The sequence below is a fragment of the Streptomyces sp. NPDC090032 genome (assembly GCF_044748025.1).
Lineage (GTDB): Bacteria > Actinomycetota > Actinomycetes > Streptomycetales > Streptomycetaceae > Streptomyces.
Genome location: NZ_JBIVFF010000013.1, coordinates 1 through 113,165, shown reverse-complemented (window position 1 = coordinate 113,165; position 113,165 = coordinate 1). Strand labels below are relative to the sequence as shown.

The 113,165-nt window shown below is 70.2% G+C and carries 106 protein-coding genes (1 of these 106 running past the window's edge); 47 read left to right on the top strand and 59 right to left on the bottom strand.

From position 1 onward, the window contains the following. Window positions 1-130: the 5' portion of a transglycosylase domain-containing protein gene (locus ACIPWY_RS29915; RefSeq protein WP_362903576.1), read on the bottom strand. 2,150 nt of this gene lie to the left of the window's left edge; the window shows 130 of its 2,280 coding nt (coding positions 1-130); it begins with the start codon at window positions 128-130; its stop codon lies off the left edge, out of view. Between the two features lie 270 nt (window positions 131-400). On the opposite strand from ACIPWY_RS29915, the gene ACIPWY_RS29910 reads away from it, so the two are divergent. From ACIPWY_RS29910 to ACIPWY_RS29890, 5 genes are all read left to right on the top strand, one after another. Continuing rightward, entirely contained in the window at window positions 401-1,330 is a 930-nt protein-coding gene (locus ACIPWY_RS29910; RefSeq protein ID WP_362903574.1) for an SPFH domain-containing protein, read from the top strand. Next, window positions 1,327-1,599, top strand: coding sequence for a hypothetical protein (locus ACIPWY_RS29905; RefSeq protein ID WP_362903572.1), 273 nt, complete (start codon window positions 1,327-1,329; stop codon window positions 1,597-1,599). Before ACIPWY_RS29910 ends, ACIPWY_RS29905 begins: the two co-directional genes overlap by 4 nt. Window positions 1,600-1,730: 131 nt before the next feature. Continuing rightward, the gene (locus ACIPWY_RS29900) at window positions 1,731-2,258 is read left to right on the top strand and encodes a PadR family transcriptional regulator (protein ID WP_383886733.1); all 528 of its coding nucleotides are present in this window, start codon (window positions 1,731-1,733) and stop codon (window positions 2,256-2,258) included. Beyond that, window positions 2,255-2,941 carry an ABC transporter ATP-binding protein gene (locus ACIPWY_RS29895; protein ID WP_362903568.1) on the top strand — a complete coding sequence of 229 codons (687 nt, stop codon included), beginning with the start codon at window positions 2,255-2,257 and terminating at the stop codon, window positions 2,939-2,941. Before ACIPWY_RS29900 ends, ACIPWY_RS29895 begins: the two co-directional genes overlap by 4 nt. Next, a complete protein-coding gene (locus tag ACIPWY_RS29890; RefSeq protein ID WP_401535786.1) occupies window positions 2,938-5,325 on the top strand; it encodes an FtsX-like permease family protein in 2,388 nt (795 codons plus the stop codon). Before ACIPWY_RS29895 ends, ACIPWY_RS29890 begins: the two co-directional genes overlap by 4 nt. Before the next feature lie 3 nt (window positions 5,326-5,328). On the opposite strand, the gene ACIPWY_RS29885 is transcribed toward ACIPWY_RS29890, so the two are convergent. After that, window positions 5,329-6,276 (bottom strand): LysR substrate-binding domain-containing protein, encoded by a 948-nt coding sequence (locus ACIPWY_RS29885; protein WP_362903564.1) that lies wholly within the window; start codon window positions 6,274-6,276, stop codon window positions 5,329-5,331. 154 nt (window positions 6,277-6,430) lie between these two features. Between ACIPWY_RS29885 and ACIPWY_RS29880 the strand changes: the two genes are divergently transcribed. After that, window positions 6,431-6,985, top strand: a complete 555-nt coding sequence (locus ACIPWY_RS29880) for a peroxiredoxin (protein WP_100598182.1) — start codon at window positions 6,431-6,433, stop codon at window positions 6,983-6,985. 6 nt (window positions 6,986-6,991) lie between these two features. Continuing rightward, on the top strand, window positions 6,992-7,522 hold the full coding sequence (locus ACIPWY_RS29875) for an alkyl hydroperoxide reductase (protein ID WP_362903562.1): 531 nt from the start codon (window positions 6,992-6,994) through the stop codon (window positions 7,520-7,522). Window positions 7,523-7,611: 89 nt separating this feature from the next. Here ACIPWY_RS29875 and ACIPWY_RS29870 read toward each other — a convergent pair whose 3' ends face one another. The 4 genes from ACIPWY_RS29870 to ACIPWY_RS29855 form a co-directional block, all read right to left on the bottom strand. Then, on the bottom strand, window positions 7,612-9,039 hold the full coding sequence (locus ACIPWY_RS29870; RefSeq protein WP_362903560.1) for an AI-2E family transporter: 1,428 nt from the start codon (window positions 9,037-9,039) through the stop codon (window positions 7,612-7,614). Window positions 9,040-9,187: 148 nt separating this feature from the next. Beyond that, the gene (locus ACIPWY_RS29865; RefSeq protein WP_362903558.1) at window positions 9,188-9,919 is read right to left on the bottom strand and encodes a lytic transglycosylase domain-containing protein; all 732 of its coding nucleotides are present in this window, start codon (window positions 9,917-9,919) and stop codon (window positions 9,188-9,190) included. Between the two features lie 409 nt (window positions 9,920-10,328). Further along, on the bottom strand, window positions 10,329-11,648 hold the full coding sequence (locus ACIPWY_RS29860) for a PhoH family protein (RefSeq protein ID WP_362903556.1): 1,320 nt from the start codon (window positions 11,646-11,648) through the stop codon (window positions 10,329-10,331). Window positions 11,649-11,968: 320 nt separating this feature from the next. Beyond that, on the bottom strand, window positions 11,969-12,730 hold the full coding sequence (locus tag ACIPWY_RS29855; RefSeq protein WP_362903554.1) for an isoprenyl transferase: 762 nt from the start codon (window positions 12,728-12,730) through the stop codon (window positions 11,969-11,971). A gap of 133 nt (window positions 12,731-12,863) precedes the next feature. Between ACIPWY_RS29855 and mgrA the strand changes: the two genes are divergently transcribed. Beyond that, window positions 12,864-13,904 carry an L-glyceraldehyde 3-phosphate reductase gene (gene mgrA / locus ACIPWY_RS29850; protein ID WP_401535782.1) on the top strand — a complete coding sequence of 347 codons (1,041 nt, stop codon included), beginning with the start codon at window positions 12,864-12,866 and terminating at the stop codon, window positions 13,902-13,904. Between the two features lie 39 nt (window positions 13,905-13,943). On the opposite strand, the gene ACIPWY_RS29845 is transcribed toward mgrA, so the two are convergent. Continuing rightward, window positions 13,944-14,462 (bottom strand): hypothetical protein, encoded by a 519-nt coding sequence (locus ACIPWY_RS29845; RefSeq protein WP_362903550.1) that lies wholly within the window; start codon window positions 14,460-14,462, stop codon window positions 13,944-13,946. 335 nt (window positions 14,463-14,797) lie between these two features. Between ACIPWY_RS29845 and ACIPWY_RS29840 the strand changes: the two genes are divergently transcribed. Beyond that, entirely contained in the window at window positions 14,798-15,133 is a 336-nt protein-coding gene (locus ACIPWY_RS29840) for a DUF192 domain-containing protein (RefSeq protein ID WP_362903548.1), read from the top strand. A 310-nt stretch (window positions 15,134-15,443) separates the two neighbouring features. Here the strand turns inward: ACIPWY_RS29840 and ACIPWY_RS29835 are convergent, their stop codons facing one another. Then, window positions 15,444-16,235, bottom strand: coding sequence for a class I SAM-dependent methyltransferase (locus tag ACIPWY_RS29835; RefSeq protein WP_362903546.1), 792 nt, complete (start codon window positions 16,233-16,235; stop codon window positions 15,444-15,446). 461 nt (window positions 16,236-16,696) lie between these two features. Here ACIPWY_RS29835 and ACIPWY_RS29830 point away from each other — a divergent pair, with 461 nt between their 5' ends. Next, window positions 16,697-17,998 (top strand): cytochrome P450, encoded by a 1,302-nt coding sequence (locus ACIPWY_RS29830; protein WP_362903972.1) that lies wholly within the window; start codon window positions 16,697-16,699, stop codon window positions 17,996-17,998. Window positions 17,999-18,277: 279 nt separating this feature from the next. On the opposite strand, the gene ACIPWY_RS29825 is transcribed toward ACIPWY_RS29830, so the two are convergent. From ACIPWY_RS29825 to ACIPWY_RS29805, 5 genes are all read right to left on the bottom strand, one after another. Then, window positions 18,278-18,934, bottom strand: coding sequence for an OmpA family protein (locus ACIPWY_RS29825; RefSeq protein WP_362903544.1), 657 nt, complete (start codon window positions 18,932-18,934; stop codon window positions 18,278-18,280). A gap of 2 nt (window positions 18,935-18,936) precedes the next feature. Next, window positions 18,937-19,539 (bottom strand): hypothetical protein, encoded by a 603-nt coding sequence (locus tag ACIPWY_RS29820; RefSeq protein WP_401535779.1) that lies wholly within the window; start codon window positions 19,537-19,539, stop codon window positions 18,937-18,939. Beyond that, window positions 19,539-20,147, bottom strand: a complete 609-nt coding sequence (locus ACIPWY_RS29815) for a pilus assembly protein TadG-related protein (protein ID WP_401535892.1) — start codon at window positions 20,145-20,147, stop codon at window positions 19,539-19,541. Before ACIPWY_RS29815 ends, ACIPWY_RS29820 begins: the two co-directional genes overlap by 1 nt. Continuing rightward, window positions 20,147-20,365 carry a hypothetical protein gene (locus ACIPWY_RS29810; protein ID WP_401535777.1) on the bottom strand — a complete coding sequence of 73 codons (219 nt, stop codon included), beginning with the start codon at window positions 20,363-20,365 and terminating at the stop codon, window positions 20,147-20,149. Before ACIPWY_RS29810 ends, ACIPWY_RS29815 begins: the two co-directional genes overlap by 1 nt. Before the next feature lie 147 nt (window positions 20,366-20,512). After that, window positions 20,513-20,992, bottom strand: a complete 480-nt coding sequence (locus ACIPWY_RS29805; protein ID WP_362903539.1) for a hypothetical protein — start codon at window positions 20,990-20,992, stop codon at window positions 20,513-20,515. A 533-nt stretch (window positions 20,993-21,525) separates the two neighbouring features. Here ACIPWY_RS29805 and ACIPWY_RS29800 point away from each other — a divergent pair. From ACIPWY_RS29800 to ACIPWY_RS29790, 3 genes are all read left to right on the top strand, one after another. Next, window positions 21,526-21,993: a hypothetical protein gene (locus tag ACIPWY_RS29800; protein WP_362903537.1), complete on the top strand. Its 468-nt coding sequence runs from the start codon at window positions 21,526-21,528 to the stop codon at window positions 21,991-21,993. A 9-nt stretch (window positions 21,994-22,002) separates the two neighbouring features. Then, entirely contained in the window at window positions 22,003-23,826 is a 1,824-nt protein-coding gene (locus ACIPWY_RS29795) for an alpha/beta hydrolase (RefSeq protein ID WP_362903536.1), read from the top strand. Window positions 23,827-23,959: 133 nt separating this feature from the next. Then, complete coding sequence (locus ACIPWY_RS29790) at window positions 23,960-24,457, top strand: hypothetical protein (RefSeq protein WP_362903535.1); 498 nt, start codon at window positions 23,960-23,962, stop codon at window positions 24,455-24,457. 18 nt (window positions 24,458-24,475) lie between these two features. On the opposite strand, the gene ACIPWY_RS29785 is transcribed toward ACIPWY_RS29790, so the two are convergent. From ACIPWY_RS29785 to ACIPWY_RS29755, 7 genes are all read right to left on the bottom strand, one after another. Then, window positions 24,476-25,378: a DUF5936 domain-containing protein gene (locus ACIPWY_RS29785; RefSeq protein ID WP_362903534.1), complete on the bottom strand. Its 903-nt coding sequence runs from the start codon at window positions 25,376-25,378 to the stop codon at window positions 24,476-24,478. A gap of 60 nt (window positions 25,379-25,438) precedes the next feature. Next, on the bottom strand, window positions 25,439-26,389 hold the full coding sequence (locus tag ACIPWY_RS29780) for a type II secretion system F family protein (protein WP_362903533.1): 951 nt from the start codon (window positions 26,387-26,389) through the stop codon (window positions 25,439-25,441). 34 nt (window positions 26,390-26,423) lie between these two features. Beyond that, window positions 26,424-27,761 (bottom strand): CpaF family protein, encoded by a 1,338-nt coding sequence (locus ACIPWY_RS29775; RefSeq protein ID WP_362903531.1) that lies wholly within the window; start codon window positions 27,759-27,761, stop codon window positions 26,424-26,426. Window positions 27,762-27,769: 8 nt separating this feature from the next. Continuing rightward, window positions 27,770-28,261 (bottom strand): TadE family protein, encoded by a 492-nt coding sequence (locus tag ACIPWY_RS29770; RefSeq protein WP_393703751.1) that lies wholly within the window; start codon window positions 28,259-28,261, stop codon window positions 27,770-27,772. Window positions 28,262-28,554: 293 nt separating this feature from the next. Further along, a complete protein-coding gene (locus tag ACIPWY_RS29765; RefSeq protein WP_362903529.1) occupies window positions 28,555-30,150 on the bottom strand; it encodes an AAA family ATPase in 1,596 nt (531 codons plus the stop codon). An 85-nt stretch (window positions 30,151-30,235) separates the two neighbouring features. Next, window positions 30,236-30,946 carry a Flp pilus assembly protein CpaB gene (gene cpaB / locus ACIPWY_RS29760; protein ID WP_362903527.1) on the bottom strand — a complete coding sequence of 237 codons (711 nt, stop codon included), beginning with the start codon at window positions 30,944-30,946 and terminating at the stop codon, window positions 30,236-30,238. Between the two features lie 73 nt (window positions 30,947-31,019). Beyond that, window positions 31,020-32,093, bottom strand: coding sequence for a hypothetical protein (locus ACIPWY_RS29755; RefSeq protein WP_362903525.1), 1,074 nt, complete (start codon window positions 32,091-32,093; stop codon window positions 31,020-31,022). A gap of 178 nt (window positions 32,094-32,271) precedes the next feature. Here ACIPWY_RS29755 and ACIPWY_RS29750 point away from each other — a divergent pair, with 178 nt between their 5' ends. Further along, window positions 32,272-33,279, top strand: a complete 1,008-nt coding sequence (locus ACIPWY_RS29750) for a chitinase (RefSeq protein WP_393703754.1) — start codon at window positions 32,272-32,274, stop codon at window positions 33,277-33,279. Between the two features lie 118 nt (window positions 33,280-33,397). Here the strand turns inward: ACIPWY_RS29750 and ACIPWY_RS29745 are convergent, their stop codons facing one another. Further along, on the bottom strand, window positions 33,398-34,072 hold the full coding sequence (locus ACIPWY_RS29745; RefSeq protein WP_393703756.1) for a hypothetical protein: 675 nt from the start codon (window positions 34,070-34,072) through the stop codon (window positions 33,398-33,400). Between the two features lie 177 nt (window positions 34,073-34,249). Here ACIPWY_RS29745 and ACIPWY_RS29740 point away from each other — a divergent pair, with 177 nt between their 5' ends. The 5 genes from ACIPWY_RS29740 to ACIPWY_RS29720 all read left to right on the top strand — a co-directional run bounded on the left by ACIPWY_RS29740 (window position 34,250) and on the right by ACIPWY_RS29720 (window position 41,842). Then, on the top strand, window positions 34,250-34,714 hold the full coding sequence (locus tag ACIPWY_RS29740) for a hypothetical protein (protein WP_393703758.1): 465 nt from the start codon (window positions 34,250-34,252) through the stop codon (window positions 34,712-34,714). Beyond that, window positions 34,711-35,352 carry a hypothetical protein gene (locus ACIPWY_RS29735; protein WP_393703760.1) on the top strand — a complete coding sequence of 214 codons (642 nt, stop codon included), beginning with the start codon at window positions 34,711-34,713 and terminating at the stop codon, window positions 35,350-35,352. Before ACIPWY_RS29740 ends, ACIPWY_RS29735 begins: the two co-directional genes overlap by 4 nt. Beyond that, window positions 35,352-40,082, top strand: a complete 4,731-nt coding sequence (locus ACIPWY_RS29730; protein ID WP_401535770.1) for a putative T7SS-secreted protein — start codon at window positions 35,352-35,354, stop codon at window positions 40,080-40,082. The genes ACIPWY_RS29735 and ACIPWY_RS29730 overlap by 1 nt, the downstream gene beginning before the upstream one ends. A 4-nt stretch (window positions 40,083-40,086) precedes the next feature. Further along, window positions 40,087-40,515, top strand: coding sequence for a hypothetical protein (locus tag ACIPWY_RS29725; RefSeq protein WP_362903513.1), 429 nt, complete (start codon window positions 40,087-40,089; stop codon window positions 40,513-40,515). A gap of 664 nt (window positions 40,516-41,179) precedes the next feature. Continuing rightward, window positions 41,180-41,842, top strand: a complete 663-nt coding sequence (locus ACIPWY_RS29720) for a hypothetical protein (RefSeq protein ID WP_351986522.1) — start codon at window positions 41,180-41,182, stop codon at window positions 41,840-41,842. A gap of 139 nt (window positions 41,843-41,981) precedes the next feature. Here ACIPWY_RS29720 and ACIPWY_RS29715 read toward each other — a convergent pair whose 3' ends face one another. Then, window positions 41,982-42,386: an ATP-binding protein gene (locus tag ACIPWY_RS29715; protein ID WP_362903511.1), complete on the bottom strand. Its 405-nt coding sequence runs from the start codon at window positions 42,384-42,386 to the stop codon at window positions 41,982-41,984. A 241-nt stretch (window positions 42,387-42,627) separates the two neighbouring features. On the opposite strand from ACIPWY_RS29715, the gene ACIPWY_RS29710 reads away from it, so the two are divergent. The 3 genes from ACIPWY_RS29710 to ACIPWY_RS29700 are packed head-to-tail and all read left to right on the top strand — an operon-like array spanning window position 42,628 to window position 44,298. Further along, window positions 42,628-43,479 (top strand): helix-turn-helix transcriptional regulator, encoded by an 852-nt coding sequence (locus ACIPWY_RS29710; RefSeq protein WP_362903509.1) that lies wholly within the window; start codon window positions 42,628-42,630, stop codon window positions 43,477-43,479. Window positions 43,480-43,490: 11 nt separating this feature from the next. Continuing rightward, a complete protein-coding gene (locus ACIPWY_RS29705) occupies window positions 43,491-43,682 on the top strand; it encodes a hypothetical protein (RefSeq protein WP_362903508.1) in 192 nt (63 codons plus the stop codon). Window positions 43,683-43,719: 37 nt separating this feature from the next. Beyond that, window positions 43,720-44,298, top strand: a complete 579-nt coding sequence (locus ACIPWY_RS29700) for a hypothetical protein (RefSeq protein WP_401535767.1) — start codon at window positions 43,720-43,722, stop codon at window positions 44,296-44,298. Between the two features lie 23 nt (window positions 44,299-44,321). Here ACIPWY_RS29700 and ACIPWY_RS29695 read toward each other — a convergent pair whose 3' ends face one another. From ACIPWY_RS29695 to ACIPWY_RS29665, 7 genes are all read right to left on the bottom strand, one after another. Beyond that, window positions 44,322-45,674, bottom strand: coding sequence for an Nramp family divalent metal transporter (locus ACIPWY_RS29695; RefSeq protein ID WP_401535765.1), 1,353 nt, complete (start codon window positions 45,672-45,674; stop codon window positions 44,322-44,324). Between the two features lie 323 nt (window positions 45,675-45,997). Beyond that, window positions 45,998-46,645: a hypothetical protein gene (locus ACIPWY_RS29690; RefSeq protein WP_401535763.1), complete on the bottom strand. Its 648-nt coding sequence runs from the start codon at window positions 46,643-46,645 to the stop codon at window positions 45,998-46,000. 120 nt (window positions 46,646-46,765) lie between these two features. Next, complete coding sequence (locus tag ACIPWY_RS29685) at window positions 46,766-48,331, bottom strand: AAA family ATPase (protein ID WP_401535761.1); 1,566 nt, start codon at window positions 48,329-48,331, stop codon at window positions 46,766-46,768. Between the two features lie 69 nt (window positions 48,332-48,400). Continuing rightward, window positions 48,401-48,976 carry a hypothetical protein gene (locus ACIPWY_RS29680; RefSeq protein ID WP_401535759.1) on the bottom strand — a complete coding sequence of 192 codons (576 nt, stop codon included), beginning with the start codon at window positions 48,974-48,976 and terminating at the stop codon, window positions 48,401-48,403. After that, the gene (locus tag ACIPWY_RS29675) at window positions 48,973-49,173 is read right to left on the bottom strand and encodes a hypothetical protein (RefSeq protein WP_383886630.1); all 201 of its coding nucleotides are present in this window, start codon (window positions 49,171-49,173) and stop codon (window positions 48,973-48,975) included. Before ACIPWY_RS29675 ends, ACIPWY_RS29680 begins: the two co-directional genes overlap by 4 nt. Continuing rightward, the gene (locus ACIPWY_RS29670; protein ID WP_401535757.1) at window positions 49,170-50,942 is read right to left on the bottom strand and encodes a hypothetical protein; all 1,773 of its coding nucleotides are present in this window, start codon (window positions 50,940-50,942) and stop codon (window positions 49,170-49,172) included. The genes ACIPWY_RS29675 and ACIPWY_RS29670 overlap by 4 nt, the downstream gene beginning before the upstream one ends. Before the next feature lie 145 nt (window positions 50,943-51,087). Next, window positions 51,088-51,453 carry a hypothetical protein gene (locus tag ACIPWY_RS29665; RefSeq protein WP_362903493.1) on the bottom strand — a complete coding sequence of 122 codons (366 nt, stop codon included), beginning with the start codon at window positions 51,451-51,453 and terminating at the stop codon, window positions 51,088-51,090. A 273-nt stretch (window positions 51,454-51,726) separates the two neighbouring features. Between ACIPWY_RS29665 and ACIPWY_RS29660 the strand changes: the two genes are divergently transcribed. Continuing rightward, entirely contained in the window at window positions 51,727-53,634 is a 1,908-nt protein-coding gene (locus tag ACIPWY_RS29660) for a caspase domain-containing protein (protein ID WP_393703785.1), read from the top strand. Between the two features lie 58 nt (window positions 53,635-53,692). Here the strand turns inward: ACIPWY_RS29660 and ACIPWY_RS29655 are convergent, their stop codons facing one another. The 8 genes from ACIPWY_RS29655 to ACIPWY_RS29620 form a co-directional block, all read right to left on the bottom strand. Beyond that, window positions 53,693-57,844: a CHAT domain-containing protein gene (locus ACIPWY_RS29655; protein WP_393703787.1), complete on the bottom strand. Its 4,152-nt coding sequence runs from the start codon at window positions 57,842-57,844 to the stop codon at window positions 53,693-53,695. Window positions 57,845-57,899: 55 nt separating this feature from the next. Next, window positions 57,900-58,553, bottom strand: a complete 654-nt coding sequence (locus ACIPWY_RS29650; protein WP_362903486.1) for an RES family NAD+ phosphorylase — start codon at window positions 58,551-58,553, stop codon at window positions 57,900-57,902. 5 nt (window positions 58,554-58,558) lie between these two features. Beyond that, window positions 58,559-59,269, bottom strand: a complete 711-nt coding sequence (locus ACIPWY_RS29645; protein WP_401535754.1) for a hypothetical protein — start codon at window positions 59,267-59,269, stop codon at window positions 58,559-58,561. Then, on the bottom strand, window positions 59,266-60,399 hold the full coding sequence (locus tag ACIPWY_RS29640) for a hypothetical protein (protein ID WP_362903482.1): 1,134 nt from the start codon (window positions 60,397-60,399) through the stop codon (window positions 59,266-59,268). Before ACIPWY_RS29640 ends, ACIPWY_RS29645 begins: the two co-directional genes overlap by 4 nt. Window positions 60,400-60,525: 126 nt before the next feature. Beyond that, window positions 60,526-62,007: a gluconate:H+ symporter gene (locus ACIPWY_RS29635; protein WP_362903480.1), complete on the bottom strand. Its 1,482-nt coding sequence runs from the start codon at window positions 62,005-62,007 to the stop codon at window positions 60,526-60,528. 120 nt (window positions 62,008-62,127) lie between these two features. Then, window positions 62,128-62,538, bottom strand: coding sequence for a RidA family protein (locus ACIPWY_RS29630; RefSeq protein ID WP_100598214.1), 411 nt, complete (start codon window positions 62,536-62,538; stop codon window positions 62,128-62,130). Further along, entirely contained in the window at window positions 62,535-63,359 is an 825-nt protein-coding gene (locus ACIPWY_RS29625) for an IclR family transcriptional regulator (RefSeq protein ID WP_362903478.1), read from the bottom strand. The genes ACIPWY_RS29630 and ACIPWY_RS29625 overlap by 4 nt, the downstream gene beginning before the upstream one ends. Next, a complete protein-coding gene (locus ACIPWY_RS29620; RefSeq protein WP_401535750.1) occupies window positions 63,356-64,408 on the bottom strand; it encodes a sugar kinase in 1,053 nt (350 codons plus the stop codon). The genes ACIPWY_RS29625 and ACIPWY_RS29620 overlap by 4 nt, the downstream gene beginning before the upstream one ends. Before the next feature lie 152 nt (window positions 64,409-64,560). Here ACIPWY_RS29620 and ACIPWY_RS29615 point away from each other — a divergent pair, with 152 nt between their 5' ends. The 4 genes from ACIPWY_RS29615 (at window position 64,561) to ACIPWY_RS29600 (ending at window position 69,495) form a co-directional block, all read left to right on the top strand. Beyond that, window positions 64,561-65,859 carry an amino acid deaminase gene (locus ACIPWY_RS29615; RefSeq protein WP_401535748.1) on the top strand — a complete coding sequence of 433 codons (1,299 nt, stop codon included), beginning with the start codon at window positions 64,561-64,563 and terminating at the stop codon, window positions 65,857-65,859. Between the two features lie 213 nt (window positions 65,860-66,072). Next, window positions 66,073-67,668 carry an amidohydrolase family protein gene (locus ACIPWY_RS29610; protein ID WP_401535746.1) on the top strand — a complete coding sequence of 532 codons (1,596 nt, stop codon included), beginning with the start codon at window positions 66,073-66,075 and terminating at the stop codon, window positions 67,666-67,668. Between the two features lie 111 nt (window positions 67,669-67,779). Further along, the gene (locus ACIPWY_RS29605) at window positions 67,780-68,991 is read left to right on the top strand and encodes a pyridoxal phosphate-dependent aminotransferase (protein WP_362903470.1); all 1,212 of its coding nucleotides are present in this window, start codon (window positions 67,780-67,782) and stop codon (window positions 68,989-68,991) included. Between the two features lie 93 nt (window positions 68,992-69,084). Then, window positions 69,085-69,495, top strand: coding sequence for a hypothetical protein (locus ACIPWY_RS29600; RefSeq protein WP_362903468.1), 411 nt, complete (start codon window positions 69,085-69,087; stop codon window positions 69,493-69,495). 120 nt (window positions 69,496-69,615) lie between these two features. Here ACIPWY_RS29600 and ACIPWY_RS29595 read toward each other — a convergent pair whose 3' ends face one another. Next, window positions 69,616-71,466 (bottom strand): phosphoenolpyruvate carboxykinase (GTP), encoded by a 1,851-nt coding sequence (locus ACIPWY_RS29595; RefSeq protein WP_362903466.1) that lies wholly within the window; start codon window positions 71,464-71,466, stop codon window positions 69,616-69,618. 277 nt (window positions 71,467-71,743) lie between these two features. Between ACIPWY_RS29595 and ACIPWY_RS29590 the strand changes: the two genes are divergently transcribed. Then, window positions 71,744-72,433 (top strand): hemolysin III family protein, encoded by a 690-nt coding sequence (locus tag ACIPWY_RS29590; RefSeq protein ID WP_362903465.1) that lies wholly within the window; start codon window positions 71,744-71,746, stop codon window positions 72,431-72,433. 108 nt (window positions 72,434-72,541) lie between these two features. Then, a complete protein-coding gene (locus ACIPWY_RS29585) occupies window positions 72,542-73,159 on the top strand; it encodes a TetR/AcrR family transcriptional regulator (RefSeq protein WP_401535743.1) in 618 nt (205 codons plus the stop codon). Between the two features lie 3 nt (window positions 73,160-73,162). On the opposite strand, the gene ACIPWY_RS29580 is transcribed toward ACIPWY_RS29585, so the two are convergent. Continuing rightward, on the bottom strand, window positions 73,163-75,187 hold the full coding sequence (locus ACIPWY_RS29580; RefSeq protein WP_401535741.1) for a thioredoxin domain-containing protein: 2,025 nt from the start codon (window positions 75,185-75,187) through the stop codon (window positions 73,163-73,165). A 119-nt stretch (window positions 75,188-75,306) separates the two neighbouring features. Here ACIPWY_RS29580 and ACIPWY_RS29575 point away from each other — a divergent pair, with 119 nt between their 5' ends. Next, complete coding sequence (locus ACIPWY_RS29575) at window positions 75,307-78,510, top strand: tetratricopeptide repeat protein (protein WP_393703806.1); 3,204 nt, start codon at window positions 75,307-75,309, stop codon at window positions 78,508-78,510. Window positions 78,511-78,646: 136 nt separating this feature from the next. Here the strand turns inward: ACIPWY_RS29575 and ACIPWY_RS29570 are convergent, their stop codons facing one another. Continuing rightward, the gene (locus ACIPWY_RS29570; RefSeq protein WP_362903457.1) at window positions 78,647-78,901 is read right to left on the bottom strand and encodes a hypothetical protein; all 255 of its coding nucleotides are present in this window, start codon (window positions 78,899-78,901) and stop codon (window positions 78,647-78,649) included. After that, entirely contained in the window at window positions 78,894-79,754 is an 861-nt protein-coding gene (gene mca / locus ACIPWY_RS29565) for a mycothiol conjugate amidase Mca (protein WP_362903966.1), read from the bottom strand. Before mca ends, ACIPWY_RS29570 begins: the two co-directional genes overlap by 8 nt. A 174-nt stretch (window positions 79,755-79,928) precedes the next feature. Between mca and ACIPWY_RS29560 the strand changes: the two genes are divergently transcribed. Then, on the top strand, window positions 79,929-80,333 hold the full coding sequence (locus ACIPWY_RS29560) for a DUF4307 domain-containing protein (RefSeq protein WP_362903455.1): 405 nt from the start codon (window positions 79,929-79,931) through the stop codon (window positions 80,331-80,333). Window positions 80,334-80,543: 210 nt separating this feature from the next. Next, window positions 80,544-81,041: a transcription elongation factor GreA gene (greA, locus tag ACIPWY_RS29555; protein ID WP_362903453.1), complete on the top strand. Its 498-nt coding sequence runs from the start codon at window positions 80,544-80,546 to the stop codon at window positions 81,039-81,041. Window positions 81,042-81,178: 137 nt separating this feature from the next. Here greA and ACIPWY_RS29550 read toward each other — a convergent pair whose 3' ends face one another. From ACIPWY_RS29550 to ilvA, 3 genes are all read right to left on the bottom strand, one after another. After that, complete coding sequence (locus tag ACIPWY_RS29550; RefSeq protein ID WP_362903451.1) at window positions 81,179-82,021, bottom strand: ABC transporter permease; 843 nt, start codon at window positions 82,019-82,021, stop codon at window positions 81,179-81,181. Continuing rightward, window positions 82,018-83,031: an ATP-binding cassette domain-containing protein gene (locus ACIPWY_RS29545; protein WP_401535737.1), complete on the bottom strand. Its 1,014-nt coding sequence runs from the start codon at window positions 83,029-83,031 to the stop codon at window positions 82,018-82,020. The genes ACIPWY_RS29550 and ACIPWY_RS29545 overlap by 4 nt, the downstream gene beginning before the upstream one ends. A gap of 182 nt (window positions 83,032-83,213) precedes the next feature. Next, complete coding sequence (gene ilvA, locus ACIPWY_RS29540; RefSeq protein ID WP_401535735.1) at window positions 83,214-84,443, bottom strand: threonine ammonia-lyase; 1,230 nt, start codon at window positions 84,441-84,443, stop codon at window positions 83,214-83,216. A gap of 145 nt (window positions 84,444-84,588) precedes the next feature. Here ilvA and ACIPWY_RS29535 point away from each other — a divergent pair, with 145 nt between their 5' ends. The 3 genes from ACIPWY_RS29535 (at window position 84,589) to ACIPWY_RS29525 (ending at window position 85,956) form a co-directional block, all read left to right on the top strand. Then, entirely contained in the window at window positions 84,589-85,110 is a 522-nt protein-coding gene (locus ACIPWY_RS29535; protein WP_362903445.1) for a MarR family transcriptional regulator, read from the top strand. Between the two features lie 106 nt (window positions 85,111-85,216). Further along, window positions 85,217-85,708 carry a sigma factor-like helix-turn-helix DNA-binding protein gene (locus tag ACIPWY_RS29530; protein ID WP_393703810.1) on the top strand — a complete coding sequence of 164 codons (492 nt, stop codon included), beginning with the start codon at window positions 85,217-85,219 and terminating at the stop codon, window positions 85,706-85,708. Beyond that, window positions 85,705-85,956 carry a hypothetical protein gene (locus ACIPWY_RS29525; RefSeq protein WP_362903441.1) on the top strand — a complete coding sequence of 84 codons (252 nt, stop codon included), beginning with the start codon at window positions 85,705-85,707 and terminating at the stop codon, window positions 85,954-85,956. Before ACIPWY_RS29530 ends, ACIPWY_RS29525 begins: the two co-directional genes overlap by 4 nt. Before the next feature lie 56 nt (window positions 85,957-86,012). On the opposite strand, the gene ACIPWY_RS29520 is transcribed toward ACIPWY_RS29525, so the two are convergent. Then, on the bottom strand, window positions 86,013-87,185 hold the full coding sequence (locus ACIPWY_RS29520) for a cystathionine gamma-synthase (RefSeq protein ID WP_362903439.1): 1,173 nt from the start codon (window positions 87,183-87,185) through the stop codon (window positions 86,013-86,015). 90 nt (window positions 87,186-87,275) lie between these two features. Here ACIPWY_RS29520 and ACIPWY_RS29515 point away from each other — a divergent pair, with 90 nt between their 5' ends. Further along, window positions 87,276-88,385: a hypothetical protein gene (locus tag ACIPWY_RS29515; RefSeq protein WP_362903437.1), complete on the top strand. Its 1,110-nt coding sequence runs from the start codon at window positions 87,276-87,278 to the stop codon at window positions 88,383-88,385. A 118-nt stretch (window positions 88,386-88,503) separates the two neighbouring features. Here ACIPWY_RS29515 and msrA read toward each other — a convergent pair whose 3' ends face one another. Then, a complete protein-coding gene (msrA, locus tag ACIPWY_RS29510) occupies window positions 88,504-89,016 on the bottom strand; it encodes a peptide-methionine (S)-S-oxide reductase MsrA (RefSeq protein WP_362903435.1) in 513 nt (170 codons plus the stop codon). Between the two features lie 297 nt (window positions 89,017-89,313). Here msrA and ACIPWY_RS29505 point away from each other — a divergent pair, with 297 nt between their 5' ends. The 5 genes from ACIPWY_RS29505 to ACIPWY_RS29485 all read left to right on the top strand — a co-directional run bounded on the left by ACIPWY_RS29505 (window position 89,314) and on the right by ACIPWY_RS29485 (window position 92,541). Continuing rightward, entirely contained in the window at window positions 89,314-89,730 is a 417-nt protein-coding gene (locus ACIPWY_RS29505) for a hypothetical protein (RefSeq protein ID WP_401535731.1), read from the top strand. Window positions 89,731-89,932: 202 nt separating this feature from the next. Beyond that, on the top strand, window positions 89,933-90,439 hold the full coding sequence (locus ACIPWY_RS29500; protein ID WP_393703818.1) for an SAV_915 family protein: 507 nt from the start codon (window positions 89,933-89,935) through the stop codon (window positions 90,437-90,439). Continuing rightward, window positions 90,439-90,738 (top strand): DUF6317 family protein, encoded by a 300-nt coding sequence (locus tag ACIPWY_RS29495; RefSeq protein ID WP_362903429.1) that lies wholly within the window; start codon window positions 90,439-90,441, stop codon window positions 90,736-90,738. The genes ACIPWY_RS29500 and ACIPWY_RS29495 overlap by 1 nt, the downstream gene beginning before the upstream one ends. Beyond that, on the top strand, window positions 90,738-92,027 hold the full coding sequence (locus ACIPWY_RS29490) for a WXG100 family type VII secretion target (protein WP_383886555.1): 1,290 nt from the start codon (window positions 90,738-90,740) through the stop codon (window positions 92,025-92,027). The genes ACIPWY_RS29495 and ACIPWY_RS29490 overlap by 1 nt, the downstream gene beginning before the upstream one ends. A 25-nt stretch (window positions 92,028-92,052) precedes the next feature. After that, window positions 92,053-92,541, top strand: a complete 489-nt coding sequence (locus ACIPWY_RS29485) for a hypothetical protein (RefSeq protein WP_362903425.1) — start codon at window positions 92,053-92,055, stop codon at window positions 92,539-92,541. 24 nt (window positions 92,542-92,565) lie between these two features. On the opposite strand, the gene ACIPWY_RS29480 is transcribed toward ACIPWY_RS29485, so the two are convergent. After that, window positions 92,566-92,958 carry a helix-turn-helix transcriptional regulator gene (locus tag ACIPWY_RS29480; RefSeq protein ID WP_362903423.1) on the bottom strand — a complete coding sequence of 131 codons (393 nt, stop codon included), beginning with the start codon at window positions 92,956-92,958 and terminating at the stop codon, window positions 92,566-92,568. Between the two features lie 215 nt (window positions 92,959-93,173). Next, the gene (locus ACIPWY_RS29475) at window positions 93,174-94,214 is read right to left on the bottom strand and encodes an NAD(P)-dependent alcohol dehydrogenase (protein WP_393703850.1); all 1,041 of its coding nucleotides are present in this window, start codon (window positions 94,212-94,214) and stop codon (window positions 93,174-93,176) included. 148 nt (window positions 94,215-94,362) lie between these two features. Between ACIPWY_RS29475 and ACIPWY_RS29470 the strand changes: the two genes are divergently transcribed. Then, window positions 94,363-95,286, top strand: coding sequence for a helix-turn-helix transcriptional regulator (locus ACIPWY_RS29470; protein WP_362903421.1), 924 nt, complete (start codon window positions 94,363-94,365; stop codon window positions 95,284-95,286). Window positions 95,287-95,323: 37 nt separating this feature from the next. Here the strand turns inward: ACIPWY_RS29470 and ACIPWY_RS29465 are convergent, their stop codons facing one another. The 6 genes from ACIPWY_RS29465 to ACIPWY_RS29440 all read right to left on the bottom strand — a co-directional run bounded on the left by ACIPWY_RS29465 (window position 95,324) and on the right by ACIPWY_RS29440 (window position 103,936). Then, complete coding sequence (locus ACIPWY_RS29465; protein ID WP_401535726.1) at window positions 95,324-96,094, bottom strand: group II truncated hemoglobin; 771 nt, start codon at window positions 96,092-96,094, stop codon at window positions 95,324-95,326. Between the two features lie 145 nt (window positions 96,095-96,239). Further along, on the bottom strand, window positions 96,240-99,551 hold the full coding sequence (locus ACIPWY_RS29460) for a S8 family peptidase (RefSeq protein ID WP_401535724.1): 3,312 nt from the start codon (window positions 99,549-99,551) through the stop codon (window positions 96,240-96,242). Window positions 99,552-99,702: 151 nt separating this feature from the next. Beyond that, a complete protein-coding gene (locus ACIPWY_RS29455; protein ID WP_356289540.1) occupies window positions 99,703-100,389 on the bottom strand; it encodes an ABC transporter ATP-binding protein in 687 nt (228 codons plus the stop codon). Window positions 100,390-100,439: 50 nt separating this feature from the next. Further along, window positions 100,440-101,900 (bottom strand): ABC transporter permease, encoded by a 1,461-nt coding sequence (locus ACIPWY_RS29450; protein WP_401535722.1) that lies wholly within the window; start codon window positions 101,898-101,900, stop codon window positions 100,440-100,442. A gap of 134 nt (window positions 101,901-102,034) precedes the next feature. Next, window positions 102,035-103,306 (bottom strand): Ig-like domain-containing protein, encoded by a 1,272-nt coding sequence (locus ACIPWY_RS29445; protein ID WP_401535720.1) that lies wholly within the window; start codon window positions 103,304-103,306, stop codon window positions 102,035-102,037. Between the two features lie 276 nt (window positions 103,307-103,582). Further along, the gene (locus ACIPWY_RS29440) at window positions 103,583-103,936 is read right to left on the bottom strand and encodes a hypothetical protein (RefSeq protein WP_362903409.1); all 354 of its coding nucleotides are present in this window, start codon (window positions 103,934-103,936) and stop codon (window positions 103,583-103,585) included. A gap of 109 nt (window positions 103,937-104,045) precedes the next feature. On the opposite strand from ACIPWY_RS29440, the gene ACIPWY_RS29435 reads away from it, so the two are divergent. Then, window positions 104,046-104,330, top strand: a complete 285-nt coding sequence (locus tag ACIPWY_RS29435) for a hypothetical protein (protein ID WP_362903407.1) — start codon at window positions 104,046-104,048, stop codon at window positions 104,328-104,330. A 90-nt stretch (window positions 104,331-104,420) separates the two neighbouring features. Here the strand turns inward: ACIPWY_RS29435 and hutH are convergent, their stop codons facing one another. The 5 genes from hutH to ACIPWY_RS29410 all read right to left on the bottom strand — a co-directional run bounded on the left by hutH (window position 104,421) and on the right by ACIPWY_RS29410 (window position 110,523). Beyond that, window positions 104,421-105,989, bottom strand: a complete 1,569-nt coding sequence (gene hutH, locus ACIPWY_RS29430; RefSeq protein WP_362903964.1) for a histidine ammonia-lyase — start codon at window positions 105,987-105,989, stop codon at window positions 104,421-104,423. Window positions 105,990-106,053: 64 nt separating this feature from the next. Then, window positions 106,054-107,205: a GGDEF domain-containing protein gene (locus ACIPWY_RS29425; RefSeq protein ID WP_362903405.1), complete on the bottom strand. Its 1,152-nt coding sequence runs from the start codon at window positions 107,203-107,205 to the stop codon at window positions 106,054-106,056. Between the two features lie 65 nt (window positions 107,206-107,270). After that, a complete protein-coding gene (locus tag ACIPWY_RS29420; protein WP_383886533.1) occupies window positions 107,271-108,062 on the bottom strand; it encodes an enoyl-CoA hydratase/isomerase family protein in 792 nt (263 codons plus the stop codon). A 39-nt stretch (window positions 108,063-108,101) separates the two neighbouring features. Next, a complete protein-coding gene (locus tag ACIPWY_RS29415) occupies window positions 108,102-109,214 on the bottom strand; it encodes an adenylate/guanylate cyclase domain-containing protein (protein WP_383886531.1) in 1,113 nt (370 codons plus the stop codon). 427 nt (window positions 109,215-109,641) lie between these two features. Next, window positions 109,642-110,523: a biotin--[acetyl-CoA-carboxylase] ligase gene (locus ACIPWY_RS29410; RefSeq protein WP_362903400.1), complete on the bottom strand. Its 882-nt coding sequence runs from the start codon at window positions 110,521-110,523 to the stop codon at window positions 109,642-109,644. A gap of 172 nt (window positions 110,524-110,695) precedes the next feature. On the opposite strand from ACIPWY_RS29410, the gene ACIPWY_RS29405 reads away from it, so the two are divergent. The 4 genes from ACIPWY_RS29405 to ACIPWY_RS29390 form a co-directional block, all read left to right on the top strand. After that, window positions 110,696-112,303, top strand: a complete 1,608-nt coding sequence (locus ACIPWY_RS29405) for an acyl-CoA carboxylase subunit beta (RefSeq protein WP_401535715.1) — start codon at window positions 110,696-110,698, stop codon at window positions 112,301-112,303. Between the two features lie 29 nt (window positions 112,304-112,332). Continuing rightward, complete coding sequence (locus tag ACIPWY_RS29400) at window positions 112,333-112,536, top strand: acyl-CoA carboxylase epsilon subunit (protein WP_401535712.1); 204 nt, start codon at window positions 112,333-112,335, stop codon at window positions 112,534-112,536. Window positions 112,537-112,561: 25 nt separating this feature from the next. Next, entirely contained in the window at window positions 112,562-113,062 is a 501-nt protein-coding gene (locus ACIPWY_RS29395; RefSeq protein ID WP_401535710.1) for a cobalamin B12-binding domain-containing protein, read from the top strand. Then, window positions 113,059-113,165, top strand: a 107-nt coding sequence (locus ACIPWY_RS29390; protein ID WP_383897459.1) for a biotin carboxylase N-terminal domain-containing protein, incomplete at its 3' end; no start/stop codon positions are given. The genes ACIPWY_RS29395 and ACIPWY_RS29390, both read left to right, overlap by 4 nt.

Genomic DNA, 113,165 nt, shown 5'->3' with positions numbered 1-113,165 from the left:
GGAACGTGCCGAGGATCTTCTTCCAGGTGAAGAAGCGGCGTATACCCGTCCGCCGGGTGGACGAGCCCCCGCGCGCCGCCCGGCGCGCGCCGCCGCGCTGCCGTGCTCGTCTCGCTTCCGCTCGACCCATGGCTCCCGTTACTCCGCTTCTAGTCGCTGGCGCGTCCGCGCGCCCACTGCGCACTTCACGCTCATCAGTGCTGAATCAGCTCATGAAACTAACACCGCACCTAAGGGCAAAAGGCTGTCGATCCGGGCATTTCCGGACGTGACAATCAGCACCCAAGCCCATGAGAACCGACGATCGGGAGGTGCAGATGGTTGCCGCATCGGATAAAGTGATATCACTTTGCTAGATCTGGTTCGCGAGAACCGCCAGCTCACAGGAACGGGGACCCTTATGTCCGAGACGGACACCACATCCGACGTACCCGAGATGCCCGAGCCCCGCGTCAAGGAGGTCGTCGCCCACAGCATCGGCGGCGGACTCGCCCTGCTGCTCGGCCTGCTCGGCCTCTTCGCGGGCGTCGCGCTCATCGCGACCGGCGCGACGCTGTCGTCGGCGGGCGCGAAGGCGGGGCTGATCGTGCTCGGCGTAGTGGTCGCGATAGCCGCGTTCTTCGCGATGTGCGGGCTGAACATGGTGGCGCCGGGCGAGGCCCGCGTCGTCCAGCTCTTCGGCCGCTACCGGGGCACGATCCGCGAGGACGGCCTGCGGTGGGTGAACCCGCTGACGTCCCGCACCAAGATCTCGACCCGCGTACGCAACCACGAGACGGCCGTCCTCAAGGTCAACGACGCCTACGGCAACCCGATCGAACTGGCCGCCGTCGTCGTGTGGCGCGTCGAGGACACGGCGCAGGCCACCTTCGAGGTCGACAACTTCCTGGAGTTCGTCGCCACACAGACCGAGGCCGCTGTGCGGCACATCGCCATCGAGTACCCCTACGACGCCCACGACGAGGCCGGCCTCTCGCTGCGCGGCAACGCCGAGGAGATCACCGAGAAGCTCGCCGTCGAGCTCCACGCGCGCGTGGAGACCGCGGGCGTTCAGATCATCGAGTCCCGGTTCACGCATCTCGCGTACGCCCCCGAGATCGCCTCGGCCATGCTCCAGCGCCAGCAGGCGGGCGCCGTCGTCGCGGCGCGGCGGCTCATCGTGGACGGCGCGGTCGGCATGGTCGAGGACGCGCTCGCCCGGATCACGGAGCAGGACTTCGTGGCGCTCGACGAGGAGCGCAAGGCCGCCATGGTCAGCAATCTGCTGGTGGTCCTGTGCGGCGACCGTGCCGCCCAGCCGGTCGTGAACACGGGAACGCTCTACCAGTGACCCCCTCGAACGAGGCGCACGAGGAGCCCCCCGAGGGCCCCGCACGCCGGTCGCGGCCGCAGCGCAAGCAGGTACTGCTGCGGCTCGACCCGCTCGTGTACGACGCGCTCGCGCGCTGGGCCGGGGACGACCTGCGCTCGGCGAACGCGCAGATCGAGTTCCTGCTGCGGCGCGCTCTCGCGGAGGCCGGGCGGCTGCCCGGCTCGACGGGGCCGCTGCCGCGGCGGGGGCGGCCGCCCAAGGGATCACAGGGCGACGAGGCGGAGTGAACGGTCCGGGGCACGCACCCCGGACCGTTTCGCGTCCCCCGAGCTTTTCCCGAAGACCTCCGGGAATCCCTGGAATCCCTCCCCTGCCACGCTATACACACCATGTATACCCACTATGTATAGTGACCGCCATGTCCATCGGTCACACCCTTCTGGGACTTCTCGAGGCCGGGCCACGACACGGCTACGACCTCAAGCGCACCTTCGACGCCACCTTCGGGCACGACAAGCCGCTGCACTACGGGCAGGTCTACTCGACCATGTCCCGGCTCCTGAAGAACGGCCTGGTCGAGGTCGACGGGATCGAGACCGGCGGCGGCCCGGAACGCAAGCGCTACGCCATCACCGACGCCGGCATCACCGATGTCCAGCGCTGGCTCGCCACCCCCGAGCCGCCGGAGCCGTACCTCCAGTCCGTCCTCTACACCAAGGTCGTCCTGGCTCTGCTCACCGAGCGCGACGCCGCCACACTCCTTGACGTCCAGCGCGCCGAGCACCTGCGCATGATGCGCATCCTCACCGACCGCAAGCGCAAGGGCGACCTCGCCGACCAGCTGATCTGCGACCACGCCCTCTTCCACCTCGAAGCCGACCTGCGCTGGCTGGAGCTCGCCGCCGCACGCCTCGACAAGCTCGCCACGGAGGTACGCCCCTCATGACTCCCGCCGGATCCCTGCTCACCGCCCACGACCTGCACAAGGCGTACGGGCCGACGCCAGCCCTGGACGGCGCCTCCTTCGCCATCCACCCGGGCGAGATCGTCGCCGTCATGGGCCCCTCCGGGTCGGGCAAGTCGACCCTGCTGCACTGCCTGGCCGGGATCGTCACCCCGGACGCGGGCACCATCACGTACGACGGACGCGACCTGACCGCGATGTCCGACGCCGAGCGCAGCGCACTGCGCCGCTCCGAGTTCGGCTTCGTCTTCCAATTCGGCCAGCTGGTACCGGAATTGACCTGCGCCGAGAACGTGGCGCTGCCGCTGCGGCTCACCGGCGTCCGACGCAGGGAGGCCGAGCGCCGGGCCGCCGCGTGGCTGCAGCGCCTGGAGGTCGACGACCTCGCGGACAAACGGCCCGGCGAGATATCCGGCGGCCAGGGCCAACGGGTCGCCGTGGCACGGTCGTTGGTGACCAGCCCGCGCGTCCTTTTCGCCGACGAGCCGACCGGCGCCCTCGACTCCCTCAACGGAGAGCGCGTCATGGAACTGCTCACCGAAGCGGCCCGCGGCACGAACGCCGCCGTCGTCCTGGTCACGCACGAGACCCGGGTCGCGGCCTACTCGGACCGCGAGATCGTCGTGCGCGACGGCAAGTCACGGGACATGGAGTTCGTCCGATGACGCTGGTGGACCACCGCGCCGACCGCGACCGCGGCACACCGGCGGCCGCCCTCTCCCCCGCCGGCCCGTCGAGCTGGCTGCGCGACCTCGGCCTCGGTATCCGGTTCGCCTCGTCCGGCGGCCGTGAGGGCTGGATCCGTACGCTGCTGACCGCGGTCGGCGTCGGCCTCGGCGTGGCCCTGCTGCTGGGCGCGGCGTCCGTGCCGACGTTCCTGCACGAGCGCGATGTGCGCGGCGAGAACCGCCAGTTGGGCGTCGGCAAGACCGGCAAGCTCAAGCCCGGCGACCGGACGATGCTCACCGCCGACGCCTCCTCCGGCTACCGGGACAACACGATCGGCGGCTATCTGCTGCGGCCCGAGGGCGCGCATCCGCCGCTGCCGCCCGGCGTCGACAAGCTGCCGGGGCCCGGCGAGATGGTCCTCTCGCCCGCCCTGAAGAAGCTGCTCGACTCCCCCGAGGGCAAGCTCCTCAAGGAGCGCTACGCCTACCGGACCGTGGGCACGATCCACGACGCGGGCCTGACCGATCCGTTCGAGCTGTTCCTGTACGTCGGCAGCGACCGGCTCAGTGCCGACCGCGGCGCGAACCGTATCGACCACTTCGGCATGATGTACCCGAGCCAACCGCTCGACCCGGTCCTCATCGTGCTCATCGTGCTGGCCTGCGTCGTGCTCCTCGTCCCGGTCGCCATCTTCATCGCGACGGCCGTGCGGTTCGGCGGCGAGCGGCGCGACCGGCGCCTGGCCGCGCTGCGCCTGGTCGGCGCGGATGTGCGGATGACGCGACGGATGGCGGCGGGCGAGGCACTGTTCGGCACGCTGATCGGCCTGGCGTTCGGCGTGGTCTTCTTCCTGGCCGCGAGGCAGTTGCTCGGCGTCGTGGAGGTCTGGCGGCTCTCGGCGTTCCCGGCGGATGTCACACCGGAACCCGCCCTGGCCGTACTGATCATGCTGGCGGTGCCGCTGGCCGCTGTCGCCGTCACGGTTTTCGCGCTGCGCTCCGTCGTGATCGAACCGCTGGGCGTCGTCCGCAGCGGCCGATCCCGGGGCCGGCGCCTGTGGTGGCGGATCCCGGTGCCGGTCCTCGGCGCGCTGCTGCTGCTCACGTCGGGTTCCGCCGACGCGGTGGGCACGCGGGGCGTCGTACAGATCTCGGCCGGGATCGCGTTCACCCTGCTCGGCCTGGTCCTGGTGCTGCCGTGGCTGGTGGAGGCCACCGTCCGCCGGCTACGGGGCGGCCCGGTGCCCTGGCAACTGGCCGTACGCAGGCTCCAGTTGAACAGCAGCGGCGCCAGTCGCGCGGTCGCCGGGATCACCATCGCGGTCGCGGGCGGCATCGCCCTGCAGATGTTCACGGCCGGCATCAACGACGACTTCACCAAGGCGACGGGCGAGGACCCGTCACGTGCCCAGGTCGGCGTGAACGCCAACTTCGCCAGCGGGGACCTGGCGAAGCAGATGGTCCGGGAGTTCGGTACGACCAAGGGCGTCCGGTCGGTGTACGGCACCGTGGACACCTGGGCGAACCCGGTGGGCGCGAAGCCGGACGCCCAGGGCGTGATGCGCACCGTCACGCTCTCCGTCGGATCCTGCTCCTCGTTGCGCGAGCTGGCCAAGCTCCCCTCCTGCAGGGACGGCGACGTCTTCCGTGTCACCGGGTCCGAATATCCCGAGGCCGACGAACAGTTGGACAAGGACGCCAGGCCCGGCGCCCGGCTCGCCATCGGCGACTCCCGGACCATGCGGTGGACGCTGCCCGAGGACGCGCGCACGGTGGCGGCCCGGCGCGACCCGGCCGGCAACACCTACGGCGGGATCCTCGCCACACCGCGCGCCTTCGACGTAACCCATCTGGAGAGGGCCTCGACGAACGCCCAGATCCAGATCGACGGCTCGGTGCCGGACGCCGTCGAGTACACGCGCAACACGGCGTTCCGGATCGACCCGGCGATGCACGTGTGGAACTACAGCTCGACGAGCCGCGACAAGGAGTACGCGGCCATCCGCAAGGGCCTGTTCACGGCGGCGGCGCTCACCATGGCGCTGATCGCGGCCGCCATGCTGGTCTCGCAGATCGAGCAGCTCCGTGACCGCCGACGCCTGTTGTCGATCCTCGTCGCCTACGGCACGCGCCGTGCCACGCTCGCCTGGTCGGTGCTGTGGCAGACGGCGATCCCGGTCGCCCTCGGTCTGTCCCTCGCGATCGCGGGCGGTCTCGGCCTCGGCTGGCTGATGCTGCGCATGGTCGGCAAGCCGGTCACCGACTGGCTGCTGTTCCTGCCCCTGGCGGGCGTGGGCGCGGTGGCGATCGCGTCGGTGACCCTGCTGAGCATGCCGCCGCTGTGGCGGCTGATGCGGGCGGGCGGTCTGCGGACGGAGTAGGAATCAGCCCTGCGTGACGCGAACGGGCAGTCCCTGCAGGGCGGTTCGCAGGGCGGCGGCCAGCTCCTCGTACTCCGTGGAGCGGGCCGCCCCCGCCCGCATCGCGAGCGCCACCCGCCGCGTGGGCGCCGGCTCGGCGAAGTACCCGGTGAGCAGCTGACTGCTGCGGCTGGTCTCGACGGCGACGGCGGTCCGCGGCAGGAGCGTCACGCCGAGCCCGCCCGCGACGAGTTGCACCAGCGTGGAGAGCCCGGCGGCGGTCGTGGTCACAGGCACGTCGTCACGGCCGGCCTCCCGGCAGATGTCCAACGCCTGGTCCCGCAGGCAGTGCCCCTCGTCGAGCAGCAGCAGATTCAGCTCGCGCAGCGCCTGCCGCGGAATCCCCTCCCGCCCGCCGAGCCAGTGGTCCAGCGGCGTGACGAGTACGAAGTCCTCGTCGAACAGGGGGAGTTCGACGACCCCGGGCACCCCGAGCGGCACGGCGAGCAGCAGCAGGTCGAGCCGCCCGGCCCCGAGCCCCTCGATCAGCGACGACGTCTGCTCCTCGTGCACCTGGAGATCGAGATCCGGGTACTTCTCGTGTACGAGCCTCAGCACGGTCGGCAGCAGATAGGGCGCCACCGTCGGGATCACCCCGAGGCGGAGCGCTCCCGTGAACGGCGCCCGTGCCGCCTCGGCCTCCTCCATCAGCGCGCCCACCTCGTCGAGCACGGCCTTCGCGCGCACCGCGAGCCGCTCGCCCTCGGGCGAGAGCAGCACCTTGCGCGTCGTGCGTTCGAGGAGGGTCACGCCGAGGGACTCCTCCAGGGCGGACACGGCGCCGGAGAGCGCGGGCTGGCTCATCCCGATCGCGGCGGCCGCGTCCCGGAAGTGCAGATGCTCGGCGACGGCGGCGAAGGCCCGCAGCTGCGCGAGGCTCGGCTGCCGCCGCTTGGTGCTGGCCACGGTCACTCCCCTTACCTACGGCTACTGATAGCCGGGTCCGATCAACACAACCGAGTCTAGCTATTTCCATAATCAATGCACCCTGTGCCACGATCGGGCCCAGTCCAACCCCCTTGGAAAGCCCTCAAAAGGGGCCCCTCCATGCTGCAAGGAGTAGTGCGTGCTCACTGTCGGTGACAAGTTCCCCCAGTTCGACCTGACTGCCTGTGTCTCCCTGGAGAAGGGCAAGGAGTTCGAGCAGATCGACCACAAGACCTACGAGGGCAAGTGGAAGATCGTCTTCGCGTGGCCCAAGGACTTCACCTTCGTGTGCCCGACCGAGATCGCCGCGTTCGGCAAGCTGAACGACGAGTTCGCCGACCGTGACGCCCAGATCCTCGGCTTCTCCGGCGACTCCGAGTTCGTGCACCACGCCTGGCGCAAGGACCACCCGGACCTGACCGACCTGCCCTTCCCGATGCTCGCCGACTCGAAGCACGAGCTCATGCGCGACCTCGGCATCGAGGGCGAGGACGGCTTCGCGCAGCGCGCCGTCTTCATCGTCGACCAGAACAACGAGATCCAGTTCACGATGGTGACCGCCGGTTCCGTGGGCCGTAACCCCAAGGAGGTCCTGCGGGTCCTCGACGCCCTGCAGACCGACGAGCTGTGCCCGTGCAACTGGACCAAGGGCGAGAACACCCTCGACCCGGTCGCGCTCCTGTCGGGCGAGTGATCTGACATGGCTCTCGACGAACTGAAGTCCGCCGTCCCGGACTACGCCAAGGACCTGCGCCTGAACCTCGGCTCGGTCATCGGCAACTCGGACCTGCCGCAGCAGCAGCTGTGGGGCACCGTGCTCGCCTGCGCGATCGCGTCCCGCTCCCCGCGCGTCCTGCGCGAGCTGGAGCCCGAGGCGAAGGCGAACCTGTCGCCGGAGGCGTACACCGCCGCCAAGGCGGCCGCCGCCGTCATGGCGATGAACAACGTCTTCTACCGCACGCGCCACCTGCTCTCCGACCCGGAGTACGGGACGCTGCGCGCCGGCCTGCGGATGAACGTCATCGGCAACCCGGGCGTCGAGAAGGTCGACTTCGAGCTGTGGTCCCTCGCGGTCTCCGCGATCAACGGCTGCGGCCAGTGCCTCGACTCGCACGAGCAGGTGCTGCGCAAGGCGGGCGTCGACCGCGAGACGATCCAGGAGGCCTTCAAGATCGCCGCGGTGATCCAGGCCGTGGGCGTCACGCTGGACTCCGAGGACGTCCTGTCCTGACGGACGGATCACCTCCGTAGTCGCATACGAGAACGCCGGGCGGGCTGAAGAAGATTCAGCCCGCCCGGCGTTCTCGTGCGTCCGGAGCCTCAGGTCTTCGGAGCCGTGGGATCGACCGGCGCCACGTCGACGGCGGTCGCCCCGTGCGGCGGAGGCATCTGCCGCAGCGCCGCCTCACGCGAGTACGAGCGCAGATAGCCGACGACCGTGTTCGTCACGGCCACGAGCGGCACGGCCACCACGGCCCCGCCGATCCCGGCGACCATCCCGCCGGCGGCCACGGACAGCACCACCGCGAGCGGATGCACCCGCACGGCCCGGCCCAGGATGAACGGCTGGAGGATGTGCCCCTCGATCTGCTGCACGGCCAGTACCACCGCGAGCGTCATGACGGCCGTGAAGACGCCCTGGGTCACCAGCGCCACGACCACCGCGAGCGCGCCGGAGATGACCGCGCCCACGAGCGGGATGAACGCGAACAGGAAGATGAAAACGGCGAGCGGCACCGCCATCGGGACGCCGAGGAAGAAGATGCCGAGCCCGATGAAGATGGCGTCGATGAGCGCGACTATCACCGTGCCGCGCACATACGCGGTGAGCGTGCGCCATGCCCGCGGTCCCGCACCGGCGATGCCGGGGCGCGCCTGCGCCGGGACGAGCTTGAGGGTCCACTCCCAGATGCGCCGGCCGTCGTAGAGCAGGAACAGCGTCGAGAACATCGTGAGCAGGATGCCGGTGAGCGCCTCGACGATGACGGTGACACCTTCGAGGCCCGCGGACGTGATCTGGTCGGTGTTGGCGCCGACCGCGTCGCGCAGGGACTTGGCGATTTCGTTGATCTGACTCTCGGTCACATGGAACGGGCTGTTGAGCAGCCACCGGCGCAGCTCGTCGATGCCGTCCTGGATCTGGTCCGAGAGGTTGTCGATGTTCTCCTGTACCTGCCAGACCACGAACCAGCCGACGAGCCCCATGACGACGAAGCCGAGGATCGCGGTGAGCGCGGTCGCCAGGCCCCGGGGCACGCGGCGCTTCCTGAGCCGGGCGACGGTGGGCTGGAGCAGCGCGGTGATGAGCATGGCGGCGACGAAGGCGAACACCACGAGCTGTACGGCGCTGATGACCCTCATCAGGACCCAGAGGGTGCCCGCGAGGACGAGCAGCCGCCAGCTGGCCTCGGCCGCGACCCGCATCCCCCACGGCACGGCCGCGACGGGGTCGGGCCTGGCCGCTATGGCGGGCGCGTACGCGGGCGGCGGGGGTACGTGGTCGCCACCGCCGTTCTCCGGCTGAGTGCCGGGCACTTGGGACGCTGCGGGGGCCGCGGGTGCCTCAGCGGTGCCGGCCGTGCCAGGGGCATGAGGGGGGCGATGAGGGGCCGCACCGGCGGCGGCATCCGGAACGGAGTCGTCCGCGCGGGCGTCACGCTCGGCCTCGGCGCGGCGCTCGTCCAAGCGCTCCCCTATACGGCTGAGCTCGTTGCCGAGCCGGCCGAGCCATCCTGGAACTCGCGACATGATCTGTCCTCTTCCCCCGTGCTCGCTCACCACTCCCCCGGGAGTCGTCGGCTCCGACCGTACATGGCCTGAGCCCCTCACCGTAGGACGGCGAGGGGCTCAGGAAGGTTGACGGGCCACGGGGCCCGTCATGAAGCTGTACCGGCTCCTAGTACCAGCTGTTGGCCTGCCAGAAGGACCAGGCCTCGCACGGGCTGCCGTAGCGGCTGTCCATGTAGTTGAGGCCCCACTTGATCTGGGTGGCCGGGTTGGTCTGCCAGTCGGCGCCCGCGCTGGAGTACTTGGACGCGGGCAGCGCCTGGAAGAGACCGTAGGCGCCGGAGGAGGCGTTGGTCGCCCGGTAGTTCCAGCTGGACTCGTGGTCCACGATGTTGCTGAAGCACTGGAACTGCCCGGCGGGCACCATCTGACGCGCCATCGCCTGTATCTGCGACGTCGAGTAAGAGGCCTGCGTGGCGAAGCTGGAGGCGTCGCGGGTGGCCGAGCGGCTGGCGACCTTCTTGGCCTCCGCGCGCTCCTTCGCCTCCTGCTCCGCCTTCTCCTTGGCGTCGGCAGCCGCCTTCTGCTTGGCGACGGCGTCCTCGGCGGCCTTCTTACGGGCCGCTTCCTCCGCCGACTTCTGAGCGGCGTTGTCCGCGGCGATGGCCTGCGTCTCCGCCTGCTGCGTCAGCGTGGCGGTCTGCACCTGGGCCTGCTGACCCGCGGGTATGTCGGCGAGGAGGGTCGCGTCGCTCGCCGTGGCCTCAGCCTCGTTGTTCGAGGGCTGAGCGGTGCTGCCCGAGGCAACACCCACGACTGCGCCGACTGTGGTGACCGCGGTGGCCGAAGCCACTGCGAATCCCCGGACCGAAATCCGGCTCACACGGTTTCCTTCCAGCATCGCCCGCTGTAGGTGACCCTCGCGGACGCAATCGTGCCCCTGACGCTGGCCTCCCAACTGCGGGGTCACGGGAGACACGGGCCCGGTGGGCAACTCCCTCTACGGGAGCGCCGCGTGGTGCTCGGGCGGCATACGACGGCCTCTGTGAAGTTCTGGTGTTTGTGGTGCTCGTAATGCTGTGGATGCACAAGTGTCGTATGCGGGGCCTGACAGGACTGAGACTCTGCCGGACGCGGTTGCCTCAAGGCAATTCTCATCCAAGTGGGAAAGCTCACACCTCGTTTGCCCCAACGGTTTCGCGGAAACAAGCGCACGGCACAGCGCCGCCCGGCTAAGCTCCTGGGCTTCGCCGGGCGGCGCCAACTACCGTGTAACCCCTACAAGATGGGGCGCTTCGCTCGCTCTCTCCTCACAGGGGCCCCTCCTCCAGCATCTCGGTGACCAGGGCCGCGATCTGCGAACGCTCCGACCGCGTGAGCGTGACGTGCGCGAACAGCGGGTGTCCCTTCAGCTTTTCGACGACGGCGACCACTCCGTCGTACCGGCCGACCCGAAGGTTGTCGCGCTGCGCCACGTCGTGCGTGAGCACGACCCGTGAATTCGCCCCGATCCGCGACAGAACGGTCAAAAGGACGTTCCGCTCCAGGGATTGGGCCTCGTCCACGATCACGAACGCGTCGTGCAGGGAGCGGCCGCGGATGTGGGTCAGCGGCAGGACCTCCAGCATGCCGCGTGCGGTGACCTCCTCGATGACCGCCTTGCCGGCGACGGATCCCAGCGTGTCGAAGACCGCCTGCGCCCACGGGCCCATCTTCTCGGCCTCGGTGCCGGGGAGATAGCCGAGCTCCTGGCCACCCACCGCGTACAGCGGACGGAAGACCATCACCTTCTGGTGCTGGCGCCGTTCGAGCACCGCTTCGAGGCCCGCGCACAGCGCGAGCGCCGACTTGCCGGTGCCGGCCCGGCCGCCCATCGACAGGATCCCGATGTCCGGGTCGAGGAGCAGATCGAGCGCGATGCGCTGCTCGGCGCTGCGGCCCTTGATGCCGAACGCCTCGCGGTCACCGCGCACCAGACGGACGTTGCCCTCGGCCGTGATCCTGCCGAGCGCCTTGCCGCGCTCGGACTGGATGGTGAGGCCGGTGTGGACGGGCAGTTCCGCCGCCTCTGGCACGTACAGGCTCTCCTCCTCAAAGAGGAGGTCCACCTGCTCACCGGAGAGCCGCAGCTCGGACATTCCGGTCCAGCCGGAGTCCGTGATGGCGAGCTCCGCGCGGTACTCCTCGGCGAGCAGGCCCACCGACGACGCCTTGATGCGCAGCGGCAGGTCCTTGGAGACGACGGTGACGTCGTACCCCTCGGCCTGGAGGTTGCGGGCGACGGCGAGGATGCGGGAGTCGTTGTCCCCCAGGCGGTAGCCCGCCGGGAGAACGCCCGGATCCGAGTGGTTGAGCTCGACGCGCAGGGACCCGCCCAGATCGCCGATGGGGATCGGGGCGTCCAGGCGTCCGTGCCGGATACGGAAGTCGTCGAGCAGGCGCAGGGCCTGCCGGGCGAAGTACCCGAGCTCCGGATGGTGCCGCTTGGCCTCCAGTTCCGTGACCACGACGATCGGGAGCACCACTTCGTGCTCGTCGAACCTGGTCAGGGCGTTCGGGTCGGCCAGCAGGACGCTGGTGTCGAGAACATAAGTGCGCCGGTCGGGCTGGCGCTTGTTGCTGGTCACCACGGAAGGACGTACCCCCTCGGATGAGGTCGGGGAGCGACAGAGGGATCCAGGGCCGGGCGGGGCGGGTCGTACCCGCCGGTCGACGGCCGCCATGCATGGGCCGTGGACCGGCCCCCAGCCTCTCCAGCGGAACAGGTGCTGCCCGCGTGGTCGTCCTGGCGCAAAGGGCCTCCCGGGCGGACAGCCCCGTGCCGTCCGCTGAGACTCGACGTCCGTGAATCGGACATCGACCTGGAAGGCTTATTCCCTCGAACACGCGCGGCCATGCCACGGCATATGACGGCGCGCGCGTTAACTCCTGGTGACGTATGTCCCGGGGGTCAGCCGCCGTAACGCCGATGCCGTGCGGCGTAATCCCGCAGGGCACGCAGGAAGTCCACCTTGCGGAAGGCGGGCCAGAAAACTTCACAGAAGTAGTACTCGGAATGGGCCGACTGCCAGAGCATGAATCCGGACAGCCGCTGCTCGCCACTCGTACGGATGACGAGGTCGGGGTCGGGCTGCCCGCTGGTGTAGAGGTGCTTCGAGATCTGGTCGATGTCGACGCTCTCGGCGATCTCCTCGAGGCTGGTGCCCTTGTCCGCGTGGTCGAGCAGCAGGGAGCGCACCGCGTCGGCGATCTCCTGGCGGCCGCCGTAGCCGACCGCGACGTTCACGAGTATCCCCGTGTTGTCGGCGGTGGCCTGCTCGGCCTCCTTGAGGACGGTCTGGGTGCGGGCCGGGAGGAGGTCGAGGGTGCCCACGTGGTGGACGCGCCAGCGGCCGTCGACGGCGAGGCTTCGGACGGTCTCCTCGATGATGCCGAGGAGCGGCCTCAGCTCCTCCTCGGGACGGTCGAAGTTGTCCGTCGACAGCATCCAGAGGGTGACGACCTCGACGTCCGTCTCGGCACACCAGCCGAGGAACTCCTCGATCTTGTACGCGCCGGCCTGGTGGCCCTGTGCCGCAGTGCCACCGGAGGCCTTCGCCCAGCGCCTGTTCCCGTCGAGGATGACCCCGATGTGTTTGGGCACCTGGTCGTGGTCGAGACGGCCTTCCACCCGGCGTGCGTAAAGTCCGTACACCAGGTCGCGCAGGTTCACTGTCTTTCAGCCCCTCCGTGCAGACGGCAGTCCCCGAGGGCGAAAGCCTACCGCTGTAAGCCGCCGCCCACTCTGTGGGGTGGCCGTGCTCCGGTGCTGTGGGCTGTCGGTGCTCTGACGTAGCTTCGTACCCATGAACGACACCTCTTCGTACCGCGCCGCCGCGGACCGCTACGACTCGATGGAGTACCGGCGCACCGGCCGCAGCGGTCTCAAGCTGCCCGCGATCTCGCTCGGCCTGTGGCACAACTTCGGTGACGACCGCACCCTCGACTCGCAGCGGGAGATCCTCCGCCGCGCCTTTGACATCGGTGTCACCCACTTCGACCTGGCGAACAACTACGGGCCGCCCGCCGGCTCCGCCGAGCTGAACTTCGGCAAGATGTTCGCCCAGGACTTCGCCCCGTACCGGGACGAGCTGATCATTTCCACCAAGGCGGGCTATCTCATGCACCCGGGCCCGTACGGGGAGTGGGGCAGCCGCAAGTACCTGCTGTCGTCCCTCGACGCGTCCCTGTCGCGGATGGGCCTCGACTACGTCGACATCTTCTACTCCCACCGCTTCGACCCGGACACCCCGCTCGAGGAGACGATGGGCGCGCTCGCGTCCGCCGTGCAGCAGGGCAAGGCGCTGTACGTGGGCGTGTCCTCGTACAACAGCGAGCAGACCGCCGAGGCGGCGCGCCTGCTGAAGGAGATGGGTGTCCCGGCGCTCATCCACCAGCCCTCGTACTCGATGATCAACCGCTGGACCGAGGACGACGGCCTCCTGGACACGCTGGAGACGGCCGGCATGGGCTGCATCTCCTTCGTGCCGCTCGCGCAGGGTCTGCTCACGGACAAGTACCTGAAGGGCATCCCGGAGGGGTCGCGCGCCACGCAGGGCAAGTCCCTCGACCCGGGTCTCGCGGGCGACTCCGAGGTGATCCGCCGGCTGAACGGGCTGAACGACATCGCCCAGCGCCGCGGCCAGTCCCTCGCGCAGCTCGCGCTCAACTGGGTACTGCGGGACGATCGGATGACGTCGGCCCTGATCGGCGCCTCCAGCGTCCGCCAACTGGAGGAGAACGTGGCGGCTCTGGCAGGCCCGAAGCTCACCGACGAAGAGCTGTCCGAAATCGACTCGTTCGCGGTGTCGACCCCGGGCACGAACATCTGGGCCGGGCGGAGCTGACGCCTCCCGTTCCGTTCCGCGGGCCGCGCGCCCGGCGCACTACGCGCCGGGGGTGCGCGGCCTGCGGAACCACGCGCCCGCGCTCGCCTGGCTCAGCAGGACGACCATGACGACGGCTCCGACGAGCGCGATGGGCCCGCCGATGTTGCCGCGCAGCGTTCCGCTCAGGCCGAGCAGGATCTGCACCCCCGCGACGACGAGGGACGTGACGCGCAGCCCGCGGCCCGCCCTCCCGTAGAAGCAGGCGAGGACCAGCAGCACGACGCCGAAGATGTTCCCGCCGAACGCGGCGCCGGCGACCCGCGCCCCCTCCGTCACACCCACGGCCACGGAGGCGAGGAGGGCGAGGCCGACCATGACGTACGTGGTCGTCCGGGCGGCGCGGAGCGAGGACGGCATGCTCAGGGGCGGCGCGGGGGCGAAGTGCGGGTTCACCCCGTACGGACCCGGGGCGTTGTAGGGGCCCGGGATGTGGGGGACGGGGGCGCCGTGCTGACCGGGACCGCCGTACGGGCCGGGAGCGGTGGGCGGCGCCTGGTGCGAATAGTCGTTCGGCATGCCGCGGACTCTAATCCCGGCGCCGGAACCGGGGGGCGCACGCGCGCGGCCCGGTCGGAGACAAAAAACGGGCCGGTCCGTGGGGGGGAGACGGACCGGCCCGAGGGGGGGTTTCCACCATAACCCTTCGTAAGTGATGGTGGGTGCATCGGCGTGCCACAACTACTCTCCGAAGTCACCCGGCGACGGCTGGAGGGCTGTTTCCGGCCGCTTCGCGCGGGGTTTCGCGACGGTTCTCCCGGCTTGTGGCATGGCCGGACGCCCCCCCTCAAGGGTGAGCCGTGCGACGAACGCGCGCTTGACGCCGGGGCCGCCCGGAGGTTGGCTGCGCACCCATGGCGACCTTCACCGTCCCCGGGCTCGATGCCGAACTGCCGCTGGAAATCGCGGAGTCGGGACCTGCGCGGCGGCGTGGCCTCCTCGGCCGGGACGGGGTGAACGGCGCGCTGCTGCTGACGTCGTCGTCGAGCGTGCACACCGTGGGGATGCGCTTCGTCGTAGATGTGGCGTATTTGGACCGGCGTGACACGGTGCTCGCCGTGCGGACGATGCGGCCGGGACGGATCGGCCGCCCCCGGCTGCGCGCCCGGCGTGTCCTGGAGTCCGAGGCGGGGACGATGGCCCGGTGGGGCGTGCGGCGGGGGGTTCGGGTGACGATCCGGGGGCGGTGAGGGTGGGGCGGCCGGGGTCGCGGGGGCGGGTCGCCGGCCCTGGCCTCTGGAGTCCCGGTAGGTCCGGTGGCCGCCGAGGCCCGACGGCCGAAGTGGCGGCGAAGGCACGCGGCACCGCGCAGCCCCCTCCACTGCACGGTGCCGCCGCGCAGCTTTGCTCACGCGAATTACCTTGGTCTGAACCTACGTGAAGGTGACACGTGTAGCGAGCCATAGTCGATAACGATGCGGAATCGGTTGGACGCCGAGCCTCCGGAAGAGACGAAGAGACCCGGCGAACTCCGCCCGCTTCCGCACCAATTGCCGAGATTCACCCGGCGTTCGGCTTGCGCGCCTCGATCAGATGGCGGGTGCTGTGGGCGACGAACGGCCCTTCCTCCGCGATCCGTTCATGCAGTTCGAGCAGCCGCGGCCGGTACGCCTCGACCGTGAAGCCCGGAACCATCCAGATCACCTTGCGCAGGAAGTGCACGACGGCCCCGATGTCGTAGAACTCGATGCGCAGGCGCTCGGCGCGCAGGTCGACGACGTCGAGGCCGGCAGCCTCGGCCTCGACGCGCTCGCCCTCCGGGTCGCGGCCGTTCCTGACTTCGTCCGGCTGCGGGCCGAGGAAGAACTCGACGACCTCGAAGACGCTGCTCGGGCCGACGTGCTGCGCGAAGTACGTACCGCCGGGCGCCAGAACCCGGGCGATCTCCGCGAACGGGGCCTTCACCGGGTGGCGGCTGGTCACCAGGTCGAACGTGCCGCCCGCGAACGGAAGCGGCGCCCCCTCCGGCGAGGCGACGACCACGACGCCGCGCGGCGCGAGCAGTGCGGAGGCCTTGGCGACGTTGGGCGGCCAGCCCTCGGTGGCGGCGATCAGCGGCGGCAGCTTCGGGGCGGAGGCGAGGACCTCGCCTCCGCCGGTCTGAAGGTCGAGCCCGGCCGAGGCCCGGCCCATGCGCTCGCCCATGGCCCGCGCGTACCCCCAGGAGGGCCGCTCCTCGGTGGCCCGGCCTTCGAACCACGAGAAGTCCCAGCCTTCGACGGGGGCGGCAGCGGCCTCCGCGACAAGCTCGTCGAAGGGGCGGCCGGCATGGGTGGGGGGTGTGCTGCTCATGGGGCCATGTTCGCAGCGAGGCTCCCACGACGGCACGTGCTTTTTGTGCCGACCGGGCCGTCCCGTCCGCCCTTCGCGGGAGGGGGCGCGACATCCTGCGGGAGCTGATCGACGGGCCGGCGGGGGACCACCAGGGGACGTCCGCATGCCCCGGGTCGAGGACATCTCTCACCGAACTCCCGCACGGTTCCTGACCGATCCGCTGAAGTACCGATCCAATGAAGTACGCCGAGGCAGGGGCGGTAACCGCCCGCCCCTTCCTCGGCCTACGAAGTCTCCACGTACCCTGGGCGGATCCGCTCCGGGCACCGCTGCCCGACACAGGTAACGGCACCGTCCGTCCCGCGCCGAAATGCGAGCTCATGTCCGATCGTTCCATTCGCTCCGTTCGTTCCGCCCGTTCAGCGATAGCGGCCCGTACCGCACGTCCAGCGGAAGCGGCTCGCTCCGCACGCTCGGCGATAGCGGCCCGTTCCGCACGATCCTCGATAGCGGCCTGGCTGACCCGCCTCTACTTCGCCCGGCTCCGGAAGAAGGGCGGCCTCGACCTCTCGGTCCTGTCGAAGCTGCCCGACGCCGCGCTCCTTCCGCTGCGCCGCGAGGGCCTCGACCCGGTGGCCGAGATCGGCGAACTGCGTGACCGGGAGCCGGTCAGCAGGCTGCCCATCCCCGGCATGACGGTCTGGCTGGTCACGGGATACGACGAGGCGAAGGCGGTACTGGGCCACGGGTCCGCCTTCAGCAACGACTTCCGGAACCTCGTCGGCAACACCGGTGTCACCGACGACCAGAACCCGGGCGGACTCGGCTTCACCGACCCGCCGGACCACACGCGGCTGCGGAAGATGCTGACGCCGGAGTTCACGATGCGCCGGCTCTCCCGGCTGACGCCCCGTATCCACGCCATCGTCGAGGAGCGCCTCGCCGACCTCGCGAAGGCGGCGGACGGCGCGGGCACGGTGGACCTCGTCGAGCACTTCGCGATGCCGGTGCCCGCGCTGGTGATCTGCGAGCTGCTCGGCGTCCCTTACGAGGACCGGGACGACTTCCAGCAGTTCTCCGTGGCCCGCTTCGACGTGTTCGGCGGCGCGGGCGCGTCGTTCAGCGCCGTGTCGCAGTCCCTCGACTATCTGCGCGGGATCGTCGCCGAGCAACGCCGCAACCCGGGCGACGGCCTCCTGGGCATGCTCGTACGCGAATACGGCGACTCCATCACGGACGAGGAGCTCACCGGCCTCGCCGACGGTGTCCTCACCGGCGGCCTGGAGACCACCGCGAGCATGCTGGCACTCGGCACGCTCATCCTGCTCCAGAACCCCGAGCACTTCGCGGCGCTGCGCGACGCGGAGGATCCGGAGGCCGTCGCCGCGCCTTTCGTCGACGAGCTGCTGCGTCACCTCACCGTCGTCCAGACCGCGTTCCCGCGCTTCGCACGCGAGGACGTCGAGATCGGCGGGGTCCAGATATCAGGCGGGGACATAGTCCTCGTCTCCCTCAGCGCGGCCGACCGCGACGCGCGCCTCGGCGAGGACATGGACAGTTTCGACCCGTCCCGCCAGGTCACCGGCTCCCACCTCGCGTTCGGCTACGGCATCCACCGCTGCATCGGAGCCGAACTCGGCAAGATGGAACTGCGCGCGGCATTCCCCCAACTGGTCCGCCGCTTCCCGGAGTTGAAGCTGGCCGTGGAGCCCCGCGACCTGGAGTTCCGCAAGCTGTCGATCGTGTACGGAGTGGACACACTGCCGGTACATGTGGGCTGAGACTCGGCAGACGGCGCAGACTGCGCAAGGGGTCTCATCGGCGCCGCCGTGATGCTGTCGCTCGGCGGCTGACGGCTGACGGCTGACGGCTGACGGCTGACGGCTGACGGCTGACGGCTGACGGCTGACGGCTGACGGCTGACGGCTGACGGCTGACGGCTGACGGGATGTTCCGGGATTCATCATCGCGCCGGCGACCCGTGGGCGCCTATCTCGGCCCCGCCAAAGGAGTCGTGAGGGGCAACAGCGCCGGCCTGCGGTGAGCGAAGCCGTTCGACGTCAGCTCTGATCCCCCGTGCCGCGCTCGCCCCTCGGGAACGAGACCTCGACCCTTCGGTTCTTCTTGCGGCCCTCTTCGCTGCTGTTGTCGGCGATCGGGTAGTCCTCGCTGTAGCCGCGCACCGCGAACGTGAGCTCCTGCTCCTGCGAACCGAGCGCTGCCGCGAGTGCGTCGTGCACGGCCTCCGCGCGCTTCTTCGAGAGCGTGAGCCCGTGTGCGTACGTCCCGAGGTCGTCCGTGAATCCGAAGACGCGGACGTTCGTGGCGTTCTGCGCCTTGATCTCGTCGGCGATGGCCTGGATCCGGGACTTGGCGCCCGGATTCAGCTTGGCACTGTCCTTCGGGAACAGCACCTCCGCCTGGAGCGCGAACGTCACGTCCTGGTTGGTGTCCACCCGCCGCTCGTCACCGGACAGGTCCTCGACGACGGACTTGATGTCCAGCACCTTGGCCGGCGCGAGCGTGGCGCCGTCGGCGAGCTTCAGGCCGGGGCTGTTGGCGTCGACGTCCGGGGGCGGAGAGGTGGTGGTGCTGCCGGGCGGGGCGCCGGACGGGTCGGGGTCGTCGGCGTGGGCGAGGCCGCTGCCGCTCAGGGTGAGGGTGATCAGGGCGGCGGTGGTGGTGGAGAGGGTGGCGAGGGTTCGGATGAGGGGCATGGTTACTCGCCCTCGGAGATTTCTACGGTGGCGGGGGGCATCGTCGGCACCTGGAGCTGAACCTTGGTGGTGCCCTCGGGGGGTGCGGGGAATTGGGCGAACCAGTCGATGGTCCCACCTTGTGGGACGCCACCTTGGAATGTCGTGCAGAGGCAGCGCCCAGAGGTGTCCCGGAGGATGAGGTACTTCTTCTTGCCCGTCTCATCGACAAGACTCGCTCCGGCCAGGGACCCGCCGTTCTTCTTGAGTTCTTGTTCGTCACTGATCCACTCAGCGCCGACCCAGCGGCCCTCGGTGCTGTTCAGCACCCTGCCACTGACGGTCACGAAGCCGCCGCCATCTCGTGCGGCCGAGGTAACGGTGAGCGTGATGCCGTTGCTCTTCACTTCGGCCAATGTCTTATCCGTCGGTGCCCCCGGCGATGCCTTGCCCTGTTTTTCACCACGGTCCTGCTTCGCAGGAGTTGACGATGAAGTCGCCTTGCCGGACTTGCCATCATCACCGCCTCCACAGCCGGCCACGGAGAGAGCCAGCCCAGCCGTGATCGCTACCGCGGTCAGTACCTTTCGGCCCTTCATCGCTTTGCCCTCTCGTCGTTCGCTCATCAGTCGGCCAGCCGCACGGAGAACAGGACGGATGCGGCTGGTAGGTCTTCCGGCGTGAAGTCGCCCGGGTCGATCTCGAAGTCCTCACCGCCGTCGCAGTGGAAGACCACGTCCTTCTTGGGATCCGCATCGGGGTCAGCCTCACAACGGGGCTGGATAACCGCTGTGGCCTCCGCCTTGGCGTGCCTCGACTCCGTGCCAGGGATGATGGATTCGCCAACGGTGTACCGAGTCCGGATCTGCACCCTGTAGCCCGGGTACCCGTTGACTGTCCTGGGTTGGACGGCGCCCAGGACAGTGGAGTCGTTGTCCGCTGCCAGTTGCTCCGCAGCGACCTGTGCGCCGTCTCCGGTGAACCCCTCGCCCGCCAGCCAGTCGAGCCAGTCGCCCCCATCTCCGATCACAAGCCCAAGACCGTCAATCAGTTCATCCCGACTGTCCTGAGCCGCAGCCAACGCCGCTGCGTCAGCAGCGGATTGAGCCCCGTTACGGGCCGAGGCGGCTTGAGCGAAGGCGAAGAACGCGAATGCGGCGAAGAGCAGGATCCCAGTCAGCCAGATGTAGATCGGGAGTGTCTGCCCTGAGTCGCTCCACGTCCTGCGACTGATCAGCCGCCGATGACGTCGTCGACCGCGTTGCCGATGGCCTGGGAAATTCGGCCGTTCAAGCCCAACTGGTCGATGAGGGTGTAGATCCCCGCGATCAAAATCATCAACCCCGCATACTCCACAAACCCCGCCCCGGAATCCCGCCCTCTTCCGCGGACGCGGTCCCCCACCGTCACGGTCCACTTCACCCACACCCCGAGCACGCGTTCCTTCAGCACGGTTTCCCCTTCGTTCCCGCACGACTTCGCCGCCCCGAACCTCCCGGGCACCATACGCAACGTACGGGAACTGCAACCCTCTGTGCCGTGTTTCGCACATTAACGGCGCGCGCTTGACCGGAAGTTGGTCGCTTCCTGTCATGCCCTTCACCGCCCGTCGTATGCCACTACGACCCCACCCAGGTCGCGGGCGACCTTCGCGCCGAGGATGGTGTCGCAGAGGTTGACGGTCCAGTTGCCCGCGGTGACCAGCTCGGCGGGGACGCCCCGGCACTTGATCGCCTCGCGCAAGGCCGCGTCACGGCGGGCGTGGGTCGATTGCAGGGGCAGCACCGCACAGTTGGGGTCCCCCGAACCCGGCTTCCCCGTCTCGCACTTGTTGCTGCCGGCGCTCGTCGCCTCCCGCCGGAAGCAGCCCGCCGACGCGGCCAAGTGGTCCGCCGGGGCGCCCGTCTTCTTGTAGGTGGGCGTGGAAGGGATGTACTCGATCGACTTACCGATCTCCGTCTTCGACACGACGTCGGGGTCGACGACCGACAGCCCGATCCCGGCAGTCAGCGATACGCGGACTGCTCGCATCGAGCTCTCCGTCCCCCCGATCGTCAGGCCGCCCATCGCCGTCGTCACTTCCCCTCCCCCCGGAGACCAGTGCGCTATTCGCAAGTGCCAACTCATCGCTCCGGTCACTGTAGCCAGTCGATGCGCCACTCAGCAGCCCTTCACCGTCGCTGCTTCAACTGGCGCGCGAATTCGGCACCCCGGCATGGATCGAATGAGCAACGACCGGCTGCGGTCCTGCGTGCCGCTGCGGCAGATGTCTGCGCGCCTGACTGCCGTCGCGCTGTGCACCAGCCCCGAGCTTCACACCAACCAATTCAGGTCAACTCCCGTACATGGCACAACACTTGTCCCGGCCGTCGCACGGTTCTCTGAGCAGCGCAGACAGTCTTGAGCGCTCCGGTACCGGTCGACCGGAATGAGTCGAGAGTGCCGTCGGCCTCCCCGTCCGAGCCGGTCGAACAGTTTCCTGATGAGGGACCCGGCGGATCGTCGCGCAGCGCACCCGCCCGTAACTTCTCGGCGCCAACCGCATTGTGCACAGGTGAACTTGGGCAACGCATCTCGGGGTCACTCCCCGGGCCACGGGGAGGAGACCACGTATGCCGTGGGACGAGTGGGAGCAGCTGAAGAGCGATGCGGCCGAGAGGCATTCCGCAGGGATGCAGCTCAATCAGTACCCGGCCGGCGAGGGCCCCGGGAGCGGCAGCACAACCAGCAGCGTCACCGGCGGCCTGAAGTCCAGCCAAGGCGCCTGGAACAAGGCAGGCGAGGGGGTCGCGTCGCTGCATGAGGGGATCGGCAGGGCACAGGCCGGCCTCGGTGACGGACAGAAGGGGCTCGGGGACGGCGCCGCGTGTCTGACGGCAGGTGCGCAAAAGGAGGTCTACACCTCCTGGATGCGCTATACGAAGGCCGTCAGTGAGCGCTGCGACGGCATCAAGGGAGTGTTGCACCAGGTGGGGCGCGATCTGCTGAAGACCGATGGCGACGTGAAGGCCGAGCTGGACAAACTCAAGACGAAGTACGCGGATACTCAGGCCCTCGGCGGCCAGGAAAAGGGGCGGTGACGGGCCGCCATGGATCTCGCGACTCTGAAGGCCCTGAAGCCCTCCGAATGGCAGGATGCCGCTGACGGATACCGTGCCACCAGCGACATGGCCGGTGCAGCCAAGGACCACATCGACAACGTCATTGTCGCTGGGATGCGGAAGTCCCTGAAGGGCGACGCGCTGGACGCCGCGGTCAAGGAGCTCGGGCGGCTCTCGGCGAACTTCCACTACACGCAGATTGAGTGCGGGCTCGTGAGTACCGCGTTGAACGGTTTCGCCTTCGACATGGATGCAGCGCAGAAGAAGTTACAGTCCGCGCTCGACGACGCCGAGGCCCACAAGTTCACGGTGAATTCCGACGGCAGCGTCACCTACCCGGAGGGACAGCCGAAGAACGGTGTCGAGACGCCGCCCAAGGGCGGTACGGCGGGTGGCCGGACCGACCCCACCGCCCAGGCCATCGACCGACAGGCCGCCGGCTTCGATCCCAACCCCAATTTCGGGCTGGCTCAGGGCATCGCGGACCGGATCGCCGGCGCCCTCGAAGAGGCCACCGAGGGCGACGCGAAGTGGTCGCCCAAGTTGAGAGCCCTCAAGGCCGACGACGACCTCACCGTGTCCAAGCACGACTTGAAGGACGCACAGTCGGACATGGGCGGCGTACGGGACGCGGGCAAGGCTTATCTGGACTCGATCAAGACACCACCGAAGAACGGCAGCCCCAAGGAGAACGCCGACTGGTGGAAGGGCCTCAGCCCGGAGGAGCGGGAAGCGTATCTCTCCCTTCATCCCGACGCCGTGGGCAAACTGGACGGAGTGCCCTCAGAGATCAGGGACGAGGCCAATCGCATCGTGCTCGGAGAGAAGGAGGCCGACTACCAGATCCAGCTCGACGGAATTCCGAAGCCGCCCGCCAACGAGTGGACGTGGATCACCGCAGGAATGTACCCGTCCAAGGTGCACACCGACGAGTGGATGGAGTGGGACAAGAAGTACGGCGACCAGTACCGGCACCTGAATGCCTCACTCAACGGCATGAAGGCCATCCACACCCGGTTCGACCAGACCGGCAAGGGTGGTCTGCCCGAGGCGTATCTGCTGGGCTTCAGCCCGGAAGGGAACGGCCGGGCCATCGTGGCCACCGGAAACCCGGACACCGCGCAGCACCAGGCGGTGTACGTGCCGGGTACGACAGCCAGTTTGGACAAGGTCGGTGGCGACATCGACCGCATGACCGAGCTGTGGCGTCAGACGCAGGAGTCGCAGCCCGGCTCGTCCGTATCGACCATCACCTGGCTCGGCTACGACGCCCCGCAGGATGTCGTCAAGGACGCTCCCTTCGAGCACTACGCCTACGACGGCGCGCCCGCCTACCGCCAGTTCATGGACGGCCTCGACGCCTCCCACAACGGCCCCGGTGAGCCGCACCGCACCGCCATCGGGCACTCGTACGGCACCACGCTCATCGGAGCAGCCGCGCAGAAGGGCGACCTGAACGCCGACGACGTGATCTTCGCGGGCAGCCCCGGTGTCAAGGTCGGTTCCGCGGAAGAGATGGACGTGCCGAAGGGACATGTCTGGAATGAGGAGGCGGATGGCGATCCGGTGCCCGACATCGGCCGCTGGGGCCACGGTGGCAGCCAGTGGAAGCTGGGCGGCGGCACGTTCCTCATCCCCAGCGACGACCAGTTCGGCGCCCACCAGATGAACACGCACGCCGAAGGGAGCGGGCCTACGGCCACCAAGGGGTCGGAGGGTCACAGCGAATACTGGAACAAGGACACGACCGCGCTGAAGAACCAGGCGCTTGTTGTGGTGGGTGAGCCCAACGACGTCACCGCCCCCAAGTGACTCTCCGACACCACCACGAAACGCCTCCGAAAGGACGCTAAGGACCCCCATGCTCTGCATCCCTCGCCGTCGCCACCTCGCCGGCGCCCCCCTCGCCCTTGCACTGACCGCACTTCTCCTCACTGGATGTGGCATGACTGACTCCGACAGCAGCGGCTCCGGCGCGAGCAAGTCCAACGATGTGTCCTCGGGCGTCCCCGATGCAGGTACCGCAACCACCGAGGACGCTGCCGACACTCTGGAAGCTGTCTCCAGCCAGATCCACGATTTCGCGGGCGTACCTGGGAAGGCCTCCGAAGCAGGTGCCGGGGTCCAGGAGTGTGACGGCAAGGACCCGAAGAAGTTCTTCCGTGTCTGGCACCCGTGGAACTTCGCGCCGAAGAAGGCCAGTGACATCGACGTCGCCATGGAGAACCTGAAGAAGAAACTGAACACCGGCGGATGGGTGATCAAGGATCTCTACCACGACAACAGCCCGAACAAGAACCTCAATCTCGTCGCCGACAACGACTCGAAAAAGGTCAGTGTCCGGATCACCCAGTACGGCAAGCGTGAAACTCCAAGCCTGGGCATCACCACCATCTCCGGCTGCTACCAGGTACCCGAGGGCGAAACCGTAGAGCAGTTCTGACGCCTCGGCGCTCGGCTTTCAACGTCCCAGGATCGAACCGAAGTTGGAACCGGAGCCGAGGAACATGCCCGTCGCGATGAGGATCATCGTGGCCGGGAGCATGAAGACGAGGGTGACCATCGTGGCCTTCGGGATCGTCTTCGCGGCCCGGCGACGGGAGTTCTGGGCGTCGGTGCGGCGCATGTCCGTGGCGATCTGGATGAGGGTCTCGGCGATGGGTGAGCCGAGTTCCTCGCCCTGCTGGAGCGCGGAGACGAACTGGGCGACCTGTTCGGACGCGTTGCGGCGGCGCAGCTCGTCGAAGGCCTGGCGCCGGCTGACGCCCATGTCCATTTGCCGGAGCGTAATGCGCAACTCGTCGGCCCACGGCCCCTCGTACTTCTCCGCGACGCGGTCGAGCGCCTGCCGGAAGCCGAGGCCCGCGCTCACGACGACGGCGAGTACGTCGAGGAAGTCGGGGAGCGTGCGGTCGATGACCTCTTTGCGCTCGCGTGTGGCCTGCCAGATGAGACCGTCCGCGGCGAGGAGGCCGAACGCGAGAGTGAGGGCGGCGAACAGGGTCTGGCCGTTGGTGAGGAAGACCAGGCCGAGGACGACGCCGAAGACCCCGTAGACCGCGCGGCGCGCGGCGTAGCGGTCGATGGTGAGGCCGCCCGGGTTCCCCGCCATGTCGATCTTGCGGCGTTTCGAAGTGACGCGGCGGGGGCCCATGGCCCGCAGGACGAGGGGGGCGAAGCGCATGCCCAGGCGGTCGACCGCGGACCCGGCCGCCGAGACACGCGTCGCACCGACCTCCAGGGCGATGGCCAGGTCGCCGGGGAGCTTGGCCTCGGCGCGGTACATGCGGATGCCCAGGAAGATCCCGAGGACGGCGAGGCCCATCGCGAGGGCGAGCAGCAGCCCGATCAGACCCGTACTCATGACCTGCCTACCTCGCTCGCCGTGCGCCGGGTGCCGGACGCCGGATGCCGGATGCCCATGTCAGACCTCGATCTTTCCGAGCCGGCGGATCACGAAGAACCCGATCCCGTACAGGCCGAGCGAGACGAGGATCAGCGCTTGGCCGACCGGCGATCCCGTCACCCGGGCCAGCGCGCCCTCGTTCGACGAGTTGATCAGGAGCAGCGAGCCGAGGCCGAGGAGCGGCACGGTGAACGCGGTCGCGTTGACCTCGGAGAGCATCGTGCGGATCTCGCGCCGGGTCTCCTTGCGGTCCTCCAGGGTCTGGGTGAGGTTTCGCAGGGACGACACGACCGAGCCGCCCGCCTTGTTGGCGAGGACGAGGGTGGTGACGAGGACGACGAGTTCGCGGGACGGGAGGCGTTCGGCCAGCTCACCCAGGGTGTCGTCGATGGTGCGGCCGAGCGAGAGCTGGTCGGCGACCATGGACAGCTCCTCGCCGGCGGGAGCCTCCAGCTCCTCCGCCGCCATCGCGAGCGACGTCCGCAGGGCAAGACCCGCAGCCGTCGCGTTGGCCAGGAGGCGGGCCACGTCCGGGAGTTGGTTGATGAACGCCTCGATGCGCTTCTGGCGCTGCCAGTTCAGGAAGATCACCGCACTCCATACGCCGACGAGCCCGGCGATCGGCCCGAAGAAGGGCGCGAGCGCGGCCGAAGCGATCAGCCAGAGGGCGACGACCACGGCAGTCACGTACGTGAAGAACTCCCCCGCGGTCAGGTCCAGCCCCGTGGCGGACAGGCGCAGGTGGATGGCGCGGCCGAGACGCGTGCGGCGCAGCCTGCGGTCGACGGTGGCGAAGCGGCGTACGCGGCCGGAGGCGCCGCCGTGCGGGCCCGCGCCCGAGAGGCCGTCGAGCCGGTCGACGAGGGCCTGGCGCTGCGCGCGCCCGGACGCGTACGCGTGGAGGCCCGCGACGGCGAGTGCGCAGGTGAGGATGGTGGCGCCGAGGGCGATGAGGGCGGGGTCGCTCATGATCCGCCACCCTCGCCGACGGGTCGCTCGGTCCTCATCCGATGGCCTCCCTCGTGTTGCGTCCGTCGATGCCGTCGATCACGCCGAACGCGGGCGGGATCGGCTCGTTCGCGACGTACAGGCGCTCGGCCACGCGCCGTGGCAGCGGCAGGTGCTCGAACGTGCCGTGTACGCGGTGGTCGTGGCCCAGCGGGTGCGGCACGAAGCGGGAGACCGTCGAGATCCTGAACTGTTCGCGCCCGTGGGAGACGAGCAGGGCGATCTCGGTGACCTTGCGTGTGCCGTCGGCGTGCCGGGTGAGCTGGACGAGGACGTCGACCGCCGAGTTGATCTGGTCCTTGAGGGCCTCGAACGGGATCTGCACCTCGGACATGGACCCGAGGGTCTGCAGGCGCATGAGGGCGTCCTCGGCGGCGTTCGCGTGGACGGTGGCGAGCGAGCCGTCGTGGCCGGTCGACATGGCCTGGAGCATGTCGAGGGTTTCACCGCCGCGGACCTCGCCGACAATGATGCGGTCGGGGCGCATGCGCAGGGAGTTGCGGACAAGGTCGCGGATGGTGATCTGGCCCTTGCCCTCGACGTTCGGTGGCCGCGATTCGAGACGGATCACGTGGTCCTGCTGGAGCTGGAGTTCGGCCGAGTCCTCGATGGTGATGATGCGCTCGTGGGGCGGGATGAGGCCGGAGAGCGCGTTGAGGAGGGTGGTCTTCCCGGAGCCCGTACCGCCGCTGACGATGACGTTGAAGCGGGCGCGGACGAACGCGGACAGCAGCATCAGCATCTGCTCGTCGAGCGAACCGAGCCCGATCAGCTCGGGCAGGGTGTACGCGCGGGGGAAGCGGCGGATCGTGAGCGTCGCGCCCGTGAGGGACAGCGGCGGGATGATCACGTTGACGCGCTCGCCGGTGGGCAGGCGGGCGTCGACCATCGGGTTCGACTCGTCGACGCGCCGGTTCACCGTGGAGACGATGCGCTCGATGGTCTGCATGAGCTGCTCCTGCGAGGCGAAGCGCAGAGGGAGCTGTTCCACGCGCCCGGCGCGCTCCACGAAGATCGCGTCCGGGCCGTTGACCATGATCTCGGTGATGGACGCGTCGGCGAGGAGAGGTTCCAGTACGCCGAGGCCGAGCGCCTCGTCGACGACGCGGCGGACCAGCTGGCTGCGTTCGGAGGAGGAGAGGACCGGGCCCTCGCGGCTGATGATGTGGCCGAGGACGCGTTCGAGCCGCACCCGTCGGTCGGCCGCCGCGAGCGACGACATCTCGGCGAGGTCGATCTCCTCCAGGAGCTTCGCGCGGTAGACGGCGACGAGGCCGTCGTCGCGCGAAGCGCCGGGCTCCTCGCGGACCGTCACGCGTGATCGCAGGCTCATGGTCCGGCTCAACCCCCTTCCGGGTCACGGTCGTTGGGCATGGTGGCGGTGCGGCGCACGTCCCACCGGTCGTCCAGGAACGGGACGAGGACCGGGACGTGCACGGTGACGGTGGCGGTGGTCGTGTCGCCGCCACCGCCTCCGGCGTCGATGTCCGCGTCGAGCCATTCGCTCATCGCGGCCCGCCCGGCGCCGGTGCCGTCGCCGCCCTGCGACTGCACGCGGGCGGCGGCCCTGGCGCCGGAACCGGCCTGGTTCGCGCTGTAGCCGACGAGGCCGAGCTGGATGGCGGCCATGCCGATGAGGAGGAGGAAGGGCAGAAACCCGGCGAACTCGAGGATGGAGACGCCTCGGTCGTCGGTGAGGGGGGTGGGGCGAGGGTGGGGGCCGACCTCCGTCTGGCGGGAGCCACCCACCGTGCCGCGGCGGGGGCTGCTGCGGGGACCGTGGCGAAGGCCGCTCTCCACCCGCAGCCGCCGCAGACAGCCACGCCCGCCCAAGAACCGGAGGCTGTAGCGCGGGCCACTCTCCACCCACAGCCGCCGCATCCGCCGCAGACGGCCGCTGTCGCGGGGACCGTGGCGAAGGCGACTCTCCACCCGCAGCCGCCGCAGACAGCCACGCCCGCCCAAGAACCGAAGGCTGTAGCGCGGGCCACTCTCCACCCGCAGACGCCGCATCCGCCGCAGACGGCCGCTGCCGCGGGGACCGTGGCGAAGGCCACTCTCCACCCGCAGCCGCCGCATCCGCCGCATCCGCCGGAGACGCCCCCGCGCCCCCGAGACCCGGCGCCTCACGGTGCGCCCCCCTGATCGTCCTCCCTCGCGGCGCCCGCCTCGCCCTTGACGGTCCACCCGGCGTCGATGCCGGGGAAGAACACCGGCACCTCCAGCTGCACGGTCGCCTTCATCACCGAACCGTCGGGTCCGCAGGTGATGGCGGCTCCCTGCCACGCCCCGGGCAGATTCTTCTCGCCCGCGGTCTGGCATGCGCCCGCCGTGTCGCCGGTCCCGGCCTCGGCGGAGGTCGCGGCTCTGGCCGCCTCGTCCGCCGCGTTCCCGGCGAGCGAGTACGTGTACCCGTACAGGACGCACTGCCACAGCAGCCCCATGACGACGAGCAGCAGCGGGAACATGCCCGCGAACTCCAGGGTGACGGCGCCCTTGTCTCCCGCGCGGCGGCGCGCGCGGCGGCCGGGTTCCGCGGCGGCGGCGTCGACCAGGCCCAGCTCGCCCGCGAGCCCCCACAGCGCCTGCTTCACCGTCGACCGGCTGTCGAGGTCCTGCATACGGCCCGCGTCGACCGCGGCCTGGAGCTCCTTGTACCCGGCGGGCACGCCGACGCGCGCGACCCGGGTCCCGGTCACGCGCTCCACCAGGGACGCGGTGATCTCGGAGCCGCGCGCGGAGCGGTTGACGACGGTGACGGTCTCCTCGGCCTTGCGGATCTGGAGGCGGTCCCACATACGGATCATGCGCTTCGCCGCGCGTACGGCGACGACATCGGGGGTGACCAACAGGACGGCCTGGTCGGCGAGTTCGACGGCTGCCGCGTTCGCGGACCCCATCTGCGTACCGCAGTCGATGACCACGAGGTCGTAGCGGCTGCGCAGGGCCTGGACGACCTGGCGGGCCACGCGGTCGGTGACCTCCTCGCCGCGCTCGCCGTCGGAGGGTGCGAGGAGCAGGCCGAGGCCGGTCTCGTGGGTGAAGACGGCGTCCTGGAGGACGCGCGGGGTGATGTCGCGGATGGCGGCGAGGTCGGCGACGGAGCGGCGGAACTGGACGTCGAGGTACGAGGCGACATCACCGGACTGGAGGTCGAGGTCGAGGAGCGCGACCGACCGGCCCGACGCCTGGGCGGCCAGGGCGAGTTGGACCGCGGTGACGGTGGTGCCGACGCCGCCCTTCGCGCCGGTGACGGTGATGACGCGGCCGCCGGACGTGCCGGCCGTGATCGCCAGCTCGCCGCCGCTGCCGAGATGCCTGCGCATGCCGCCGGCCCAGGACGCGGCGGCCTGCACGCGCTCGGCGAGCGCGTCGTAGCCGAGGGGGAACCCGACGATGCCGCGCGCGCCGGAGTCCATGGCCGCGGTGACCAGGGCGGGGCTGGTGTCGGCGGTGGCGAGGACGACGCCGACGGCCGGGAAGCGCAGGACGAGGTCCCGGATGAGGTCGAGGGCGGGCACGGGCCCGATCCGCTCGTGGACGAGGACGACCTCGGGCAGTTCGTCGAGGGACTCGGCGGCGAGCCGGGCGAGGGTGTCGAGGAGGGCGGTGGAGTCGGCGACGGGCGGCGCGGGCTCGGCGTCGGGCAGCTGCCCGAGCAGCGTGACCAGGGACCGGGCGGCGTCCAGGTCTCCTACCGCGGGGAGAATACGGATGCTCATACGGCGCCTCGCCTCCTCTCTCTTACGCTCACTTGTGCGCTTCTCTTACTCTCACGTGCGCGCTTCTCCGACTCTCACTCACGTGCTACTTGTCCTCGTCGAGGGTGTACGAGCGGTCGCCCGGTGGGACGGCCGCGTCGGTGCCCGCGGCGACGAGGGCGAGCCGGACGTGGGTCGCGAACGACTCCGCGTACGCGACGCGCTGCGCGTCGGCGGGGTCGAGGGCGAAGGTGATCGGCACGGCCTCGCCCTGCCGGCGCCGGCCGTTGTCGCCGCCCTGTTCGTCGATGGGGGTCAGCTTGCCGACGTCCATGACTTCCGCGTTCTGGACGATGACCTTGGACTGGTCCTTGGTCTTCTCGTTGGCGGCCTTGAAGGTGGCGTAGATGTTCACCTTCGACCCGGGCGTGATCTTCCCGGCGACCCCGGTCTCCGCGTCGATCATGATGGCGATCTCCTGCTGCCCGTCCCGGAGTTGCGGCCGGGCGACGATCATGTCGGTCTGGAGCAGGGACCCCTTCTTGAGGGTCGTGACGGCGATCTTGCCGCGGATCTGGCTGAGGCTGGTCACGGCGGTCTTCGACAGCCACCGCTCGGGCATCTCGACCTTCTCGAACCGGTCGGCGGTCAGCTCCTTGTACGGCGCGACATCGTCCTTCAGCCGGTACGCCGCGACCTCCGGGCCCACCTTCGAGTTCACGTCACGGATCACCGAAAGGACCCCGGCGAAGGCGCCGACGGCGCACAGGGCCGAGATGACCAGCAGGATGACGCCGCGACGCTGACGTGAGTTCATGGACCGGACTACCTCGTGGGGATCTCGTCGGGGGATCTAGTTCGTGAAGCTCGTACGGGAATCTCGTTGGTGATCAAGGGCGGGCGGGTGGCAGGGCGGCGCGGGCCGGACCGGTGACGGGGGCCAGGGCGGTTGGGGCGGCGAGACCGGTGGCGGGTGCGAGGCCGGTGGCGGGTGCGAGCGCGCCGGCGCGTCTGCCCGGCGGTTTCGCGGCCGGGGCGGGCGGATCGGCGAGCGGCGCGGCACAGAAGCCGCAGCGGTCACCGATGAGTTCGAGGCCGCACCAGTGGCACGACTCGCGCCGGACGGACGAGACGAGCTGGTAGAGCACGGAGATGTCGGGGATGGCGGCCGCGAACTCGGTGAGCTTTCCCGGGTTTCCCGGCTTCCCGGTGGCCCACCAGCGCGCGGACTCGGCGGGCAGCCTGGTCTCGACGGCGCCCTGCACCTGCCAGGCGGGGGCAAGGGTGCCGGTGATCCAGTCCGTGGGCTGCTGCCCGGCCGCGTAGTACATGCGGGTACCGAAGGCGGGTCCGCCGAGCAGGGGCGACTCGGGTCCGGTGAGCCGTACGACTTCGGGCTGCGGGGTCGCGAGTACGGCGAACTGGGCGCCCGGCATCCACGACTTGGCGTGGGCCTTGAGGCTGACGGGCACGCGGTCGAGCCGGGCGACGGAGCCGAGTACGGCGCCGGCGTAGATGTAGTGGGCGAGGAGCCGCGCGGCGGAGGCGAGCACACCGGGACTGAAGTCGCACATGGTCAACTGCCGCAGCTGGAGCACGAGTACGGCGAGCCCGAGCGGCGGGAGCTCCGGCCGCAGGATGGCGATCCGGTCGCTTTCCAGCACGGAACGCACCGCGTGCAGCCGGTGAACGACCAGGTCCGGCACGGATGCCGGGCACAGGGCGATCACATAGCCGTGGTGCTCGATCAGAGTGTGCATCTCGACGATCGCGCGATCGAGGTCGTAGGGCTCCGCCCTGCCACCCCTGTCCCCGGCGGAACGGAGCACGGCCGACTGGAGAACGGCGGCGGACGGCGTATGCCGGTCGGACGCGGCGAGGACCAGGTCAGGGCTGGTCACGGCTATCGCGGTCGGCACGCTCGTACACCCCCCGGTCTCTGTGCACTCCTGTCTCAGCACCATATCCGCGCATTGCCCGCTCAACACCCAACTTCCCTGTGTTCACCGGGAGGTTGCCCAGGCGGACAGCGCGACCCGGCAAGGAACCAGTAATTCCAGAAGCCTTGACAACCCCAATGGTCTGGACCAGTTTGTACAACCAGCAACTGCCCCTCCCCCCACTTCTGAACCGGAGGCAGCAATGGCACGTGCGACGACAGAACCCGCGCGGAAGCGTTCATTCCTAGCGGCGGCGCTGACCACTCTGGCCCTGGCCCTCACCGGCACGGCGACGGCCGCCGCGGACCCCGCCGGGGCGGCCGCGGCTCCCCCGGCCCACGCGGTCACCGGGTACTGGCAGAACTTCGACAACGGGGCGACCGTCCAGAAGCTCAGTGACGTACCGGCCGACTACGACATCATCGCGGTGGCGTTCGCCGACGCGACGGCGACACCGGGCGCGGTCGACTTCACGCTCGACTCGGCGGGCCTCGGCGGCTATACGGAGGACGCGTTCAAGGCGGACATCAAGGCGAAGCAGGCAGCCGGCAAGTCCGTCGTCATCTCGATCGGCGGCCAGAACGGCACGGTCTCCATCAACGACGCGAATTCCGCGACGAACTTCGCGAACTCGGTCTACTCACTGATGCAGGAATACGGCTTCAACGGCGTAGACATCGACCTTGAGAACGGCCTGAACTCCACCTATATGTCGCAGGCGCTCAAGTCCCTGTCAGCGAAAGCGGGTTCGGACTTCGTCCTGACGATGGCCCCGCAGACGATCGACATGCAGTCGACGTCAGGCGAATACTTCAAGACCGCACTGGCCGTGAAGGACATCCTGACGGTCGTCAACATGCAGTATTACAACAGCGGTTCGATGCTCGGCTGCGACGGCAAGGTGTACAGCCAGGGCTCGGTCGACTTCCTCACGGCCCTCGCCTGCATCCAGCTGGAGGGCGGCCTCGACCCGTCGCAGGTCGGCCTCGGCGTCCCGGCCTCCACGAGCGCGGCGGGCAGCGGCTACGTGTCCCCGTCCGTGGTCAACGCCGCCCTGGACTGCCTGACGAAGGGCACGAACTGCGGATCGTTCAAGCCCTCGAGGACGTACCCCGGCCTGCGGGGCGCGATGACGTGGTCGACGAACTGGGACGCGACGTCGGGCAGCGCCTGGATCTCGGCGGTGGGCCCACACGTGCACGGCCTGTAAGCCCTTCCCTTCCCTTCCCTCTCCCCCCTCCCCTCCCCTCCCCTCCCCTCCCCTCCCCTCCCCTCCCCCTTCCCCTCCAACTGCAGCGCCGCCGCTCCCCCGGCGGCGCTGCCGCGCGTCAGGGGGAGGTCCGCGAGGAGGACATCTGCCGCCGCCCGGCCCGCACGGCCCCACCGGCGCACACGATCACGACCCCCAGCAGCACCCACTGGACCCCACCCATCCACCGGGGCACGAGTTCATGGGTCCTGCCGTCGCCGTATACGCAGGTGGCCTGGGCGGGGAAGGGCGCGCGCCGCACGTCCTGCGCCCTCTCGTAGATGCCGGTGGTGAAGGCGGAACAGGATTCGAGGGGTGTGCTGCTGGGCGAACCGGTGGAGAACAGCGCGAGCAGGTAGACGGCGAGCAGCGTGCCCCCGGCGAACACGGCGAGCCGCCCGAGCCGAGCGGCGGCCTGTGCCCCCCGCACCCCCAGGAGTTCGAGCGAGAGCGCACCCGCGCCCGCCGTCCCGGTCACGACGACGCACACCCAGAACACCCACACGAGCAGCCCGGAGCTGTCCAGGGTGGTCCCGTCGGCGAACACACAGCTCACATTGGGCGGAAAGCTGGTCTCCTCGACCCGGAAAGACCCCCCGGGCCCGACAATCCCGTGCCCGCACCGCTCGTCCTGCTCGGAAATGGCGGTAGCGATCCAGGCCACGACCCACACGACGAACGAGGCGCCGAACCCCACCCCGAAGACCCCCCAGAGTCGATCGGCGTCGCGTCGGGAGGCACGTGTGTTCGGCATGACGGGGGAGCTTAGCTGCCGGCGGCAGTGGGCCGACTGTGGCTTGATGGCGGCGCTTGTGTCGGCTGGGGCCTGCGTTGCATGCGTCAACACACGGATGTGAAGATGCCCGATATGGCTGACGACGGGGGCGGCGCGGGCGCCGGGGACATATCGAGGTCAACGCTTCACGATTACGTGGAAACGACCGGACCGGCGACGGATTCCGCGTCCGGGCCGGCAGTTCCGGTCGTCGGCATTCGTCACGAATTCGCCGCCCTGCTGGGCGAGTTCCGGCGCACTGCCGTACTCCTTCCGCTGAGCGCCGACGGATTCCCGCTCACCGCCGACTTCGGTGGCGTCCGGTGGATCTACGCCTTCTCGGACGAGCCGTCCTTGGCGCGATTCGCGACTGTGAGGGGCGAGAGCAACCGCGAATGGGCCTTCGACCGCGTCCTGGGCGCCCGCCTCCTCGACGCCGTGGCACCGGCCCTCGACGTGCCGTGCGGGGTGGCCCTGGACGTCGGCAGCCCCGGCGACGAACTGCTGCTCCCACCGATCACCGGGGTCGTACCTGACCGGGTGGCCGTGGACTCGGAGACGTACGAGGAGATGGGCGAGGACACAGGCGAGGACAGGTACGAGGAGTTGAGCGAGCTGTGACCGGCGGCGGGAAAGACCTTCAGGTCGGCGGGCTCGCCAAGATCACCGAAGGCATCACGCTGACGCTCGCCGAACTGAAGGAGATCGGCATGGTCGGCATGGCCGGTGCCGGACGCGGCTTCGACGAAATGGCCCTCTCCGGTCTCGCCCTCGGCCACGCCGACCTGACCTCCGCCTTCGGGTCGTTCTGCGAGCGCTGGGAGTGGGGCGTGCGCTCCCTGATCGCCGAGGGGAACAACTTCGCCGAGGGCGTGGGACTCGCGGCGGGGACGCTGCACGAGACGGACCAGTACGTCGACGGCGCACTGAAGATCGGCGCGAACTCCGTGATGGGCAACCCCTACGCCACCGAGGACGAGATCACCCAGATGAGCTGGGGCGATCTGGGCCGGCATCACGCCCTGGCCGACCCGGACTACAGCAAGGAGTCCTTCGACGAGGCCGGCACGAACATCAGGCAGGGGTACAGGGACGCCGCCCGGGACGTGGCCACCGCCACGGTGGGTGGTTCCATGACCCCGCAACGGGTCAGCGGGATGAACGACAAGGAGTACGAGGCCTGGCTGGACAGCAAGTTCGGGCCGTCCCCCGAGGAACGGGCCGAAGCAGCTGCCCAGCAGGGCGGGGGCGACCGCTGATGGGTTTCGGTGACTGGGCGGACAAGGGCCTTGGCGCGCTGGAGGACGGCTGGGACAACGGCAAGAAGGCCCTTGGCGAGGGGGTCGAGTGGGGCGCCGACAAGCTCGGCGACGGTCTCGAATACGTCGGCGCGGACTGGGCCGCGGACAAGGTCAAGGACGCCGGCGACGGGCTCGCGTCCGACCTCGGCGCGACCGTCGACGAGCAGCAGCTCGGCGAGACCGAACAGGCCAACGAACTCGTACACGGCAACCCCGGCGACATCCGCGCGAGCGCGAGCCACCTGAAGGACTTCCACAAAGCGTTCGACAAGGTCGGCGGGGGCATGCGCGCCCTGGACTCGTCGCACTGGCAGGGCGAGGCGGCGAGCACCTTCCGTAAGAAGTTCGCCATGCACCCCGGCAAGTGGCTGCACGCGGCGGACGCCTGCGACAAGGCGGGCAAGGCCCTCGACGCGTACGCCGATACGGTCAAGTGGGCGCAGGGTCAGGCGCAGGATGCCATCGACCTCTACAAGAAGGGCAAGCACGCCTCCGAGCAGGCCGTGGAGACGTACAACAAACGGGTCGACGCCTACAACACCGCGCTCAAGGCCGACAAGGATCCCGGCCCCCGCCCCGAGCCCTTCAAAGACCCTGGCACGACGGACATCAAGCATGCGCGCGAGAAGCTCGCGGAGGCGCGCCGCCAGCGCAACGAGGCCGGCGCCACCGCCACCCGCGCGGTCAAGGCGGCCCTGGCCCACGCACCGGCCGAACCTCCTCCGCTGGACCGTCTCAAGGCGAACGTCACCGACAACGCCCAGGCCACGACCGTCGAGCTCACCCATGTCGCGGGCGGAGCGCTCAAGGGGACGGCGGGCATCGTGAACTTCGTCCGCGGCCTCGACCCGGAAGATCCGTACAACATCACGCACCCGGCCGCGTACGTGCAGAACGTCAACCTCACCCTGGCCGGTCTGGCATCCACCGCCTCACATCCCGACCGTGCGGCGAAGGACGCGTACGCGAGCTTCAAGAAGGATCCCTCGGAGTTCGGCGGCCGGCTGCTGCCGGAGTTGTTCGGCACCAAGGGGCTCGGGCTGGCCAAGGGCGGGCTACGGGCCGGTGTCGAGCGCGGCGCGAAGGAGGCCGCCGAGGCGGCGGCGGAGCATTCAGCACGGGATGCACTCGGGAAGGCCCCCGCGGAGCACTCCCGCACCCCGAACTCGGTCCACCACAAGGGCACCGACCCCGTCGATCTCGCGACCGGCAAGATGTTTCTGCCCCAGACCGATGTCGCGCTGCCGGGCACGCTGCCGCTTCTCTTCACTCGACGCTTCGAGTCCGGCTACCACCTGGGCCGCTGGTTCGGTCCCTCCTGGTCGTCGACGGTCGACCAGCGCCTGGAGATCGATGCGGAGGGCGTCGTCTTCGTCACCGCCGACGGTCTGCTCCTCCCCTACCCGCACCCGGCGCCGGGCCTGCCCACTCTTCCGACCCGCGGCCCGCGCCACCCCCTGGACCGCGTCGACGACGGCTACACGATCACCGACCCGGTGACGGGACGTGTCTGGCACTTCGCCGACCGTGGCAACGATCTGGCCGTCCTGGAACAGATCGACGACCGCAACGGCAACTGGCTGACCTTCGAGTACGACGCCGAAGGGACGCCGCTCGGGATCGTCCACAGCGGGGGCTACCACCTGAAGGTGACGACCGAGGCCGGCAGGGTCAGGTCCCTGCACCTGGCGGGGGCAGGGACGGACGGATCGGACGAGGAACTGATCCGCTACGGCTACTGCGAGGACGGCCGGGAGCTGACCGAGGTCACCAACTCCTCCGGCCTGCCCCTGCGTTTCACGTACGACGACGAGGGCCGGATCACTTCCTGGACGGACACGAACGACCGGTCTTACACGTACGAGTACGACGACCAGGACCGATGTGTGGCCGAGGGCGGATCCGAGGGCCATATGAGCCTGCGGCTCGCGTACGCCGGGCCGGACCCTGAAACGGGTCTGCGGCTGACCACCACGACGACCGGCGAGGGCCACACGCGCCGATTCCTGATCAACGACGCGTGGCAGGTGATCGCCGAGACGGATCCGCTCGGCGCGACAACCCGCTATGAACGCGACCGGTACAACCGCCTGCTGTCGCAGACGGACTCCCTCGGCCATACGACGTCGTTCCGCTACGACGAGGCGGGGAACCTGGTCCGCGCCGTCCGCCCTGACGGCCGCGAGACGAAGGCCGAGTACGACGCTCACGGTCTGCCGGTCAAGGTGACGGGTCCCGACGGTACGGTTCACCGCCAGACGTACGACGAGTGCGGCAACCGCAGGTCGGTGACCGGCCCTTCCGGGCAGACGACCCGTTTCAGCTACGACGAAGCGGGCCGCCTCACGGCGGTCACCGACCCGCTCGGTCACATCACGACGGTCCGCTGCAACGCATCCGGGCTCCCCGTCTCGATCACGGACCCACTGGGTGCGGTGACACGGTACGAACGAGACGCCTTCGGCAGACCCGTCTCCATCACCGACCCGCTCGGCGCGACGACCCGCCTGGAGTGGACGGTCGAGGGCAAACTCTCCCGCCGTACAGCTCCTGACGGCACGAGCGAATCGTGGACCTACGACGGCGAGGGCAACTGCACGACGCACACGGACGCGATGGGCGGGCTCTCGTCGTACGAGTACACGCACTTCGACCTGCTCACGGCGCGCACGGGTCCGGACGGCGTGCGATACGAATTCGCCCACGATCACGAACTCCGCCTCACTCAGGTCACCAACCCTCAAGGCCTGACATGGAGTTACGAGTACGACCCGGCCGGACGCCTCATATCGGAAACAGACTTCGACGACCGCGCCCTCACGTACGCCCATGACACGGCGGGTCGCCTCACCTCCCGCACCAACGCCCTCGGCCAGACGATCGCCTTCGAGCGAAACGAACTGGGCCAGACCACGCGCAAGGACGCGGACGGCCGGGTCACGACATACGCGTACGACCTGACGGACCAGCTCGCACAGGCCACCGATCCGGACTCGACACTCACGCTGCTCCGGGACCGTTACGGCAGGCTCAGATCGGAGACGGTCAACGGCCGTGTACTCACGTACGCGTACGACGAGCTGGGCCGCCGCACCGGCCGCACGACGCCCACGGGCACGACGAGTTCGTGGACATACGACGCGGTCGGCAACCGCAGCCAGATGACGGTGTCGGGCCGCACCATCGACTTCGCGTACGACCCGGCGGGCCGCGAACTCGCCCGCCACATAGGCGATTCCCTCACCATCACCAACGCCTTCGACGAACTGGGCCGCCTCACCACCCAGTCGGTCACGGCACCTGACACCGACGGCCTCCGCCCCATCCAGTCCCGCACCTACACCTACCGGGCCGACGGAAACCTGATCGGCATCGACGACCAGCTCGCCGGCTCCCGCCGCTTCGACGTGAACGAGGCGGGCCGGGTCACGGCGGTGCACGCGGCGAACTGGACGGAGGCGTACGCCTACGACGAGGCCGGCAACCAGACGGCGGCCTCGTGGCCGGCCGATCACCCCGGTCACGAAGCGACAGGCCCCCGCACCTACACGGGCACGCGCATCACCCGCGCAGGCGACGTCCGCTACGAACACGACGCACTCGGCCGCGTCACGCTCCGCCAGAAGACCCGCCTGTCCCGCAAGCCGGACACGTGGCGCTACGAGTGGGACGCGGAAGACCGCCTCACCTCGGCCATCACCCCGGACGGCACACGCTGGCGCTACACCTACGACCCGCTCGGCCGCCGCACGGCGAAACTCCGCCTGGCTGCCGACGGCGAGACGGTCGTCGAACGGGTGGACTTCACCTGGGACGGCACGACGCTCTGCGAACAGACGACGACGTCACCGGAACTGCCACACCCGGTCACGCTCACGTGGGACCACCAGGGCCTACGCCCCGTCGCCCAGACGGAACGCATCAGCGCGACGGCGGACTCCCCCCAGCCGGAGATCGACTCCCGCTTCTTCGCCATAGTCACCGACCTGGTCGGCACGCCAAGCGAACTCGTGGACGAACAGGGCGAGATCGCATGGCGCACGCGAAGCACGCTGTGGGGAACGACGGCCTGGTCGGCCGACAGCACGACGTACACGCCCCTGCGCTTCCCGGGCCAGTACTTCGACCCGGAGACGGGGCTGCATTACAACTACTTTCGGCATTACGACCCGGAGACGGCGCGGTACCTCAGTCCGGACCCGCTGGGGCTTACTCCGGCGCCAAACCCTGCCACGTATATCAACAATCCGCACACCTGGACCGATCCTCTCGGATTGGCTCCTGACTACCACGAATTCCACACCGTGCAGGACCCCCAGAACGCCGCCCGCCTCCGCAGCGATGGCACTCCTTGGCCTGACGCAGAAAATCGAGGCCACTACGGAGAGGGCGTCTACTCATGGGAAACAAGAGCAGAAGCAGAAAGATACGCAGAACGCCTCAGGTCACGCGGGGCGGAAGTAGAAGTAATGACGTTCAAGATCAGCGATCACGACTTCTCAAGCTTGAATAAAATTGACCTCTTCAAGCTCAATGAACAAGCTGCGGAGAATTTCGCGAACACCCATAGTAGGCTATGGGGAGACGGACTGCCTCACGACTTCGAGTACATTCGCGCCCCAACAGGAATGGGCCCGGAGAACATATTCAACAAGAGGATCTTCCATCTGTTGAACTTTGGAGACTGACGAAATGGAACATACGTACAAGTACCGCCTGCGCAGTCCGCTGGGAGGGCTTGCCGCAGACCTTACGGCCGAAGGCTTGAGCGATCACGCCCCCAGCACGTACCGGCTGCAGATTGACCGAAACCTATGGCTGATCCCGCCGGCAGATATTAACTGGCGTGACTCCGCCTGGCTTTCGTTCGGACTATCAGCGCACGCTGACGCTTTGAACCGAATTCATCCGGGAGGCTTGGTTATCAGGGTTACGGCCCTCACGTTTCCGTTGGCAAGCTTCCGGTCCGAGGTTTCAGCCCTGGCCATGGACGGGTGGCTTCGGACACAGTTCCCGCTTCCGGATGTCGGCCTGCGGGCCGAATTCAACCCCTCCAGCCATTCATACAACTTCCATTGGGGGGACATCTCAAACCCCTTCGATGATTCGCAGTACTTTTGATCGACGGGGAGTCGACGATTGCGAGTTGCGGTCTCGTCATCAGGGAAGCCGCTCCCCGAGGAGGCCCGCGGCCCGAACACCACCATCCTCGCAGCGACGAGCGGAAACGCCCGCCCCGCCGCTACGGTCGACGTCAGAGATGCGAACTCGATGGACACGCTGGATGCACTATGGGACACCATTGCCAAGCCTCTGATCACGCCACAACCTGGAGAATTCCTGATTATGCTCTGGGGGAAGGGAAGCGTGAGGGAGGGCTGGTTTCGCGTCCAGGACTCCCTCACCTCAAAATTGCCATCACGCATTTGCGACGCAATCGGCAGACCTGAATTCTTTGCTCTGCCATTGAACGGCAGAGACTTTTGCGCAGTAACGGTCGAGGAAGACGACTATTGGGTCGTCACTCACACGTATGAAGCAAACAAAAATGAGCTAACCAATATTCAATGCGCCAGCGAGCCAGGCCTCATCGACTGCCTAAACGAAGGAATGCATGACCACGCCCCATCAGCCGCCGCCCTCCGGTTTCGGTGCGCCGCAATACGGTGCTCCGCCCGTGTCGCCGTATCCGCAGCCCGGAACGCAGTGGCCCTCCCACGGAGCGCCTCCGCATGGGTTCCCGCCGCAGGCTGGTTATCCGCAAGGCCCCTACGGCGGTCCGCCCATGGGTGCATGGGGGCCGCCTCCCCCGAAGAGGCGCACCGGAAGGACGATCGCCATCGTCGCCGGCTGCCTTGTCGGCGCGGTCGTCCTGTACGGGGGCGTCCTCGCCTCGCAAGCAGGCAATCGCGCGGCGGGCGATCCATCCGCCCCGCAATACCGGCTCACCCTGCCCAAGACGCTCGACGGTGGCGCGTTCCGGCTCCGGGAAGATCTCAGTGACAGCTTCGACAACTCGGCGAACGGTGCCGACTCCTACGCTCGTTCCCTCCAGAGCAAGGCCGGCATGTACGGCACGGGCTCCGGTCTCGGGCAGTTGATGTACACCGGTTCGTACTCGGACCGGCAGAACCCGTTCTTCCCCAAGATGGGGCTGCTCGACGGCATGGAGAAGAACGACTCGATGACCGTCGCCGTCCCCCGGCGCGACATGGCCGGCCAGAGCTCCGACGACGACAAGCTCGCGTGCGAGGTGCTGACCAACACGGAGGGCGGCCAGGAGTTGACCACGGCCGTCTGCTCGTGGGCCGACCGTTACACGCAGGGCGTGGTCGCAGACAACAGCCCCGACAGCTGGAACATCACGCCCGCGCAGTACGACCTCGACGCCCTGGCCAAGCGCACCGCTCGCATCCGCGACGAGGTCCGGGTGCCGGTCAGCGGCTGACGTCCGACGCGAGTGCCGGGTGCGGGTAGCCCGTGCCTCGATACGCGAACATTGGCAGATTTGGGCGAGCGGACGCGCCTTGAACGCCTGGTCGGCGGGGTGTGGGGCTGCCCAAATCTGCCGATGTTCGCCGCGGTGGTCAGCCATCGCGGGGCGTGGACAGTTCGAACCAGACCACCTTTCGGTCTGTGGCCGGGTAGCGGCCCCAGTCGGCCGCCAGGGCCTGCACCAGGAACAGGCCCCGGCCGAAGGCCTCGTCCGTCGTGCAGGGCAAGGGGTTCGGGAGTTCCGGATCGTTGTCCATCACGCCGATGCGGAGCATTCCCGTGCGGGTGCGGAGCCTTACGGCGACCGGGCCGTCCGAGTGCTTCACCGCGTTCGAGACCAGTTCCGACGTCAACAGCTCAGCTGTTGCCGCGATCTCGGGGAGGCAGCCGTAGTCAAGGAGCGCCATGCGGATCGTGTGGCGTGCGATGCGCGGGGCTCTGGGGTTGTTCGTCAGGTGGAGGTGACATTCCCAGGTTCCGGGAGGGGCTGGGGGCATGGCGAACTCCCTGTCTGTGGTGGGGGGTGCGGCGGTCGGTGGCTCGTCTCCCTGGCGCGGGGCCGCCCCTTCCAGGGAGGAAGGTTGCGGGCAGACTCGCGCGATGCACTGCCAACTGCCTGGTGTGGCTGGGGTGTTACTGAATGTAGCGTGATGAGTAGTACGTGTACTACTCCCTGGTGCGGGATTCACTCGTCCGGGGTTCGGGGCAGACTGGCCCCGTCGTCGTACAGGAGGGCGCATGCCGCCGAGAAGTACCCCCACCGAACGTCAGCGGCGTCTGGGTGCCGAGCTGCGCAAGATGCGTGCCGCCGCAGGGATCACCACGGAGTTCGCCGCCCGGCTGCTCGGTGTTCCGCGGACCAACGTGCCCAACATGGAATCGGGGCGCTCCGGTATCAGCCCGGACCGTGTGCGCACCCTCGCCGCCAACTACGGCTGCGCGGACAAGCCGCTCGTGGATGCCCTGGCAGGCATGGCCGCCGAACGGGAGAAGGGCTGGTGGGAGACGTACCGGGGGCAGCTTCCGGCTGGTTTCCTGGACATCGCCGAACTGGAGTGGCGTGCCCGGAAGTTGCGCATCGCGCTCACGGTGCATCTGCCGGGGTTGATTCAGACCGAGGACCATGCGCGAGCCGTCTTCGAGCAGGTGATTCCGCGGCTGCCTGCGACTGACGTCGACGCGCGCGTCGCGCACCGCAGGGACCGGCAGCAGGTGCTGGACAAGGCGGAGCCGCCCCACCTGGACCTGATCATGCATGAGGCCGCGCTCCGCATGGAGTTCGGCGGGCCCGACGTCGCCCGGCGCCAGCTCGAGAGCATCCTCGAGGTGAGCGACAGGAGCCACGTGAGTGTGCGGGTCATCCCGTTCAAGGCCGGTGGCTTCCCTGGCGCCGGACAGTCCGTGGTGTACGCCAGCGGTGAGGTGCCACAGCTGGACACCGTGGAGCTCGACAGCACACATGGGCCGGAATTCGTCGACTCAGGACGGGAGTTGGGCAAGTATCGAGCTCAGTTGGACGCGATGGCCGCCGTCGCCTTGACGCCCGCCGCGTCACGCGATCTCATCCGAACTCTCGTCGCCGACCTCTAGGAGTGGACACCGTGCCTGCGATCACCTGGGAAGACCCCTTCTGTGGCGAAGGCGCCAACTGCTTCCGCCTGGGCACCGACCTCGATGGCAACGCCTACATCACCATCTCCGGAGCCGAAGAAACGTATCTCAGCGACAGCCGCGACGCCCTCCGCGCCCTCATCCTCGACATCAAGGCCGGCAAGGCCGACCACCTGCTCTGACCCGTCCGCCGCTCCCGGAGAATGTCGGCAGGGATGGATGGGAACCTGGGGGGCGGTAGTGAAGAAGGTCATCGGTGGGCTCGTGGTGAGTGCTGTCGTTGTCGGTGGTGGGCTGTGGGGTGTTCTCGGGCAGAGCTCGGCTCAGGAGGGCCACCCGTCGCCCGCCTCGTTCAGGAAGTGGGCTGACAGCGCGCACGTCGCCGTTTCGCGCGAGAGCGGCACCGCCGTGTTCAACCGGAACAACGGCGACGGCGTGTCGGGGGCTCGCCAGCTCGACATGGGCAAGGGCAGCGCCACGATCCGTATCCGTGATCTCGACAAGTCGCCCGAGACGGCCTCCATGATCGAGGGCAACACGTACTCACTGACCTTCGCCTGCGCCGGCACCGGTGAGTTCACCATCCACTCCGTGGGCGCGCGGGGGATGGTGCGGGACGTCTACTGCACGTCCGGGAAGAAGGAGCCGGAGACCGTCAGCCTGAATCACCTCCAGGGGCGAAACGTCGATGGGCGCGGCGGGTCCCGGTGGGACGGGCGCATGGACCTGGCTATCAGCACCCACGGCGTCAGAGGCGTCCTCTCCTGGCACGCGGACCAGATGTTCCTGCCGAGCTGAGGCCTCCGTCCCGCAACAGGGTCCTAGAAGAAGTCCGACCACGGCTGGTCCCAGATCTGTTGCGCGCACAGGACGATGAACAGCAGGCCCGCCAGCGCCAGCATGCCGTTGCTCAGCCAGCTGTTGCGCCATTCACTGGGCGTGCGGGACGAGTTAAGGAGCCAGATCAGGGTCAGGGCCAGGAAGGGCATGAAGGCCGCGCCCAGGACCCCGTACAGGATGATCAGGCGGAACGGCTGGCCCTGGAAGAGGAGGACGATCGGGGGGAACGTGAGCCAGAGGAGGTAGGCGCGGAACGGCCAGCCCTTCTCTCGTTCGCCCGTCGCCACGTCCTCGCCCGTCACCGACACCCGGTCCGCCCCCGCCCTCGTCCTGCGGTAGCGCTCCACGAAGTCCGCGAACATCAGGCTCACGCCGTGCCACACCCCGATCAGGGACGTGAAGGACGTCGCGAAGAAGCCGATCAGGAAGAGCTTGGCAGTCGCCGTGCCGTATTCCGCTTCCAGGATCGACGTCAGATCGATCAGGCCCTTGTCGCCCGCCGCGATCGACGTGTGCGAGGCGTGGAGGAGTTCCGCCCCGACGAACAGCATCGCGACGACGAAGATGCCCGTCGTGATGTACGCGACCCGGTTGTCCAGGCGCATGACCTTCATCCAGCCCGCGTTCGTCCAGCCCTTCGCGTTGACCCAATAGCCGTACGCCGCAAGGGTGATGGTGCCGCCGACGCCGCCGATCAGGCCGAGCGTGTTGAGGATCGAGTCCTTCTCGTCGGGGAGTACGGGGAGCAGGCCCGCGAACGCGTCGCCGAGGTGCGGGGTCACCCTGATCGCCAGGTAGACCGTGACGACGAACATGACGCCCACGAGGACCGTCATGACCTTCTCGAAGACCTCGTACTTGTTGAACCAGACGAAGACGAGACCGATCAGGCCGCAGATGATCGCCCAGGGCTTGATCGACCAGTCGGCCGGGAACACGTCCGGGAACAGGGCCTGGAGCGGGAGCGCACTCGACGACATCGCCGCCGCGCCGTACACGAAGCCCCAGATGACGACGTAGACGACGAAGAAGTACGTGGTCCAGCGGCCCAGGCTCGCCCAGCCGTCGAAGAGCGTGCGGCCTGTGGAGAGGTGCCATCGGCCCGCCGCCTCCGCCAGGGAGATCTTGACCACGCAGCCGATCACCGCCGCCCAGAGCAGGGTGTAGCCGAAGTTGCTGCCCGCGATGAGGGTGGCGACCAGGTCGCCGGCGCCGACGCCCGTCGCGGCGACGACGATGCCCGGGCCGATGTACTTCCAACTTGATTTGCGGGGCTGGGAGTGGGGGTGCGCGGTGCCGGTTCCCGGTCCTGTGGTTCCTGTGGTGTCCGCCATACCGTCAAGGAAGCGTAAAGCGGGGCAGCGGGCAAGGGGGCTTGCGGGGATTCGTCATGCCGCAGCCTCGTACCCGCGGCATCCGCCGGTGCCCGCCCGCCCGCCGGACGGTGCGGCTGTGGCCGAGCCCGTCGCCATCACGGAAGAGAGGAGCAGCGCCGCGACTCCACACACAGCGCCACGGCCCCGCCCGCTCCATACCGCTGCCGGCATCGCAAGACCGTCCTCGGGCTGAGCGACTCGTCGTTGGGCGCCGACCAAAGAAGGGGATCCCGCGGCGAACACGCCGTAGGTCGTCTCCGCGCCCGTGGGACTCGTGCCGGTCAGTCCTCGAAGTACGCGTCCAGGACCTTGTCGAGTTCGTCCGCCCACTGCTGGGCGCGCGCCTTGTCCGGAGCCTCCACGTCGTTCGGGTACCAGCGGCTGTCCGGGGTGTGGACCGTGACGGTGAGACGGCGCCGGGACGTGCCCACCTCGACCGCGCCGATCTCGCTCCAGTAGAACTCGGCTTCCTGGTCGTCGAGTTGAAGGCGCACGCCCGTCGCGTCCGCCGTGATCGAACCGCGGCGGTCGGAGGCGGTGAAGTCCGGGCCGGCCGTCTCGTCTGCGGCCGGGGCGTCCGCCGGGTCCTCGGCGGCCTCCGAGTCCGCATCCGGCGCGGACGGAGACGGAGACGGAGACGGGGACAGGGGCCCAGAGCCAGACCGAGACCAGGCCGGGGACGGAAACTCCGAGTCCGATTCTGATTCCGGCTCCGAGTCCGATTCCGGGATCGAGTCGGAGGCCGGGTCCGGCTCCGCGTCCGGCTGCTCCGCCATTTCCGTGGGCTCGGCCTTGTCGAGCGACAGAGCCTTCTCCGGCCGCTCCGCACCCGGGGCCTGGCGCGGGGGAATGAGGCCGGGGACGGAGGCCGGGTCGGCGCCGGCGGCGTCTACGGGCGTGACCTTCTGAGTGTCTATGCGCTGCTCCACGGAGCGAAGTATGGCGGACGAGCCTGTGGGGCGGGAGCCTCAGCCCTGCGGAAGATCCGTGGGCCGCCGCACCCGCCCCCACTGGCCCGGCCCGAGCCGATCGAGAGGCCCTGGTCGGCCCTAGTCGTCCATGAACACGATCCGGCGCGACGGAGTGGTGCCGCCCGGTGCCGTCGCCATCGCCGCGCGGCCCGCCGGTACCGCGCGTTCCCGGCCCCACGCCCTGATCTCCTCGATCTGTTCGGGGTTGACCCGGCTCATCGGCACCGTGTTGGCGAAGGTGTCGAGGAGGAAGGACGGCTTGAGGTTCTCGGTGCCCCCGTTGACGTGGGCTTCAGCTCCGACCTCGTGCAGGACGGACTCGATGTCGGAGCCCGCGAAACCCTCGGAGAGGTCGACGAGGCGGTCCACCTGTTCCGGCTCGGGCCGGGACTTGAGGTAACGCTGGTAGTAGAGCTCGATGATTTCCTTGCGGTCCTGGTTGTCGGGCAGGTCCACGAAGAAGAGCTCGTCGAAGCGGCCCTTGCGGAGCAGTTCCGGGGGCAGACTGCGGATGTCGTTGGCGGTGGCGACGACGAAGGCGCGGGACTGCGACTCCTGGAGCCAGAAGAGGAACTGGCCGATGATGCGCTGCGGGACGCCGGAGGAGTCGTCGCGGCCGGCGAGGCCCTTCTCGATCTCGTCGATCCACAGGACGCAGGGCGCCACCCGGTCGGCCATCGCGAGTGCCTCGCGGAACCGGCCCTCCGACTCTCCGAGATACTTGCCGTGGATGCTGGCCATGTCGAGGCGGTAGAGCGGGAGCTGCCACTCGTGGGCGATGGCCTTGGCGGACAGGGATTTGCCGCAGCCGGGGACTCCGACCAGCAACACCCCTCGGGGAGGCCGGAGTTCGGAGCCGCGCAGGTCCGCCTCCATCAGCTGGTGTTTGCGCCGCAGCCACGCGCGCAGACTGGTCAGGCCGCCGATCGTGTAGTCGCTCTCCCTGAGCTGTACGCGTTCGAGGCCCGTCAGGTCGCTGAAGATGCGGTCCTTGGCCTGGGCGAGGCCGAGGACGTCGGCCTTGAGGATGGAGCCCTTCGCGGCGATCGTCGCCATGAGGTTGATGCACTCGGCCTCGGTCACCCCGCTGAGGAACTCGGCGGCTCGCCGCGCGTCGTCCTCGTCCCACTCGATGGGGATGTGCCCGTGGTGGTCCTGGAGGAAGCCGGTCAGCGTGCCGTACATCTCGTCGGTGTCCGGCAGGTCGAGGTGCAGGCTCATGCCGAGGCGCTGGAGCCCGCTCCAGATGGGCGCGTCGGTGATCAGGATGATGCTGCCCATGGTGTTGTCGGCGAGCCGGGCGAGCTCGGCGATGTGCCGGGTGACCGGGGTGTCGTCCTCGAGGTGGTCGGGGTCGACGAGCACGATCGTCGCGTTCTGCCTGCTGCTGAACTGGGCGGCGGCGAAGTCCATGGCGCCGGTCAGCGAACGGTCGTCCTGCACCGATGTGTTGGTGCGCAGGTCGCGCAGGCCGGTGGCCCTGGTGTAGATCCAGAACGGCATGGCGCTGCGGCGCGGCTGTGAGGCCGCCTCACGCAGCAGGCGCAGGGCGCGCTGCTGTTCGATGGTGCGCATGCCGATCACCGGCACACGTGCGGAGATATAGCTGTCCAGGTGGGCCAGGCTCTCGGCGTAGTTCGACATGCCGCCTTCGGTTGGCTCGGAGGGTTCGTTGTCGTACGGGAATGCGCTGCCGTACGGGATTGCGTGGGGTCAGTCGAGGACGATGCGGCGTCGCGGCCGGTCCGGTGGGCTGGTTGCCCAGGGGTCCTGCGCGGAGTCGGTGTCCGGCGCCGCCGCCTGGGCGGAGACGGCGGTGAGGCCGTTGTCGCGCAGGGTGCGTCGACGCTGTTCCGTCCAGCGTGGGTCGGCGCCGTTCTGCGCCATGCGGTCCAGGTGCTGTTCCAACTGGGCCTGCAGTTCGGCGATTTCACGGTCGACGAGGTCCGTGAACTGTTCGCGGAGGTCGGCCGGGAGGCCCGGGTTGTCGGCGAGCGCTCGTACGGTGTGCAGGCCGGTCCGCGCCTGGGCCAGTTCGCGGCCCGCGGTGAACTCGTCGTCGGCGGCCGCCATGGCGCGTACGAGCCGGTCGGCCCAGGCCTGGAGGCGCTTGTCGAGGGCGGCGGCGAAGTGCTCGACGAGGCGCTCCCACGTCTCGCTCTCGTAGTCCTCGCGCGTCAGGGCCGGCAGGGCGGCGGGGTCGGCGGGCTCCTCGGCGGACCAGCGCCGCAGGAAGTCGACCCAGGTCTCGTAGGGGCCGCCGTGCCCCCAGAACGTGCCGGTGCTCACTGCGGGCCGCCCGATCCCGGGCGGCGCACGAAGGTCTCGCCCGGTGGCAGCGGCTCCCAGTCGGGCAGTCCGTCGACGACGCGGCGCAGGCGGCCGGTGACGCGCTCACCGGCGGACTTGCGGGTGGTGGCCCACGGGGACTCGGCGGGGGCTGTCGCGCCGGGTGGCCTGCGGGGCGGGGGCGGGGCGGGGCTCATGATGTGGCGTCCTCCTTCTCTACCGTGCGGCCCTCGAACGGGGAGCTGCCGTGCGCCCCGGTGGTCAGGGACTTGATCAGCTCGCGGCACTGGACCTCGACCGCGTCCGCGGCGCGGAACCGCTCGAACCAGTCGGTGAGTTCGGCGGACGCGGCGCGCAGCTGGTGCAGGGACTCCAGCTTGGCCTGTTCGAGGAGTGCCCTGGCGCTGTCCTGGTTGCGGCGCGCGGCCTGCATGCCGTTGTGGATGACCAGGCCCCACACCGCTCCGACGACCACCGCGATCCCGATGGCGGCGCCGATGTTGACGCCGCCGACGATCAGGAGGATGCCGGCCAGCGCCAGCGCGAGCGGCAGTACCTTCTTGGCGGTCGGATAGGCGAGGGCGGCGATGAACGGCGCCATGTGCTGGTCCCAGTGCGCACCGAGCGACCGCTCCAGGTCGGGCAGCGGCTGAGTGAACGAGCCGAACCAGGGCGGCAGTTGGAAGGTGTACGCGCCGACGGTGTGGGCGGTGGCGAAGTGCGCCTGCACGTCCGGGGGCACCGCGGCGCGATAGTCGCGGGTGAACTGGGCGTGCGCCTGCTGGAACCACTCGTGGCAGGCCGCGACGGCGAGACGCTGCGTCGCGGGCGAGGTCCCGATGGCCGTCGGGTTGAGCGCGGCGGTGGTCTGCACCGTCAGATAGTCGAGGGTCTCCTCGTACGAGGCGGAGTCGGCGTCGGCGGCGCGGCGCGCGCTGTCGAGGTCGCCGTCGTGGTCGATGACGGCCTTGTTGAAGGCGAGGTCGCGGCGGAGCGGGAGCTCTTCGTCGTCGTACTCGGAGACGAGCCGGTCGAGGATGTCGTCGACGGCGTCCTCCAGGCGCTCCGACGGCTGGAACTCGCGGGCCATGATGGCCTGGTACTTGTCGAGGAGCACCTGCTGGGAGCGGGCCTTCCCGAGAAGCATGTCGAGCTGCGGCCACTGCGGGGAGAGGACGGCCAGGCGCGGGAACTCGCCCTGGGCGGAGGGCTGCTGGAGGCTGTCGAGCTCGGCGCGCCAGCGCGTGATCTGCTTCGCCTGGGACTCCCCGCTGTCCATGAGCTGGTCGCGCCAGGCGGCGAGGGTGCGGCTCAGCAGGTCGCGCCCCGCCGCGCCGAAGGCGCCCTGTGCGATGGACTCCAGGATGACGGCGAACTCGCGCCCCAGGGCCGCCGGGTCCTGCGCGAGGAGGTAGTGGCGCAGCCAGCGCACGGCGCCCTCGCGCCGCCCCTGGCGGCGCAGGACGAGCGCGAAGAACAGCGAGGTGCGGTCCGGGGAGCGGCGGAACGCCTCGTCGACGGCGCGCTCGCACAGGGTGCGGTCGTCGGCCGACCAGGAGGCGAGTGCCACCAGGGCGGGCGCGAGCCAGTAGCGCGGTGTCTGGATCATCAGCTGGTCGCCGACCGTGCGCACGGTGTCCTCGGAGACCAGGCCCAGGTCGAAGGCCTGCAGCATGCCGACGGCGGTGCGGCGCACCGTCTTGTGGTGGCCGAACTCGTGGTCGACGCGGTCCTCGATCACGCCGACCCGGGTCTCGGCGCGCTGCACGTTGGCCGTGAGGCGTGCGCTGCGCACGAAGGCCTGGAACTCGTCGCGCAGCTCCTGCAGTTCGGTGCGCGCCTGGTGCTGGGCGGCCTCGACGGTGGAGACCTGGCCGGAGACAGAGGACACCTGCTCGCTGAGCCGGGAGACCAGGCCGGTGACCTGCTCCACCTTGCGGTGGAGGCCGTAGTCCACCTCGGACATTCGCTTCTCTCCTAGAGATGCTCGGTGACGCTGCGGGTGTGCTGGGGCGTGATGGGGGTGTGCTGAGGTCTGCTGGGGTGTGCTGAGGTGCCTGGATCTCTCGGCGTCGGGATCTCGGTGTTCGGGGTCTCGGTGTTCGGGGCGCTCAGGGGCGTACGACGGTGCCGTCGTCGAGTACGGGGAGCAGCAGGCCCCCGGAGTAGACCTCGACGAAGGCGTAGCCCCCGGTGCGCACGAGCATCCGGGCGCCCGAGAAGGGTTCGGGCACCGGGTCGGACGGGGCGAAGTGGCGGACGATCACCTGGAAGAGGTTCAACTGGTGGTCCACATACGGCGGTCCGAGGTAGCAGCGGGAGAAGAATCCGAGCGGGATCTCGCCGTAGGAGGTCGTGTACTCCTCGCGGATCCAGTCGGCGAGCTGCCTGCGGGCGGCTTCGTCGACCCCGGCGTCCAGGCGGGCGACGGCTTCGCGCAGCTCCTGCGAGCGGGCTTGCCATCGTTCGCGGCGCAACGGGGCGGCACCCGGGGCCTGTTGGGATTTGTTACCTGTGGTGCTGAGGCTCTGCGACGCCTGCCCGGTCTGCACAATGCGTCGAGGCCGTTCTAAGTGACCCATGTGTCCCCCGACGGTCCGTGGATGGACCAATGATGTCCCATCCCGACCCCATCGTGCGACCTCAACGGCCTCATGGCACCCCGATGCCCCGATTCGGCCCGGAACTCGCCCAGTTCCCACCCACAACGCCCGGCCACACGGCCCACGCCGAGTGTCAGACTCTCCGCCATGGGAAAGATCCATGCATTTCTGGTGGGTGTGAACACCTATTCGTCCACCGTCGCGGCACCGCTCAGGGGATGCCTCAACGACGTTGAATCCGCAGGTGAGTTGCTCGCCGAGCGCACCGCGGCCACGGTTCCGGCCGAGATCCGGTTCGCGCGGGACGGGGAGGCGACGGTGGAGGCGGTGGAGGACGGCATCCGCGGCTTCCTCGGCGCCGCGGGGCCCGGCGACACGGCGCTGTTCTGGTTCTCCGGCCACGGCACGGAGGAGCAGGCGTACGGGGACGATCTGCTGATCGAGTCGACGGGGCGCAATCAGGCGCTCGTGTGCGTCGACGGGCCGCTGCCCGACAAGCGGCTGGGGGCGCTCCTTGACGGGGTCGCGGCGGGCGGGGCGCACGTCGTGGCCGTACTCGACTGCTGTTTCTCCGGCGGCGGTTCGCGCGACGGCGAGCTGACCGCCCGGTTCGCGCCGCCTTCCCCCGAGTGGGACCTGACGGCCCGGGACGCCCCCGCTCCCCCGGGCGGCGGCCGCCATCTGCTGCTCGCCGCGAGCCGGTCCGACCAGCTGTCGTACGAGGGGCACTACGACGGCCGGCGTCGGGGCGTGTTCACGCACGCGCTCCTCGCGGCGGTGCGCGCGGCGGGGCCCGGCGCGACGTACCGGCAGCTCCTCGCGGCGGCCGACGCGCGGGTGCGGCGCGACAGCGGGCTCCAGCAGCCGGTGCTGCTGCCCGCCACGCGCGGCGGGCCCGCCGATCTTCCGTTCCTCGGCGGCACGCTGGCCCGCGACCCCAGCCCGTATCTGCTGCGCGGCGGGGCGGGGGGCTGGGAGGTCGACTGCGGTACGGGGCACGGCATCACCGCGCCGGGTGCCGAGTTCACCGTCGTGGACGACCCCGCGGCCGGCGGTGTCGTACGGGCCCGTGACGTGCGGGTCGACAAGGCGTTCGTGGATCCGGTGGACTGGACGCCGCAGGACGGCCAGGTGTACCCGATGGCTCTGTCGTCGCTGCCCCTCGCCCCCGCCACCGTCCGGCTGGACACGGACGGGTGGCCGTCCGCCGGGGACCTGCTGGGCGCGGCGCTGAGGACGGCGGGTCCCGATGGCGGACCGGCGCCGCTGCTGCGCCGGGTGGTGTCCGAGCGGGACGGCGCGGATCTGCACTTCGCCGTCAGGGCGCGGGACGGGCAGGCTCAGGTGCTGCGCCGGGACGGCACGCCCTTCGTGGATCCCCTGCCGCTGACGGGGCCGGGCGACGCCGGGCGCGTCGTCGACTGCCTCACCCACCTCACGCGCTGGCACCAGCTCAGGGACCTGACACCGCGCCCCGGCGTGCTCGACAACCTCGTCCAGGTGGAGATCGTGGCGTGGGGACCGCCGGCCGGTGAGGTGCTGCTGCCCGACGGCAGCGGCGAGGTGGTCTGCTCGTACGAGCGGGGCCCGGAGGGGCCGCGGGAGCCGCTCGTCTCCGTCCGGCTGCACAACCGCTCCCCCGACCGGCCGCTGTGGTGCCTGCTGCTCGACCTGACCGACAGCTACGGCAGCCACGCGGCGCTGTTCCCCGGCCACTTCATCGCGCCGGGTCACACGGGGCACGCCCTGGAAGGCGATCCGGTGCAGCTGTCGCTGCCGCCGAACCGGCCGGTGGAGCCGGGGGCCTCGGTCAAGGACTGGCTGAAGCTGATCGTCGCGGAGGGCGAGCTGAACACGGTGCCGTTCGAGATGCCCGCGTGGGATCCGCGTGGCGCCAGCCGCGGCACGGCGTCCACGGACTCGGACGTGCTGCGGTTCGCCGCGCCGGAGTCCGGCGGACACAGCCGGGAGGCGGGGCGGGTGACGGGCGCGCGGGCGCCGGGGCGGTGGACGGTCCGCACGATCGGGCTGCGCACGGTGGTGCCGGGCCCCTAGGGTCTTTCGTTCGGGTCAGACCCCGCGAGCCCGGCGTGATCCGAACGAGAGGCCCTAGTCACTGCCCGAGGTGGGTGAAGCCCGCCCAGGAGCTCAGGTCGTCGGGGTCGATGCGGCGGGCGCGCCGGGCGAGCTGCTGCGGGAACCCGCCGGGGAGTTCGCGCTCCGGGTCGAGCATCCACAGCTGGGCCCGGCGCAGCGCCTTGGCGGGCGGTTCGTCGCCGGTGCGCAGGAAGTGGTGCGTCATGTACATCAGGACGGAGGTGGCATCGTCCGGCACCGGCCACAGGGAGCCCACCACCGAGCGGGCGCCCGCCACGAGGAACGCGGTCGCCAGGCTGTACGCCTCGTTGTGGCCGCGCCCCGAGACATGGCTGCGGCACGCGGCGAGCAGCACGAGCCCGAGCCGTCCGCGCCCCGAGCCGCCGATGGCCTCGGTCAGTTCCTCCGCCGACAGCTGTCCGCCGTGCAGGGCGAGATGGGCGGTGTGCCGGGCGTCCGTGGCGATGGAGGCGTGGCAGGCCAGGTGGAGCACGGCCCCGTCGTCGGCCTCGCTGCGCCGCAGCCAGGCCATGACCTCCTGCGGGGTGCCGGGCCCGTCGGCGACGCCGCCCGCCCGCTGTCCGAGGAAGAGCCCTTCGGGATAGAAGGCGCGCTGCACGGCGTCGGCCTCCTCGCCCGCGTAGCGCAGGCCGCCGGTCGGGTCACCGACGACGAGAGCGGCGCCGGTGTGCGCGACGGCGGGCCGCGCGGCGACGTCGCACAGCAGCCGGGCGGAGGCGGCGTAGGAGATCTCGGCCTCCTCCAGGGCGTACCGCCGCCGCCCGCCGTCCTGGACCCACGCGGCGTGCCACGGCACGAGCCCCAGGCTTCCCATGGGGACGATCACGAGCCGCGGCACCCGCCCCGGGCGCGCCGCGAAGGCGTCGAAGAGGGGCCGGACACCCGCGTACCAGGCCCATGAGCAGAGGCGGTCGAGCCCCTGGCGCAGGGTCCGGGTGTCCTTGCGGGGGCCGGGCGTGGCGGGGCCCATGTCGCGGACGTCGGTCGCCGCGCCCGCGGACACGTAGTCCCGCAGTGGCCCGGCGTCCTCGACGAGTTTGGGCAGGGGTACGGCGTGCACGTCGCCGCCGGACGTGACGACGACGGCCGATCCGCCCGCGTCGTCCGTGGCCGGGACCAGATAGACCAGGGCGTCCTTGCGCAGGGCGCGCAGCGCTGTGCCGATCTCGGGCGGTGCCGGGGGTGCGAGGAGGCGGTCCTGATGGCCGTCCTCGCCGGTGAGGGCCGTGAGGACGCGGCGGCGCAGCGCGCTGGGGACCGAGAGGGACGACTGGACCGCGGTGAGCGGGTCGGGGGCCGGGCCTTCGGTGATGCCGGACGCGCGCCATTCGGCGGCCAGCTCCGCGTGCCCGGCGGCCGTCAGGCGTTCGGGCACGGTGCGCGATGTCGTGGCGGCGTGCAGGACCAGGCCGCGGCAGGCGTCGAGGGCCTGGACGGCCTCGTCGGGCGCGTTGTCGCGCAGGCACCATCCGGCGACCTCCAGGGCGGCCGTCGTGGCCTGGGCCGCGGCCTGCGCGGCGTGGTCGGTGCCCGACTGCAGGAGTGCCGCCCAGGCGTGGCCGCGCAGCGCGTCGAGGCCGATGCGGCGGCCGGCGGCCCGGTCGCCCTGGCGCAGGTCGCCGCGGGCCCGGTAGGCGCGGCCGAGGCCGAGCCCGGTGGAGGCGTAGAGGCGGTGTTCGGGGCCGCCCGCCGCGCCGAAGGCCGCCTCCAGCAGGGCGATGCCCTGGCCGAGATGGCGGCGGCGGGCCGCCGGGTCGTACTGGACGCCCGCGAGTGCGCAGTGGCCGGCGCCGAGGCAGTTGGCGTAGCGCAGGCGGCTGTCGCTGCCCTCGTCGACCATGTCGTGGGCCTCCTTGAGCAGGCCCATCGCCTCGGTGAGCGCGGTGGTGTCCTGGATCTGCCCGGCCCGCACGAAGCGGGAGATGCCGTTGTCGCCGAGCACCCAGGCGCGGTGGTCGCGCGGCAGTTTGGCGGCTGCGCGCCGGAGTTGAGTGAGTGTCGGGCGTCCCACGAGCGGGGGTGCGGGCGGGGCGCCCAGGCGGCGTGCGAGGTCGTCGCGGACCATGCGGGCGTTCTCGATGTGCGTCCACACCTCGATGCGGGCGGGGTCGTCCTCGGCGAACTCGGCGTGCGCTGCGATGACTTGGGCGAGCAGGGTGTCGCCGGTTTCGAGGTCGCCGCGCTGCAGGGCCTCATGTGCGTCGAAGGAGGCCTGCTGGGCGTCGACGACGCGGCGCAGGTGCGGGGTGAGCCCGGGGCTCTCGCGCAGCCGCCGCCAGGCCGCGCCCGCCTCCTCGCGGTCGTCGCCCGCGGCGCCGATCTCGCCGCGGTGCCGGGTTGCGATCATCCGGGCCAGGTCGAGCCCCTGTCCGAGGGTGTCGCCGCCGCCCGCGGCCTCGGCCTGCGCGAGGTGGCCCATGACCGCGTCCATGCCGTGCCCCGTGCCCTGCATCTCGTCCCACAGCCGCACCTGGGCGACGACGGCGTGGGCGCGGCGCTGCCAGGCGGGGTCGTCCGGGTCGGTGGCGAGGACGGAGTCGATCAGCTCCTCCTTCTGCGCGGTGGTGACGTGTGTGCCGTGGGCGTCGAGAATCCGCAGGTTGGCGAGGAGGCCGAGGGCGCCCTCCGCGCGTTCGCGGCCGGTGATGGCGGGGTCGCTCCCGGCGGCGCGCCAGCGGCCGTACGCGGCGTCGAAGCCACCCTGCAGCCTGGCGGGCCCCATGACGCCCTTCGCCATCCCGGGGAAGTCCTCGTCGTCCTCGTCGAAGTCCAGGAAGGTGCGGCCGTTCTGGATGTCGTCGAGGATGCCGAGAAAGCTCTCGCGGACCTCCTCGAAGCTCATCCGCGCGAAGGGGTCGCCGGGTTCGGGCTCGGGGGCGGTCCCGGTCTCCTCCTGCATGAAGCGGGCCCAGCCGCCCAGCATCCGGGCCGTGCTGCGGGTGTCTTCCGGGATGTCCTCGTCCGCGAGCATGAGCCGGGCGCCGTCGAGTACGTCGGTGAGCCGGGCAGGGTCGGGGTCGTCCTGGTAGCGGCCCTGCTGGAACGCGGCGAGGAAGAAGGCGGCCGGCATCACCTTGCCGTCCCGCTCCGGCACCCATGTGTCGACGGCCCGCCGCAGCAGCGCGATGCCGCGGTCCTGTCCGGCGGGGTCGTCGCGCGCGCTCGACCTCTCGAACAGCAGGCGCCCGAACCCGTCGAGGTAGTGCGGCAGGAGCCGGTCCGCTGCCCCGGGTCCGGCGAGCAGGGTGTTCAGCTCGGCTTCGGCGGCGGCGGCTTGGGCGTGGTCCTTCCAGGTGGACCAGATGAGGACACGGACGAAGGCGGAGCGGATCTCAGCCTCCCACGCCCACTCGGGTGCTCCTTCGTCACGCCGCCGGGCTTCGAGGAGGGCGGTCCCGAACTCCCCTCTGGCTTCTTCGAGTTCGTCCCGGTCGCCGGTGGCGCGGCCGTGCAGCATGAGGGCGGTGGCGAGGCTGTGCCGCACGAGCGGCAGGTCGCTGGTGGGCAGCGCGGCGTCGAGGACGAGGCGGTAGTGCGCGGCGGCGGCCGCGGTGTGCGCGACGCCGTTGTCGGTCAGCGACCGCTCCAGGTGCAGGTAGCCGCGGCTCTCGTACAGGTCGACGGCTTCTTCGCTGCCGTCGTCGAGGACCGCGGAGGCCTCCTCGTGCAGCCGGATCGCCTCGTCGAGGATGTCGAGGCGCTGCGGGTCCGCGGCGTCGGCGGCGAGGTAGCGGGCCTTGGCGTACAGGGCGAGGAGGTGGCACCCGAGGGCGCGTACGGCGTCGTACGCGTCAGGGGCGTGCGCGAGACCGGACATGCCCGTCCTGAGCAACTCCGCTACCTCATCGAGGAGTTCGGTCGACGGCTCGGCGTCGTACTGAAAGGCACGCACATGCGCGTACAGGATGCGCCACGCCGACCACACGTCCTCCTCGCCGGGTGACCTGAAGGCGAGCCCGAAGGCCTGGGCGGCGAGGCCGAGATCCTCCGCGTCGGGTGCCAGCAGGTTGATGCGGTAGCTGAGTTCACCGGCCTCGGCGCACAGTGCCGGGGTGTCCGGGTCGTCGGCGGACATCGCGGCGAGCGCGTCGAGGAGGGCGTCACGCTCGGCGCGCAGATCTTCGGCGGTCACTTCGTCGTCGGCCACGGCACGTTCTTTCGGGGAGCGTTCTTCGGGGAGGCGTGATTTCAGCGGCGTGTTTTCAGGGGGCGAGCTGTACGTAGTACGGCTGGAGCAGCGAGTTGAGCCACTCCCTGCCGTCGGCGGTGGAGAAGTCGACGGCGTCCTCCTCGACGGTGTGCAGCGTGCCGTCCGGGCAGCGGTCGCCGAACAGGACGACGGTGCGGTCGGCGGGCTCCCGCTTGGACGACCAGACGAGGCCCTGCGCCCAGGGCGCCGTGTGCCGGCGGATCCAGTGGGCCCAGTCGCGGGTGTACGCGTAGTCGTGGGACTCGGTGTGCACCAGCCAGCTGTCCTGGTGCACGGCCGCGAGTTCCTGTGCGGACAGCAGCGGTACCGCGGTGATGTCCGCGGTCAGCCGGACGGTGCTGAGGCGGCGTCCCTCGACGGCGGCGCGGGGCAGCAGGCGCGGCCCGCCCGACGGGTCGAAGGGCAGGGAGCGCAGCAGCGTCTCGCAGACGGCGGCGGCCGGGGTGAGGCCGGCGTACAGGTATCCGTACGGGTCGCAGGACGTGCCGTCGAAGCGGCCGCCGCCGTAGAGGCAGTGCGCGGGGCGCGGGTTGAAGTCGCGGGCGGCGCGGTGGGATCCGTGGACGCGGTACAGGAGGGTGCCGCGGGCGAAGACGGCCTTGCCGGGGGCTCCGGTCATGGTGTCGGGCGGACGGTAGTTGGGCACGGCGGTTACTCACCCTCCATCAGGAACCGCGCGGTGTCGGTGACTTGGCGGTCGCGTCCCGAGCCGAGCAGGGCGGCCGGGCTCGTGCCGCCGAGCCAGGTGTTGGCGGACAGCCACCAGTCGGCGGCGCCCCATGGGTCGCGGTCGGCGGCGAGCACGGCGTTCACTTCGAGGACGACCAGCCAGGGCAGGGTGTCCTCGGAGAACTGGAACCGTGGAAGCCGGAGTTGGCCGCCCGCGCCGCGCAGCCGGATCAGCTCGGGCGCGAAGGGGGAGCCGCCGCCCTGGAGCACGGCCTCGGCGTCGAGCGCGGGCTCGGCGAGCAGCCGCCTGCGTACGGGGCCGAGGACGGGGCCGACCATGCGGTGGCCGTCGCTGAGCAGAACGGCGAGGTCATCGGCGGCATAGCCGTGCACGGTGAGGCCGGGGCCGGTGAGGTCGGGTGTGGTGGCGTCGGGCCGGGTGAGGGTGGCGTCGGGGGCGAGCCGGGCCGTCTGCTCCGTACCGAACTCGGCGGGAATCTCCTGGGCGAGCAGCTCGGCGGCTGCCCGGGCGGCGGCGTCCCCGGCAGGCCCGCTCCCGGCGCTGTGGCCGGTGTCCGGGCGTCGCACCGCGGCCAGCAGCTCGGCGAGCCGGTCGCGCGCCTCGGGGCCGATCCGGCCCGCCACCCGGTCCCAGCGCGACGCGGCCGCCGCCAGTACGGCGTACGGGTTCATCGGGGCTCCCTGTCGTCGGCCGGTGAACGGGCGAGGAGGCGTTCCAGCAGGTCCGCGCGGGCGTGGCGGCGCACGACGAAGTGCACGTCCCACTCGGCGTCGCGCGCCAGTTCCGCCTCCACCGCCGCCCACACCGCGCCGAAGCTCTCCAGCGGGGTGAGGCCGCCGCGGCCGGCGCCGAGGAGGGGCAGGCAGAGAGAGCGCAGGGGTGGGTCGTGCCGCGCGGACTCCTGGGCGAGCAGGGCGAAGGCGCGGGCGACGCCCCGGGTCACGTCGGCGGGCTGGACGTCGTAGTCGTTCGTGCCGGGCCTCGGGACAGCCACGGCGACGTGGTAGATGCGGCGTACGCCCTGCGCGGTGAGGGCGCCCGCCGACGTGGTGGCGACGGTGCCGGGCTGGGCGGCCCGCGCGGGCACCCCGTGCCGGTCGGCCCACTGCCGCAACTCGTCGTGGACGTGATCCTCCACGAGTCCCCCGGCCGGGTCCCGGCGCGCGCCCGCGCGGCGCAGTGTCGCCGAGACGGACGACTTGTAGGGCGCGGGCAGCGCGAAGTACGTGTTGGTGGGCGAGAGCACGACGTCCACGTCCCGCAGGAGGTCGACGGAGTGGACGTGCAGGGTGACGGGGACGGTGCGGTGGTGGACACGCGGCCGCAGCACGCGGTGCGCGGCCGGGAAACCGCCCTCGGCGGCGTCGGCTTCCGCTGCCGGTAAGGAAATTGCGGTGGTTCCAGCGGTTCCTGTGGCCGCCACGGCCACGATCTGTTCGGTGACCTGTCCGAGCACCATCAGCTCGTGGTGCTTGCGGAATCGTTCGACGCTCACCCCGTAGACCTGTGCGGCCCGCCGGCGCCGGTCGGCGGCCGGCCAGTCGCGGGTGCCCTGGGCGAGGCCGAGGCTGTACTCGGCGGCGGTCTGCAGGGTGCCTCCGCCCATGCGGGAGACGGCGAGTCGCAGCACCCGCTCCACGGGTCCCCCGGGCAACTCGCCGTCTCCCTGCGGAAGTTCACGGGAGACCTCGGCGAGTGCCGGCACATCGAGCTCACGCAGTCTGACGACTCCGGCTCGTCGCACCTTCCGTACCTCCGCGAGGACCGCTCCGTGATCGGGCAGGTGGGGTCGCGGCGGCATGGCGATCAGCATCGCACCGGCGCCGCGAGCCCCACAAGCCCGTTCCGTTGTTCCATTGGACCGCGCCCTGCGGGCGCGGTCCGGTCGGAAACGGGTCGCTTGCCGGTTGTCGTACGGACGGTCCGGCTAGACGAACAGGCTGATCACCGCCGCCACCGCGAAGCCCGCGACGGACAGGACGGATTCGAGGACCGTCCACGTCTTGAGGGTGTCGCGTTCCGAGATGCCGAAGTACTTCGCGACCATCCAGAAGCCGCCGTCGTTGACGTGCGAGGCGAAGATGGAGCCCGCCGAGATGGCCATGATGACGAGGGCCGTGAACGGCTGGGAGTAGTGGCCCGCCTCGATGAGGGGCAGGACGATGCCGGCCGTCGTGACGATCGCGACCGTGGCCGAGCCCTGGGCGACGCGCAGGACCAGGGAGATCAGGTAGGCGAGGACGATGACGGGCAGGCCCACGTCGTTGAACGTGTCGGAGAGGGCCTGGGCGACGCCGCTGCCCTTGAGGACCGCGCCGAAGATGCCGCCCGCGCCGACCACCAGGAGGATGTTGGCGACCGGCTTCAGGGAGGCGGTGGACACCGTCTCCAGGGACTTGCGGGACCAGCCGCGGCGGATGCCGAGCAGGTAGTAGGCCAGGAGCAGGGCGATCGTCAGGGCGACGAAGGGGTGGCCGAAGAACTCGATGACCGAGCGGACCGTGGAGGGGTCGAGGGCGATCGAGGAGAACGTGGCCAGGAGGATCAGGACGAGCGGGGTGCCGATGATCGCCAGGACGGTGCCGAGCGGGACGGGCTTCTCGGTCGGCTTCACGCCGGCCTTGCGCTGCTCCTCGACGAGAGCGGCCTTCGCCTCGTCGGCGGCCTCGACCATGTCCTGCGGGACGGGCACGAAGATGCGCTTGCCGATCCACGCGGACCAGGCCCAGGCGGCGAGCACGGCGGGGATGCCGCAGATGATGCCCATGAGGATGACCCAGCCGAGCTGCACGTGGAGCAGTCCGGCGGCGGCGACGGGGCCGGGGTGCGGGGGCAGGAACGCGTGGGTCATCGACAGGCCGGCGAGCAGCGGCATGGCGTAGAGGACGATCGACTTGCCGCCGCGCTTGGCGGCCGCGTAGACGATCGGCGCGAGGACGAAGATGCCGACGTCGAAGAAGACCGGGATGCCGAAGATGAGGCCGGTCAGGCCCATGGCGAGGGGGGCGCGCTTCTCGCCGAAGAGGTTCAGGAGGCGGGACGCCAACACCTCGGCGCCGCCGGAGACTTCGAGCACCGCGCCGAGCATGGTGCCGAGTCCGATGATGATCGCCACATGGCCGAGGGTGCCGCCCATGCCGGACTCGATGAGGGAGACGGCGTCGGACTTCTGGACGGTGCCGAAGAGTTCGGTGACGGAGAGGCCGGCCGCGAGGCCGACGGCTATGGAGACCGTCAGGAGGGCCAGGAAGGGCTGGAGTCTGACCTTGATGATCAGGAAGAGCAGCAGGACGATGCCGAGCGCGGCGCAGGTGAGCAGGCCCGTGGTGCCGCCGATGATCGTCAGGAGGCCGCCGGTGTGGGGTGGCGCGGGGGCGGGGGCGGTCGCGGCGAGCGGTATGAGGGACATGAGGGGGGACCTCGTAATTCCATGAAACTTTCAGGATCAGGGCAGGGGGGATCGCGGTGCGGCGCCCCGGGGTGGGCGCCGCACCGTGACGACGTACGGGTTACGGGTGTCGCGAAAGCGTCAGCTCAGGACGGCGAGCGCGTCGATCTCGATGAGGAGACCCTTGGGGAGACCGACGTAGACGGTGGTGCGGGCGGATGCGGGGGCCTTGAGGCCCTGCTCCTCGAAGTACGCGTTGTAGATCGCGTTCATCTCGGCGAAGTGGTCGACGTCCGTGAGGTAGACGCGCATCATCATGACGTCGTCCCAGGTGGCGCCGCCCTCTTCGAGGATCGCCTTGACGTTGGCGAAGGTCTGGAGGGTCTGCTCGCGCAGGGTCGGGCCCGCGGGGGTGGGGGCCTGGCCCTCGACGGCCGGCAGGAAGCCGACCTGGCCCGCGACCTGAAGGATGTTGCCCTTCTTGACGCCGTGCGAGAACTTCGCGGGCGGGGTCGTGTGCGTGGCGGGGGTGAGCGCGGTCTTCTCGGTCATCGTGAAGTGACTTCCTTCGTGGGGGCTTCTTTGAGAGCGGCCTTGGTGGGGGCCTTGGCGGGGGCCTCTTTGGAGACGGGTACGGCTCCGGAGTACTCCCTGCTGATGGCGTCGGCCGTGCGGCGCACCAGGGGGAGCAGGGTGAGAAGTTCCTCGGCGGTGACGACCACGTTCGGTGCGGACACCGACATGGCGGCGACGACGCGCCCGTCGGCGCCCCGGACGGGCGCTCCGATGCAGTTGATGGACTCCTCGTGGCCACCGAGGTCGGTGGCCCAGCCCTGTTCGCGGACGACGGCGAGTTCCTTGAGGAACGCGCCGGCGTTCGGGGTCGAACGGGCCGTGTACGCGGGGTAGTCGAGCTTCTCGGCGATGGCTCGGCGCTCGGCTTCGGAGAGATCGGCGAGGAGGAGTTTGGCGACGGCGGCGACCGTGATGGCCACCGGCTTCCCGATGCGCGAGTACATACGGACCGGGTAGCGGCTCTCCACCTTGTCGATGTAGAGGACCTCGTTCTCCTCGTACACGGCGAGGTGGACCGTGTGGCCGCACTTCTCGTTGAGCGCGGTGAGATGGGGGTGGGCGATCTCACGGACGTCGAGGTTCTCGACGGCTTCCTGGGCGAGGGCGAACAGGCGCGCGCCGAGGCGGTAGCGCTGGTCGGACTGGCGGTAGACCAGGCCGTGTTCGTGGAGGGTGCGCAGCAGGCGCAGGGCCGTGGACTTGTGGACGCCGAGGCGGTCGGCGACCTGACCCAGGTCGGCGGGCCCCTCGGCGAGCAGCGGCAGGATGCTCAGTGCTCGGTCGACTGTCTGGCTCATGGCGTACGTACCTCCTCCGCGGCCCCGTCGGCGGTCCAGCCGGGGCCGAGGTGCAGTGTCCCCCAGGAGGCGTCGTCGAGGTCGGCGAGCCGGTCGGCGTGGACGCGGCTCGGGGGTGCGGCGAGGTCGCCGGGGGTGGTGAGGGCGGCGGCGGCCATGAGGTGGCCGTGGCGCAGGCGGGCCGGTACGGGCAGGCCACGCAGGGCGCCGGAGAGGTAGCCGGCGGCGAAGGCGTCGCCGGCGCCGACCGCGGCGACGACGTCCACGCGGGGGGCGGGCTCGGTGTGGCGTACGCCGTGTTCGTCGTAGGCGACCGCGCCGTCGGCGCCGCGCTTGACGACGAGCGTCGCGGGTTCGGGGAGGGCGGCGCGGATGGCGTCGGGGCCGCCGGTGATGCCCCAGGCGTCCTCGGCCTCGTCCTCGCCGACGAAGACGAGGTCGGCGCCGCGGGCCAGGTCGAGCAGGACGCGGGCATCGTCGGGGCGGGGCCACAGGCCGGGGCGGTGGTTGACGTCGAAGGAGACGAGGGGCCGGCCGGCGGGGATGCGGGCGGTGAGGTCCGCGGTGAGGTCGAGGCAGCCGGGCGAGAGCGCGGGCGTGATCCCGGACAGGTGCAGGACGCGGCCGGAGCGGATCGCGGCCAGGTCCATGTTCTGGCTGGTCATCGCGGAGGCGGCGGATCCGGCGCGGTAGTAGGCGACCTCGTGGGCGTCGGTGGCGCGGTCGCCCGCGGTGCGGAAGTAGATGCCGGTGGGGCGGGCGGGGTCGCGGCGTACGGCGGAGGTGTCGACGCCGTACGCGCCGATCGTGTCGACCAGGTGGTCGCCGAAGCCGTCGGCGCCGACGCGGCTGACCCAGCGGACGGTGTGCCCGGCGGCGGCGAGCACGCACGCCACGTTGGACTCGGCTCCGCCGATGCCGCGGTCGAAGGACGGTACGTCGGCGAGGCGCCCGGGTACGGAGGGCACGAAGGTGACCATGGACTCGCCGAGCGTGACGACATCCACGGGTGCGTGGTGCGCGGGGGCGGCAGGTCCGGTGGCGGTCACGGTGGTTCGGGCTCCTCGTGGGGTCTGGGCTCGCGCCCTGAAGGGATCAACAGCTCCGTTGACCCGGCGTTGGCTCGGATGTTAGACAGCAGTAAGCGACATACGCAATGACCGTTGCATCATTTGCAACGGCCTTCTTATGAGGAGGCTCCATGGCCGCCGACAGCGCCGTCAACGCCGTAGCCCGGCTCAGGGATCTGCATCTTGAGCGGGTCGACCACCGCTTCAAGGGGCTGCCCCCGGACGCGGAAGGCCTGACCGTCGGCGAGCTCGCGGCCGAGCGCCGCAACCTCTTCACCGGCGGCTTCACGACGCCGGTCCTCGCCCTCTCCGCCGAGCGCCTGGAGCACAACCTCGCGCTCATGGAGACATACGCCACTCGCCACGGCCTGGCCTTCGCGCCGCACGGCAAGACGTCGATGGCGCCGCAGCTCTTCCACCGCCAGATCGAGCACGGCGCGTGGGGCATCACCCTCGCCGTCCCGCACCAGGTGCGGGTCGCCCGCGCCTTCGGTATCCAGCGGATCTTCCTCGCGAACGAGCTCGTCGACCCGGCGGCCCTGCGCTGGCTCGCGGGCGAACTCGGCCGCGACCCCGACTTCCGCTTCATCTGTTACATCGACTCGGTGCGCGCCGTCGAGCTGATGGACGCCGCACTCGCCGAGGCGGGGGCCACGCGGCCGGTCGACCTGGTCGTGGAGCTCGGTGCGGGCGACGGCGCGCGCACGGGTGTGCGGACCGAGGCCGAGTGCTTCGACATCGCCAACGCCGTCGCCGCGGCGGACACCCTGCGCCTGGTCGGGGTCGCCGGTTACGAGGGCGAGGTGCCGAACGCGTCGGCCGAGACGGTGGGCGCGTGGCTGCGCCGCCTGACCGCGCTCGCCGTCGAGTTCGACAAGGCGAACCGTTTCGCCGACCTGGACGAGATCGTGGTCAGCGCGGGCGGCAGCGCCTGGTTCGACACGGTGGCGGAGGTGTTCGCCGAACTGCCCGAACTCTCGGCGCCTGTACTGAAGCTGCTGCGCTCGGGCGCGTACGTCTCGCACGACGACGGCCACTACAAGCACCTGACGCCGTTCAACCGCGTCCCGGAGGAGGGTGCCCTGCACCCGGCGTTCCGGCTGTGGGCGCAGGTCGTGTCGCGCCCGACGGCGGAGCAGGCGTTCACGAACGCGGGCAAGCGCGACGCGGCGTACGACCTGGATCTGCCCGAGGCCCAGGTCGTACGGGACGCCCGTACGGGCGAGGTGCGCGAGGCCACCGGCGTGACGGTGACGGGGCTCTCCGACCAGCACGGCTGGCTGCGCACGGAGAGCGGCGAGGACGTGCAGGTCGGCGACTGGCTCGGCATGGGCCTGTCGCACCCGTGCACGTCCTTCGACAAGTGGCAGCTGATTCCTCTCGTCGAGGCGGACGGCACGGTTGTGGACTACGTCCGGACGTTCTTCTAGGGCGAAGGGCATCGGGGCCGCGTGTTCGGGTGCGGCTTCGGTGGGGGGCTGGTCGCGCAGTTCCCCGCGCCCCTAGAAGGCTTGCGGCTTCGCCGCGCCTTCTTCATCGGGGAAATGCTGCGCGCAGCGCATGCATTTCAGGGGCGCGGGGAACTGCGCGACCAGCCACGACGAGACCCGCACCCGAACCCCCCACCAAAGAGAGGCACCCCCATGGACCTGGTAATCCGCGACGCGCACGTCATCGACGGCACCGGTGGTGCCTCCTACCGCGCCGACGTCGGCGTCCAGCACGGCCGGATCACCACGATCCACCCCGAGGGCGCCGGCGCCCGCCCCATCGGGCGCCGCAACCTCGACGCGGCCGGCCTCGCGCTAGCGCCCGGCTTCGTCGACATGCACGCCCACAGCGACCTGGCGCTGCTGCGCGACCCGGACCACAGTGCGAAGGCCGCGCAGGGCGTCACGCTCGAAGTCCTCGGCCAGGACGGCCTCTCGTACGCGCCCGTCGACGACCGCACCCTCGCCGAGGTCCGGCGCGCGATCACCGGCTGGAACGGTGACGGCTCCGACATCGACTTCGACTGGCGCACGGTCGGCGAGTACCTGGACCGCCTCGACCGCGGCATCGCGGTCAACGCCGCGTACCTGATCCCGCAGGGCACCGTCCGGATGTACGCGGTCGGCTGGGACGACCGGGACGCCACGCCCGAGGAGCTCGACCGCATGCGCCGGCTCGTCGCCGAGGGCATGGAGCAGGGCGCCGTCGGCATGTCGTCCGGCCTCACCTACACGCCCGGCATGTACGCGAAGGACGCCGAACTCACCGAGCTGTGCCGGGTGGTGGCCTCGTACGACGGTTACTACTGTCCGCACCACCGCTCGTACGGCGCCGGGGCGCTCGACGCGTACCGGGAGATGGTGGAGCTCACCCGGGAGGCGGGCTGCCCCCTCCATCTCGCGCACGCCACGATGAACTTCGGCGTGAACAAGGGCAAGGCGCCCGAGCTGATCTCCCTGCTCGACGAGGCGCTCGCCGACGGCGCCGACATCTCGCTCGACACGTATCCGTACACCCCCGGCAGCACGACGCTCGTCGCGATGCTGCCGAGCTGGGCGAGCGAGGGCGGCCCCGACGAGATCATGAAGCGGCTGCAGGACGACGCGACCGCGGAGAAGATCCGGCACCACATGGAGGTCATCGGGGCGGACGGCTGCCACGGTGTGCCCATCGAGTGGGACGCGATCGAGATCTCCGGCGTGTCCGACCCGGGGCTCGCGTCCTGTGTCGGCAAGACGGTCCAGGAGTCGGCCGACGCGCGCGGCGAGGCGCCGTGGGTGACGGCACGCCGCCTGCTCATCAACGACAAGCTGGGCTCGACGATCCTCCAGCACGTCGGCCACGAGGAGAACGTGCGGGCGATCATGCAGCACCCCGTGCACACGGGCGGCAGCGACGGCATCCTCCAGGGCTTCAAGCCGCACCCGCGCGCGTACGGCACGTTCCCGCACTACCTCGGCCGCTACGTGCGTGAGCTCGGCATCATGTCGCTGGAGGAGGCGGTCGCCCACCTCACGTCGCGTCCCGCGGCCCGGCTGCGCCTGCCCGACCGCGGCCTGGTCCGCGAGGGCTACCGCGCCGACCTGGTCCTCTTCGACCCGGAGACGGTCGCGGCGGGCTCCACCTTCGAGGCCCCGCGCACGCTGCCCGTGGGCATCCCGCACGTCCTGATCGACGGGAAGTTCGTGATGGAGGACGGGCGCCGCACGGATGTGCTCGCGGGGCGCTCGGTCCGCAGAACGGCGTAACCGTCCCGTACGGCCGGACCCCGGGCCCACCTGGGGCGGCGCCCTCCCGCGCCGCCCCACGTGTCCGAAAACACGGAGCACCCCGCGACAGCCGGCCGTAAGCTCACGGACATGCAGGTGATCCAGTCGACGAAGCTCTCCAATGTCTGTTACGAGATCCGGGGCCCGGTGCTCGAGGAGGCGATGCGTCTGGAGGCGGCGGGCCACCGCATCCTCAAGCTCAACACCGGCAACCCCGCCGCCTTCGGCTTCGAGTGCCCGCCCGAGATCCTCGAGGACATGCTCCGCAACCTCGGCGACGCGCACGGCTACGGGGACGCGAAGGGCCTGCTCGCGGCCCGCCGCGCGGTGATGATGCACTACCAGACCCTCGGCGTGGAGACGGACGTCGAGAACGTCTTCATCGGCAACGGCGTCTCCGAGCTGATCGTGATGGCGATGCAGGGGCTCCTCGACGACGGGGACGAGGTCCTCGTCCCGGCGCCGGACTACCCGCTGTGGACGGCCGCGGTCTCGCTCTCCGGCGGCACCGCCGTGCACTACCGCTGCGACGAGCAGTCCGACTGGATGCCCGATCTCGCCGACGTGGAGCGCAAGGTCACCGACCGCACCAAGGCGATCGTGATCATCAACCCGAACAATCCGACGGGCGCCGTCTACAGCGACGACATGCTGCGCGGCCTCACCGACATCGCCCGCCGCCACAACCTCCTGGTCTGCTCGGACGAGATCTACGACAAGATCCTCTACGACGACGCGACCCACACGCCGACCGCCGCCATCGCCCCCGACCTGCTGACCCTCACCTTCAACGGCATGTCGAAGGCGTACCGCGTGGCCGGCTACCGCGTGGGCTGGATGGCGATCTCCGGGCCGCGCGCGCACGCCGACTCGTACATCGAGGGCCTCACGATCCTGGCGAACATGCGCCTGTGCGCGAACATGCCGGGCCAGCACGGCGTCGTCGCGGCGCTCAGCGGACGCCAGACGATCACGGAGCTCGTACTCCCGGGCGGCCGCCTGAAGGAGCAGCGGGACGTCGCGTACGAGCTGCTGACGCAGATCCCGGGCGTGACGTGCGTGAAGCCGAAGGGCGCGCTGTACCTCTTCCCGCGGCTCGACCCGAAGGTGTTCAAGGTCAAGGACGACCGGCAGATGGTGCTCGACCTGCTGCGCGCCGAGAAGATCATGGTCGTGCACGGTACGGGATTCAACTGGCCGGAGCCGGATCACTTCCGGGTGGTCACGCTGCCGACCGCCAGTCAGCTCACGGAGGCCGTGACGCGCATCGGCCGCTTCCTGGACGGCTACAGCCAGCCCTGACGCCGCCTGGCCGCCCACTCCGGGGACAGGACTCAACTTTAGACTGAATCTAAGCTAGGATGGTCTTCAAGCTACCCGCCTGGAGGCCATCCCATGTACGAACCGATCCGCACCAAGTCGGTCCATGCCATGGCCGACCCCGGCGACTTCCCGCACCGCTCCCGCGAGGAGGAGCTCGACATCCAGCTCGCGGGGCACCTGGCCGCCCTGCTCGCCCTCACGGACGAGCTGCGCGCCCTCACCCCCGACCCGGATCTCGACGCCGCGGCCGACGCCCTCGCGCACCAGGTCACCCGGCTGCGCGGCGGCCTGCTGCCGGCCCGCGCGTCCGTGGCCGACGCGATGATCCACGAGCCCCGCATCGCCGCCCTGCACCAGCGCGCACACGCCCTCGCGGGCCGCGCCCTGGTCGTCGCGGCGTCCCGCGCCGACACGGCCGCCGCGATCCTCGCCGCGCGCCGCATGGAGGCACACGCCGCGGCCGGTCAACTGGTCGCCTCCTGACGGCGGTTGATGCGCCACCCCAGAGGCCGCGCGTCAACCGCCCACCAACGGAACGCACATGTGACAGGGCCCCGCACGCCGTTGTGCGGGGCCCTGTCACATGTCCTGCTCCGAGGGGCGTCAGCCCAGGCGCTTCACCAGAGCCCGGTACTCGTCCCACAGCTCCTTCGGCGTGTGGTCACCGAAGGTGTTGAGGTGCTCGGGGACCAGGGAGGCCTCGTCGCGCCACACCTCCTTGTCGACCGTCAGCAGGAAGTCGAGGTCGGCGTCGGCCAGGTCGAGGCCGTCCGTGTCGAGGGAGTCACGCGTCGGCAGGATGCCGATCGGCGACTCGACGCCCTCGGCCTTGCCCGCCAGGCGCTCGACGATCCACTTCAGGACGCGGCTGTTCTCGCCGAAGCCGGGCCACACGAACTTGCCCGCGTCGTTCTTGCGGAACCAGTTCACGTAGTAGATCTTCGGCAGCTTCGCCTGGTCCTTGTCCTTGGCCACGTCGACCCAGTGGGCCATGTAGTCGCCCATGTTGTAGCCGCAGAACGGGAGCATCGCGAACGGGTCGCGGCGCAGCTCGCCGACCTTGCCCTCGGCGGCGGCGGTCTTCTCGGAGGCGACGTTCGCGCCGAGGAACACGCCGTGGTTCCAGTCGAAGGACTCGGTCACCAGCGGCACGGCGGAGGCGCGGCGGCCACCGAAGAGGATCGCCGAGATCGGCACGCCCTTCGGGTCCTCCCACTCGGGCGCGATGATCGGGCACTGCGAGGCGGGGGTGGTGAAGCGCGCGTTCGGGTGCGCCGCGGGAACGCCGGACTCGGGGGTCCAGTCGTTGCCCTTCCAGTCGGTGAGGTGCGCCGGAGTCTCCTCCGTCATGCCCTCCCACCAGACGTCGTTGTCGTCGGTGAGCGCGACGTTCGTGAAGACGGAGTTGCCCCACAGCGTCTTCATGGCGTTGGCGTTGGTGTGCTCGCCGGTGCCGGGCGCGACGCCGAAGAAGCCGGCCTCGGGGTTGATCGCGTAGAGGCGGCCGTCCTCGCCGAACCGCATCCAGGCGATGTCGTCGCCGATGGTCTCGACGGTCCAGCCGGAGATCGTGGGCTCCAGCATGGCGAGGTTGGTCTTGCCGCAGGCGCTCGGGAAGGCGGCGGCGACGTACTTCGACTCACCGTGCGGCGGCGTCAGCTTGAGGATGAGCATGTGCTCGGCGAGCCAGCCCTCGTCGCGCGCCATGACGGACGCGATGCGCAGGGCGTAGCACTTCTTGCCGAGCAGGGCGTTGCCGCCGTAGCCGGAGCCGTACGACCAGATCTCGCGGGTCTCGGGGAAGTGCGAGATGTACTTGGTGGAGTTGCAGGGCCACGGCACGTCCTCCTGGCCCTCCTCCAGCGGCGCGCCCAGGGTGTGGACGGCCTTCACGAAGAAGCCGTCGGTGCCGAGCTCGTCGAGGACGGGCCGGCCCATGCGCGTCATGGTGCGCATCGAGACGGCGACGTACGCGGAGTCGGTGATCTCGACGCCGATGGCGGAGAGCTCCGAGCCGAGCGGGCCCATGCAGAACGGGACGACGTACATCGTCCGGCCCTTCATCGAGCCGCGGAAGATGCCGCCGGTGCCCTCGTCACCCTCGTCGCCCTGGAAGATGGCGCGCATCTCCGCGGGGGCTTTCCAGTGGTTGGTGGGGCCCGCGTCCTGCTCCTTCTCGGAGCAGATGAACGTCCGGTCCTCGACGCGTGCGACGTCGGTCGGGTCGGAGGCGGCGTAGTACGAGTTCGGGCGCTTGATCGGGTCGAGCTTCTTGAACGTTCCCTTGTCGACCAGTTCCTCGGCCAGGCGCTCGTACTCGGCCTCTGACCCGTCGCACCAGACCACACGGTCCGGCTGCGTCAGTTCGGCGATCTCGTTGACCCACGAGATCAGTTCCTGGTGCTTGGTGGGGACATTGCCCAAGGAAACGGGAGCCGCGATGTCGCGCGCCACGATTGCTCCTAAATGAGGGGTTTTTGTGTTGTTGCCCCTTGGGGGCTGCGACCCGGATGCTTCACGTGTTGATCCCTCTGGCGCTCATCCGGTGCCGACCGCACTCATATGATCATCCGACGCGAGCGCGCATATGTCCAGAGGGCCTCACACCTGAGCGAAGTGAGGATCGCCACTCGCCTGCATCCCTTCTCACCACCGGCATTCACCCCTGCCCGTCACTCGTTTTCGTTACTGACCGTCACTCGGATTCGTTACTTACGGCCCCGTAGGTACGATGCGGCTTATGACTGCCGCCACGCCATCCGAAGTGACCGCGACAGAGTCCGTTCCGGTGAAACCACGGCTGCGCGGCTGGCTGCACGCGGGCATGTTCCCCGCGGTCGTCATCTCCGGCCTGGTCCTGACCGCCCTCGCGGACTCCCCCCGCGGCCGGATCGCCTGCGGGATCTACGTCCTTACAGCATGCCTGCTCTTCGGCGTGAGCGCGCTCTATCACCGGGGCAACTGGGGCCCGCGCGCCGACGGCGTACTGCGCCGCCTCGACCACGCGAACATCTTCCTGATCATCGCGGGCACCTACACGCCGCTGACGATGCTGCTGCTCCCCGAGGCCAAGGGCCAGTGGCTGATGTGGGGCATCTGGGCCGCGGCCACGGCCGGCATCGTCTTCCGCGTCTTCTGGGTCGGCGCCCCGCGCTGGCTCTACACCCCGTGCTACATCGCGATGGGCTGGGCAGCCGTCTTCTTCCTGCCCGACTTCCTGCACACCGGCGGCACGGCCGTGCTCGTCTGCGTGATCGTCGGCGGGCTCCTCTACAGCGCGGGAGGCGTGATCTACGGGATCAAGCGCCCGAACCCGTCACCGCGCTGGTTCGGCTTCCACGAGGTCTTCCACTCGCTCACGCTCGCGGCGTTCGTCGTGCACTACGTCGGCATCTCACTGGTCGCGTACCAGCACGCCTGACCTGGCCCTTCCCTCCTTTCGGCCGCGGCTTTCGAGCCGCGGCCGTTTTCGCGCCCCGCTCCAGCTCCGACCCGGCCCCGGCCCCGGTCGATGCCCGAGAATGAGCCCATGGCCGCCTCCGCACGCTCCACCTCCGCCGCCGACCGCCCCGGGATGGGCCTTCGCGAACGCAAGAAGCTCAAGACCCGGGTCGCGATCAGGGAGGCGACGTACCGCCTGATCGCCGAACAGGGGTACGACGCGACGACGGTCGAGCAGATCGCCGAGGCCGCCGAGGTGTCGCCGTCCACGGTGTTCCGGTACTTCCCGACCAAGGAAGACATCGTCATCACGGACGAGTACGACCCGGCCCTCGAGGCCGAGCTGCGGGCGCGGCCGGCGGACGAGTCGATCGCCGACTCACTGAAGCACGTGATCGCACACGCCGTGTGCCTCGGGTTCGACGACGATCCCGAGGTGTCACGGCTGCGGACCAGGCTCCAGGTCGAGGTGCCCGCGGTGCGCTCCCGGATGATGGAGTCCATGTGCGCCACCGGGCAGCTGCTGTGCCGCGTGATCGGCGAGCGCACCGGCCGCGACGCGGACGGCCTCGAAGTCCGCGTCTACGCGATGGCGCTGGTCGGCGCGCTCATGGAGACCACGCTGTACTGGGCCGAGCACGGCCACCAGGAAGGACTGCGCGACCTGATGGACCGGACGCTGGAGACGTTCAGAAACGGCCTGTAGCGCCTACTCGCGGTTGCCCAGCGCCTCCGCAAGCCGCTCCGGATCCGTCACGGGGGCGTCGCAGGTGAAGTTGCGGCACACGTACGCGGCCGGCCGGCCGTCCACGAGCGGCCGGTCCGCCAGCAACGGCAGCTCACCGGAGCCCGCCTGACCCGCCGCGACGACCGCGCCCGGCGCCGTGCCGAGCAGCGCCGTGCGGTGCAGTTCCCCGCCGACCTCGCCGACCACGGCGACCTCCTTCGGCCCGTCGAGCAGCGCCTCCGCGACCGCGAGTCCGTGCCCGATGAAGCGCGGCGCACGCGGCCCGAGCGCCCGCACCACGCCCAACGCCCGCTCGGCGGCGGTGCGATGAGGCTCCGACCCGGTCTGCGCCGCGTACGAGAGCAGCGCGCCGGCCGCCGCGCTCCAGCCCGAGGGCGTGGCGTTGTCGGTGGGGTCCTGCGGCCTGCGGATCAGCTGCTCCGCGTCCGCCGCCGTGTCGTAGAGCGCGCCGGACTCCGGGTCGGTGAACTGGTCGAGGACGTGGTCGAGGAGGAACCCGGCGAACTCCAGCCAGACCCCCTCGCCGGTCACGGACGCCAGCGCGAGGAAGCCCTCGGCGACATCCGCGTAGTCCTCGAGAACACCGGCGTTCGCGCCGGCCCGGCCGTCCTTGCTGGTACGGGTGAGGCGCGCCCGCGTGTCCATGTGGAGGCGTACGAGCAGGTCGGCGGCGGCGAGCGCGGCCTGCACCAGGTCCGGCCGGTCGAAGTACGCGCCGGTCTCCGCGAGCGCGGCGATCGCCAGCCCGTTCCATGCGGCGACGACCTTGTCGTCCCGCCCGGGGGCCGGCCGCGCGGCACGCGCGGCGAACAGCCTGCGCCGTACGTCCGCGACCCGCGCCTCGTCGAACTCGGTCTCCTGCCGCGGGAGTTGGAGGACCGAGGCACCCTCCTCGAAGGTGCCCTCCTGTGTCACGCCGAAGCACTGGGCGGCCATCTCGGCGTCCGCGTCCCCGAGGACCTCGCGCAGTTGCTCGGGCGTCCACACGTAGAAGGCGCCCTCGACATGACGCCCCTCGGCGTCCTCGCTGTCCGCGTCCAGCGCGGACGCGAACCCGCCCTCGTTCGTCCGCAGCTCCCGCACCATGAAGTCCGCGGTCTCCAGCGCGACCCGCCTGGCCGTCTCCGACCCGGTGGCCCGCCACAGGTGCGCGTAGGCGCGGCACAGCAGGGCGTTGTCGTAGAGCATCTTCTCGAAGTGGGGTACGACCCACTCGCGGTCGACGGAGTAGCGCGCGAAGCCGCCGCCCAGCTGGTCGTAGATCCCGCCGCGCGCCATCCGCTCGCAGGTGTCCTCGGCCATCTGGAGCGCGCCCTCGGCACCCGTACGCGCATAGTGGCGCAGCAGGAACTCGATCACCATCGACGGCGGGAACTTGGGCGCTCCGCCGAAGCCCCCCTCCGCCGCGTCGTACTCGCGGGTCAGACCGAGCAGCGCCTGCGCGAGTTCGCTCGCGCCGGGGATCTGCGTGTCCCCGTACGGCAGCTCGCGTCCGGCCAGATCGCCCACGATCTTCGCGGCTACCTCGGCGACCTCGTCCCTGCGCTCCGCCCACGCCTGCGTCACGCCCTGCAGAACCTGCGGGAAGGACGCCATCCCGTGCCGGGGCTCGGGCGGGAAGTAGGTGCCGAAGTAGAACGGCTCGGCGTCGGGCGTGAGGAACACGGTCATGGGCCAGCCGCCCTGGCCGGTGGCGGCCTGCACGGCCTCCATGTAGACGGCGTCGACGTCGGGGCGCTCCTCGCGGTCGACCTTGATGTTGACGAAGCGGTCGTTCATGAGGGCGGCGGTCGTCTCGTCCTCGAAGGACTCGTGCGCCATGACGTGGCACCAGTGACAGCTGGAGTATCCGACGCTGAGCAGCACCGGGACCCCGCGCCGCCGGGCCTCCTCGAAGGCGTCGGCCGACCAGGGCCACCAGTCGACGGGGTTGTCGGCATGCTGGAGGAGGTAGGGGGACGTCTCATGGGCCAGTCGGTTCGGCATGCGCCCCATCCTCGCGCACACCGGTCGCCGATCGGCCCTTTGATCCCCGGCCTCTCGCGCCGTAGCCCCATACGCAGCACACTTGACGCGGAACCGTTGCTGCCGGAGGGGGACCTGAAATGCGAGACAGCCATCGGGCGGAAGCCGAGGGGCTGTTGGCCCGGGCCGTGGAGGAGGAAGTGCGGCGTTCGGGCGGGCGCACGGACGGCGGGGTGCTGCTGTCGCGTGCGCGCGGTGCGCTCGACGCCATGGCGGAGACCGCCGCCGAGGAGTACACGCAGTTCACGCACGCCCTGGACGAGGCCGAGGCCGGGCAGATGTCGTTCGGGCAGCGCTTCACCCAGGAGCGCGGCTCGACTCCCCTGCTGGTCACGGCCGTTGCCGCGGTCGGCGCCTGCCTGGCCGACCTGCTGCTGGGTACGGGCACGGGGACCGCGGTCGGCGCGGGCGCGACCGTCGCCGTGCTGGGCGCCGCCACGACCGTCGCAAAGGTGACGGCCTCTCATGTGCCCGCCGCGAGCCGCCGCGCCGGGGCGCGGAGCCAGCCGGGCGGGCCCGAACAGCTGAGACTGCAGTGGCTGACGGCGCTCGACGTGCGGGGGATCCGGCCGTTCCTCGACCAGCAGCGCGTCCTCGCCGCCACCGCGGGGACCGGCGCGAAGAAGCCGACGCCGCAGTTGCGCCGTACGGACAAGAGCGCGGCGGCCAGGCGGCGCAGTGTCCTGGAGCAGTCTTTCGGCCAACTCCCTGATCCGCAGGGCCCGTTCGCGGGTCGCAGGGTACAGATGCAGCGGATCGCGCAGTGGGTGCACGCGGCGCGCGCGAGCACCGAGACCCGACCCACCGTCGTTGTGCTGCACGGCGCGCCCGGCTCAGGCCGTTCGACGCTCGCGGTGCGGGCGGCGCACGAGCTGCGCGACCAGTTCCGCGGGGCGTGCGTCGTGGACCTGCGGGGCGACGCGCCCGAGGCCCCGCTGTCGACCCGGGACGCGCTGCTCCATCTGCTGAACCGGCTCGGCGCGCCGCGCGAGCAGCTGCTCTTCCGGGAGCGTTCCTCGCCGGAGCAGCAGGTGCGCAGCCTGAGCGAGCTGTACCACCAGCATCTGACGGGGCTCGCGGTCACGATCGTCCTGGACGACGCGGGCGACGCGGAGCAGGTGCGCACGCTGATCCCCGAGCGGTCCGACAGCCTCGTCCTGGTGACGGCGCGCAAGCCGCTCGACCTGCCGGCGGACGTCCCGGCGTGGGTGCATCAGGTGCCGGTGGACGCGCTGGACGCCGCGGGCGCGGAGGAGCTCCTGCGTGAGTGCGCGGAGGACGCGTCGGGGCCCTATGACTCCGAATCGTCCGATGCCGTGAGGGAGTTGTGCGGTGGTCTGCCGCTGGCGCTGCGCATCGCGGGGTCCGCGATCGGGCCGCGTACGACGCGCGGGCTGGCGTCCGACCTGAGCGCGTACGGGCCCGTGGAACCGGTCGAGCGCGTCCTGTGGCTGCGCTACACCGACCAGCCGGAGGCCGCCCGGCGGCTGCTGCGGCGGCTCGCGCTCGCCGGGCGGGCCTCGCTGGGCGCGGCAGCGGCGGCCGCGCTGCTCGCGACGGACGAGTCGGAGGCCACCCGCCATCTGACCGCGCTGTCACGGGCCGGGCTGATCGACCACGTCCGGGGCAGCCGGTACCGGCTGCACGATCTCGTGCGGTCCTTCGCGCAGGCCCGCCTCCTCGACGAGGAGGAGCCGGCCGAGCGGACGGCCGCGCAGGAACGCCTCATCCAGAACTACGCGGAGCTCGCGGACTCGGTGATCCGGCTCGTCGACGGCAACAAGTCGACGCGCGCCGGCCAGGTCGGCCCGCACGGCTTCACGTCACTGGACTCCGCGCTGCGCTGGCTCGACGACGAGTCCAGCTTCATCACGGCGACACTGCGGGGCGCGGAAGGCGTCGACCAGGCGGCCGTGCTCAATCTGCTCGGCGCCCTGTGCGACTACTGCCTGCTGCGCGGCGACCTCTACCGCCTCGGCGAGATCAGCGAGCTGACGCAGGCCGTCGACCAGGGGCTTCTCGTGCGCTCGGTCCAGTGGCGCACCGGTATCGCGGCACGCCAGCTCGGTGAGCTCGACAAGGCGCGTACGACGCTGGCGTCGGTGGTGGACCTGTACTTCGAGGCGCACCACAACGCGGGCGCCGCCCGCGCCCTGTGCTCCCTCGGCATCACGCTGCACCATCAGGGTCAGCTCAAGGAGGCGGCGGCGAAGCTCCGGGAGGCTCTCGACCTGCAGACCACAGACGAGACGGCGGGCGACCGGGGCTGGACGATGCACGCGCTCGCCGCGGTGGAGCGCGACCAGGCCCATGTGCAGGAGGCGCTCGATCTGCTGACGGCGGCGCTGGCCCTGCACCGGGAGAACGAGTCCGTGCACGGCGAGGCGTGGGCGCACTTCCAGCTGGGACAGCTGCGTCTGCGGATGGGCGACGTGCCGGAGGCGGAGCATGAGCTGCGCGCCGCCCTCGACCTGTACAGCCGTACGCGCGACAGCCGGGGCGAGGCGTGGGCGCTGACCCAGCTGGCGCGGGCCCGCCTGGTGGACGGCGACGCGTCGGCGGCCGTCGACGGACTGCGCCAGGCCACCTCGCGCCACCGTGACAACGAGGACGCGCGCGGCGAGGCCTGGACGCTCTACTACCTGGGCCAGGCCCTGGAGGAGAGCGGCAACCTCGACCAGGCGGTACGCGAGCTGGAGCGCTCCCGCACGATGTTCTCGCGGATGCGCGACGTGTACGGGCTCGCCTGCGCCCGCCACCACTCGGCCCGGGTCACGCGTGACCAGCGGGCCGCGCAGACGGGCTCGCTGCGCAACTCCGGCTTCGCGCGCCAGCTCCTGGTCGACGCCCGCGCCGACTTCCAGCGCATCGGCGTCGCGCACGGCGAGGGGTGGACCTGCCTGGAACTGGCGGTGGTGGACGCGGGCAACGGGCGCGCGGCCCAGGCCCTGACCCTGTGCGAGGAGGCGGCGGCGCTGTTCGCGTCGTACGGCGACCGCCGCGGCGAGGACTGGGCGAACTTCCTGCGCTGCACGCTGCTGCCGTACGCGTCGCCGGGCGGCTCGGAGATCGGCACGGCCGTGGCGCAGGAGGAGCTGTCCCAGCTCGCCCGCTCCACGCACGCCGGCCGGGACGGCAGGCTCGACGACTACGTGGAGGCCTACCACCTTCTCCTGGAACGCGGCGCGGACCTGGAGGCGGGCTGGCAGGCCTGGCGCCTCGGCATGGTCCCGAAGCGACACGCCCGGGACGTGATGGGCGTGGAGGTGAGCGGGGGGCGGTGAGGGCGCGGGGGGCTTGGGCTCCGGGGCACGTAGGACCCGGGTCGTGCAGGACCCGGGGCGCGCAGGACCTGAGGGCGCAGCACGAAGGCGCTCGGCGCGGCGTGTGCCGTGCCGAGCGGTCCTGTGCGGCGGGGCGTCAGCCCTTGGCGGGCGAGGCCGGGGCGGAGCCGGTTCCGCTCGCGGAGTCCGCGGCGGTGTCCGTCTTCTCCTTGAAGTCGACCTTGCCCATGTGGCGGTTCATCGACTTCATCAGGCCCCAGACGGCGACGGCCATCACCGCGAAGACGATGAAACCGAGGACGCCGGGGGTCACCTTGTTCTCGTCGACCTCCTTGGCGAGGGGGACGAGATGCGTCATTGCCAGGCTTGCGCTTGCGCTCATGTCAGGCATTGTCGCGGATGCCCGCAAAGAGGTCGTCCTCGGGGAGGGAGGTATCGACGAGAGACTTCGCGAGCTCGTACTCCTCGGTCGGCCACACCGCCTTCTGGAGCTCCATCGGAACCCGGAACCAGCCCCCGTCGGGGTCGATCTGCGTGGCGTGCGCGATGAGCGCCTTGTCGCGGATCTCGAAGAACTCGGCGCACGGGATGTGCGTGGTCAGCGTCCGCTCGACCCGCTCGAACTCGTCCCAGCGCTTGAGCCACTCGGCGTACGGCGACTCCAGGCCGCGGTCGAGCATCGCCTGGTGCAACGCCTCGGTGCGCGGCCGGTTGAAGCCCTGGTTGTAGTAGAGCTTCTGCGGCTGGTAGGCCGGGCCGAACTCGGACTCCGGGTACTTCTCGGTGTCCGCCGCGCCCTCGAACGCCACCATGGAGATCTTGTGGGTCATGATGTGGTCGGGGTGCGGGTAGCCACCGTTCTCGTCGTACGTCGTGATGACCTGCGGACGGAACGAGCGGATCTGCTTCACCAGCTCCCCGGCCGCCTTGTCGACGTCCTCGAGCGCGAAGCAACCGTCGGGCAGCGGCGGCAGGGGGTCACCCTCGGGCAGGCCCGAGTCGACGAAGCCCAGCCAGTCCTGCTTGACCCCGAGGATCTCGCGGGCCTCGTCCATCTCCTTCCTGCGTACCTCGTGGATGTGCTCCTCGATGTACGTGTCGCCCTGGAGCTTCGGATTGAGGATGGATCCGCGCTCCCCGCCCGTGCAGGTCACGACATGCACGTCCACCCCCTCGGACACGTACTTGGCCATGGTGGCCGCGCCCTTCGACGACTCGTCGTCGGGGTGGGCGTGAACGGCCATCAGTCGCAGCTGCTCAGTCAAGACAAGATCCTCAGTGAATGACTCGGTGATTTAAGGCGCCCTCGGTCATACGGCACATTGGGCGGCTTCTATAGTGACCGAACCGGGGGGCGGAAAATTCCGGCAGTCTGTCCGGGGCCGGTCCTCGACCCGCCCCGCGCGAGAGGATCGATCATGAGTGCGGTGAGTGAGCAGCTCCCCGAGGGCCGCTACGGCCGGTCCCGCTCCGCCGACGAACGCGCGGACCGCACCCTGAAGACCGTCGGCGCCGTGCTCGCCGCCCTGCTCGTCGTCCTGATCGGCTGGTTCGGCTACCACTACGTCTTCGGTACGAAGATCAGCGCCGAGGTCATCACCTTCAAGACCTCCGACGCGGCGGTCAAGGTGCACCTCGAGGTCCGTAAGGACACCGACGCGAAGGGTTACTGCACCATCCGGTCGCAGTCCGCCGACGGCGCCGAGGTGGGCCGCGCCGACTTCCGCTTCGACCAGCGCGAGAGCCGGATCGACAAGGTGGTGACACTGCGCACCACGGCCCACGGCACCAGCGCGGAGCTGCTCGGCTGCCACGCGGGCTGACCGCACGGCGTCCACACCGCGGCCACCCCTCGGCATACGCCGCCGACCGTCCGGGTTTCGGTACCTGACCTGCGGTGACGAATTCTTGATGGCATATGTCCTCCCCCTTCGGCGCCTGAATTGTTAGGCTCGTGGTTTCGCCCACCCGTGAAAGCACATGCTTCTGGGTAGGGCGATGCTTTGTATTCCCAGTACCTACGAGGAGCACCTGTGACCCAGACCAGCGAAGACGTCACCTGGCTCACGCAGGAGGCGTACACCAAGCTCAAGGACGAGCTGGAGTACCTGTCTGGTCCCGCGCGCGCCGAGATCACCGTGAAGATCGCGGCGGCCCGCGAGGAGGGCGACCTGCGCGAGAACGGCGGGTACCACGCGGCCAAGGAGGAGCAGGGCAAGCAGGAGCTCCGCATCCGCCAGCTGACCCAGCTCCTGGAGAAGGCCAAGGTCGGCGAGGCACCTGCCGCGACCGGCGTCGCCGCGCCCGGCATGGTCGTCACGATCGCCTTCGACGGCGACGAGGACGACACCATGACGTTCCTGCTCGCCTCACGCGAGTACGCGAGCGCCGATATCGAGACGTACTCGCCGCAGTCCCCGCTGGGCTCCGGCGTGAACGGCAAGAAGATCGGCGAGGACGCCCAGTACGAGCTGCCGAACGGCAAGCTCGCCTCGGTGAAGATCCTCGCGGCGAAGCCGTACAACGGCTGAGATGCCCTATCAGCGGCTGAGAAGCCGTACAGCGGCTGAGAAGCCGTACGACGGCTGAACCGACCGTATGGCGAAGGCCCCCGGCGCTTGCTGCGCCGGGGGCCTTCGTGTGTTCGCGCTCGGGGCCGCAGCCGCCGTCAGGCCGTCGCGTTGCGGTACTTGCGGACCGAGAGCGTCCGGAAGACCACGATGATCAGGACTGACCAGAGCAGCGAGGCCCACACGGCGTGCTGCATGGGCCAGGCCGGGGAGTCGGAGACGCCCGGGTTGCCGAACAGCTCGCGGCAGGCCTGCACCGTGGCGCTGAACGGGTTCCAGTCGGCGATGTGGCGCAGCCAGGGCGTCATCTGGCTGGAGTCCACGAACGCGTTCGAGATGAACGTCACCGGGAAGAGCCAGACCAGTCCGCCCGAGGTGGCGGCTTCCGGTGTGCGTACGGACAGGCCGATGAGCGCGCCGATCCACGTGAACGCGTATCCGAGGAGGAGCAGCAGCCCGAAGGCGCCGAGGGCCTTCGGGAGGCCCTCGTGGATGCGCCAGCCGACCAGGACGGCGACGATCGCGAGGACGAGCAGGGTCAGGGCCGTCTGCACGAGGTCCGCGAGGGTGCGTCCGGTGAGGACGGCGCCGCGGGACATGGGCAGCGATCTGAAGCGGTCGATGAGGCCCTTGTGCATGTCGTCGGCGATGCCCGCGCCCGCGCCCGCCGTGGCGAACGTGACGGTCTGGGCGAAGATGCCGGCCATCAGGAACTCGCGGTAGACCGCCGGGTCCGTGGTGCCCCCGATGTTCATCGAGCCGCCGAACACGTAGCTGAACAGCACCACGAACATGATCGGCTGGATCAGCCCGAAGATGACGACCTCGGGGATGCGCGTCATGCGGATCAGATTGCGTTTGGCGACGACGAGGGAGTCCCTCACGGACTGCACGGGGCCACCCGCGGGACGCGGGGCGAGGGTCTGGGTGACGGCGCTCACTTGTCGGCCTCCTGCTTGCGCTTGGACTGCTTGGCGGCGCCCGCGGCCGAGCCGTTCTCATCCGCCTTCTCCTCGGCCACGTGGCCGGTCAGGGAGATGAAGACGTCGTCGAGGGTGGGGCGGCGCAGACCGATGTCGTCGATCTCGATACCGCGGGTGTCCAGCTCCCTGATGACCTCGGCGAGGAGCTTGGCGCCGCCGGAGACGGGGACGGTGAGCTTGCGGGTGTGCTGCTCGACGGTCGTCTCGCCCTTGCCGAACCCGGCGAGGACCTCGGCGGCGGGCGTCATGTGTTCCCGCTCGTGCACCACGAGTTCGACGCGCTCGCCGCCGGTCTGGGCCTTGAGCTGGTCGGAGGTGCCGCGTGCGATGACGCGGCCGTGGTCGATGACGCAGATGTCGTGCGCCAGGTGGTCGGCCTCTTCGAGGTACTGGGTGGTCAGCAGCAGGGTCGTGCCGCCGGCGACCAGCTCCTGGATGACCTCCCACAGCTGCAGCCTGTTGCGCGGGTCGAGTCCCGTCGTCGGCTCGTCCATGAACATCACGGGCGGTGAGACGACGAGCGCGGCCGCGAGGTCGAGCCGACGGCGCATGCCTCCGGAGTACGTCTTCGAGGTCCGGTCGGCGGCGTCCGCGAGGTTGAACCGCTCGAGGAGCTCGGACGCCCGGGCCTTCGCCTCCTTGGCCTTCATCTGGTACAACTGGCCGACCATTTGCAGGTTTTCACGACCCGTCAGGTACTCGTCGACCGCGGCGAACTGGCCTGAGAGTCCGATCGAGCGCCGCACCTCGTTCGGATGCTTGAGAACGTCGATGCCCGCGACGACAGCCTTTCCGCTGTCCGGCGTGAGCAGCGTCGTCAGACAGCGCACCGCGGTGGTCTTCCCCGCCCCGTTCGGACCGAGGAGGCCGAGGACCGTGCCCTCCGGGACATCGAGATCGACGCCGTCCAGAGCCCTGACGTCGCCGAAGGTCTTCACGAGACCTTCGGCATAGATGGCGCCTGGCATGTGGCTTCCCCCATGGGTTGTGGGTGACCTGTTCGGTTGCCTTGCTCAGGAAAGCTTAGGGATGTCCGCCCGGCCATGCCCGACGGATTGGTGACACGAACCACAAGGTATCGCGATACATCGCGTCTCATCAACTGGTTTTCCGCAATCGCCCCGCGGGCCGGTGATCCCGCGGCCGACGGTCAGTCGATGACGAGGTAACCCGCGTCCCGCAGCGCCGCGCCCACCTCGGCGCAGTGCACCGGTCCCTTCGTCTCCAGGTGCAGCTCGACCTCGGCCTCCGTGAGCCCGAGGCGCGGATCGGTGCGCACGTGGCTCACGTCGAGGACGTTCGCGTCGACCCCCGACAGCACGCCGAGAAGCGTGGCCAGCGCGCCGGGACGGTCCGTCAGACGCAGCCGCAGCGACAGATAACGGCCGGCGGCAGCCATGCCGTGGCGCAGGATCCGCTGCATCAGGAGCGGATCCACGTTGCCGCCCGACAGGAGCGCCACGACCGGGCCCTCGAAGGAACGCGGGTCGCTCAGGATTGCCGCGACCGGGCTCGCCCCGGCCGGTTCGACGACCAGCTTGGCCCGCTCCAGGCAGAGCAGCAGCGCGCTCGACAGCTCGTCCTCCGAGACCGTGCGGACCTCGTCGACGAACTCCTCGATCAGCTGGAACGGCACGTCACCGGGCCGCCCCACCTTGATGCCGTCGGCCATCGTCGCCGGATACGGGATCGACACCGGCCGCCCCGCCGCCAGCGAGGGCGGGTACGCCGCCGCGCCCGCCGCCTGCACTCCGATCACCTTCACATCGGGGCGCAGCGCCTTGACCGCCACCGCGACGCCCGCGGCAAGACCGCCGCCGCCGATGCCCACGACGATCGTGCGCACCTCGGGGCACTGCTCCAGGATCTCCAGGCCGACCGTGCCCTGCCCGGCGATGATGTCCGGGTGGTCGAAGGGGTGGATGAACACGGCGCCCGTCTCGCGCGCGTACTCCTGCGCCGCCGCCAGCGTCTCGTCCACGACCTGCCCGTGCAGCCGCACCTGCGCGCCGTAGTCACGGGTCGCCGCGACCTTCGGCAAAGGCGCGCCGACCGGCATGAAGACCGTGGAACGTACGCCGAGAAGAGAAGACGCGTGCGCTACACCCTGCGCATGGTTTCCGGCACTCGCGGCGACCACGCCGGCGGCGCGCTCCTCCGGAAGCAGGCCCGCGATCCTGACGTACGCGCCGCGCAGTTTGAAGGAGCCCGTCCGCTGGAGGTTCTCGCACTTGAGGTGCACCGGCCCCCCGACCAGCCCCGAGAGGTACCGGCTGCCCTCCATCGCCGTCATCCGCGCGACCCCCGAGAGCATCTTCTGCGCGCCGCGCACATCGTCCAGGGTCACCGTCGGCAAGGAGTCAGCCGTGCTGTAGCTCATGACGGCAAGTCTCGCAGCTCACGCCGTACGGCTCCTGGCGTGACCAAGGTCCGAGACTGGTTTGCGCAGCGTCGGTACGGCCCGCCTCCCGGCCGCGTACCCTGTCCCCCAACCCACCACCCACGCATGAAGTGAGCCCCCGGCCATGCCCACACCACCGGAAACGATGGACATGACGACCGCCGGCGACACCGGCCTCCTCGAAACGCTGCAGCACGAGGTGGCGGTCTTCGCCCGCCGTGCCGAACAGACCCGGCTCGGCGGGGTCGGGCAGGTGCGCAACTCGATGGACCGAGCCGCGTATCTGCTGCTCAACCGCCTGGACAAGGAAGGCCCGATGGGCGTCAAGGCGCTCGCCGCGAGCATGGGCATCGACTCGTCGACGGTGACGCGGCAGGTCGCGCCGCTCGTCGACACGGGACTCGTCAAGCGGACGTCCCACCCGGAGGACGGACGCGCGGTCGTCCTCCAGCTGTCGCCGCGCGGGCTCGCCCGCCTCGACGAGGTACGCACGTCCAGGCGGTCCCTGATGGCCGAGTTGACGCAGGAGTGGACCCCGCAGGAGCGCGAACAGTTCTGCGCGCTCCTCACGCGCTTCAACACCGCGCTGTCCGCGCGGCAGACGGGCCAGCCCGCCCCGTCCGGGGAAGCCGCTCCCGGCTCTTGACCCCGGGACCGTACCTGCCCTCATATGAGACCGGGCCCCTGTCGCATGCGGCCGGGGCCCGTCCCGTCCCGGCGACCGGCCGCGGAGCGGTCCGGCTGGAGGTGCGGTGCGAGAACGGCGCGCGTTCCAGGACGCCCGCCGGGCCCGGGAGTTCGAGGCGTTCGTCGCGGGCGCGGCAGGGCGGCTGCTCCATGCCGCGACCCTGCTCACCACCGAGCCGGCCGACGACAACCCGCGCGCGCGGAAGCTGCTCATCGCCGCGCTCGCCCAGACGTACGCCTCCTGGGACCGGCTGCGCGGCGAGGACCCCTACGACCGCGCCCGCAACAAGCTCGCCCTGAGCTTCGCCCGCGCGGCCTGGCATCAGCACCGCGGCCACGGCGGCGTGCTGCGCCACCTCGGCCCGCAGGAGCGGCTGATCCTGGTGCTGCGCCTCTACGAGGGGGTCGGCGAGGAGCAGGTGGCCGCGCTGCTCGGGCTCCCCATGGAGCGCGTGCACGCCATCCACGCGCGCGCCATGGCGCTCGTCCTGCACCCGCCGCGCGGGCCCGCCCCGGCTCTTCAGGACGGACCGTCCCTGCAGAAGGTGCCGTCATGAACGCTCAGGCCCGCAGGGAACGTGAGGTCCGCGCGATCCTGGAGGCCGCCCAGGGAGCGCTGCCGCCCGAGATCCACGCAGAGGCGGTGCGCCGGGGCGGGCGGATCCTGCGCCGGAGGAGGGTGCTGGTCCGTCTGATGTGGCTGGCGCTGTGCCTGGCGTCGACCGCGTTCTTCGTGTGGGCCCTGCTGGCCAGGCCCTGGGTGGAGCCGCCGTCCGGGACGACTCCACCGCTCACCGGCTGGTGACCGCGCGCCTGGCGAAGGGGGCCAGGCGCGGGATCAGAAGGAGGCCGGGCGCAGGCTCAGCCGAGCGCCTGCTGGAGGTCGGCGAGCAGGTCGTCGGCCGACTCGATGCCCACGGAGAGGCGTACGAGGTCGGCCGGCACCTCGAGGGCCGAGCCCGCCACCGAGGCGTGCGTCATGCGCCCCGGGTGCTCGATCAGGGACTCCACACCGCCCAGGGACTCGCCCAGGGTGAACAGCTTCGCCCGGTCGCAGACCGCGACGGCGGCCTCCTCGCCGCCCTCGACCTGGAACGACACCATGCCGCCGAACGCCTTCATCTGCTTGGCGGCGACCTCGTGACCGGGGTGCTCCGGAAGGCCCGGGTACAGGACGCGCGTCACGCGCGCGTGACGGGACAGCATGTCGGCGACCTTCGTCGCGTTCTCACTGTGCCGGTCCATGCGCACGGGCAGCGTCTTGATGCCGCGCAGCACGAGCCACGCGTCCATCGGCCCGGCGACGGCACCCATCGCGTTCTGGTGGTACGCCAGCTCGTCGCCCAGCGCCGGGTCGGCGACGATCAGCGCACCGCCGACGACGTCCGAGTGGCCGCCCATGTACTTGGTCAGGGAGTGCACGACGACGTCCGCGCCGAGCGCCAGCGGCTGCTGGAGGTACGGGCTCGCGAAGGTGTTGTCGACGACGAGCCGCGCCCCCGCGTCCCGCGCGACCTGCGCGACGGCGGCGATGTCGGTGATCCCGAGCAGCGGGTTGGACGGTGTCTCGACCCAGATGACCTTGGTCTTCGGGGTGAGCGCGGCGCGTACGGAGGCCGGGTCGCTGGTGTCGGCGACCGACCACTCCACGCCCCACCGCGAGACGACCTTCGCGAACAGCCGGAACGTGCCGCCGTAGGCGTCGTTCGGGATGACCACGTGATCGCCGGGGCTGAGCAGCGTACGGAGCAGGCAGTCCTCGGCGGCGAGCCCGGAGGCGAACGCGAGGCCGCGGCGGCCGCCTTCGAGGGCGGCGAGGTTCTCCTCCAGGGCGGTCCTGGTCGGGTTGGCGCTGCGGCTGTACTCGTAGCCGCCGCGCAGCCCGCCCACACCGTCCTGCTTGTACGTGGAGACCTGGTAGATCGGGGGGACCACGGCGCCCGTCAGGGGGTCGGCCGTGTTGCCCGCGTGAATGGCCACGGTCTCGAACCCGTGGTCGCCGTGGGCGTTCTGGCTGTTGTGCGTGTCGCTCATGCGGCCAGAGCGTAGTGCGCACACGGGCGGCGCGGCGTCCTGCCGGGCCTGGTTCGCCAATTGTCCGACCCTTCTGGTTCGCTTGTACGTATGGGAATGCTCTGGGTGCTGATGGCAGTGGTCATGTTGGGGGCGGTGCTCGGCCCGTACCTGCTGCGCAGGCGCGGCGGGATACGCCAGGTCGCGCCCGGTTCGCCGGACGCGGCGGACCCGGCGGAGTACGGCTTCATGCGCCAGGAGGACCTGGACGTGCGGCTCCCGGGCCCCGACCAGGACCTGCTGAACGTGATGTCGGTGGTCCAGCGCAACCAGGACTTCACCGCCGCCAAGCAGCTCCTCGCCGGCACGGGCAAGGAGACCGAGCAGCGCTGGGAGCGTGTGCAGGCCATCGCCGGGGCCGCGGCCCTGGAGCTGGCACAGACGCCGCGGCTCGGTGCCGGGTGGCTCCACGCGTGGCGTGCCCAGGACCCCAAGGACCCGGGCGGGGCACAGGTGTTCGCGGAGTTCCTGGTCCAGCAGGCCTGGCGGAACGCGGGCGGTGCGGACCAGGCCGACGAGCGCCGGATCATCCTGGAGGAGGCCAGGTCGGCCTGCGAGGACGCGGCGCTCCTGGCCCCCGGCGACCCCGTCCCCCACATCACGCATCTCGCCGTGGCCCGCGGCCTCGGGTACTCCCAGCACGACTTCGAGCAGCTCTGGCTCAAGATCCTCGACACGGCGCCGGGCCACATGGGCGCCCACCTGGCGGGCCTGCGGTACTGGTGCGAGAAGTGGCACGGCTCACGCGAGCTCGCCTTCGCCTTCGCCGAGGCCGCCGCCGCGCGCGCCCCGCGCGGCTCGCTCCTCGCCGCGCTCCCCCTCTTCGCGCTCTACGAGCACCTGCCCGAGGTCAATCTGGTGCGCAGCTTCTACCAGAGCGAGGCCGTCACCAAGTCGATCCACGGCGCGCTCTTCGCCGTCCAGGCCGCCCGCCCGGACGACCCGATGCTCGCCCACGTCCGCCACCTCCTGGTGTTCTTCCTGGTCCGCTGCGAGCGCTGGGCCGAGGCGATGGAGCAGCTCCTCCACGTCGACGGCCACGTGGGCGCGCTCCCCTGGACGACGGGCTCGGACCCGGCGGCGGACTACGCGGTGTACCGGGCGCTGGCGGTCGCGGGCTACGAGGCGAACGGCGGGAGCCCGGCGACGCTGCGCCACTGACCGCCGCGCGCGGCGGCGGAACACCCTTTGTCCGCAGTGGGGCCCCCGCAAGCGCAAGACGGCCCGGCTGCGGAGCCTCGGCCGGCCGGGCTGCGCCTTCCGGCGGGCCGCCTCGCGGTCAGCCCTCCGCGCGGGCGGGCAGCCGCCATCCCGGGCGCGGGAAGTGGCAGGTGTAGCCGTCCGGGTAACGCTGCAGATAGTCCTGATGCTCGGGCTCGGCCTCCCAGAACGGGCCGACCGGCTCTACCTCGGTGACGACTTCGCCCGGCCACAGTCCGGAGGCGTCCACATCCGCGATCGTGTCCTCGGCGATCCGCTTCTGCTCGTCATCCACGTAGTAGATCGCCGAGCGGTAGCTGAGACCGATGTCGTTGCCCTGGCGGTTCTTGGTGCTCGGGTCGTGGATCTGGAAGAAGAACTCCAGGATCGCGCGGAAGTCGGTCCTCTCGGGGTCGAAAAGGATCTCAATGGCCTCCGCGTGAGTGCCATGGTTACGGTACGTCGCGTTCGGCACGTCACCCCCGGTGTATCCGACCCGGGTCGCCGTCACGCCCGGGAGTCGGCGGATCAGGTCCTCCATCCCCCAGAAGCATCCGCCCGCCAGCACGGCCCTCTGCGTCTGCGCAGCCATTTCGGCCCCTCCAATATCTGTCAGCTCGGTCACTCGGGGTACTCGGCTCGCACACCGCCGGCATCCCATACCCACTGGCTCAACGCGCGAGGGCTCCATGCGATTCCGCACCACTCCAACCGTCGCTGCCCGGATGGGTCACATGGCAGCACAGGCTCGCCGGGACGGGCGTCTCGTGCCCGATCGGCGTGGCGAGGGCTGAGGGCTGACAACACTCGTCAGCCGATAGGTGATCACTTTCGGTCAAGGTTGTCCTGGGCCGCATGACAGCACCGCTCCGTTGCCACGATTCCCCTCATGGCGACTTCGGGGGCGAAGAGCGGGCGCTTCGGCGGACTGGACCAGTGGTGGGGCGTCCTGGCCGGCGCTCTTCTGATCGCCGCGTGGATCAACTCCGCCGCTGGTCCGGCGGTGGTCATCGCGCTCTCCGCTGCCGTACTCGTGTGGTGCTTCTTCCAGGCCCCCGTGACGTGCGGCGCACCCGTGCGAGGACGAACGGACGGCTGCCGCAACAACGCATCGGGGCTGCTGCTTGGCTGCCACATCCACCAGCACCGGTGGCAGAAACTCAAGATGCTGATCCTGCGCCGGCAGGTCCGCGCGTTCTGCTCCGGCCTGTTCTCGGACGGCAAGGCGGCGATCGTCACGCTGGCCGGCGTGGGCAGTTTCGTCTCGGGCCTGGCCGCTCTGGTCCCTGGCGTCATCGTCAAATGACGGGACCCGCTCCCGAATTCCCTCCTCCGTCACCGTCCTGGTCATCGGGCGGTCAAAGGGTGGCCAGGTCGTGGCCAAGCCGCCGTATGCGTTCGGCAAGTGGCCCCGACTGCGGGTGACATAGCGGGATTTGCCCCTTCCTCTGCTGGCTAGTGTGACGGAACGAAAGCGTCCGCAGCGGAAGAGCGAGAGGGAGACAGCGGTGGAGGTGCCGATACGTTCACGGCTTCTCGACTACGCCGAGTACGCCGAGGCGGAACCTCCCGCAGGGGCCGACACCGGCCCGGCGCACGGGCGTTCACCGCTCCTCGACTACATGGGCGGCGTCGACGCGGGGGCGCTCGCACGCGATGACTCGGCGGGCCCGAAACCCGGTGTTCCCGCCTACCACACGGCCGTGTACGTACCGGCCCATCCCCGCTACGCCGACATCGCGGACGCCGACGGCCGCCCCGCCCGCGTGCCCTTCATCGCCTACGAGCTGTTCGCGCACCCCTCCGACGGAAGCGTGGCCCTCGCGTTCACCACGCTGGAGAAGCTGGTGTCCGCGCTCGGCCCGGCCCAGCCGTGGATCGCCGCCTCGATCGGCCCCCTGGCCGAGGGCATGCGCGGCCACGGCGCCCGCGTCCGTCTCGACCCCGAGCTGGCCCCGGGGCACCACAACTGGCAGCGGGCCGACCTGGCCGCCTACGCCCGGGAGGTCTCCTGATGGCCGATCTCAAAGTCGTCATGAGCGACCTCACCTCCATGGCCGGCACCTTCCACCGCGAGGCCGGCCATTACCGGGAGCTGCACCCCCAGGTCGCCCCGCCGATGGCCGGCGGGGGCGACGCCGGGCTCGATCACGCCGTCAAGGAGGTCGCCGACCTCATCGTCGCCCTGCACACCGGCTTCGCCGACCGGCTCGACGACCACGGCGACAAGGTCACCGCCGCCCGCGACTCGCTGCGGCGGCACGACATCGACGTACACGGCCTGTTCGAGGACCTGATGGCGGGCGAGGGCTGATGACCGACAGCTGGGTCGGCGGCGACATCGGCGGGCTGCGCACGATGGCCGAGACGTACCGGAACGCCAAGAAGGCGCTCGAAGGCGTCGTCCATCCGCTCGGCGGCGCCGTGGACTCGCTGGTGGACGACGCGGGCTGGAAGGGCGAGGCGGCGGAGAGCTTCCGTGCCGCCTGGAGCGAGGACGCCCTGACGGCGGGCGCCTTCGCGGGCCTCGTGCACGATGCCGGGGACATCCTCGGCACGCTCGTCGACGCGCTCTCCGCCTGTGACACCGCGCTGAAGAACGCCGAGCACATCGCCACGCGCAAGGGCGTTCCCATGGGCGACAAGGGCGTTCCGCAGGCGTTCGTCACGGCCGATCCGCCGGGCCCCGACGACCAGAAGACGATCTCCGCGGCCACGGAGTACGACACCGTGCGCAACGAGGTCCTGCACACCGCCCAGCACGCGCGCCTCGTCGCCGCCGACCGGCTGCGCGGCCTGTACGCCCAGGCCACCGCCAAGGTCTCCCCCGGCGACAAGGTCACCCTCGCCGACTATCTGCGCGGCCTGTACGCCTACGACGCCGAGGACGCGCGGGCCGGCGGCAAGGAGGCACGGGCGAGGATCGACGACGCCAAGTCCGAGGAGAACGCCGCCAAGAAGGCACTCCGCAAGGAACGGAAGACGTTCCAGCAGCAGGGCCGGCGTCTGCCCGACGACCTCCCCGCCAAGGGCGCCTATCGCGACGCCGTCGCGGACGTCGAGTCGCTGGAGCAGGACATCGCCCGCGCCGATCACGGCAGCACCGCGCTGCCCTACGACCGCGCCCTGAACGTGAAGCTGGCCGACGCCGCGGATGCGCTGCGCGTCGGCGAGGGAGTGGAGAAGCTCCCGGACTTCCTCAAGGAGATCCCGGTCCTGGACGTCGCCGCCGCGGGCACGTGTGGTCTGCTGGAGGCGTCGGACGACCATGACAAGGGCTGGTCCTGGCAGCACTCGATAGCCGTGGACGGCGGTGCCAACGTCGGCGGCCTCGTCGCCGGTACGGCCATCACCGCGGGCCTGGTGGCCGCCGCGCCCTTCGACGTCCCCGTGGCCGTGGTAGCCGGGGTCGGCGGTGCGGTCGTGATCGGCGCGACCGGCGTCATCGACCACGCCTTCCACGAGCACTGGAGCGAGGACATCCACAAGGACGGCGTGGTGGGCGGCGTGCTGCACGGCAGCGGTCATGTCCTCTCCCAGACCGGGGACGACTTCAAGCGACTTGGGAAGGACGTCTGGGGTGGCATCAAGAGCATCTTCTGAGGTTCCCGCCGCGGGAGCCTCGCCCGTGCCGGGCCATGGGCAGATTCCGGTGCTGCCCGGGCTCGGGACCAGTTGGTACGAGCGTGGGGTGCGGTACTGGATGCGGCGTACCGGGACCGGTGTGCTGTGGCTGGTCGTGCTGGCGTTCTTCTGTTTCGTCTCGCTGAGCCTCTACTCGGGGTTCCGTGAGGTGCTGCCGTCCGGCGTGCGCACCGTGTGGGACGTGGCGCAGGCCGTCGCGGCCTGCGTGGCCGTCGTGTGGGGGTGGGTCGTGCAGCGGCGGGCGCATCACAGGGATCTTCTGGACCCGCCCAGTCCCGGGCGGGCCCGTGCCAGGCGGCGGGCCTCCGCCGGGCGCTCCACCGGGCTGGCCGTCCTCGGCCGCGGCCTCGTGGTGATCGCCGCTCCCGTCATGCCGGCGTTCGCCGCGTTCTGCGTGGGCTGGAGTGTCGCCGCGCTCACCGTCCGCGAATATCCGACCGAGGTCGGCGCGCGGCGGGCGATGCAGGGGTAGAGCCACTCACACCGAGGCGACGCCTCAGGCCGCGAGGCGTACCTCGCCCTGGCGCGGGGCGGCCCGGCGGACGGCGCCGGTGGGCGGAGTCGCGAGGCGGAGCAGTTCGGACTGGCCGAGGGCCAGGACGTCGGCGAGGCCGAGGCCCAGGGCGTGGGCCGCTGCCGCCAGGACCTCGGACGACGCCTCCTTGAGGCCGCGCTCGATCTCGGAGAGGTACGGCAGGGAGATCCGGGCCGCGTCGGCGACGTCCTTCAGCGTGCGTTTCTGGGCGAGGCGCTCGCGGCGCAGGACGTCACCCACGATGTCCCGCCAGAGCGGCTCCTTGGGCGGCACCCCGGCGGGCTCCGCCGGGGCCGGGCGCAGGGCCGGGCGCAGAGGGATGACGCGGGCCTGGTTCGACGCGTGGCTGCTCACGGGTTCAGCGTAGGAGGGGCGCACGCCGTGCGACACGGCGTTCTGCCCGCGGCAGAAAAGATGCCCCACGTCGTACGCCCCTCCCCACGTCGGCCCGGCAGGACCGGTTCGATGACTCGATCCTGCCGGGGGACGGACGGACCGTCGACGACGCCTCAGGTGATGCCCGGGGGATCAGATCCCAGGTGACGCCCGAGAGGCGACGCCCGCGAGGATCAGATCGTCGCCGTGTCGATCACGAACCGGTACCGCACGTCGCTCGCGAGCACGCGCTCGTACGCCTCGTTGATCCGGCTCGCCTCGATCAGCTCGATCTCGGCGCCCAGGCCGTGCTCGGCGCAGAAGTCGAGCATCTCCTGGGTCTCCTGGATGCCGCCGATGCCGGAGCCCGCGAGGGACTTGCGGCCCGCGATCACGGAGAACAGGTTGATGGAGATGGGCTCCTCGGGGGCGCCCACGTTCACCAGGGCGCCGTCCGTCTTCAGGAGCGAGAGGAACGCGCCGAAGTCGAGCGGGGCGGAGACCGTCGACAGGATGATGTCGAAGGTGCCGGCCAGCTCCTCGAAGGTCTTCGGGTCGCTGGTCGCGTAGTAGTGGTCGGCGCCCAGCTTGAGGCCGTCCTCCTGCTTGCGCAGGGACTGCGACAGGACGGTCACCTCGGCGCCGAGCGCGTGCGCGATCTTGACGCCCATGTGGCCGAGGCCGCCCATTCCGAGGATGGCGACCTTCTTGCCGGGGCCCGCGTTCCAGTGCTTGAGCGGGGAGTACGTGGTGATGCCCGCGCACAGCAGCGGCGCGGCCTCGTCGAGGGCGAGGCCCTCGGGGATGCCGACCGTGTAGTTCTCGTCGACGACGATGTGGGTGGAGTAGCCGCCGTAGGTGGGCTCGCCGTTCTTGTCGAGGGCGTTGTACGTGCCGACGTTGCCCTTGGCGCAGTACTGCTCGAGGCCCGCCTTGCAGTTGTCGCACTCGCGGCAGGAGTCGACCATGCAGCCGACGCCGGCGCGGTCGCCGACGGCGAACTTGGTGACGCCGGGGCCCACCTCGGTGACGATGCCGGCGATCTCGTGGCCGGGGACCATCGGGAAGATGCCCTCGCCCCAGCCGTCGCGGGCCTGGTGGATGTCGGAGTGGCAGATGCCGGCGAACTTGATGTCGATCAGGACGTCGAACTCGCCCACCGGGCGGCGCGGAATGGTGGTGCGCTCCAGCGGGGCCTTCGCGGAGGGTGCGGCGTAGGCACTGACGGTGGTGATCTCTGAGGTCATACGTCCAGCGTGCCCCAGCCGGAGGCGTCCTTCGAGCTCAGGGCCTCGCCCCGCTTTGCGTACGCCCACTGGTCCTACTACTGGCGGGGTCAGGAACACCTTCGTACGACCATGGCCGCCCGGCGATACTGGGAGCATGGACGATGACGGCACCCCCGCCACCCCGCGCGTCGGCGAGCCGATGGACCGGCGGGCCGAGCTGAGCGAGTTCCTGCGCACCCGGCGGGCCCGGCTGAAGCCGCAGGACGTGGGGCTGCCGGACTTCGGCAGGCACCGGCGGGTGCCGGGCCTGCGCCGCGAGGAGCTGGCGCAGCTGGCCGGGGTGTCGGTGGCGTACTACACGCGCCTGGAGCAGGGGAACGGGCGGAACGTGTCGGCGGAGGTGCTCGACGCGATCGCGCGCGCCCTGCACCTGACGGACGCGGAGCACGCGCATCTGACGCACCTCGCGAAGCCCAAGCAGCACAAGAAGTCGAAGCGGTCCGCCAGGCCCCAGCAGGCGCGGGTCGCGCTGAGACAGCTCCTGGACACGCTCGACGGCGTCCCGGCGTACGTCGGCGGGCCGCGCTCGGAGATCCTGGCGTGGAACCGGATGGCGGCGGCGCTCTTCGGTGACTGGGGCGAGCTGCCCCCGCACGAGCGGAACTGGTCGCGGCTCGTCTTCCTCGACCCGTCCTACCGCGATCTGTTCCTGGAGTGGGACTCCAAGGCGTCCGACATGGTCAGCTATCTGCGCCTGTACGCGGGCTGTCACCCCGACGACCCGGAACTGTCGGCCCTGGTCGGTGAACTCTCAGTCAAGAGCGAGGAGTTCAGGCGGCTGTGGGCGACGCACGACGTCAAGGAGAAGGGCCACGGCGTGAAGCGGATGCGGCATCCGCTCGTCGGTGACCTTGCGCTGATGTTCGAGACGCTGCACCTGCCGGACGACGAGGAGCAGTTCCTGGTCATGTACCACGCGGAACCGGGCTCCCCGTCGGCCGAGGCGCTGCGCCTCCTCGCGAGCTGGGGCACGGACGCGGTGCAGGCGGGCCAGGGACAGAGCCGCACCCAGGACTGAGCCAGGGGTTGGGTGAGCCAGGGCCGGCAGGGCGGCGCTACGGCTGGTAGGGCGGCGCGGCCCCCCAGTTCCACTGCGGTACGGGCTGTTCGGCGGGCCGGGCCGCGTCGGGGCCCGAGAAGTACACGGCGAGCCGGGTGCCCCACTCGACGTAGGCGCTGAACGCCGAGCGGAACTCGGCGTCGGCCGGCAGGCCCGCCTCGTCCGCCGCGTCCTGCATCAGATTGACCCAGCGGCGGCGCTGCGGCTCCGTGATGTGCTTGCCGACGTGCTTGGCGACCATGTGGCTGTGCCCGCCCTGCTGTTCGGAGTAGGCGGCGGGGCCGCCGAAGACCTCGCCGATCCACAGGGCGACGTGGCCGGCGTGCTCGGGCGGGAGGTCGGCGAAGAGGGGGCCGAGGAGGTCGTCCTTGAGGACCTTGGCGTAGAAGACGTCGGTGAGCCGCGCGAAGGCCTCGGCGCCGCCGGCCCAGTCGTACAGCGAGGGCACGGACGCGCCGGTGCCGCGTACGGACGTCGGCTTGTAGTGGCGCATCTCGTCGATGTTCCCGACGTACGGCCTGATCTCGGCGAGGAAGTCCTGGAAGAGTTCGGACTTGCGGAAGCCCTCGATGTGCTCCTCGGTCGAGGTCCAGGTGATGCGGAGGATGAAGTGCTCGAAGTCCTCTTCGCAGCGCGCCAGTTCGTAGTCGACGCAACTTGGCGCGGCGGCGAGTCGGACGGCTGCGCGCGTGTAGGCCGCGAGGAACTCGGCGGACCGGTCCTCGGGGATCCGGTAGCGGATGTACTCGACTGTCTGCGACGTCATGGCAGCCATCACAGCACGGGTGGCCCGCCCCGGCCATGAGGTCGGGACGGGCCACCTGGGCCTTCAGCGCCGGGCGTAACGGGCCGCGCCCGTCACTGCGCCCGCGGGCGTGACGCGCCTACGCCACGCGCCGCGCGCACCGCGGCTACTTGCCGTAGTACGCGTTGTAGACCGAGATCGTCGACTTGTTGCCCTTCTTGTCGGCGATCTTGGCGTGGAAGGAGACGGCCTTGCCCTTGGCCGGGTTCTTCACGGTGACCTTGCCGTTCTTGACGTCCAGCTTCTTCCACGTCTGGCCGTAGTCGTAGGAGACGTACACGGCCAGCGACTTGAGGTTGCTGCCCGCGGCCGCGCCCTGGACCGTGACGGGGACCGACTGAGTCTTGTCGGCGGGGGCGGTGCTGTCGAGGCCGACGGCCGCGTTGAAGCGGGCCGTGGACAGCGGCAGCCTGGCCGCCTCGTCGGAGGAGGCCGGCTTCTTCGAGCGGAACGTCCAGCTGGCGTCGACGCGGGTGGAGGCCGCGGCGATCTTGACGCTGCGCTTGATGGACGTCGAGAGCTTGTACTCGGCGTCGCCGGAGGTGACCTTGAAGGGCTTCTCGCCGACCAGCGGGTCGTCGTTCTCGCCGACCTTGGTGCTGCCCTTGTAGAGGGTGGTCTTCACCGAGAGGTACTGCGAGTAGCCGGCGTGGGTCTTGCCGTCGGCGTACATCGGCAGGTTGCCGTAGATCTCGTTGCCGTCGCGGAAGACGCCGTAGTCACCGCCGATACGGGGACCGAAGACGCCGGTGTTGAACGTCTTCTCGTACGCCTTGCCGCCCTGGAACGACTGGGGCGCGCCCAGCGTGTACGAGGCCTCCTCGGTCGGGAAGCCGTCGCTGTCCTCGGGGCCGTTCTGCGAGAACTCCAGGCCCCACTTCACCTTGTCGCCGGTGGACAGGTGCAGGGTGCGGGTGCCGGGGAGCTTCTGGTCGACGGCGACCGACCAGCCGCCGGAGCTGACGGGCAGCATGCCGATCGCGCCGAGGGAGCCGGTCTTGTCCTTGGCCGCCCCGCCGAGGCCGACCTTCACCGTGGCCAGGTCGCCCGCCGTGTAGTGCTTGGTGTAGCCGGTGGCGAGCTTCTTGACGGCGCCGCCGGAGACGGTGTCGTACTCGGTGTCGGCACCCTTCGTCCACACGCCGGTCCACTGCTGCTGGAGCTTGATGCCGGTCGGCTCCGGGCCGATGCCGGCGGTGCGGAAGTTGGTGTACGAGTCCAGCAGCCAGCCGTAGCTGGACGAGGAGTCGGCGGTGTCGACCGTGAACTCCGGCGCGGCGAGGACGCCCTCGGCGGCGGAGTCGGGGACGGTCACGGACACGGGCTTGGTGGTGCGGGCGTCGAGCGTGACCGTCGTGTTCTTGGTGACGTCCAGCTTCGGCTGCACCAGCCAGTCGGCGCCCTTGGAGAAGTCCTCGGGGTCGGCCGCCAGGAACTCGTTCAGGATGTAACTGCCCTTGGGAATGCGGACCTTGACGGTCCCCGAGTCCGGGTCGTACGCACCGAAGGTCTCACCCGCCGAGGCGCCGGTCAGGGCGGACAGGGACGTCTCGTAGCCCTGGGCGTCCTTTCCGTCGCGCCCGATGTGCTTGAGCGTCACGTCGTACGACTCGACCTCGCGCTGCACGGCGGCCGCGGTGCGCACGGACTGGCCGCCGCCCGTCGCCACGACGTACGCGGAGTACGCGCCGTCGACCGTACCGCCGAGCTTGGTGTCCGCGGTCAGGTCCACGGAGGCGGTGCCGCCAGCGGGGACGGTCACCTTCGTCGCGCCGAGCTTGAAGAAGCCGGCCGGGGCGGCCTGGCCCTTCGGGTTCGTGCCGGTGGCCGTCAGGTCGAGGGTGACGTCCTTGGTACCGGTGTTCCGGTACGTCACCTTCTTGGTGATCGCGGCATCGTCGGTGTGCGGCCACTGCGCGACGCCGAAGCTCACGGAGACGGGCTCGGCGAACACGGTCTGCTCGATGGCCTTGTCGACCTGGATACGGCCCGAACCCTGCTCGAAGGGCGTGTACTTGCCGCCCTTGGTGGAGCCGGTGAGGACGCCCTTGAGCTGGGCGGACTTCCAGTCCGGGTGCTCCTGCTTGAGGATCGCGGCGGCGCCCGCGACGTGCGGGGTCGCCATCGACGTACCGGAGATCGTGAGGTAGCCCTCGGGGTTCTCGCCGACCTCCTTGTCGATGACGCTGCCCGGGGCGGCGGCGGCCGTGATGTCGACGCCGGGGGCGGTGACGTCCGGCTTGACGGCGCCGTCGCCGATGCGCGGGCCGCGGCTGGAGAAGTCGGCCAGCTTGTCGTTGTCGTCGACCGCGCCGACGGTCAGGGCGGCGTCCGCGCTGCCCGGGGAGCCGACGGTCGAGTCGCCGAACTCGCCCTCGTTGCCCGCGGCGATGGCGAACAGGATGCCCTTCTCGGCGGACAGCTTGTCGACCTCGGCCTCGAGCGGGTCGATCTCGGGGGTGTCGCCGCCGCCGAGGCTGAGATTGACGACATCGGCGCCCTGCTCGGCCGCCCACTCCATGCCGGCGAGGATGCCGGAGTCGTCGCCGAAGCCTTCGTCGTCGAGGACCTTGCCGTTGAGCAGCTTCGCTCCGGGGGCCACGCCCTTGAACTTGCCGCCCGATTTGGCGCCCGTACCGGCCGCGATGGACGCGACGTGCGTGCCGTGGCCGAAACGGTCCACTGCGTCGGCGGCGGTGGAGAAGTTCTTCTCACCGACGACCTGGCCCTTGAGGTCGGGGTGGGTCGCGTCGACGCCCGTGTCCAGGACGGCGATCTTGACGCCCTTGCCGTCGTAGCCGGCCGCCCACGCCTTGGGGGCGCCGATCTGCGGGACCGACTTGTCGAGGCTGGCCTTGCGCACGCCGTCGAGCCAGATGCGGCTGATGCCTGCGGCGGCGGTGCCCCGGGAGGTCGTGACGGCGTCCCAGAGGCGGGTGGCGTCCTGCTCGGGCGTGGTGACGGCGTCCGCGTTCAGGGACTTGAGGGTCCTGCGGACCGTCGTGTCACCGGCGTCGCGCACGTCGGCGCGGGCGGCGGTCGCGGTGCCCTTGTAGCCGACGATCACCTTGAGGCCGTGCTTCTGGGCCTTGCGGTTGGCCGACTTGGAGAGTTCGGTGACGTCGAAGAGCCGCTGGTCGAGCTTGCCGCTCGCGACCAGGCGCTGCGCGTCGGCCGGCACCACGAGGGTGTGGCCGCCGACGGTGCGCGTCTGGGCGGGGATGTGCTCGCGGCCCTTGGCGTGCTGGTAGCCGGCGGGCTTCCCCTTCGCGTCGAGGGTGACGCGGTCGCCGGTGATGAGCGTGATGTGCTGCTTGGGCGCGGCCTTCGCGGTGTCGCCGGACTGTGCCGCGGGAGCGGCGGCCACGGCGGGGGCGGTCAGCCCCGCGGTGAGGACGAAGGCCGCCGCTGCGGCCACCGTCGTGGCGCTCAGTCTCTTCGAGGTTATTCGTGCCTGTCTGTGCAACTTTCCCCCTGGTGACGGTAGTTCACCGGTGGGAGAGCCAAGCGGCCCCCCTGCACAGAGATGATGCAGGGGGGTCACAGGTTGCGCACTGAAAGGATCGAAATCAGACAGCTTTCGAGTTTTCCGTGATCGTGATCCGGCCCTTGCGGATGGTGGCGAGCCGCGGCGCCCTGCGCGCGATCGACGAGTCGTGGGTGACCATGATGAAGGTCAGCCCGTGCTCCTTCCACATGGTCTCCAGCACGTCCATGATCTCGTCGCGCATCGACTCGTCGAGGTTGCCGGTGGGCTCGTCGGCGAGCAGCACCTTGGGGTTCTTGACGAGGGCGCGGGCGATGGCGACGCGCTGCTGCTGGCCGCCGGACATCTCCCCGGGCAGGTGCCCGAGCCGTTCGCCGAGGCCGACCGAGTTCAGGGCCTGCGCGGCACGTTCGCGGCGGTCGGCGGCCTTGAGGCCGAGCGGCACGAGGGCCGTCTCGACGTTCTCCTGGGCGTTCAGCGTCGGGATCAGGTTGAAGCTCTGGAAGACGAACCCGATGGACTCGGCGCGGAACTTGGTGAGCCGCGCCTCCGGGAGCTTCGCCAGGTCGACGCCGTCGAGCTCGATACTGCCCGCGGTCGGCCGGTCGAGCCCGCCAAGCATCTGGAGGAGGGTGGACTTGCCGCCCCCGGTGGGGCCCTGGATGACGAGCCGGTCGCCGTCGCCGATGGTCAGGTCCACCCCGGCGAGCGCGTCGACGGTGTCCTTGCCGCGCCGGTACTGCTTGGTGACGCCTCTCAGCTGATACATGGTGCAACTCCTGCGGTACGTAGAGGTGTTCGGGAGGCCGCGCGGTGCGGCTACTCGACGCGGCGCAGGGCGTCGGCCGGGCGGAGCCGGGAGGCGCGCCAGCCGCCGAAGGCGCCGGCGATCAGGCCTCCGGCGACGGCGAGGCCGACGGCGAGCGTGATGGTGGTGGCGCTGACGGGCGCGCTGAGGGCGATGTCGAGGGTCTTGCCGGCCGCCTGGCGCATGCCGGGTCCGGCCATCGCCAGGCCGCCGCCCCGGGCGCCGCCGGACGCGCCTGAGCCGAGTTCGGCGGTGAGGGTGGGGCTGATCGCGGTGACGGCGTAGGCGCCCGCGAGGCCGACGGCGATGCCGAGGACGCCGCCGACGAGCCCGTTGACGACGGCCTCGCCGACGACCTGGCGGGTGACGCGTCCGGACTTCCAGCCGAGCGCCTTGAGGGTGCCGAACTCCCGTACGCGGCGGGAGACCGCCGACGAGGTGAGCAGCCCCGCGACCAGGAACGCGGCGACGAGCACGGCGATGGAGAGCCACTTGCCGACGTTCGCCGCGAGGTCGGAGGCGGTGGACAGCGAGCCGGAGACGGTGTCGGCGAGATCGGCCGAAGTGGTCACCGTCGTGCCGGAGATGTTCTTCTGGATGGCGGACTTCACCGCGGAGATCTGCTGCGAGTCGGTCGCCTTCACATAGACCGTGGTGATCTTGCCCTTGGCGTCGGCGAGGGTCTGCGCCTGCTTCAGCGGTACGTACAGATTGGCGGCCGCGTCACCGCTGTCCGGTGTCGCGATGCCGATGAGCTTGTACTTGACGCCCTTGATCTTGACGGTGCCGCCGAGGGCGAGCTTCTTCTCCTTGGCGTACGACGTGTCGGCCACGACGACCTTGGCGTCGGTCTCGGACGTCTTGAACGTACGGCCCTTGGTGACCTTGGAGGAGGTGAGCGGGCCGAGGCCCTGCTTGGCCACGTCGGTGCCGTACACGCTGTAGGAGTTGACGTCGAAGGAGGCGCCGCCGCCCTCGACCCGGCCCTGCGGCTGGCCGCCGGTGCCGCCCGGGCCGCCCTGGCGGGTGGTGGTGCCGCCGCTCTGGTCCTGCTTGAACTGGCCACGCTTGAACTCGCCGTTGACCTTCATCACCTGAAGGCTGAGGCCGCCCACCGAGTCGGCGACGCCCTTCTGGCCGGCGACCTCGGTGACGGTCGACGAGGCGAGGGTCTGGAAGCCCTGCACCATGACGCGGTCGCTGCTCTGTTCCTCGCCGTCGTCCTTGGCGCCGAACTCGAACCGCGGCCGCCCGGTCTCCCCGCTCTTGGGCGCCTCGGCGGCCTTGGTGACGGTCATGTCGGTGCCGAGGCCGTACAGGGACTGGAGGACCTTGTCCTGGGCCTGGTTCATGCCGGAGGACACGGAGTTGACCACGATGACCAGCGCGATGCCGAGCGCGAGCCCGGAGGCGACGACAAGGGCCGCCTTTCTGCGGCGGCGCAGCTCGCGCCTCAGGTAGGTGAAGAACATGCCGTGAAGCTAGGGACACACCGTGATGATCCGATAAGGCCGGGATAAGAGACCGATGAGAACTCACGGAAGGCCGAAGGCCCGCACCCCGGCGACGGGATGCGGGCCTTCCGCGAGGACTGTCGGGACGACCGTCAGACGGCCGAACCGGCCTGCCACTGCGCCCAGTCCAGGTTCCAGCCGTTGAGGCCGTTGTCGGGCTGGATGGTCTTGTCGCCGGTGTTCTTCACGACGACGACGTCACCGACCATGGAGTTGTCGTAGAACCAGGCACCCGGCGTGTTCGGGTCGTTGGCGCCCTTGGCGTCGGACAGGCCGACGCAGCCATGGCTCGTGTTGGCGCCACCGAAGATCGACTTGGCGCCCCAGTAGTTGCCGTGGATGAAGGTGCCGGAGGCCGACAGACGCATCGCGTGCGGCACGTCCTTGATGTCGTACTCGCCCTTGCCGTCGGAGCCCTTGAAGCCGACCGTCGAGCCGTCCATCCGGGTCTCCTTGAACTTCTCGGAGATCACCATCTGGCCCTGGTACGTCTTGTTCTCCGGCGAACCGGCGGAGATCGGGATGGTCTTGACGACCTTGCCGTCCCGCGTGACCGTCATGGTCTTGGTCGCCGCGTCGACGGTCGAGACCTGGTTGCGGCCGACCTTGAAGGTGACCGACTTCTGCTGCACGCCGTAGACGCCGTTCGCACCCTCGACGCCGTCGAGGTTCAGCTTCAGCGTGACCGTGGAGCCACCCGTCCAGTAGTCCTGGGGGCGCAGGTCGAGGCGCTGGTTGCCGAACCAGTGGCCGACGACCTGCTGGCCGGTGCTGGAGGAGACGGTGATGCCCTTCTGGACATCCGCCTTGTTCGTGATCGCCTTGTCGAAGTTGATCGAGACCGGCATGCCGACGCCGACGGTGGAGCCGTCCTCGGGCGTGAAGTTGCCGATGAAGCTGTTGGCCTGCGAGACCGTCGTGAACGAGGCGTTCTCGTGGGCCGCGCGGCCGCTGGAGTCCTTGGCCTCGGCGGCGATCTTGTAGACAGTGGCGCGCTCGAGCTGGCCGGCGGGCTTCCAGCTCTTCTTGTCAGCGGATATCTGCCCCTGGACCGCCGCGCCCTCGGCGGTCGTCATCGTCACGTTCGTGAGCGAACCCTTGCTCACCGTGACCGCTGCGGCGTTGTTGATGCTGGCGTTGTCGGAGCCGTCCTTCGGCGCGATCTTGATCAGCGCCTCCGACGTCTTCTGAGCGGCGGCCTCGTCGACCTGGGCCTGCGACGACTTCTCGCCACCGCCCTCGGCGCCGTTGGCCTTGCTGCTGTTCCCGCTGCACGCGGAGAGCACCAGCACTCCTCCGACCAGAGCGGACGCGGCCATCAGACCCTTGCGCCGCTTACTGTCCGTCATCACACGCATCTCCATCGTCGCCAATTTCCCCGAAACCCCGAAAGCCCGTTGGGCCCCGATCCCCGCCACGCAGGAATCCCCATCAGCCCATGTAACGCCATGACCGGTTCGTCCCGTTCCTTTTCGGTCCCCAATGTGGGGGATGCCACGCCGGAACTAGCGTGAGCAGCCATGCACCAGTGGTAACAGAACCCCTCTCGTGCCCCCTTGCGGGACGCGGAAACCCCGGCCGGCGGTTGCCACCCGGGGCCCGGAACGTCCGTGCCGTCCAGCCCGGTCGCGCACCCCGCCCTAGAGCCTCTCGTGGTCCGCGTCGAGGGCGTCGCCGGCTTCGTCATCATCCACGTCGAGGTCCCAGTCGGGCGAATCAGGATCGTAGTCGACCTGTTCGCTGGACCAGGAGGCCTGCACGAGGTCCGTCCCGGGCACTTCGCTGACCAGGTCGAACGGGTCGACGAGATAGGCGAGTGCCTCAGCCTCGTCCTCGTTGACGGCGGCCTCGGCGTGGGCCCGCTCGTCGGCCGGCATGTCCTCGTCCTCGGCGATGCGCTGCAACGCGGCTCCGGTGATGGCGGCGGTGTCCTCGATCTCCAGGACCAAATCAACTCGGAGCCGAACAAATCGTGATGTCTCAGGGGTGCTCATACGAGGGAGCGTATGCCTCACCCCACCCGCGACTTTCGTGTGACCCGCACCTTTCACTAACATCGCCTCACACGGCCAATTCGCCAGCTCCACAAGGGGGATCGATTCCGTGTCCGTCGCACGACGATCGCTGCTCACCGCCACTGCCGCCGGGACACTCCTGGCTGCTCTGTGGTTCGTTCCGTCCGCCACCGCGACGCCCGAGAAGACAGCGGAGGCAGATCAGCAGCAGACCGCGACAGCGGTACACGCGCAGTCCGAGGGCCAACTGCGCCTGGCCGACACGGGAACGGTCGACACCACGCCGTACGTGATCGGCGGGTCGGCGTTCCTCGGCATAGGCGCCGGCTTCCTGACGTACTCGGTCAGGAAGAGCCGGATGACCGCCTACTGAGCAACGCCGGGGCGGGCCCCCCCCCCCCCCCCCCGGGGGGGGGGGGCCCCCCCCCCGGGGGGCCCCCCCCGCCCCGGCTTTCCGTAACTCCTAGGCCAGCGGCCCCGTGACGGGCTCCACGGCCGCCACCAGGTGCCCGCCGCGCACAAAGGCGTCCGCAGCCGCGAGATCGGGCGCGAGGAAGCGGTCGGGGCCCGGTCCCTGAACTCCCGCCGCCCGTACGGCATCGATCACCGCACGGGAAGCCGGAGCCGGCCTGAGGCCCTCGCGCAGCTCGATGCCGCGCGTGGCCGCGTACAGCTCGACGGCGACGATCCGCGTCAGGTTGTCGATCGCGGTACGCAGCTTGCGGGCGGCGGACCAGCCCATGGACACGTGGTCCTCCTGCATGGCGGAGGACGGGATGGAGTCCGCGGAGGCGGGCACGGCGAGCCGCTTCATCTCGCTGACCAGGGCGGCCTGGGTGTACTGGGCGATCATCAGGCCGGAGTCGACGCCCGCGTCGTCGGCGAGGAACGGCGGCAGCCCGTGGGACCGGTTCTTGTCGAGCAGACGGTCGGTGCGCCGCTCGGCGATCGACCCGAGGTCGGCGGCGGCGATGGCGAGGAAGTCGAGCACGTAAGCGACGGGCGCGCCATGGAAGTTGCCGTTGGACTCCACACGCCCTCCCCCGGAGCCGAAAGCCTGGGAGGTACCCCCAGGCAGCACAACAGGGTTGTCCACGGCGGACGCCAGCTCGCGCTCGGCGACGAGCCGCGCGTGGGCCATGGTGTCCCGCCCGGCGCCGGCGACCTGCGGGGCGCAGCGCACGGAGTACGCGTCCTGCACGCGCGGCGCGTCGTCCTGGTGGTGCCCGGTGAGCTCCGAACCCTTCAGCACGGCCAGCATGTTGGCGGCGCTTGCGCCCTGCCCCGGGTGAGGCCGGATGGCATGCAGTTCAGGAGCGAGAACCTTGTCGGTCCCCAACAAGGCCTCGAGCGACAAGGCGGCGGTGACGTCGGCGGACTTGTACAGGTTCTCGAGATCGGCGAGCGCCATGACGAGCATGCCCAGCATGCCGTCGGTGCCGTTCAGGAGGGCGAGCCCCTCCTTCTCCCGCAGCTCGACAGGCGCGATGCCATGGGCGGCGAGCAGCTCCCCCGCGGGAGCGACGACACCGTCGGGCCCTTCGGCGTCACCCTCGCCCATCAACGTGAGAGCGCAGTGGCTGAGCGGCGCGAGATCGCCGGAGCACCCGAGGGACCCGTACTCGTGCACGACGGGCGTGATCTTGGCGTTGAGGACGTCGGCCATGGTCTGCGCGACCTCGGGCCGCACGCCGGTGTGTCCGGAGCAGACGGTCTTCAGCCGCAGGAACATGAGCGCGCGCACGACTTCACGCTCGACGCGCGGGCCCATTCCCGCCGCGTGAGAGCGGACGATGTTCCGCTGCAACTGGGCCCGCAGGTCCTGGCTGATGTGCCGGGTGGCGAGCGCGCCGAACCCGGTGGAGACCCCGTACACGGGCTCGGGCTTCGCGGCCAGCGCGTCCACGATCGCGCGGGCCGAGGCCAGGGCGGCCACCGCCTCTTCGGAGAGCTCGATCCGGGCATCCGCCCGCGCCACGGCGACGACATCGGCCGCGCTGACACCGGACGTCCCCACCACCACAGTGTGCATATCCATATTCAGGAGCGTACGAGGTGAAGAGTCCAATGTCACGACCGAGTTCGGGGCGGACCCCTTACGCCCCCACGTCCCGCCCCCGGAGCCGGCGCCGCTCACTGTCACCGACGGCGGGCGGAGGAGAGTCGGCGAGGCGCACGACGGGATCGTCGGGACCGTCCCGCCCGGCCACGACAGGCTTCACGGCCCGCAGCGCCTTGGCCCGGTACTGGGCGGCATCGGCGAGCCGGAAGAGCCGCCGCGCGCTGAGCACCTCACCGATCGGATCACCGGTGGAAGCGATCCCGCAGGCGACCCCGTCCCCCAGCTCCAACTCGGAGGCGCGCGAGCACAGTTCCTCACCTGCCCGCACCACGTCATCGGCGTCGGGCCCCACGGCCACCAGACAGAACTCGTCACCCCCCAGCCGAGCGGCCAGGGTCCCCGGCAGCATCGCGCCGCACAACGAGAGAACGGACCCGAACCGCTCCAGCAACCGGTCCCCGACCGCATGCCCCAACGAGTCATTGACGCGCTTGAGCCCGTTCAGATCACACACGACAAGAGAGACGACATCTCCGCCGACCCGGTGCCGCTCAATGGCCTCATCGAGCCGCATGTCAACGGCACGCCGATTGGCGAGCCCGGTCAGGGCATCCGTGAAGGCGAGCCGCCGAGCCTCCTCGAGCCGCTCGGTCTGAGCGATACCGGCAGCGGCGACAGCGGCGAGAACGGTGGCGAAGGCGGCATCGGGGGCGCCGAAGACCTCGGCGCCCCCGGGCCGGGCGACGTACAACTCGCCCCAGGCGCGCCCGTGGAGAACAATCGGCGCGACAACGCAACACCCACGCCCCCGCCGTCGCAGGGCGGCGACGCGCTGATGGCAGTAGCCGCCGCCCTCCACGGCCCCGGACGCGGTCTCGACCCAGGCGCGCGGAGCACCCCCGCCCACCCACTGCTCGTGCAGGAACTCGGTGATCTCCGGGAACTGGTTCACGGGATAGGCCTCGTCCTCGGGGAACTCGACCTCGCCCGCGGCGCGCTCCCCCACGTTCACGAGGACGCGCAGCCTCCCGCGCTCGCGCTCCCACACGGACAGCGCCGCGAAGGTGCCGGACAGAGCGCGGCAGGCCCCGAGTGCGGCGGCCCGCCAGGACTCACGCGGAGACTGCGCCGCGGCCATCCCCTGCGCCATCGCGACCACGGCCCGCAACCGGACTTCCTCTCCCATAGGCCAAGATTAGGAAAGAAAAGCCCAAGTCGATACATTCAGGACCCATACGAGGCCAGGAATAGTCATTCACCGGGCCACTGGGGCGCCCGCTTCTCATTGAAGGCGGCGACACCCTCAGCCCGGTCGCCGGAGAAGGCGACGGACCGCCAGGCGGCGTCCTCGACCTCAAGGCCGGCCCGCAGATCGAGCCCGTACCCCACCCTCAGAGCGCGCTTGGCGGCGCGAAGCCCCACAGGCGAATTGGCGGCAATGCGACCGGCAAGCTCAAGCGCGGCCTCGCGATCGCCCCCCGCCTCCACCACCGAATCGACAAGCCCCATTTCCAGGGCCTCCCGAGCCTCGACACGCCGCGCCGAGAAGATCAGCTCAGCAGCTCTCGCAGCCCCCACGCGCCGGGGCAGCAGCTGCGTACCACCCCCACCGGGGATCACCCCCACAGACACCTCGGGCAGCCCCACGACAGCGGTCTCGTCGGCCACGATCAGATCGCAGGCCAGAGCGAGCTCGAACCCGCCACCGAGAGCGAACCCGTGCACAGCGGCGATGACAGGCATAGGAAGCTCAAGCACACCCCCATAAGCCCCCCGGGTCAAAGGCCGCTGCCGAAGAAGCTCAGCATCGGAAAAGGAGTTCCGCTCCTTCAGGTCGGCCCCCACGCAAAAAGCACGAGAAGCAGAAGAAGAAAGAACAACGACCCGCGCCTCACCATCAAGAGCAAGAGAGGCACAAGCCTGCCCCACACTCACCGCCATGGCGCTGGACACGGCATTCATGGCCTTGGGCCGATCGAGAACGAGCTCGGCGACAAAACCGTGCCGGCGCACCTCGACGAACTCTCCGAACCGCTCGCTCACAGACCCTCCCGGTTAACGACAGTTAACAACGGCAGAATCCTAGAGCGGCCGCCGCGTCAGAAGCCAGGGCTCGATGACACCGAGCCCACGCACGGGCCGCTGCCACATGGGCTGCAGAGCGAAGCGGTACGAGGGCGCGTCCTCGCCCTCCTTCTCGGCAAGCGCGGCGGCCTCGGCCTCGGAAACGGGCGCCTCACCAGCTCGCTGCAACTCCTCCGCGAACGCACCGTCGACCAGCACCGCATCCCGAGGAGCTATCGAGGTGAGCCGGCTGGCCAGATTCACGGTCGTCCCGAAGACATCGCCCATGCGGGTCGTCACGGTCCCGAAGGCCATCCCCACCCGCACCTCGGGCATGGTCTCGTCATTGGCCATGGTCTCGATGAGCCGCAGAGCGATCTCGGCGGCGATCCCCGAGTCGTCGGCGGCGTACAGCACCTCGTCACCCAGAGTCTTGATCAACCGCCCGCCATTGGCGGCGACAAGATCGGCGGCAGTGGTCTCAAAGGCCTCGACGAGCTCCCCGAGCTCCTCTTCCTCCATGCGCCGGGTGAGCCGCGTGAAGCCGACAAGGTCGGCGAAGCCGACGGCGAGCCGCCGGTCCACCATCTCCTCGTCGTCAGCAGCCTGCACCACACGCCCCGTGGCCGCGGCCAGCTGCCGCCGCCACACATAGACGAGAAACTCCTCCAGCTCGGGCAGGAGCAGTTCCATCAGGGGATACGTGACTTCGGTACGGGTCATCCCAGGCTCGGGAGGCTCGGTGAGCCCCTCCAGGAACGAATCGATCTGCCACTCGGCAAGCCGGGCGGTGGTCTGCCCCGTGGACCGGGCGACCTGCACGGCCATGGCCTCGCTGAGCAGCCCGGCCTCGACGAGACCGGCAAGCCGCCGCAGGGCGAGCACATCGGCCTCGGTCAGCGCCTTGGCCTGCCCGATGTCGGCAAACCCCATGGCCCGCCAGAACCGGGAGGCGAGCTCCATGGAAACACCGGCGCTGCGGGCGGCCTGAAACGGCGTGTACCGCCGCTCCGCACCCAGGATGAGCCCCTCGAGCCGGAGGGCAAGCGGATCCTCACCGCCGGCACCGTCCTCGACAGACTCGATGTCGGATGGGTTGCCCGCGCCGGAGCCCGAGTCGTCGACGGTCACGCCTGCTGCCCTTCCGATCTGCCACGGTCATGTATCGACCGGCCTCAACTTTACGGCAGGTGTGCCGCAGCTCACTCCCCCAGCACACACGAGTCCCGACCCCCCAGCCAAGTACAAACCAAAAGGACACGCACCACCGACCGGCCACCCGCGCACGAGACAAGACCCGCCGCCAGAAGAAAGCCCCACCGGACGGCCAGGCGCCGACGAAACGGAAGGGGCCGTGGGGGGCATGTGCGCGCGGAGCCACCAGCACCACGTACGGGCGATTCGGCTGAGCAGCGGAAACCCGTGGAACAGCGAGCACGTACATACCCCCACGGCGCCACGGCCCCGCACCCAAAACGCACCTGCGCAGCGGCCCCGAGCCGGGCCCCGACAACGAAGCCGGGCACTCCACACCCGGCCCCACGCCGGAAGCGCCCCCTCAGCCCCCCGCCCGCAGATGAACGATGTCCCCCGCCCCCACAGGCTGCTGCACGCCGTCCTCGGAGGCGATGACGAGCCGCCCGTCCCCGTCCACGGCAACCGCCTCCCCCACAAGCTCCTGCCCTCCAGGAAGCTCCGCCCGCACATTCCGCCCGAGCGTCGCGCACCCCGCGGCATAGGTCTCCTGAAGCCGCGACGCGGCAGGATCGCCACCCGCGGCCCGCCACTCGACGAACCGCTCCTCCAGCGACCGCAGAACGGCCCGCAACAAGGGATCCCGGTCGGTGGAAACGGCCCCGGCCAGGGCAAGCGACCCGGCCAGCGGCACGGGCAGCTCGTCGGCGCGCAGCGAGACGTTGAGCCCGATCCCGACGACCACGCCGTCCCCGGCCCGCTCGGCGAGGATGCCCCCGGCCTTGCGCTCCTCGCCGCCGACATTCACCAGCAGGTCGTTGGGCCACTTGAGGGCTGTGTCGACCCCGGCGGCGCGCGCGAGCCCCGTGGCGACGGCCACCCCGGTGAGCAGCGGCAGCCACCCCCACCGCTCCACGGGCACGTCAGCGCCGGGCTTCAGGAAGACGGAGAAGAAGAGCCCGGACCGCGCAGGAGCGGTCCACTGCCGGTCGAGCCGCCCGCGCCCGGCGCTCTGCGACTCGGCGACGAGGACGGCCCCTTCCTCGGCCTTGCCGCTCAAGGCGAGGGCGACGAGATCGGAGTTGGTGGAACCGGTGGCGGGAACCACGTCGACGGAGGACCACAGCCCGCCACGGACAAGGGCGCGCCGCAGGGCGGTGGCGTTCAACGGCGGCCGGTCCAGGTCCGACCACTGCTGACCGTCGTTCGCGCCGGAAGGATCGTCTGAAGCATTTCGGGGCGTCATGCAACCCACCCTAGGTGTGGTAAACGCCGCACTGCTGAACGGTATCCACGCCACTACGCTACGAGCCAGTAGCTACAGGGCCAGGCGTCCAGCCGCCCCCAAACCCCGCCGCGCCACATCGCCCCGCCCCATCCCCACCGTCCCCATTGAGCAGCCAGGGAGCCGCATCCCGATGTCCGTTCCGGAAGAGCCCACCGTGTCCAGCGCCATCGACATCCACACGACCGCGGGAAAGCTCGCGGACCTGCAGCGCCGGATCGAAGAGGCCACCCACGCCGGCTCCGCGCGCGCGGTGGAGAAGCAGCACGCGAAGGGCAAACTGACGGCGCGTGAGCGCATCGAACTCCTCCTGGACGAAGGCTCGTTCGTAGAACTCGACGAATTCGCCCGCCACCGCTCCACCGCATTCGGCCTGGACGACAACAAGCCCTACGGCGACGGCGTCGTCACCGGCTACGGCACCGTCGAAGGCCGCCCCGTCGCCGTCTTCTCCCAGGACTTCACCGTCTTCGGCGGCGCCCTCGGCGAGGTCTACGGCCAGAAAATCATCAAGGTCATGGACTTCGCCCTCAAAACCGGCTGCCCCGTCATCGGCATCAACGACTCCGGCGGCGCCCGCATCCAGGAAGGCGTCATGGCACTCGGGATGTACGGCGAGATCTTCCGCCGCAACACCCACGCCTCCGGCGTCATCCCCCAGATCAGCCTCGTCGTCGGCCCCTGCGCCGGCGGAGCCGTCTACTCCCCCGCCATCACCGACTTCACCGTCATGGTCGACCAGACCTCCCACATGTTCATCACCGGCCCCGACGTCATCAAGACCGTCACCGGCGAAGACGTCGGCTTCGAGGAACTCGGCGGCGCCCGCACCCACAACACCAGCTCCGGCGTCGCCCACTACATGGCAGGCGACGAAAAAGACGCCATCGAATACGTCAAAACCCTCCTGTCCTACCTCCCCTCGAACAACCTGTCCGAGCCCCCCGCCTTCCCCGAGGAAGCAGACCTGGCCCGCACCCCCGAGGACGACGAACTCGACACCCTCGTCCCCGACAGCGCGAACCAGCCCTACGACATGCACACCGTCATCGAACACGTCCTGGACGACGACGAGTTCTTCGAGACGCAGCCCCTGTTCGCGCCGAACATCCTCACCGGCTTCGGCCGCGTCGAGGGCCGCCCGGTCGGCATCGTCGCCAACCAGCCCCTGCAGTTCGCCGGCTGCCTGGACATCGACGCCTCCGAAAAAGCCGCCCGCTTCGTGCGCACCTGCGACGCGTTCAACGTCCCCGTCCTGACCTTCGTCGACGTCCCCGGCTTCCTCCCGGGCGTCGACCAGGAACACACCGGCATCATCCGCCGCGGCGCCAAACTGATCTACGCCTACGCCGAAGCCACCGTCCCCCTCATCACCGTCATCACCCGCAAGGCATTCGGCGGGGCCTACGACGTCATGGGCTCCAAACACCTGGGCGCCGACCTCAACCTGGCCTGGCCCACCTCCCAGATCGCGGTCATGGGCGCCCAGGGAGCCGTCAACATCCTGCACCGCCGCACCATCGCCGCCGCCCCCGAAACAGAACAGGAAGCAACCCGCGCCCGCCTCATCCAGGAATACGAGGACACCCTCCTCAACCCCTACACGGCGGCCGAACGCGGCTACATCGACGCGGTCGTCATGCCCTCCGACACCCGCGCCCACATCGTCCGAGGCCTGCGCCAGCTCCGCACCAAACGCGAGAACCTCCCGCCCAAGAAGCACGGCAACATCCCGCTGTAGAGCCCGTTGCAGAGCCCACTGGAGCCGCCATGATGATCAAGGTCGTACGGGGCAACCCGACCCCCGAGGAGCTGGCCGCCGCACTCGCGGTGGTCCAGGCCCGCGCCGCGGCAGCACCCACCGCCCCACCCGGCGCGACAGGCACCCGCGACGCATGGGCGGACCCCTCACGCGTCAACTCCCTGCCTCAGCACGGGCCGACGGCCTGGGCGCGCACCTACTGGCCGCGCTGAACCACACCACCCGATCGGAGAGTTCATGAACACCGTGCACCTGCGGGCGCGTCGCGCCGGTCACGCACCGGCCCCGCGCGCTCGCGTGGTGATCGCCAAGCCCGGCCTCGACGGCCACGACCGTGGCGCCAAGGTCATCGCCCGGGCGCTGCGCGACGCGGGCTACGAGGTGGTCTACACGGGCCTGCACCAGACCCCGGAGCAGATCGTCGCGACGGTGATCGCGGAGGACGCGCCGCTCCTCGGGCTCTCCGTACTCTCGGGTGCCCACCTGACGATCGTCGAGAAGGTGATCCAGCTGCTGGCCGAGGAGGATGCCGGCGACGTCCGCATCCTGGTCGGCGGCATCATCCCCGACGCGGACATCGCCGCCCTCGAAGCACTGGGCGTCCACGCCGTGTTCACCCCCGGCGCGGGCATCGGCGGCATCGTCGAGAGCGTGGACCGCCTGCTCGTCACCGCAGACACGACCGTCACCACCGAAACCCCCCACACCTCGGAACCCGCGCTGGAGCAGGCATGCTGAAGAGAGTCCTCATCGCCAACCGTGGCGAAATCGCTGTCCGCGTGGCCAGGGCGTGCCGGGATGCCGGTATCGCGAGCGTTGCCGTTTACGCGGAACCGGACCG

Excerpts from the sequence above, each read along its gene's own strand:
- ACIPWY_RS29910 (WP_362903574.1), top strand. The coding sequence starts at position 401 with ATGTCCGAGACGGACACCACATCCGACGTACCCGAGATGCCCGAGCCC.
- ACIPWY_RS29900 (WP_383886733.1), top strand. The coding sequence starts at position 1,731 with ATGTCCATCGGTCACACCCTTCTGGGACTTCTCGAGGCCGGGCCACGA.
- ACIPWY_RS29895 (WP_362903568.1), top strand. The coding sequence starts at position 2,255 with ATGACTCCCGCCGGATCCCTGCTCACCGCCCACGACCTGCACAAGGCG.
- ACIPWY_RS29890 (WP_401535786.1), top strand. The coding sequence starts at position 2,938 with ATGACGCTGGTGGACCACCGCGCCGACCGCGACCGCGGCACACCGGCG.
- ACIPWY_RS29875 (WP_362903562.1), top strand. The coding sequence starts at position 6,992 with ATGGCTCTCGACGAACTGAAGTCCGCCGTCCCGGACTACGCCAAGGAC.
- ACIPWY_RS29870 (WP_362903560.1), bottom strand. The coding sequence starts at position 9,039 with ATGTCGCGAGTTCCAGGATGGCTCGGCCGGCTCGGCAACGAGCTCAGC.
- ACIPWY_RS29865 (WP_362903558.1), bottom strand. The coding sequence starts at position 9,919 with ATGCTGGAAGGAAACCGTGTGAGCCGGATTTCGGTCCGGGGATTCGCA.
- mgrA (WP_401535782.1), top strand. The coding sequence starts at position 12,864 with ATGAACGACACCTCTTCGTACCGCGCCGCCGCGGACCGCTACGACTCG.
- ACIPWY_RS29845 (WP_362903550.1), bottom strand. The coding sequence starts at position 14,462 with ATGCCGAACGACTATTCGCACCAGGCGCCGCCCACCGCTCCCGGCCCG.
- ACIPWY_RS29840 (WP_362903548.1), top strand. The coding sequence starts at position 14,798 with ATGGCGACCTTCACCGTCCCCGGGCTCGATGCCGAACTGCCGCTGGAA.
- ACIPWY_RS29835 (WP_362903546.1), bottom strand. The coding sequence starts at position 16,235 with ATGAGCAGCACACCCCCCACCCATGCCGGCCGCCCCTTCGACGAGCTT.
- ACIPWY_RS29825 (WP_362903544.1), bottom strand. The coding sequence starts at position 18,934 with ATGCCCCTCATCCGAACCCTCGCCACCCTCTCCACCACCACCGCCGCC.
- ACIPWY_RS29820 (WP_401535779.1), bottom strand. The coding sequence starts at position 19,539 with ATGAGCGAACGACGAGAGGGCAAAGCGATGAAGGGCCGAAAGGTACTG.
- ACIPWY_RS29800 (WP_362903537.1), top strand. The coding sequence starts at position 21,526 with ATGCCGTGGGACGAGTGGGAGCAGCTGAAGAGCGATGCGGCCGAGAGG.
- ACIPWY_RS29795 (WP_362903536.1), top strand. The coding sequence starts at position 22,003 with ATGGATCTCGCGACTCTGAAGGCCCTGAAGCCCTCCGAATGGCAGGAT.
- ACIPWY_RS29790 (WP_362903535.1), top strand. The coding sequence starts at position 23,960 with ATGACTGACTCCGACAGCAGCGGCTCCGGCGCGAGCAAGTCCAACGAT.
- ACIPWY_RS29785 (WP_362903534.1), bottom strand. The coding sequence starts at position 25,378 with ATGAGTACGGGTCTGATCGGGCTGCTGCTCGCCCTCGCGATGGGCCTC.
- ACIPWY_RS29780 (WP_362903533.1), bottom strand. The coding sequence starts at position 26,389 with ATGAGCGACCCCGCCCTCATCGCCCTCGGCGCCACCATCCTCACCTGC.
- ACIPWY_RS29775 (WP_362903531.1), bottom strand. The coding sequence starts at position 27,761 with ATGAGCCTGCGATCACGCGTGACGGTCCGCGAGGAGCCCGGCGCTTCG.
- ACIPWY_RS29765 (WP_362903529.1), bottom strand. The coding sequence starts at position 30,150 with ATGAGCATCCGTATTCTCCCCGCGGTAGGAGACCTGGACGCCGCCCGG.
- cpaB (WP_362903527.1), bottom strand. The coding sequence starts at position 30,946 with ATGAACTCACGTCAGCGTCGCGGCGTCATCCTGCTGGTCATCTCGGCC.
- ACIPWY_RS29755 (WP_362903525.1), bottom strand. The coding sequence starts at position 32,093 with ATGGTGCTGAGACAGGAGTGCACAGAGACCGGGGGGTGTACGAGCGTG.
- ACIPWY_RS29750 (WP_393703754.1), top strand. The coding sequence starts at position 32,272 with ATGGCACGTGCGACGACAGAACCCGCGCGGAAGCGTTCATTCCTAGCG.
- ACIPWY_RS29745 (WP_393703756.1), bottom strand. The coding sequence starts at position 34,072 with ATGCCGAACACACGTGCCTCCCGACGCGACGCCGATCGACTCTGGGGG.
- ACIPWY_RS29730 (WP_401535770.1), top strand. The coding sequence starts at position 35,352 with ATGGGTTTCGGTGACTGGGCGGACAAGGGCCTTGGCGCGCTGGAGGAC.
- ACIPWY_RS29725 (WP_362903513.1), top strand. The coding sequence starts at position 40,087 with ATGGAACATACGTACAAGTACCGCCTGCGCAGTCCGCTGGGAGGGCTT.
- ACIPWY_RS29720 (WP_351986522.1), top strand. The coding sequence starts at position 41,180 with ATGGGTGCATGGGGGCCGCCTCCCCCGAAGAGGCGCACCGGAAGGACG.
- ACIPWY_RS29715 (WP_362903511.1), bottom strand. The coding sequence starts at position 42,386 with ATGCCCCCAGCCCCTCCCGGAACCTGGGAATGTCACCTCCACCTGACG.
- ACIPWY_RS29710 (WP_362903509.1), top strand. The coding sequence starts at position 42,628 with ATGCCGCCGAGAAGTACCCCCACCGAACGTCAGCGGCGTCTGGGTGCC.
- ACIPWY_RS29700 (WP_401535767.1), top strand. The coding sequence starts at position 43,720 with ATGGGAACCTGGGGGGCGGTAGTGAAGAAGGTCATCGGTGGGCTCGTG.
- ACIPWY_RS29695 (WP_401535765.1), bottom strand. The coding sequence starts at position 45,674 with ATGGCGGACACCACAGGAACCACAGGACCGGGAACCGGCACCGCGCAC.
- ACIPWY_RS29685 (WP_401535761.1), bottom strand. The coding sequence starts at position 48,331 with ATGTCGAACTACGCCGAGAGCCTGGCCCACCTGGACAGCTATATCTCC.
- ACIPWY_RS29675 (WP_383886630.1), bottom strand. The coding sequence starts at position 49,173 with ATGAGCCCCGCCCCGCCCCCGCCCCGCAGGCCACCCGGCGCGACAGCC.
- ACIPWY_RS29670 (WP_401535757.1), bottom strand. The coding sequence starts at position 50,942 with ATGTCCGAGGTGGACTACGGCCTCCACCGCAAGGTGGAGCAGGTCACC.
- ACIPWY_RS29660 (WP_393703785.1), top strand. The coding sequence starts at position 51,727 with ATGGGAAAGATCCATGCATTTCTGGTGGGTGTGAACACCTATTCGTCC.
- ACIPWY_RS29645 (WP_401535754.1), bottom strand. The coding sequence starts at position 59,269 with ATGAACCCGTACGCCGTACTGGCGGCGGCCGCGTCGCGCTGGGACCGG.
- ACIPWY_RS29640 (WP_362903482.1), bottom strand. The coding sequence starts at position 60,399 with ATGCCGCCGCGACCCCACCTGCCCGATCACGGAGCGGTCCTCGCGGAG.
- ACIPWY_RS29635 (WP_362903480.1), bottom strand. The coding sequence starts at position 62,007 with ATGTCCCTCATACCGCTCGCCGCGACCGCCCCCGCCCCCGCGCCACCC.
- ACIPWY_RS29630 (WP_100598214.1), bottom strand. The coding sequence starts at position 62,538 with ATGACCGAGAAGACCGCGCTCACCCCCGCCACGCACACGACCCCGCCC.
- ACIPWY_RS29625 (WP_362903478.1), bottom strand. The coding sequence starts at position 63,359 with ATGAGCCAGACAGTCGACCGAGCACTGAGCATCCTGCCGCTGCTCGCC.
- ACIPWY_RS29615 (WP_401535748.1), top strand. The coding sequence starts at position 64,561 with ATGGCCGCCGACAGCGCCGTCAACGCCGTAGCCCGGCTCAGGGATCTG.
- ACIPWY_RS29610 (WP_401535746.1), top strand. The coding sequence starts at position 66,073 with ATGGACCTGGTAATCCGCGACGCGCACGTCATCGACGGCACCGGTGGT.
- ACIPWY_RS29605 (WP_362903470.1), top strand. The coding sequence starts at position 67,780 with ATGCAGGTGATCCAGTCGACGAAGCTCTCCAATGTCTGTTACGAGATC.
- ACIPWY_RS29600 (WP_362903468.1), top strand. The coding sequence starts at position 69,085 with ATGTACGAACCGATCCGCACCAAGTCGGTCCATGCCATGGCCGACCCC.
- ACIPWY_RS29590 (WP_362903465.1), top strand. The coding sequence starts at position 71,744 with ATGCGGCTTATGACTGCCGCCACGCCATCCGAAGTGACCGCGACAGAG.
- ACIPWY_RS29585 (WP_401535743.1), top strand. The coding sequence starts at position 72,542 with ATGGCCGCCTCCGCACGCTCCACCTCCGCCGCCGACCGCCCCGGGATG.
- ACIPWY_RS29580 (WP_401535741.1), bottom strand. The coding sequence starts at position 75,187 with ATGCCGAACCGACTGGCCCATGAGACGTCCCCCTACCTCCTCCAGCAT.
- ACIPWY_RS29575 (WP_393703806.1), top strand. The coding sequence starts at position 75,307 with ATGCGAGACAGCCATCGGGCGGAAGCCGAGGGGCTGTTGGCCCGGGCC.
- ACIPWY_RS29570 (WP_362903457.1), bottom strand. The coding sequence starts at position 78,901 with ATGCCTGACATGAGCGCAAGCGCAAGCCTGGCAATGACGCATCTCGTC.
- mca (WP_362903966.1), bottom strand. The coding sequence starts at position 79,754 with ATGGCCGTTCACGCCCACCCCGACGACGAGTCGTCGAAGGGCGCGGCC.
- ACIPWY_RS29560 (WP_362903455.1), top strand. The coding sequence starts at position 79,929 with ATGAGTGCGGTGAGTGAGCAGCTCCCCGAGGGCCGCTACGGCCGGTCC.
- ACIPWY_RS29545 (WP_401535737.1), bottom strand. The coding sequence starts at position 83,031 with ATGCCAGGCGCCATCTATGCCGAAGGTCTCGTGAAGACCTTCGGCGAC.
- ilvA (WP_401535735.1), bottom strand. The coding sequence starts at position 84,443 with ATGAGCTACAGCACGGCTGACTCCTTGCCGACGGTGACCCTGGACGAT.
- ACIPWY_RS29535 (WP_362903445.1), top strand. The coding sequence starts at position 84,589 with ATGCCCACACCACCGGAAACGATGGACATGACGACCGCCGGCGACACC.
- ACIPWY_RS29525 (WP_362903441.1), top strand. The coding sequence starts at position 85,705 with ATGAACGCTCAGGCCCGCAGGGAACGTGAGGTCCGCGCGATCCTGGAG.
- ACIPWY_RS29520 (WP_362903439.1), bottom strand. The coding sequence starts at position 87,185 with ATGAGCGACACGCACAACAGCCAGAACGCCCACGGCGACCACGGGTTC.
- ACIPWY_RS29515 (WP_362903437.1), top strand. The coding sequence starts at position 87,276 with ATGGGAATGCTCTGGGTGCTGATGGCAGTGGTCATGTTGGGGGCGGTG.
- msrA (WP_362903435.1), bottom strand. The coding sequence starts at position 89,016 with ATGGCTGCGCAGACGCAGAGGGCCGTGCTGGCGGGCGGATGCTTCTGG.
- ACIPWY_RS29505 (WP_401535731.1), top strand. The coding sequence starts at position 89,314 with ATGGCGACTTCGGGGGCGAAGAGCGGGCGCTTCGGCGGACTGGACCAG.
- ACIPWY_RS29495 (WP_362903429.1), top strand. The coding sequence starts at position 90,439 with ATGGCCGATCTCAAAGTCGTCATGAGCGACCTCACCTCCATGGCCGGC.
- ACIPWY_RS29490 (WP_383886555.1), top strand. The coding sequence starts at position 90,738 with ATGACCGACAGCTGGGTCGGCGGCGACATCGGCGGGCTGCGCACGATG.
- ACIPWY_RS29470 (WP_362903421.1), top strand. The coding sequence starts at position 94,363 with ATGGACGATGACGGCACCCCCGCCACCCCGCGCGTCGGCGAGCCGATG.
- ACIPWY_RS29465 (WP_401535726.1), bottom strand. The coding sequence starts at position 96,094 with ATGACGTCGCAGACAGTCGAGTACATCCGCTACCGGATCCCCGAGGAC.
- ACIPWY_RS29455 (WP_356289540.1), bottom strand. The coding sequence starts at position 100,389 with ATGTATCAGCTGAGAGGCGTCACCAAGCAGTACCGGCGCGGCAAGGAC.
- ACIPWY_RS29450 (WP_401535722.1), bottom strand. The coding sequence starts at position 101,900 with ATGTTCTTCACCTACCTGAGGCGCGAGCTGCGCCGCCGCAGAAAGGCG.
- ACIPWY_RS29445 (WP_401535720.1), bottom strand. The coding sequence starts at position 103,306 with ATGGAGATGCGTGTGATGACGGACAGTAAGCGGCGCAAGGGTCTGATG.
- ACIPWY_RS29440 (WP_362903409.1), bottom strand. The coding sequence starts at position 103,936 with ATGAGCACCCCTGAGACATCACGATTTGTTCGGCTCCGAGTTGATTTG.
- hutH (WP_362903964.1), bottom strand. The coding sequence starts at position 105,989 with ATGCACACTGTGGTGGTGGGGACGTCCGGTGTCAGCGCGGCCGATGTC.
- ACIPWY_RS29425 (WP_362903405.1), bottom strand. The coding sequence starts at position 107,205 with ATGGGAGAGGAAGTCCGGTTGCGGGCCGTGGTCGCGATGGCGCAGGGG.
- ACIPWY_RS29410 (WP_362903400.1), bottom strand. The coding sequence starts at position 110,523 with ATGACGCCCCGAAATGCTTCAGACGATCCTTCCGGCGCGAACGACGGT.
- ACIPWY_RS29405 (WP_401535715.1), top strand. The coding sequence starts at position 110,696 with ATGTCCGTTCCGGAAGAGCCCACCGTGTCCAGCGCCATCGACATCCAC.
- ACIPWY_RS29400 (WP_401535712.1), top strand. The coding sequence starts at position 112,333 with ATGATGATCAAGGTCGTACGGGGCAACCCGACCCCCGAGGAGCTGGCC.
- ACIPWY_RS29395 (WP_401535710.1), top strand. The coding sequence starts at position 112,562 with ATGAACACCGTGCACCTGCGGGCGCGTCGCGCCGGTCACGCACCGGCC.